Source organism: Pseudomonas sihuiensis, assembly GCF_900106015.1.
Lineage (GTDB): Bacteria > Pseudomonadota > Gammaproteobacteria > Pseudomonadales > Pseudomonadaceae > Aquipseudomonas > Aquipseudomonas sihuiensis.
This window is the reverse complement of sequence record NZ_LT629797.1, coordinates 2,549,439-2,663,370: the sequence shown is the minus strand read 5'-3', so window position 1 is coordinate 2,663,370 and position 113,932 is coordinate 2,549,439. Positions and strand designations below refer to the sequence as shown.

General features: G+C 62.9%; 101 protein-coding genes (1 of these 101 running past the window's edge). 59 read left to right on the top strand and 42 right to left on the bottom strand.

Annotated elements, in window-relative coordinates; genetic code table 11:
- Window positions 1–932, top strand: partial view of a threonine synthase gene (gene thrC, locus BLT86_RS12530; protein WP_092377077.1) — the 3' portion only. 478 nt of this gene lie to the left of the window's left edge; the window shows 932 of its 1,410 coding nt (coding positions 479–1,410); the start codon falls outside the window, past its left edge; the stop codon is at window positions 930–932.
- A gap of 58 nt (window positions 933–990) precedes the next feature.
- Here thrC and BLT86_RS12525 read toward each other — a convergent pair whose 3' ends face one another.
- Window positions 991–1,242 carry a hypothetical protein gene (locus BLT86_RS12525; RefSeq protein ID WP_092377073.1) on the bottom strand — a complete coding sequence of 84 codons (252 nt, stop codon included), beginning with the start codon at window positions 1,240–1,242 and terminating at the stop codon, window positions 991–993.
- A gap of 286 nt (window positions 1,243–1,528) precedes the next feature.
- Here BLT86_RS12525 and bacA point away from each other — a divergent pair, with 286 nt between their 5' ends.
- The 9 genes from bacA to BLT86_RS12480 all read left to right on the top strand — a co-directional run bounded on the left by bacA (window position 1,529) and on the right by BLT86_RS12480 (window position 13,125).
- Complete coding sequence (gene bacA, locus BLT86_RS12520) at window positions 1,529–2,149, top strand: biofilm formation regulator BacA (protein WP_092377070.1); 621 nt, start codon at window positions 1,529–1,531, stop codon at window positions 2,147–2,149.
- Between the two features lie 14 nt (window positions 2,150–2,163).
- Window positions 2,164–2,859, top strand: coding sequence for a PspA/IM30 family protein (locus BLT86_RS12515; RefSeq protein WP_092377067.1), 696 nt, complete (start codon window positions 2,164–2,166; stop codon window positions 2,857–2,859).
- Window positions 2,860–2,909: 50 nt separating this feature from the next.
- Window positions 2,910–3,551, top strand: a complete 642-nt coding sequence (locus tag BLT86_RS12510) for an OB-fold-containig protein (RefSeq protein WP_092377064.1) — start codon at window positions 2,910–2,912, stop codon at window positions 3,549–3,551.
- A gap of 89 nt (window positions 3,552–3,640) precedes the next feature.
- Window positions 3,641–5,686 (top strand): flotillin family protein, encoded by a 2,046-nt coding sequence (locus BLT86_RS12505; RefSeq protein WP_092377061.1) that lies wholly within the window; start codon window positions 3,641–3,643, stop codon window positions 5,684–5,686.
- Window positions 5,687–5,886: 200 nt separating this feature from the next.
- Window positions 5,887–11,127, top strand: a complete 5,241-nt coding sequence (locus BLT86_RS12500) for a DNA repair ATPase (RefSeq protein ID WP_092377058.1) — start codon at window positions 5,887–5,889, stop codon at window positions 11,125–11,127.
- On the top strand, window positions 11,124–11,672 hold the full coding sequence (locus BLT86_RS12495) for a rhomboid family intramembrane serine protease (protein ID WP_092377055.1): 549 nt from the start codon (window positions 11,124–11,126) through the stop codon (window positions 11,670–11,672). The genes BLT86_RS12500 and BLT86_RS12495 overlap by 4 nt, the downstream gene beginning before the upstream one ends.
- Before the next feature lie 12 nt (window positions 11,673–11,684).
- Entirely contained in the window at window positions 11,685–12,374 is a 690-nt protein-coding gene (locus tag BLT86_RS12490; protein WP_092377052.1) for a phospholipase D-like domain-containing protein, read from the top strand.
- Window positions 12,374–12,976 (top strand): hypothetical protein, encoded by a 603-nt coding sequence (locus BLT86_RS12485; RefSeq protein ID WP_231976596.1) that lies wholly within the window; start codon window positions 12,374–12,376, stop codon window positions 12,974–12,976. The genes BLT86_RS12490 and BLT86_RS12485 overlap by 1 nt, the downstream gene beginning before the upstream one ends.
- Entirely contained in the window at window positions 12,925–13,125 is a 201-nt protein-coding gene (locus BLT86_RS12480; RefSeq protein ID WP_081593803.1) for a hypothetical protein, read from the top strand. Before BLT86_RS12485 ends, BLT86_RS12480 begins: the two co-directional genes overlap by 52 nt.
- A gap of 7 nt (window positions 13,126–13,132) precedes the next feature.
- Here BLT86_RS12480 and BLT86_RS12475 read toward each other — a convergent pair whose 3' ends face one another.
- Complete coding sequence (locus tag BLT86_RS12475; RefSeq protein WP_017675115.1) at window positions 13,133–14,863, bottom strand: tetratricopeptide repeat protein; 1,731 nt, start codon at window positions 14,861–14,863, stop codon at window positions 13,133–13,135.
- A 243-nt stretch (window positions 14,864–15,106) separates the two neighbouring features.
- On the opposite strand from BLT86_RS12475, the gene gtfA reads away from it, so the two are divergent.
- The 4 genes from gtfA (at window position 15,107) to BLT86_RS12455 (ending at window position 19,966) form a co-directional block, all read left to right on the top strand.
- A complete protein-coding gene (gtfA, locus tag BLT86_RS12470) occupies window positions 15,107–16,546 on the top strand; it encodes a sucrose phosphorylase (protein ID WP_017675114.1) in 1,440 nt (479 codons plus the stop codon).
- A gap of 64 nt (window positions 16,547–16,610) precedes the next feature.
- Entirely contained in the window at window positions 16,611–17,150 is a 540-nt protein-coding gene (locus BLT86_RS12465) for a YaeQ family protein (protein ID WP_017675113.1), read from the top strand.
- Between the two features lie 214 nt (window positions 17,151–17,364).
- Window positions 17,365–19,074: a single-stranded-DNA-specific exonuclease RecJ gene (gene recJ / locus BLT86_RS12460; RefSeq protein ID WP_017675112.1), complete on the top strand. Its 1,710-nt coding sequence runs from the start codon at window positions 17,365–17,367 to the stop codon at window positions 19,072–19,074.
- Window positions 19,075–19,240: 166 nt separating this feature from the next.
- Window positions 19,241–19,966 carry a tellurite resistance TerB family protein gene (locus BLT86_RS12455; RefSeq protein ID WP_003462675.1) on the top strand — a complete coding sequence of 242 codons (726 nt, stop codon included), beginning with the start codon at window positions 19,241–19,243 and terminating at the stop codon, window positions 19,964–19,966.
- Window positions 19,967–19,980: 14 nt separating this feature from the next.
- On the opposite strand, the gene BLT86_RS12450 is transcribed toward BLT86_RS12455, so the two are convergent.
- Window positions 19,981–21,753, bottom strand: coding sequence for a SulP family inorganic anion transporter (locus BLT86_RS12450; protein ID WP_059391154.1), 1,773 nt, complete (start codon window positions 21,751–21,753; stop codon window positions 19,981–19,983).
- A gap of 179 nt (window positions 21,754–21,932) precedes the next feature.
- Here BLT86_RS12450 and BLT86_RS12445 point away from each other — a divergent pair, with 179 nt between their 5' ends.
- The 10 genes from BLT86_RS12445 (at window position 21,933) to BLT86_RS12400 (ending at window position 32,303) form a co-directional block, all read left to right on the top strand.
- On the top strand, window positions 21,933–23,594 hold the full coding sequence (locus tag BLT86_RS12445; RefSeq protein WP_408003026.1) for a GMC family oxidoreductase: 1,662 nt from the start codon (window positions 21,933–21,935) through the stop codon (window positions 23,592–23,594).
- 80 nt (window positions 23,595–23,674) lie between these two features.
- Window positions 23,675–24,610: an autotransporter outer membrane beta-barrel domain-containing protein gene (locus tag BLT86_RS12440; protein ID WP_092377049.1), complete on the top strand. Its 936-nt coding sequence runs from the start codon at window positions 23,675–23,677 to the stop codon at window positions 24,608–24,610.
- A gap of 178 nt (window positions 24,611–24,788) precedes the next feature.
- Window positions 24,789–25,884, top strand: a protein-coding gene (prfB, locus tag BLT86_RS12435) for a peptide chain release factor 2 (protein ID WP_100227586.1) whose coding sequence is annotated in 2 segments (ribosomal slippage) — window positions 24,789–24,860 and window positions 24,862–25,884 — 1,095 coding nt in all. Because the reading frame shifts where the segments join, the coding sequence is not laid out codon by codon here.
- Between the two features lie 115 nt (window positions 25,885–25,999).
- A complete protein-coding gene (lysS, locus tag BLT86_RS12430) occupies window positions 26,000–27,502 on the top strand; it encodes a lysine--tRNA ligase (RefSeq protein ID WP_092380406.1) in 1,503 nt (500 codons plus the stop codon).
- Window positions 27,503–27,667: 165 nt separating this feature from the next.
- Complete coding sequence (locus BLT86_RS12425; protein ID WP_092377046.1) at window positions 27,668–28,381, top strand: TetR/AcrR family transcriptional regulator; 714 nt, start codon at window positions 27,668–27,670, stop codon at window positions 28,379–28,381.
- Window positions 28,382–28,424: 43 nt separating this feature from the next.
- Window positions 28,425–28,976: a hypothetical protein gene (locus BLT86_RS12420; protein ID WP_074917116.1), complete on the top strand. Its 552-nt coding sequence runs from the start codon at window positions 28,425–28,427 to the stop codon at window positions 28,974–28,976.
- Window positions 28,977–28,984: 8 nt separating this feature from the next.
- Window positions 28,985–30,274 carry a flavohemoglobin expression-modulating QEGLA motif protein gene (locus tag BLT86_RS12415; protein WP_092377043.1) on the top strand — a complete coding sequence of 430 codons (1,290 nt, stop codon included), beginning with the start codon at window positions 28,985–28,987 and terminating at the stop codon, window positions 30,272–30,274.
- 79 nt (window positions 30,275–30,353) lie between these two features.
- Complete coding sequence (locus tag BLT86_RS12410; RefSeq protein WP_021490308.1) at window positions 30,354–31,100, top strand: TIGR00266 family protein; 747 nt, start codon at window positions 30,354–30,356, stop codon at window positions 31,098–31,100.
- On the top strand, window positions 31,051–31,983 hold the full coding sequence (locus BLT86_RS12405) for an alpha/beta hydrolase (protein WP_408003025.1): 933 nt from the start codon (window positions 31,051–31,053) through the stop codon (window positions 31,981–31,983). Before BLT86_RS12410 ends, BLT86_RS12405 begins: the two co-directional genes overlap by 50 nt.
- Entirely contained in the window at window positions 31,980–32,303 is a 324-nt protein-coding gene (locus tag BLT86_RS12400; protein WP_017675099.1) for a hypothetical protein, read from the top strand. Before BLT86_RS12405 ends, BLT86_RS12400 begins: the two co-directional genes overlap by 4 nt.
- An 839-nt stretch (window positions 32,304–33,142) precedes the next feature.
- On the opposite strand, the gene BLT86_RS12395 is transcribed toward BLT86_RS12400, so the two are convergent.
- The 3 genes from BLT86_RS12395 to BLT86_RS12385 form a co-directional block, all read right to left on the bottom strand.
- A complete protein-coding gene (locus BLT86_RS12395) occupies window positions 33,143–33,928 on the bottom strand; it encodes an OmpA family protein (protein WP_017675098.1) in 786 nt (261 codons plus the stop codon).
- 47 nt (window positions 33,929–33,975) lie between these two features.
- The gene (locus BLT86_RS12390) at window positions 33,976–34,389 is read right to left on the bottom strand and encodes a DUF4398 domain-containing protein (RefSeq protein ID WP_031306771.1); all 414 of its coding nucleotides are present in this window, start codon (window positions 34,387–34,389) and stop codon (window positions 33,976–33,978) included.
- A gap of 420 nt (window positions 34,390–34,809) precedes the next feature.
- Window positions 34,810–35,154 carry a hypothetical protein gene (locus tag BLT86_RS12385; protein WP_017675096.1) on the bottom strand — a complete coding sequence of 115 codons (345 nt, stop codon included), beginning with the start codon at window positions 35,152–35,154 and terminating at the stop codon, window positions 34,810–34,812.
- Between the two features lie 167 nt (window positions 35,155–35,321).
- Here BLT86_RS12385 and ppc point away from each other — a divergent pair, with 167 nt between their 5' ends.
- The 7 genes from ppc (at window position 35,322) to BLT86_RS12350 (ending at window position 42,916) form a co-directional block, all read left to right on the top strand.
- On the top strand, window positions 35,322–37,958 hold the full coding sequence (gene ppc, locus BLT86_RS12380) for a phosphoenolpyruvate carboxylase (protein ID WP_092377037.1): 2,637 nt from the start codon (window positions 35,322–35,324) through the stop codon (window positions 37,956–37,958).
- A gap of 223 nt (window positions 37,959–38,181) precedes the next feature.
- Window positions 38,182–38,829: an adenylate kinase gene (gene adk, locus BLT86_RS12375; protein ID WP_017675094.1), complete on the top strand. Its 648-nt coding sequence runs from the start codon at window positions 38,182–38,184 to the stop codon at window positions 38,827–38,829.
- A gap of 180 nt (window positions 38,830–39,009) precedes the next feature.
- Window positions 39,010–39,771, top strand: a complete 762-nt coding sequence (locus BLT86_RS12370) for a 5'-nucleotidase, lipoprotein e(P4) family (protein WP_059391161.1) — start codon at window positions 39,010–39,012, stop codon at window positions 39,769–39,771.
- 377 nt (window positions 39,772–40,148) lie between these two features.
- On the top strand, window positions 40,149–40,832 hold the full coding sequence (tsaB, locus tag BLT86_RS12365) for a tRNA (adenosine(37)-N6)-threonylcarbamoyltransferase complex dimerization subunit type 1 TsaB (protein ID WP_092377034.1): 684 nt from the start codon (window positions 40,149–40,151) through the stop codon (window positions 40,830–40,832).
- A 113-nt stretch (window positions 40,833–40,945) separates the two neighbouring features.
- Complete coding sequence (locus BLT86_RS12360) at window positions 40,946–41,290, top strand: hypothetical protein (protein WP_017675091.1); 345 nt, start codon at window positions 40,946–40,948, stop codon at window positions 41,288–41,290.
- 42 nt (window positions 41,291–41,332) lie between these two features.
- Window positions 41,333–42,202 (top strand): DUF72 domain-containing protein, encoded by an 870-nt coding sequence (locus tag BLT86_RS12355; protein ID WP_092377031.1) that lies wholly within the window; start codon window positions 41,333–41,335, stop codon window positions 42,200–42,202.
- A 12-nt stretch (window positions 42,203–42,214) separates the two neighbouring features.
- The gene (locus BLT86_RS12350) at window positions 42,215–42,916 is read left to right on the top strand and encodes an extensin-like domain-containing protein (RefSeq protein WP_092377029.1); all 702 of its coding nucleotides are present in this window, start codon (window positions 42,215–42,217) and stop codon (window positions 42,914–42,916) included.
- Between the two features lie 91 nt (window positions 42,917–43,007).
- Here the strand turns inward: BLT86_RS12350 and BLT86_RS12345 are convergent, their stop codons facing one another.
- The gene (locus BLT86_RS12345) at window positions 43,008–43,775 is read right to left on the bottom strand and encodes a hypothetical protein (protein ID WP_231976595.1); all 768 of its coding nucleotides are present in this window, start codon (window positions 43,773–43,775) and stop codon (window positions 43,008–43,010) included.
- Window positions 43,776–43,881: 106 nt separating this feature from the next.
- Between BLT86_RS12345 and BLT86_RS12340 the strand changes: the two genes are divergently transcribed.
- Window positions 43,882–44,673 carry a class I SAM-dependent methyltransferase gene (locus tag BLT86_RS12340; protein ID WP_064495335.1) on the top strand — a complete coding sequence of 264 codons (792 nt, stop codon included), beginning with the start codon at window positions 43,882–43,884 and terminating at the stop codon, window positions 44,671–44,673.
- A gap of 4 nt (window positions 44,674–44,677) precedes the next feature.
- Here BLT86_RS12340 and BLT86_RS12335 read toward each other — a convergent pair whose 3' ends face one another.
- Window positions 44,678–45,313, bottom strand: a complete 636-nt coding sequence (locus tag BLT86_RS12335) for a TetR/AcrR family transcriptional regulator (protein ID WP_092377023.1) — start codon at window positions 45,311–45,313, stop codon at window positions 44,678–44,680.
- A gap of 91 nt (window positions 45,314–45,404) precedes the next feature.
- On the opposite strand from BLT86_RS12335, the gene BLT86_RS12330 reads away from it, so the two are divergent.
- Both BLT86_RS12330 and BLT86_RS12325 read left to right on the top strand, forming a co-directional pair.
- Entirely contained in the window at window positions 45,405–46,508 is a 1,104-nt protein-coding gene (locus tag BLT86_RS12330) for an efflux RND transporter periplasmic adaptor subunit (protein WP_045734893.1), read from the top strand.
- Window positions 46,509–46,514: 6 nt separating this feature from the next.
- Window positions 46,515–49,589, top strand: a complete 3,075-nt coding sequence (locus BLT86_RS12325; RefSeq protein WP_092377021.1) for an efflux RND transporter permease subunit — start codon at window positions 46,515–46,517, stop codon at window positions 49,587–49,589.
- Window positions 49,590–49,718: 129 nt separating this feature from the next.
- On the opposite strand, the gene bfr is transcribed toward BLT86_RS12325, so the two are convergent.
- The 3 genes from bfr to BLT86_RS12310 all read right to left on the bottom strand — a co-directional run bounded on the left by bfr (window position 49,719) and on the right by BLT86_RS12310 (window position 52,934).
- Window positions 49,719–50,189, bottom strand: coding sequence for a bacterioferritin (gene bfr / locus BLT86_RS12320; protein ID WP_003462607.1), 471 nt, complete (start codon window positions 50,187–50,189; stop codon window positions 49,719–49,721).
- A gap of 269 nt (window positions 50,190–50,458) precedes the next feature.
- Complete coding sequence (gene glpD, locus BLT86_RS12315; protein ID WP_055986872.1) at window positions 50,459–51,988, bottom strand: glycerol-3-phosphate dehydrogenase; 1,530 nt, start codon at window positions 51,986–51,988, stop codon at window positions 50,459–50,461.
- 187 nt (window positions 51,989–52,175) lie between these two features.
- On the bottom strand, window positions 52,176–52,934 hold the full coding sequence (locus BLT86_RS12310) for a DeoR/GlpR family DNA-binding transcription regulator (protein ID WP_021490293.1): 759 nt from the start codon (window positions 52,932–52,934) through the stop codon (window positions 52,176–52,178).
- 98 nt (window positions 52,935–53,032) lie between these two features.
- Between BLT86_RS12310 and ybaK the strand changes: the two genes are divergently transcribed.
- The 3 genes from ybaK to BLT86_RS12295 all read left to right on the top strand — a co-directional run bounded on the left by ybaK (window position 53,033) and on the right by BLT86_RS12295 (window position 56,168).
- Entirely contained in the window at window positions 53,033–53,503 is a 471-nt protein-coding gene (ybaK, locus tag BLT86_RS12305; RefSeq protein ID WP_055986871.1) for a Cys-tRNA(Pro) deacylase, read from the top strand.
- 241 nt (window positions 53,504–53,744) lie between these two features.
- On the top strand, window positions 53,745–55,232 hold the full coding sequence (gene glpK / locus BLT86_RS12300; protein ID WP_021490292.1) for a glycerol kinase GlpK: 1,488 nt from the start codon (window positions 53,745–53,747) through the stop codon (window positions 55,230–55,232).
- Between the two features lie 129 nt (window positions 55,233–55,361).
- Entirely contained in the window at window positions 55,362–56,168 is an 807-nt protein-coding gene (locus BLT86_RS12295) for a PhzF family phenazine biosynthesis protein (protein ID WP_092377018.1), read from the top strand.
- On the opposite strand, the gene BLT86_RS12290 is transcribed toward BLT86_RS12295, so the two are convergent.
- Window positions 56,169–57,275, bottom strand: coding sequence for an ABC transporter ATP-binding protein (locus BLT86_RS12290; protein ID WP_092377015.1), 1,107 nt, complete (start codon window positions 57,273–57,275; stop codon window positions 56,169–56,171).
- Window positions 57,272–58,192 (bottom strand): ornithine carbamoyltransferase, encoded by a 921-nt coding sequence (argF, locus tag BLT86_RS12285; protein WP_092377011.1) that lies wholly within the window; start codon window positions 58,190–58,192, stop codon window positions 57,272–57,274. The genes BLT86_RS12290 and argF overlap by 4 nt, the downstream gene beginning before the upstream one ends.
- Before the next feature lie 337 nt (window positions 58,193–58,529).
- Between argF and BLT86_RS12280 the strand changes: the two genes are divergently transcribed.
- From BLT86_RS12280 to grxD, 3 genes are all read left to right on the top strand, one after another.
- On the top strand, window positions 58,530–58,961 hold the full coding sequence (locus BLT86_RS12280; protein WP_021490288.1) for a hypothetical protein: 432 nt from the start codon (window positions 58,530–58,532) through the stop codon (window positions 58,959–58,961).
- 145 nt (window positions 58,962–59,106) lie between these two features.
- Window positions 59,107–61,215, top strand: a complete 2,109-nt coding sequence (locus tag BLT86_RS12275) for a molybdopterin oxidoreductase family protein (RefSeq protein WP_092377007.1) — start codon at window positions 59,107–59,109, stop codon at window positions 61,213–61,215.
- Window positions 61,216–61,345: 130 nt separating this feature from the next.
- Window positions 61,346–61,672 carry a Grx4 family monothiol glutaredoxin gene (gene grxD, locus BLT86_RS12270; protein WP_013716756.1) on the top strand — a complete coding sequence of 109 codons (327 nt, stop codon included), beginning with the start codon at window positions 61,346–61,348 and terminating at the stop codon, window positions 61,670–61,672.
- A gap of 61 nt (window positions 61,673–61,733) precedes the next feature.
- Here grxD and BLT86_RS12265 read toward each other — a convergent pair whose 3' ends face one another.
- The 3 genes from BLT86_RS12265 to BLT86_RS12255 are packed head-to-tail and all read right to left on the bottom strand — an operon-like array spanning window position 61,734 to window position 64,855.
- On the bottom strand, window positions 61,734–62,072 hold the full coding sequence (locus tag BLT86_RS12265) for a YdbL family protein (protein ID WP_017675075.1): 339 nt from the start codon (window positions 62,070–62,072) through the stop codon (window positions 61,734–61,736).
- Between the two features lie 31 nt (window positions 62,073–62,103).
- Entirely contained in the window at window positions 62,104–62,295 is a 192-nt protein-coding gene (locus BLT86_RS12260) for a YnbE family lipoprotein (protein ID WP_003462588.1), read from the bottom strand.
- 4 nt (window positions 62,296–62,299) lie between these two features.
- Complete coding sequence (locus tag BLT86_RS12255) at window positions 62,300–64,855, bottom strand: YdbH domain-containing protein (protein WP_092377004.1); 2,556 nt, start codon at window positions 64,853–64,855, stop codon at window positions 62,300–62,302.
- 132 nt (window positions 64,856–64,987) lie between these two features.
- Here BLT86_RS12255 and BLT86_RS12250 point away from each other — a divergent pair, with 132 nt between their 5' ends.
- The 4 genes from BLT86_RS12250 (at window position 64,988) to rmuC (ending at window position 68,575) form a co-directional block, all read left to right on the top strand.
- Window positions 64,988–65,359, top strand: a complete 372-nt coding sequence (locus tag BLT86_RS12250; RefSeq protein WP_021490285.1) for an antitoxin Xre/MbcA/ParS toxin-binding domain-containing protein — start codon at window positions 64,988–64,990, stop codon at window positions 65,357–65,359.
- Window positions 65,360–65,592: 233 nt separating this feature from the next.
- Window positions 65,593–66,345, top strand: a complete 753-nt coding sequence (locus BLT86_RS12245; RefSeq protein ID WP_064495326.1) for an RES family NAD+ phosphorylase — start codon at window positions 65,593–65,595, stop codon at window positions 66,343–66,345.
- Between the two features lie 437 nt (window positions 66,346–66,782).
- A complete protein-coding gene (locus tag BLT86_RS12240; protein ID WP_017675070.1) occupies window positions 66,783–67,034 on the top strand; it encodes an SEL1-like repeat protein in 252 nt (83 codons plus the stop codon).
- Window positions 67,035–67,213: 179 nt separating this feature from the next.
- Window positions 67,214–68,575, top strand: a complete 1,362-nt coding sequence (rmuC, locus tag BLT86_RS12235; protein ID WP_167377347.1) for a DNA recombination protein RmuC — start codon at window positions 67,214–67,216, stop codon at window positions 68,573–68,575.
- 14 nt (window positions 68,576–68,589) lie between these two features.
- On the opposite strand, the gene BLT86_RS12230 is transcribed toward rmuC, so the two are convergent.
- Both BLT86_RS12230 and BLT86_RS12225 read right to left on the bottom strand, forming a co-directional pair.
- Window positions 68,590–69,537 carry an alpha/beta fold hydrolase gene (locus tag BLT86_RS12230; RefSeq protein WP_092376998.1) on the bottom strand — a complete coding sequence of 316 codons (948 nt, stop codon included), beginning with the start codon at window positions 69,535–69,537 and terminating at the stop codon, window positions 68,590–68,592.
- 455 nt (window positions 69,538–69,992) lie between these two features.
- Window positions 69,993–73,481: a hybrid sensor histidine kinase/response regulator gene (locus BLT86_RS12225; protein ID WP_092376995.1), complete on the bottom strand. Its 3,489-nt coding sequence runs from the start codon at window positions 73,479–73,481 to the stop codon at window positions 69,993–69,995.
- Between the two features lie 216 nt (window positions 73,482–73,697).
- Between BLT86_RS12225 and BLT86_RS12220 the strand changes: the two genes are divergently transcribed.
- Window positions 73,698–74,267, top strand: a complete 570-nt coding sequence (locus tag BLT86_RS12220; protein ID WP_017675066.1) for a GNAT family N-acetyltransferase — start codon at window positions 73,698–73,700, stop codon at window positions 74,265–74,267.
- Window positions 74,268–74,272: 5 nt separating this feature from the next.
- Window positions 74,273–75,100: a helix-turn-helix transcriptional regulator gene (locus tag BLT86_RS12215; RefSeq protein ID WP_017675065.1), complete on the top strand. Its 828-nt coding sequence runs from the start codon at window positions 74,273–74,275 to the stop codon at window positions 75,098–75,100.
- 78 nt (window positions 75,101–75,178) lie between these two features.
- Here BLT86_RS12215 and BLT86_RS12210 read toward each other — a convergent pair whose 3' ends face one another.
- A complete protein-coding gene (locus tag BLT86_RS12210; RefSeq protein ID WP_092376993.1) occupies window positions 75,179–76,516 on the bottom strand; it encodes an imelysin family protein in 1,338 nt (445 codons plus the stop codon).
- Between the two features lie 190 nt (window positions 76,517–76,706).
- Between BLT86_RS12210 and BLT86_RS12205 the strand changes: the two genes are divergently transcribed.
- Window positions 76,707–77,279 (top strand): LemA family protein, encoded by a 573-nt coding sequence (locus tag BLT86_RS12205; protein ID WP_017675063.1) that lies wholly within the window; start codon window positions 76,707–76,709, stop codon window positions 77,277–77,279.
- A 10-nt stretch (window positions 77,280–77,289) separates the two neighbouring features.
- On the top strand, window positions 77,290–78,192 hold the full coding sequence (locus BLT86_RS12200) for a GIDE domain-containing protein (RefSeq protein WP_092376990.1): 903 nt from the start codon (window positions 77,290–77,292) through the stop codon (window positions 78,190–78,192).
- A 63-nt stretch (window positions 78,193–78,255) separates the two neighbouring features.
- Here the strand turns inward: BLT86_RS12200 and BLT86_RS12195 are convergent, their stop codons facing one another.
- Window positions 78,256–80,310, bottom strand: coding sequence for a putative bifunctional diguanylate cyclase/phosphodiesterase (locus BLT86_RS12195; protein WP_017675061.1), 2,055 nt, complete (start codon window positions 80,308–80,310; stop codon window positions 78,256–78,258).
- Window positions 80,311–80,614: 304 nt separating this feature from the next.
- Between BLT86_RS12195 and BLT86_RS12190 the strand changes: the two genes are divergently transcribed.
- On the top strand, window positions 80,615–81,910 hold the full coding sequence (locus tag BLT86_RS12190) for an ammonium transporter (RefSeq protein WP_021490277.1): 1,296 nt from the start codon (window positions 80,615–80,617) through the stop codon (window positions 81,908–81,910).
- A gap of 2 nt (window positions 81,911–81,912) precedes the next feature.
- Entirely contained in the window at window positions 81,913–82,557 is a 645-nt protein-coding gene (locus BLT86_RS12185) for a hypothetical protein (protein ID WP_017675059.1), read from the top strand.
- Window positions 82,558–82,626: 69 nt separating this feature from the next.
- Here the strand turns inward: BLT86_RS12185 and BLT86_RS12180 are convergent, their stop codons facing one another.
- The 8 genes from BLT86_RS12180 to BLT86_RS12145 form a co-directional block, all read right to left on the bottom strand.
- Window positions 82,627–83,208, bottom strand: coding sequence for a superoxide dismutase (locus BLT86_RS12180; protein ID WP_003462535.1), 582 nt, complete (start codon window positions 83,206–83,208; stop codon window positions 82,627–82,629).
- Between the two features lie 403 nt (window positions 83,209–83,611).
- Window positions 83,612–84,943 (bottom strand): DUF58 domain-containing protein, encoded by a 1,332-nt coding sequence (locus BLT86_RS12175; protein WP_092376987.1) that lies wholly within the window; start codon window positions 84,941–84,943, stop codon window positions 83,612–83,614.
- A complete protein-coding gene (locus BLT86_RS12170) occupies window positions 84,940–85,974 on the bottom strand; it encodes an AAA family ATPase (protein WP_092376984.1) in 1,035 nt (344 codons plus the stop codon). Before BLT86_RS12170 ends, BLT86_RS12175 begins: the two co-directional genes overlap by 4 nt.
- The gene (locus BLT86_RS12165; protein WP_075749121.1) at window positions 85,971–87,161 is read right to left on the bottom strand and encodes a DUF4350 domain-containing protein; all 1,191 of its coding nucleotides are present in this window, start codon (window positions 87,159–87,161) and stop codon (window positions 85,971–85,973) included. Before BLT86_RS12165 ends, BLT86_RS12170 begins: the two co-directional genes overlap by 4 nt.
- The gene (locus BLT86_RS12160) at window positions 87,158–88,744 is read right to left on the bottom strand and encodes a DUF4129 domain-containing protein (RefSeq protein WP_092376982.1); all 1,587 of its coding nucleotides are present in this window, start codon (window positions 88,742–88,744) and stop codon (window positions 87,158–87,160) included. Before BLT86_RS12160 ends, BLT86_RS12165 begins: the two co-directional genes overlap by 4 nt.
- Entirely contained in the window at window positions 88,731–89,711 is a 981-nt protein-coding gene (locus BLT86_RS12155) for a stage II sporulation protein M (protein WP_092376979.1), read from the bottom strand. Before BLT86_RS12155 ends, BLT86_RS12160 begins: the two co-directional genes overlap by 14 nt.
- Window positions 89,708–90,433: an RDD family protein gene (locus BLT86_RS12150; protein ID WP_092376976.1), complete on the bottom strand. Its 726-nt coding sequence runs from the start codon at window positions 90,431–90,433 to the stop codon at window positions 89,708–89,710. Before BLT86_RS12150 ends, BLT86_RS12155 begins: the two co-directional genes overlap by 4 nt.
- 102 nt (window positions 90,434–90,535) lie before the next feature.
- Entirely contained in the window at window positions 90,536–91,294 is a 759-nt protein-coding gene (locus BLT86_RS12145) for a DUF975 family protein (protein WP_092376974.1), read from the bottom strand.
- 184 nt (window positions 91,295–91,478) lie between these two features.
- On the opposite strand from BLT86_RS12145, the gene sbcB reads away from it, so the two are divergent.
- Window positions 91,479–92,927 (top strand): exodeoxyribonuclease I, encoded by a 1,449-nt coding sequence (gene sbcB / locus BLT86_RS12140; RefSeq protein ID WP_092376971.1) that lies wholly within the window; start codon window positions 91,479–91,481, stop codon window positions 92,925–92,927.
- Between the two features lie 199 nt (window positions 92,928–93,126).
- Here sbcB and mvaT read toward each other — a convergent pair whose 3' ends face one another.
- The gene (mvaT, locus tag BLT86_RS12135) at window positions 93,127–93,501 is read right to left on the bottom strand and encodes a histone-like nucleoid-structuring protein MvaT (RefSeq protein WP_017675049.1); all 375 of its coding nucleotides are present in this window, start codon (window positions 93,499–93,501) and stop codon (window positions 93,127–93,129) included.
- Window positions 93,502–93,798: 297 nt separating this feature from the next.
- On the opposite strand from mvaT, the gene purU reads away from it, so the two are divergent.
- The 3 genes from purU to BLT86_RS25935 are packed head-to-tail and all read left to right on the top strand — an operon-like array spanning window position 93,799 to window position 95,311.
- Window positions 93,799–94,650: a formyltetrahydrofolate deformylase gene (gene purU, locus BLT86_RS12130; protein ID WP_017675048.1), complete on the top strand. Its 852-nt coding sequence runs from the start codon at window positions 93,799–93,801 to the stop codon at window positions 94,648–94,650.
- A 45-nt stretch (window positions 94,651–94,695) separates the two neighbouring features.
- The gene (locus BLT86_RS12125) at window positions 94,696–95,121 is read left to right on the top strand and encodes a CBS domain-containing protein (RefSeq protein WP_092376967.1); all 426 of its coding nucleotides are present in this window, start codon (window positions 94,696–94,698) and stop codon (window positions 95,119–95,121) included.
- 16 nt (window positions 95,122–95,137) lie between these two features.
- Complete coding sequence (locus BLT86_RS25935) at window positions 95,138–95,311, top strand: hypothetical protein (RefSeq protein WP_017675046.1); 174 nt, start codon at window positions 95,138–95,140, stop codon at window positions 95,309–95,311.
- Window positions 95,312–95,352: 41 nt separating this feature from the next.
- Here the strand turns inward: BLT86_RS25935 and BLT86_RS12120 are convergent, their stop codons facing one another.
- Entirely contained in the window at window positions 95,353–97,230 is a 1,878-nt protein-coding gene (locus BLT86_RS12120) for a methyl-accepting chemotaxis protein (protein ID WP_017675045.1), read from the bottom strand.
- Between the two features lie 158 nt (window positions 97,231–97,388).
- Between BLT86_RS12120 and BLT86_RS12115 the strand changes: the two genes are divergently transcribed.
- Window positions 97,389–98,864: a helicase HerA-like domain-containing protein gene (locus BLT86_RS12115; RefSeq protein ID WP_092376964.1), complete on the top strand. Its 1,476-nt coding sequence runs from the start codon at window positions 97,389–97,391 to the stop codon at window positions 98,862–98,864.
- A gap of 132 nt (window positions 98,865–98,996) precedes the next feature.
- Here BLT86_RS12115 and BLT86_RS12110 read toward each other — a convergent pair whose 3' ends face one another.
- On the bottom strand, window positions 98,997–99,218 hold the full coding sequence (locus BLT86_RS12110) for a hypothetical protein (RefSeq protein WP_017675043.1): 222 nt from the start codon (window positions 99,216–99,218) through the stop codon (window positions 98,997–98,999).
- A 244-nt stretch (window positions 99,219–99,462) separates the two neighbouring features.
- Entirely contained in the window at window positions 99,463–100,338 is an 876-nt protein-coding gene (locus BLT86_RS12105; RefSeq protein ID WP_092376961.1) for an aldose 1-epimerase, read from the bottom strand.
- 107 nt (window positions 100,339–100,445) lie between these two features.
- Here BLT86_RS12105 and BLT86_RS12100 point away from each other — a divergent pair, with 107 nt between their 5' ends.
- Complete coding sequence (locus BLT86_RS12100; RefSeq protein ID WP_021490266.1) at window positions 100,446–101,201, top strand: FadR/GntR family transcriptional regulator; 756 nt, start codon at window positions 100,446–100,448, stop codon at window positions 101,199–101,201.
- A gap of 7 nt (window positions 101,202–101,208) precedes the next feature.
- Here the strand turns inward: BLT86_RS12100 and BLT86_RS12095 are convergent, their stop codons facing one another.
- The 6 genes from BLT86_RS12095 to BLT86_RS12070 form a co-directional block, all read right to left on the bottom strand.
- On the bottom strand, window positions 101,209–102,111 hold the full coding sequence (locus tag BLT86_RS12095) for an EamA family transporter (protein WP_092376958.1): 903 nt from the start codon (window positions 102,109–102,111) through the stop codon (window positions 101,209–101,211).
- A gap of 107 nt (window positions 102,112–102,218) precedes the next feature.
- Window positions 102,219–103,499, bottom strand: a complete 1,281-nt coding sequence (locus BLT86_RS12090; RefSeq protein ID WP_092376955.1) for a TRAP transporter large permease — start codon at window positions 103,497–103,499, stop codon at window positions 102,219–102,221.
- Window positions 103,500–104,027 (bottom strand): TRAP transporter small permease, encoded by a 528-nt coding sequence (locus BLT86_RS12085; protein ID WP_017675038.1) that lies wholly within the window; start codon window positions 104,025–104,027, stop codon window positions 103,500–103,502.
- Between the two features lie 59 nt (window positions 104,028–104,086).
- A complete protein-coding gene (locus BLT86_RS12080; RefSeq protein WP_092376953.1) occupies window positions 104,087–105,061 on the bottom strand; it encodes a TRAP transporter substrate-binding protein in 975 nt (324 codons plus the stop codon).
- Between the two features lie 78 nt (window positions 105,062–105,139).
- Entirely contained in the window at window positions 105,140–106,015 is an 876-nt protein-coding gene (locus BLT86_RS12075; RefSeq protein ID WP_092376950.1) for a glucurono-1,5-lactonase, read from the bottom strand.
- A gap of 52 nt (window positions 106,016–106,067) precedes the next feature.
- On the bottom strand, window positions 106,068–106,895 hold the full coding sequence (locus BLT86_RS12070) for an NAD-dependent epimerase/dehydratase family protein (RefSeq protein WP_021490263.1): 828 nt from the start codon (window positions 106,893–106,895) through the stop codon (window positions 106,068–106,070).
- A gap of 375 nt (window positions 106,896–107,270) precedes the next feature.
- On the opposite strand from BLT86_RS12070, the gene BLT86_RS12065 reads away from it, so the two are divergent.
- Entirely contained in the window at window positions 107,271–108,296 is a 1,026-nt protein-coding gene (locus BLT86_RS12065; RefSeq protein WP_021490262.1) for a LacI family DNA-binding transcriptional regulator, read from the top strand.
- A gap of 5 nt (window positions 108,297–108,301) precedes the next feature.
- Here BLT86_RS12065 and BLT86_RS12060 read toward each other — a convergent pair whose 3' ends face one another.
- From BLT86_RS12060 to BLT86_RS12050, 3 genes are read right to left on the bottom strand one after another with little or no spacing between them, the layout of a single operon-like run.
- The gene (locus tag BLT86_RS12060; RefSeq protein WP_092376947.1) at window positions 108,302–109,405 is read right to left on the bottom strand and encodes a DUF1513 domain-containing protein; all 1,104 of its coding nucleotides are present in this window, start codon (window positions 109,403–109,405) and stop codon (window positions 108,302–108,304) included.
- Between the two features lie 2 nt (window positions 109,406–109,407).
- Window positions 109,408–110,469: an imelysin family protein gene (locus BLT86_RS12055; protein WP_045734923.1), complete on the bottom strand. Its 1,062-nt coding sequence runs from the start codon at window positions 110,467–110,469 to the stop codon at window positions 109,408–109,410.
- 10 nt (window positions 110,470–110,479) lie between these two features.
- On the bottom strand, window positions 110,480–111,892 hold the full coding sequence (locus tag BLT86_RS12050; protein ID WP_092376944.1) for a di-heme oxidoreductase family protein: 1,413 nt from the start codon (window positions 111,890–111,892) through the stop codon (window positions 110,480–110,482).
- A 251-nt stretch (window positions 111,893–112,143) separates the two neighbouring features.
- Here BLT86_RS12050 and BLT86_RS12045 point away from each other — a divergent pair, with 251 nt between their 5' ends.
- Both BLT86_RS12045 and BLT86_RS12040 read left to right on the top strand, forming a co-directional pair.
- Window positions 112,144–112,854, top strand: coding sequence for an AzlC family ABC transporter permease (locus tag BLT86_RS12045; RefSeq protein ID WP_092376941.1), 711 nt, complete (start codon window positions 112,144–112,146; stop codon window positions 112,852–112,854).
- Complete coding sequence (locus BLT86_RS12040) at window positions 112,854–113,183, top strand: AzlD domain-containing protein (RefSeq protein WP_045734925.1); 330 nt, start codon at window positions 112,854–112,856, stop codon at window positions 113,181–113,183. Before BLT86_RS12045 ends, BLT86_RS12040 begins: the two co-directional genes overlap by 1 nt.
- 109 nt (window positions 113,184–113,292) lie before the next feature.
- On the opposite strand, the gene BLT86_RS12035 is transcribed toward BLT86_RS12040, so the two are convergent.
- Window positions 113,293–113,880 (bottom strand): putative glycolipid-binding domain-containing protein, encoded by a 588-nt coding sequence (locus tag BLT86_RS12035; protein WP_092376937.1) that lies wholly within the window; start codon window positions 113,878–113,880, stop codon window positions 113,293–113,295.
- Window positions 113,881–113,932: the final 52 nt, after the last annotated feature.

Sequence of the window (113,932 nt, the reverse complement as noted above, 5' to 3'; positions counted from 1 at the left end):
TCTTCATCATGCACCCGCACAACCGTGTGTCCGAGGTGCAGCGCCGGCAGATGACCACCATTCTCGGTGAGAACATCCACAATATTGCCATCGAAGGCAACTTCGACGACTGCCAGGAGATGGTCAAGGCCAGCTTCGCTGATCAGGGCTTCCTCAAGGGCACGCGCCTGGTAGCGGTCAATTCGATCAACTGGGCGCGGATCATGGCCCAGATCGTTTACTACTTCCATGCCGCGCTGCAGCTCGGCGGCCCGGCGCGTTCCATCGCGTTCTCGGTGCCGACCGGCAACTTCGGCGACATCTTTGCTGGTTACCTGGCGCGCAACATGGGCCTGCCGATCAGCCAGTTGATCGTCGCCACCAACCGCAACGACATCCTGCACCGCTTCATGAGCGGCAATCAGTACGTCAAGGAAACCCTGCACGCAACGCTGTCGCCGTCGATGGACATCATGGTCTCGTCCAACTTCGAGCGCCTGCTGTTCGACCTGCACGGTCGCAACGGTGCAGCCATCGCCAGCCTCATGGACAGCTTCAAGCAGGGCGGCGGTTTCAGTGTCGACGAAGATCGCTGGACCGAAGCGCGCAAGCTGTTCGATTCGCTGGCGGTGGATGACGAGCAGACCTGCGAAACCATCACCGAGGTGTACAAGGAATGCGGCGAACTGCTCGATCCGCACACTGCCATTGGTGTGCGCGCCGCGCGTGAGTGCCGTCGCAGCCTGGCGACGCCGATGGTGGTGCTGGGTACCGCGCATCCGGTCAAATTCCCCGAGGCGGTGGAAAAGGCCGGCATCGATGCGGTCCCTGCATTGCCGGCGCACCTGACCGATCTGTTCCAGCGCGAGGAGCGCTGCACGGTGCTGGCTAACGACCTGAAGACTGTGCAGCAGTTCGTCGCGGCTCACGGTAATCGCGGCAAACCGCTCTGAGGTGTTCTGCTTCGATGAGACCGGCGCCCTTGTGGCGCCGGTTTCGTTTGTGGCTGGCTCAGAGGGCGAAGATCAGTGCCAGCAGCGCCATCAGAATGATCAGGGTCAGCCAGATCAGTGCGTTCAGGCGACTGGCTCGCACGACGCCTGCGCCGCGCAGATGCACGGGGGGATCGTCTTCCAGGTATTGATCGATGCGACGTTCGGCTTCCTGCTGATCGTTGGCCAGGTATTCGCTCAGCAGGTCGATGGCGGCCTGGCGTTGGCCTGCATGCACGAGCTGGCGTACTGCGGGCGGGAGTTTATTCATGGCACTGTCTGTCTCTCGGGTTGGCGGTCATAACTGAGACCCGGTTAGCGCTTTTTTGCGTGCGCAACGAAGGTACCTGGGGTTTAATTCGACACTTCGCGAATGGATGCGTTTTAGCCGAATCATGGATGAGCCCAGGTGCCTGCCTCTCTTCTTCCCATTCCAGCCCGCTTTTCGGTTGCCTTGCGCCGAGGATGACGCCTGCGCGCTCGTCTGACGAACGGCATCACATTTATCACATGTGAGTTCTTTACATGTTCACATGTAAGGGTCTAGTCTGCGTCTCATGGACAACAAATCATCAGCCCATTACCAGCGTCTTTATCGTCAGCGTCTGCGTGAGCAGGGGTTGGTCAAGAAGGAAGTCTGGATCTTGCCCGAGCATGCGCCGTTGTTGGTCGCGTTCGAGCGCAAACTGCGCCAGCCACAGTCACTGCTGGCTTCGATGGAGAAGGAGGAGGGTATGAGCATGCCTCAAGTTTGGACCGCCCAGGCGCTGCATGAAGCGCTGGCGGCAACGGAACTGTTCCAAAGCGCTCAGGCCAGTATCGAGCTGATTCAAGGTGCCGATGCCAGCCTGCACATCACCATGCGCGAGTACGGCGACCTGCCGTTGTTCATCGCTGTATTCGGTGAGCAGATCATCGTCGAGGCGCTGCTCTGGCCGGCGGCGGACGTCAAGGATGCGGCGACCTTCAACGAAGAAGTACTGCGTACCCACAAGCTGTTCCCGCTGTCGTCCATCGGCCTGGAGAAAATGGTCGACGGGCGCGATTGCTACACCATGTTCGGCGCGTTGAGCTCGTCCTCGACCTTGTCCGATGTGGTGTTCGAAATCGAGTTGCTGGCGGACAACGTGATCAAGGCCACCGAAGCCTATGAAGGCTTCCTCAAGTCCGGCGCCTGAGAGGAGAGAAGACGATGAATGTCTGGAGCAAAATGCTGACGGCGCTGCGTGGCGGCGCCAATGAAGTGGGTGAGGCGGTGGTCGATAGTCAGGCCCTGCGTATCCTCGATCAGGAAATCCGCGACGCTGATGTCGAGCTGCGCAAGTCCAAGGAAGCGCTGGCCGAGATCATGGCCAAGCAGAAGCTGGCCAGCGACAAGGTGAACAAGAGCGCGGCGAGCATTGCCGAGTACGAACAGTACGCGCTGAAGGCACTGGATGCAGGCAACGAAACCCTGGCCAAGGAAGTCGCTGAGAAGATCGCCAACCTGGAAATCGAGCAGGCCAGCGAACGTGAGCAGGCTGAAGGCTTCGCCGCCAGCGTAGCCCAGCTGCGCAAGGCCGTGACCCAGGCCGAGGGCAACATAAAGCGCCTCAAGCAGCAGGTGGATACGGTCAAGGCCACCGAAAGCGTGCAGAAGGCGCAAATGGCTGTAGCCCAGCGTTACGGCGGCTCGCAAGCCAAGCTGCAGACGGCGGTCGAGTCGCTCGAGCGCATCAAGCAGAAGCAGGCCGAGCGTGCGGCGAAGATGGAGGCCTCGGCTGAACTGGCTGCCACCAGTGCGCCGCACGATTCGCTGGAAGCCAAACTGCGTGCTGCCGGCATCAAGGCCGACAACGCCAGCGCCGACAGCGTGCTGGCCAGGCTGAAGGACAAGTCTAAGGCTTGAATGATGCGGGGCGTTCGCGCCCCGTTTCCCTACTTTAGGGAAAGGAAAAAATGGAACTCTTCCTGCAGACAGCTCTGTCATTCCCCACCGCCATCTACAGCTTCCTGCTGTGCGTGGCGGTCATCTACTGGTTGGTCGTCGCCGCCGGTCTGCTCGAGGTCGATTTGCTCGACGTCGAGGCCGATTCGATGATGGAAGGCAGCGGCCAGACCGAAGGCCTCGCCGGCCTGCTCTACAAGCTCAAACTCGACGGTGTGCCGGTCACGCTGGTGCTGACGCTGCTGTTCTTCTTTGCCTGGTTCGCCTGCTACTTCATCGAGCTATGGCTGCTGCATCACCTGCCGTTGGGCATCCTGCGTTATCCGCTGGGGCTGGTGGTGATCGCTGGAGCCTTCGTGGTGGCAGCGCCTCTGTGCGCGGCGATCTGCCGGCCGCTAAGACCGCTGTTTCACAAGGTCGAGGCGATCAGCAGCAAATCGGTGCTGGGCCAGGTAGCGGTGGTGCGCAGCGGCCGGGTCACCGCCAACCACGGCGAGGCGGTGCTGGAGGACGGCGGCGCCGGGCTGATTCTGCGCGTACGCGCCGACGAGGCGCTGGGCTTCAAGCGTGGCGACCGAGTGGTACTGCTGGAATATCTGGCGGCCGAGCACGCCTACCGCATCATTACCGAAGAAGAATTTCGAGGCGTCTAGCCTCTGCCGACAATCCGTACGTAACAGAGGGTAGGCAGCCTAGGTGTGGCCGAACCTGCCTGCACAACTAGCAAAGGAGTAGAGCTGTAATGGAAAACGTCATTCCCTTCATCGTCGGGGCAGGGCTGGTCGTCCTCTTCATCATTGCCCTGATCGCCTTGTTCAAGGCCTTCTACATCAAGGTTCCGCAAGGCACGGCGCTGATCGTCAACGACATGAGCTCGACGCCCAAGGTGCACTTCACCGGCTCGCTGGTATACCCGGTGATCCACCTCAAGGAGTTCATGAAGATCTCCCTGATTACCCTGGAAGTCGACCGCCGCGCCAAGGATGGTCTGATCTGCCGCGACAACATGCGTGCCGATATCACCGTGGCCTTCTACCTGCGTGTCAACGAGACCCAGGAAGACGTGCTCAAGGTGGCCAAGGCCATTGGCGTGGAGCGTGCCTCCGACCGCGCAGCGGTCAACGAACTGTTCAACGCCAAGTTCTCCGAAGCGCTGAAGACTGTCGGCAAGCAGTTCGATTTCGTCCAGCTGTTCGAGAATCGTCAGGACTTCCGTGATCGTATCGTCGAAGTGATTGGCAATGATCTGAACGGTTACGTGCTCGAAGACGTGGCTATCGATTACCTGGAGCAGACGGCCAAGCACTCGCTGGACCCGAGCAACATTCTCGACGCCGAAGGTATCCGCAAGATCACTGAGCTGACCGCTGCGCAAAACGTCATCACCAACGAACTGGAGCGCAACGAAGAGCTGGCGATCAAGAAGAAGAACGTCGAAACCCGCGAAGCGACCCTCTCGCTGGAGCGTCAGCAGGCCGATGCCGAAGCGCGGCAGAAGCGCGAGATCGAGACCATCCGTGCCCGTGAGGAAGCAGAAACCCTCAAGGTACGCGAGGAAGAGCGCCTGAAGGCCGAGCAGGCCCGCATCCAGACCCAGCAGGAGCTGGACATCCGCGCCGAGAATCACCAGCGCGAAGTGGAAGTGGCGCAGCAGAACCGCCAGCGTGCCGTGGTCATCGAGGTGGAAAAGGTTACCCGCGCCAAGGACCTGGAAGTGGTCTCCCGCGAGCGCGAGGTCGAGCTGCAGCGCATCGAGAAAGAAAAAGCGCTGGAAGAAGAGCGCAAGAACATCGCCGCCGTTGTGCGCGAGCGTGTCGCGGTCGAGAAGACCGTGGCGCAGGAAGAAGAGCGCATCAAGGAAGTGCGTGAAGTGTCCGAGGCCGAGCGCCTGAAGCAGGTCACCGTGCTCAACGCCCAGGCCGAAGCCGAGCAGGAGCTGGTGCGCCAGGTCAAGCAGGCCGAAGCCGACGAAACCCGCTCCAAGCACAAGGCTGTGGAAATCAACAACCTGGCTCAGGCCGAGCTGGAAGCAGCGGCCAAGAGCGCCGAAGCCAAGAAGAAACTGGCCGAAGGTATCGAAGCCGAACGCGCCGCACCTGGCCTGGCCGATGCGCGTGTGCGTGAAGTCACCGCCGCGGCCAAGGAGAAGGAAGGCCTGGCTGAGGCTCGCGTGCAGGCCGAGCGCCTGATCGCCGAAGCCAAGGGCGAGCAGGAGAAAGGGCTGGCACAAGCGCGTGTCACCGAAGCGCAAGCAGCTGCCAAGGAAAAAGACGGCCTGGCCGACGCCAAGGTGCTGGAAGAGAAACTCGGCGCCCAGGCGCGCGGCGAAGAGCAGCTTGGCACCGCCAAGGCCAAGGCCACTCAGGATCTGGGTATGGCCGAAGCGCAGGTACTGCTGGAGCGTCTGAACGCCGAAGCGGAAGGTCTGGGCAAGAAGTTCGGCGCGCTGGATTCGCTCAGCGACAACGCTCGCCAGCACGAAGAGTTCCGCATGCAGCTGGAGAAGAGCTTCGAGGAGGCCATGGCCGCCATCGCTGCGAACAAGGACATCGCCAAGGATCAGGCCGAGGTGCTGGCTACCGCGCTGGCCAAGGCGAAGATCGAGATCGTCGGTGGCGAAGGCGATTTCTTCAATTCGTTCGCCAAGTCGTTGTCGGTGGGCAAGGCCATCGAAGGTGTGGTGGGCAAGAGCCCGGTGGTGCAGGACGTGCTGTCGCGCTTGCTGGCCGGCAAGGCAGCGCCCGCAGCGCCGGTGGCCGCACCAAGCGCAGGGCCTGATCAGGCCTGAGCGCGTTGCCTGTAGGGTGGGCTTCAGCCCACCACTGGCGACACGAGCGGCGGACAAAAAGAGCGTTGTCCACCCTACCGGCCACAGCATGCCGAGCCTTGTGGGAGGGGCTTTAGCCGCGAACCTCCCACGCATTTTCCAGACCCTTGCCCTGCTGATCGGGCGAGGGTGCTCGATGCCGAATATCCAGGAAGAACACGATGTCGGACGCACACACACAGGACGTATTGGACAAGGCTGTCGCCGAAGGCGGTGCCTACGAGGTGCTGCAGCGGCGCCTGCAGGAGCAGGGTCAGCGCCTGCGCAGTTTGACCGAGACGCTCAATGGTCAGCGTCTGGCCGAGTTCGGCAGCAGCGCCATGGAGGCTATCGGTCGGGTGCGTATCCGCACCGAGAACAACTGCATCGCCCGCGATATCGTCCAGGTCGGTGAATGCCTGCTGTTCGGCTACAACGTGTTCCTGGGGCTGAAGAAGGAAACCAGCGTCGCCGACGTGTTCTCCCTCTACCGCCTGGTGGAAACCCCTGACGGCTTCGATGCCGAGTCAGTGCCGCTGGAGGGCAGCTTCCTGGCTCAGGCCAGTTTCGTCGCCGATTTCAACGAGCTGTACACCTACTACAAGAACACCCGTCTGCTGCAGCTGGCCATCCGTGACGGCAAGCTGCTGGCGAGTTTCCAGATCGGTGAGCGAATCACCGACATCCGCGTGTTCCGCTGGTCGATCTCCACCGACGGCAAGGACGTCCGCTACATCGACAACCGCGGTGAGCGCGATATCGCGTTGCCGGCGCCGTTCGACTTCGAGTGGCAGAAGACCACCCGCGAGATGGTGGTCATGGGCCGCCATCCGCACGTGAACATCCTCGACAGTGTATTCGTCGAGACCGTCGGCGGCGATCTGACCATCAAGGTCGAGAACAATACCCAGGACGGCCAGGGTATCTACCGCGAAGCCGTGGTCGACAAGACCCAGTCGCTCGACGACGCGCAGATCGAATACGCCCGCCTGGGCAGCCTGATCCTGCTGAAGATCCTGCCGTACCGCGAGGAACAGTGGCGCTACCTGGTATTCAACAGCCTGACCAATCAGGTCGAGCGCATCGACGCCATCGGCCTGGCCTGCGTGCAGTTGCCGGAAGACCACGGCATCATCTTCCCCGGTGGTTATTACCTGCAGAACGGCGAGCACAAGACCTTCGAGCAGTCGATGGTCGGTATGCGCTTCAAGCGCTCGGTGCGCTCGCCCAACGGCGAAGACGTGCAGTACATCTTCTATCACCCGGAAGAAGGTCGCGCGGCGCTGTTCACCTACAACATGATCAATCGCCAGTTGCACAACCCCATCTTCGGTCACGGCTACGCACGTCTGGAGGACGGGCGCATGGTGATCTTCTCCGCCGAGGGCAGCGAGCCGACTCGCATCCACCCGATGCAGATCTGGCAAACGCCGTTCGAGAGCGAGGACTACGCCGCTCGCCAGCCGGCGCGCAGCGGTTTCTTCGGGCGTATCGGCAATGCCGAGCTGGTGCGTGGTGTGTCCGACCTGCTCAATCTCAGTCGCGAGATCGACAGCCGCGAAGTGTCGGTGGCGCGTTACACCCAGCTGTGCCAGAACACTCGCCGTTTGTTCGACATCTATCACTGGCTGGGCGACGCCCAGTGCGCCGAGCTGGCGCCGCTGCTGCGCGAAGTGGCTTCTACTTCCGAGCTGGTATTGGATGAGTTCGAGAAGGTCGAGAGCATTCGCCAGCAGTCCAGCCGGGCCATGGCCGAGGCCGAGTCGCGGCAGAAGGCGCTACTGTCGGGCTTGCTGGTCGACAGCTGGGACGAGGTGCAGCATTTCGTCGAGGCGCTCAATACCATCACCGCGCAGCGTGGTCAGTTGCTGACCATCCGCGACTACCGCTATATCGACGTGGCGCGTATCGACGCCATGGAAACCGAACTGCTCGAAGCACAGGAGCGAGTGGCCGGCGCTACCTCGACCTTCCTCGCCAGTGATGCGGCGCTGCAACCCTATGTGCAGCGCCTCGGAGAGCTGGACGGCCTGGCGCAGAAGGCCGATACCGTCACCCAGCTCAATGAGCCGCTGGTCGAGATGCAGGAGATGGCCGGCAACCTCGACATGCTGTCGAGCCTGATGGCGTCGCTGAAGATCGATGACGCTACCCAGCGTACCGCCATTGTCGAATCGATTTCCGAGGTATACGCCCGGCTCAACCAGGCCAAGGCGCGTGCCGAGCAACGGCGCAAGGGCCTGGGCTCGGCCGAGACGGTGGCGCAGTTCGGCGCCCAGTTCAAACTGTTCGGCCAGGGCATCACCAATGCCCTGGCGTTGGCTCAGGACCCGGAGAAGTGCGACGAACAGCTGTCGCGCCTGCTGGTGCAACTGGAAGAACTGGAAAGCCAGTTCGGTGACCAGGAGCAGTTCCTCAGCGATATCCTCGGCAAGCGCGAAGAGCTGCTGGAAACCTTCGAGGCGCACAAGCAGAGCCTGCTCGACGAGCGTCAGCGCCGCGCCCAGGGCGTGCTCGATGCCGCCCAGCGTATCCTCGACAGCCTCGTCCGGCGCACCGCACGCCTGACCCAGATGGAAGAGCTCAACGCCTTCTTCGCCGCCGACCCGCTGATTCTCAAGCTGCGCGAGATGGCCGAGCGCCTGCGTGAGCTCAAGGACAGTGTCAAGGCCGATGACGTAGAAGCGCGTCTGAAGGCTGCACGCGACCAGGCGGTACGTGCCCTGCGCGACAAGAGCGAGCTGTTCGAAGAGGGCGGCAACGTCATCAAGCTCGGGCCGCGTCACCGCTTCAGCGTCAACACTCAGGAACTCGACCTGACCCTGATGCCGCGCGGCGATGCGCTGTATCTGCACCTGACCGGCACCGATTTCCTCGAACCGCTGCGCGACGAGACGCTGGAAGGCCTGCGCGATTACTGGCAGGTCTCGCTGGAGTCCGAGTCGCCTTCGCTGTACCGCGCTGAATACCTGGCGGGGCTGGTGCTGGACGCGGCTCTGGGCGGGCGTGAAGGACTGAGCCTGGATCTGCTCAAGACCCATCTGGCGCAACCCGATGACCTGACCCGGCTGATCCGCGACTTCGCTGCGCCGCGCTACAAGGATGCTTACGAGAAGGGCATCCACGACCACGATGCGGCGCTGATCCTCATCCAGTTGCTGCCGCTGCGCGAAAGCGCCGGACTGCTGCGCTATGCGCCGGCCGCGCGGGGTTTCGCCGCGCTGTTCTGGAACCGCTGGGGGGCGGACATCGAGGCCGAGCTGTGGCCCGAGCGTGCGCGCAGCAGCCTGCACCTGCGGCAGATGTTCGGCAGCGAGGATGGCGTGCTGCGTCTGCAGGAAGAGATCGATGCGGCGATGCAGCGTTTCCTCGCCCAGCACCCGCTGGCCGTGACCGCGGCGCAGCGCCAGGCAGCTGCGGCCTATCTGGTCGAAGAGCTGGCAGCCAAGCCCATCGAGTTCACCTTCAGCAAGTACGCCCGGCAACTGCTCGATAGCCTGCAGCAGCGCATGCAAGCCAGCCATGTCTGGGACGACTACCGCGAGGCGCTGAACAACCTGCGCGGCCGCCCGGTGCAGCGCTGGTCGCTGGCGCAGACCTGGTTCGACGGCCTGTGCGCGCAGGACGCCAGCATGGCCGAGCTGGCCGACTACGTGCCCGAAGCGATCGCCGTCAGCCTGCTGGATGAGGAATTCCCGCGGCGTTTCACCGAAGTTGACCTGCGTTTTTCCGTCAGCGGCCTGCTTGGCGATCATCCGCGTGTGCAGGACGGCACGCTGCTGCTGGCCATAGACGACTACTTTGCCCGTCTGCGGCAGCACCTGGATCATTTCGTGCCGCAACTGCAGCGCTACCAGACGCTGCGCCAGGAGGTGATCAACCGCGAGCGTCAGGCCCTGCGCCTGAGCGAGTTCAAGCCGCGGCCGCTGTCGTCTTTCGTGCGCAACAAGTTGATCAACGACGTGTACCTGGGCTTTATCGGCGACAACCTGGCCAAGCAGATGGGGACCGCTGGCGAGAACAAGCGCACCGACCTGATGGGCCTGCTGATGCTCATCTCGCCGCCCGGCTACGGCAAGACCACGCTGATGGAGTACGTGGCCCACCGCCTGGGGTTGATCTTCATGAAGATCAACGGCCCGGCACTCGGCCACGAGGTACGCTCCATCGACCCGGCGCAGGCGCCAGATGCCACTTCGCGCCAGGAACTGGAAAAGCTCAACCTGGCGCTGGAGATGGGTAACAACGTGATGCTCTACGTCGACGACATCCAGCACACCCACCCGGAATTCCTGCAGAAATTCATCTCGCTGTGCGACGGCACACGGCGCATCGAGGGCGTATGGAAGGGCCGCACCAAGACCTACGACATGCGCGGCAAGAAGTTCTGCGTGGTGATGAGCGGCAACCCGTACACCGAGTCCGGCGACGTGTTCAAGATCCCCGACATGCTCGCCAACCGCGCCGACATCTACAACCTTGGCGACACCCTGGGCGGTATGCAGGAAGCCTTCGCGCTGTCCTACATCGAGAACGGTCTGACCTCCAACCCGGTGCTGGCGCCGCTGGCTACCCGCGACATGGCCGATGTCTATCGCTTCGTCGCCAAGGCCGAGGGCAAGCCGTTCTCGGCCAATGAGCTGTCGCACACCTACAGTGCCGCTGAGATCAACGAAATTACCTCGACCCTGCAGCGTCTGATGCAGATTCGCGACGTGGTCGGCCGGGTTAACCAGCAGTACATCGTCAGCGCCGCGCAAGCCGACAGCTACCGCACCGAGCCACCGTTCAAGTTGCAGGGCAGCTATCGCAACATGAACAAGATGGCGGAGAAGATCAGCGCGGTGATGAACGATGCCGAGCTACTGCAACTGATTGCCGACCACTACCAGGGCGAGTCGCAGCTGCTCACCACCGGCGCCGAAGAGAACCTGCTCAAGCTCGCCGAGCTGCGTGGCAACATGACGCCGGAGCAGACTGAGCGCTGGACGCAGATCAAGCGTGACTTCCTGCGTAACAAGGCCATGGGCGGCAGCGATACGGACGTTGGAGGACGCGTGGTGGCGCAGCTCAACGACCTGGTCGAGAGCGTGCGCGGTCTGGGGGCGGGCAAGACGTCGGCCAGCGAAGCGCCGGGTATCCCCTGGGAGCAATTGCTGGCCGGGCTGGATAGCCTCGGCAAACTGCGCCCGCAGGTGGAGGTGATAGCGCCGCCGCAACCGGGCACGCAAAAATTGCTCGAGAACCTGGCCGACAGCCTGGAAAACAGCTTTCTGCCGCTGATCAAGGCGATGGACAAGAAGATCGACATCGATTTGCGCACCCACAACCGCATGCTGGAAATCTCCACCCAACTGCGTGACCTCGGCACGCTGCTGGGCCAGGAACAGCGCAGCGACGCCTCGGATAACGAGGCGCCGTGAGGCGAGGCTGGCTGATCGAGCTGCGTCCGCTGTTGTTGATCAGCGGCGCGATGCTGCTGGTGCAACTGGTCAATGGCGCCCTCGGGGGCGCCCTGAACGTCTGGGGGCTGTTGCCTCGGCATATCGAGGCGCTGCCCGGCATTCTCCTTGCGCCCTGGCTGCATGGCAGCTGGGCGCATCTGCTGAGCAACCTCAGCGGTCTGCTGGTGCTCGGCAGCCTGGTGCTGCTGCGCTCGCGCCGTGACTTCTATTTCTCAAGCGCCTTTATCATCCTCGGCAGTGGCGTGCTGGTCTGGCTGTTCGGCCGTACCGGCCTGCATGTCGGGGCCAGTGGCTGGTTGTTCGGCTTCTGGGGTCTGCTCCTGGCACGCGCCTGGTTCGAACGCAGCTTGCTCGATCTGCTGTTGGCCGTGCTGGTGTTCTTCCTTTACGGCGGCTGGTTCTTTGGCCTGCTGCCACGTGCTGGCGTTTCCTTCGAATACCACCTGGCGGGGGCTTTTTGCGGTGTTCTCTACGCTGCATTAAGCCGTCGCAATCATCGATAAAAGGGATTTTGCATGGACTTCAATCGCCTCGATCAGCAACTGCGCGACAGCCTGGCCGACCTGCGCCTGAGCAATGAGGAGCGCGACGAGCTGCGTCAACTGGGCAGTGAACTGAGCGCCGATCAGGTGCGTTTCATGCGCAACCGCGCCTTCGCCCTGGCCCGCGAGTTGATGCGTGAGCCGGAGAACGTCGAGCCTGCGCTGAAATGGCTTGAGCAGGTGATCAAGACCCTCGACAGCGTTGGCAGCGCGCCGCGCGTGGAGCATGCCAGCGCTCACTTCAGTCCGGGCGAGAGCTGCCGGCGTAAGATTCGCGAGCTGTGCCGCCAGGCGCGCAAGAGCGTGGAGATCTGCGTCTACACCATCTCCGACGATCAGCTCAGTGAGGAAATCCTTGCCTGTCACGAGCGCGGCATCGCCGTGCGAGTGATCACCGACAACGAAAAACAGTTCGATGTCGGCAGCGATATCCAGTGGCTGCGTGACAAGGGTGTGCCGCTGCGCATCGACGCCGGGCCTTATCACATGCACCACAAGTTCGCCCTGTTCGATGGCCGCTTGCTGCTCAACGGCAGCTTCAACTGGACGCGCAGCGCCACCACCAGCAACGAGGAAAACCTGCTGGTGATCGACCATCCGCAGCTGCTGGCAGCCTACAGTCGTGAGTTCGAAGCACTCTGGGCACGCTACGCAGGTAATTGATGAAACATCCTCACGCCCGCCAGTTTCTCGGTTTCTATCGCAGCTGCTACCTGGCCGACAGCCGCGACCTGGACCTGGACAACCTCGGCAAGCTGCCTGCCAACCGCTGGGCCTGGCTCGATGGGTGTGAGGAACTGGCCAGCGGCGGCATACCCCTGTTGCCGCTGTCGGCCGAGCTGGGGCGTGCTTTGGCCGAGGCGCAGGCGCTGTATCAGTGTGAGCTGCAATTGGTCTACGGCGTGCTGCCGAACTGTGGCCGCCTGCAATTGGAGGGCGGTGGTTCGCAGGCGATCTGCGGCCCGCTGTTCTATTACGAAGCGAGCCTGCAAGCGATGGCGGACGGGCAGAGCCACTTGCTCGCCATCGACCCGCAGCAGGTGCATGGCAACTGGCGTCTGCTGCGCATCTGTTGCGCCGCTACCTGGAATTCCTGCACAAGCCTGCTGTCAGTTGGCAGGCGAGGGCTGTGGAAAGCGCCCGCCAGAACCTGTGTCAGGCGCTCGAAAGTCAGGGTGTCAGCGTGTGGAGTCACTATCCGCTGGCCGGGCAGGTGCTGGATCTGTTCTGTCGCCGCGGCGACAAGTGCCTGGCCATCGACCTGATCGGCTTTCCGGGGGAGGGCGAAGGCTTTCTCGAACTGGAGCGCTACCTGGTGCTGGCGCGCGCCGGCCTGGAGACCTTGCCGCTGAGCTACGGTCTATGGCGTGAGGCACCAGAGCAGGCGTTGCAGGCGGTACTGGAGCGGCTCTGAGGGGTATTCATCCTGCCCCATAGATATGAATTTGCCCCCAGCTGCGCCAGGACTGGTCGTCGTTCAGACACTCTTGCAGTTGCGTTTGCAGGCGCTGATAGCGTTGTGCATCCGTCTCCTTCACTGCCGCGATGGATTGGTGCAGGCGCTGCAGGTTGGAGGTGCCGCAGCTGCCGATCAGCGTGTGTAGGTCGATGCAGGCGAGCGCCTCCTCCAGTAGACCGGCATCGAGATAAGCCGTCATCAGCGGCTGCTTCATATCGTCCTCGGCAAGTTTCTGGGTCAACATTTCTCTGGCTTGCTCGAGCTCGCCCATGTCGATCAGAGCCCGCATGATTTCGTTGTAGTGATACGGCGCGTCCTCTGGCGCGATACCCTCGCCTGCCTCCAGTTGCTGGCGCAGCTGCAGCAGTAAATCCCTGGCCGCCTTGGGTTGACCCAGTTTATCCAGTAGCTGGCTGTAGAGGATGCGTTCGCTCAGGCTGTCCTCGGCGTCGAGTTCGGCGTGCAGCCGTTCGGCCTCTTCGAGGAAGTTGCGCAACGACCAGTTGTCGCGCTGAGCAGGCGCACGACTGGCCTGTTCACGTAGCAGGTGCTGCAGATGATAAAGGCGCATGCCTGGCCAGGAGGCCTTGCCTTGTTCGCCGACGAGTAGGCGCTCGGCCTGGCGCCGCAGGCTGGTCGCCCATGACGCGTTGCTCTGTGCGTGCTCCTCGGCCAGGCTCAGTACCAGCCAGTGCTGGACCGAGACATCCAGGCACTGCATTTCTCGATCCAGTAGTTGCTGGGCCTGGGTGATGTCGCCACGCCGTGCATGCCAGCTGACATGGCACTGCAGCAGGTGCGACGTCAGACCGTCCTTCTGCGTTGCAAGCAGGCGCTGCAAAAGTTCGGGCCGTTGGGCCTCGATGAAATGCTCGAAGAGCTGCGGCGCATCGATCATGTAGGCTTTCGATGTATCCGTCGCAGCCAGCAGTTCCAGTGCCTCGTCGTATCGTCCGTGGGCCGCCAGAAGCTCCACGACGCTGTATCCGGGCAGATCGCTGCGCTGGGCAAGTTGCAGCAGGTGTGGATAGTGTTGCAGATCAGCCAGTGTTTGTAGCAGTGGGCGCCAGCTGAAATCCGGTTCGTTATTGCTGTCGAGCTGTGCCTCGACCCTGGCCAGGATTTCATCGGCCTGCTCTGGCTGGTCACACGCCTGTCGCAGGCGAGCGAGATCCAGCAGTTGCCCTTCACTGATCTGCTGATTCAGGTCCAGGGCATCCAGTGCTTTGCGAGCCTCTTGCGTTTTGCCCTCGGCTAATAGCAGCGTGCCGTACGTTAGCGGTGAGTTGGCACAGGTGACGTCGAAACGTTTCTGCAGCTGGAGGGCCTTGCCGGCATCGCCTCTGCTCACCAACTCCTGCAGCATCGTCTGCAGGGCCTGTTCACGGTAAGAAGAGTCAAGTTTCCAAAGCAGCTCCAGCGCCTCTTCTTCGCGATTCAACAGCATCAGTCTTGAGCAGAGTGAGACGTGGGCGAGTTGCCAGGCGTCGCCCCAAAGCTGTGCGGCCAGCGCCATGGCGAGGTCGGGGGCGCTGCCTTGCAGCACGAATATGCGGTTGAGTTGAGTGGCCTCGGTGGGGGTGAGGCGAGCTGTGCCGCCCTGCAGCTCGAGCTTGGGTTCTTCAGGTGCATGGGACACGTGAAGAACGAACAGAATAAAGACGATAGCGATGATTCCAACGAACAGCTCCACGACGACTTCCTTATCAGCTAACGATCCCTGGCCGGCCTGTTGCTCATGCTCGGCCGAGGCGTTTTATACGGATTGTCAGGCTGGCTTACAACCGTATTGCACAGCATTTGCCAACCGGTTTGAGGGAGAGGCGCATGTCCCGGCAGCGGGGCGCGCGGCAAGCTAATCTCGCAGGGTGGCTTGACGAACGAAAAGAGGGTGGCCTAGGTCTGTCTGATAGACCATCGATATACCGGGGGGCTCATGACGCTGCGCAACGCTGTTCAACTGATCACCTATCCCGACCGCCTGGGACGTAACCTGGGGGAGCTTTACCAACTGTTGGATCGGCATCTGGGTGACGCCCTTGGCGGGGTGCATATCCTGCCGCTGTATCCGTCCAATGCCGATGGAGGCTTCTCGCCGCTCACCCACATGGAGGTGGATCCGCGCTACGGCGACTGGGCGGATGTCGAGCGCATCTCCGCGCGCTTCGACCTGTGCGTCGATCTGGTGATCAGCCATATCGCCGACGAGTCGCCGGAGTTTCTCGATTTCATTGCACATGGTCAGGACTCGCCCTACGCGGATCTTTTCGTGCAGGTAGACAGCTTCGGCGAAATCACTCACGACGACCTGGCCAAGATCCATATCCGCAAGGAAAAGGAGCCGTTTCGCGAGGTGCGCCTGGCCAATGGTGAAACCTGTCGGGTCTGGTGCACCTTCACCGAGCGACAGATCGACCTCAATTACGACTCGCCGAAAACCTACCAGTTGATGGAGCAGTACATGGCCTTTCTCGCGGCGCGCGGGGTCAAGCTGTTTCGTCTGGATGCCTTCGGCTACACCACCAAACGTATCGGTACCAGCTGCTTTCTGGTGGAGCCGAACGTGTACCGCATCCTCGAATGGTTCCGCGAAACCGGGGCCAAGTACGAGGCCGAGATGCTGCCGGAGGTGCATGACCACATCAGCTACCAGTACGCCATCTCACGGCGGCACATGCGCCCCTACGGTTTCGCCCTGCCGCCCTTGGTACTGCACGCATTGCTCAGTGGCAGCAGCCGTTATCTGAAGAACTGGTTGCGCATGTGCCCGCGCAATCAGATCACCGTGCTCGATACCCACGACGGCATCTGCATTCCGGATGTCGAAGGCATGCTGCCCGAGGCGCAGATCCAGTACCTGATCGACGAGGTCTCGACCCGCAGCGCCGACCCGATCATGCGTCGCTCGGCGGTGAACGTGCACAGCGTCGGGGCCATCTACCAGCTGACCTGCACCTTCTACGAGGCGCTTATGCGCAATGACGAGGCTTATATCGCCGCACGCGCCATCCAGTTCTTCGTGCCGGGTATCCCGCAGGTTTACTACGTTGGCCTGTTGGCTGGCTGCAACGACTTTGACCTGCTCGAGCAGACCGGCGAGGCGCGCGACGTCAATCGCCATTACTACAGCCTTGAGGAGGCCGAGCAGGCATTGCAGCAGCCACTGGTGCAGCGCTTGCTGGCGCTGATGCGCTTTCGTTGCCAGCATCCGGCTTTCGAGGGGCGTTTCGAGCAGAACTATGCGGCTGACGACCAACTGCTGCTGGCCTGGCGTCATGGCGAGCATTACTGCCGTTTGCACCTCGATCTGAGCAGCCTGCAAGCGATCATCGATTACACTGATGAGCAACTGAGGATCTGCCGTATGACCTGTTGAAGGTCGGCGGGGGCCATGCTTTCGCGTTAGACTTGCGCTCTTTCGACCAGTCAAGAAGCCCGCCATGGCCCTGCCATCGACCACCTACAAGATCGACATGAACCTCACCGACATGGATCGCAGCGTTTACGAAAACCTGCGTTTCACCGTCGCTCGCCACCCGTCCGAGACCGAAGAGCGCCTGGCCGCGCGGCTGATTGCCTATGCGCTGTTCTACCACGAGCAACTGGCGTTCGGTCGCGGCCTGTCGGACGTCGACGAGCCGGCGTTGTGGGAAAAGAGCCTGGACGATCGCGTGCTGCACTGGATCGAAGTGGGTCAGCCCGACAGTGAGCGCATCACCTGGTGCTCGCGGCGTACCGAGAAGTTCAGCCTGGTGGCCTATGGCAACCTGCGCGTATGGCAGACCAAGTGCCTCGACCCGGTGCGCAGCCTGAAGAATATCAACGTGGTTGCGCTTGGCCAGGAGGCATTGGCCAACCTGGCGCTGGACATGCCGCGTTCGCTGAACTGGAGCGTGATGATCAGCGATGGCGAGTTGTTCGTCACCGACGAGCGCGGTCAGCACGAGATTCCCATTGAGTGGCTCGCTGGTCAGCGTTGAAACCGTAGCCCGGATGCAATCCGGGAAAATGGTTTTGCACATTCCCCGGATTGCATCCGGGCTACGGTTCAGTTCCCTCTCCCCTCGGGGAGAGGGCTAGGGAGAGGGGGATTTCGGCGACTCGGTGTTGCTGGATGAACCCTCTCCCCCAGCCCCTCTCCCATAAATGGGAGAGGGGAGACAAGCCACTCCCATGCGAACATGAAGAAGTCCCATGCGTATCGAAGCCCGTCCCTTACCCGCCCAACTGCCTGATCTGGGCAGCCTGCCGCCTTTGCTGACCCGTCTCTACGCCGCCCGTGGTGTGCAGTCCGCCGAGGAACTGGACAAGGGCCTGGCGCGGCTGATCCCGTACCAGCAACTGAAGGGCATCGACGCGGCGGTCGAGTTGCTGGTCGAAGCCTTGGCGCAGCGTCAGCGCATCCTCATCGTCGGCGACTTCGATGCCGATGGCGCCACCGCCAGTTCGGTCGGGGTGCTTGGCCTGCGCCTGCTCGGCGCGGCGCATGTCGATTACCTGGTGCCGAACCGCTTCGAGTACGGCTATGGCCTGACCCCGGAGATCGTCGCCGTGGCCCTCGAACGCCAGCCTGATCTGCTGCTGACCGTCGACAACGGCATTTCCAGCGTCGATGGCGTGGCGGCGGCCAAGGCCGCCGGGTTGACGGTGCTGGTTACCGATCACCACCTGCCAGGGCCGGAACTGCCGGCCGCTGATGCCATCGTCAACCCGAACCAGCCAGGCTGCGAATTCCCCAGCAAGGCCATGGCCGGCGTCGGCGTGATGTTCTACGTGCTGCTGGCGCTACGTGCGCGGCTGCGCGACAGCGGCTGGTTCGCCAGTCGTGCGGAGCCCAATCTGGGCGAGCTGCTCGACCTGGTGGCACTAGGTAGCGTCGCCGACGTGGTGCCGCTGGATGCCAACAACCGCATCCTGGTGCATCAGGGCCTGGCGCGCATTCGTGCCGGGCGGGCGCGGCCGGGTCTGCGCGCAATTCTCGAAGTCGCCGGGCGCGACCACCGCCGTATCACCTCCACCGACCTCGGCTTCATCCTCGGCCCACGGCTGAACGCGGCCGGGCGTCTGGATGACATGAGCCTGGGCATCGAATGCCTGCTGTGCGACGACGAGGCCCTTGCTCGCGACATGGCGGTGCAACTCGACCAGCTCAACCAAGACCGCAAGGCCATCGAGCAGGGTATGCAGCGCGAGGCGCTGGCCCAGCTCAAGGATCTGCCAGTGGCGGACATGCCGTTCGGCTTGTGCCTGTTCGAGCCGGACTGGCACCAGGGCGTGATCGGCATCCTCGCCTCGCGCCTGAAGGAGCGTTATCACCGCCCTGCCATCGCCTTTGCCGATGCCGGTGACGGCCTGCTCAAGGGCTCGGCGCGCTCGGTGCCCGGGCTGCATATCCGTGATGCACTGGATGCCGTGGCGGCCAAGCATCCGGGGCTGATCAGCAAGTTTGGCGGGCATGCCATGGCCGCCGGGCTGTCGCTGCCGCAGGAAAATTTCGGCGCGTTCGCCGTCGCCTTCGACGCCGAGGTGCGCCGTCAGCTGTGCGAAGACGACCTGACCGGTCGCCTGCTGTCCGACGGCCAGCTCGATGCCACCGAGTTCCACCTGGAACTGGCCCGCGCCCTGCGCAACGCCGGCCCCTGGGGCCAGCACTTCCCCGAGCCGCTGTTCCATGGCGTGTTCCAGATCGTCAATCAGCGCATCGTCGGTGAGCGTCACCTCAAGCTGGTGCTCAAGACCGAATGCGGCAGCGTGCAACTCGACGGCATCGCCTTCAACATCGACCGTGAGGTCTGGCCCAACCCAACCTTGCGCTGGGCTGAAGTGGCCTACAAGCTCGACCTCAACGAGTTTCGTGGCAATGAAACCGTGCAACTGATGGTGGCGCATATCGCTCCGCGTTGATTGCGGCTGCAATGAAATTCGGCGTTACCAATATGTCCGGCTGGCTGGGGCGAACTCTGCTAGAAACGCTCGTCAATACAACCGATGTCGGTTGAGGGGCATGCGGAATTTCCCTGTGTTATCCAGGGTCGGATGCACCGGTGCCTATTTTTCAGGAGAGTTCGCGATGAACACCAGCAATCTGCTCGACCAACTGCTCAAGGCCGGCCAGCAGGCCATGCAGAAGCCAGCGGCGAAGAACACCCAGGGGCAGCAGGCAGGCGGTTTGGGTGGCCTGCTCTCTGGTGGAGGCCTGGGCAGCCTGCTCTCGGGTGCGGGGGGCGGCGCGCTGGCGGCCGGTGCGGTCGGCCTGCTGCTGGGCAACAAGAAAGCGCGCAAGATGGGCGGTAAGGCACTGACCTATGGCGGCCTGGCTGCCCTGGGTGTGATGGCGTACAAGGCTTACGGCAACTGGCAGGCGCAGCAAGCCCAGCAGGGCGGCGCGCAGCCGGTCGAACCGCAAACCCTGGATCGTTTGCCTGCAGCGCAAGTCGAGCAGCACAGCCGCGCCATTCTCAAGGCCCTGGTAGCGGCAGCCAAGGCCGATGGTCATGTCGACGAGCGTGAGCGTCAGTTGATCGAAGAGGAGCTGGGCAAGCTTGCGCAGGACGCCGAACTGCAGAGCTGGCTGCACACCGAACTGAACAAACCGCTGGACCCGGCAGACGTGGCGCGCGCCGCGGCGACCCCGGAAATGGCGGCGGAAATGTACCTGGCCAGCGTGCTGATGGTCGACGAAGAGCACTTCATGGAGCGCGCCTACCTCGAAGAGCTGGCGCGTCAGTTGAAGCTGCCGCTGGAGCTGAAGGCGGAGCTGGAAACCCAGGTGCGCTCGCTACCGGCCGGTGTCTGAGTCGTCTTCTCGTTTCAGTCCGCATGCCGGGCATGGCCCGGCATCGCCTCATCAGCATGATCGCTCAGGTAGGCTTCGACGGCCGCGCTAACCGTTGGTTGCAGGTGCCTTGGCTGATCGTCGTGCAGTAACCCGAAGCGCCGCAGCTTGTCCTTGAGCGGCCCCTTGACCTCGGCGAAGTGCAGTTCGATGCCGGCTTCCGCCAGCATTCGTTCCAGGTCGCCGAGCATGTCGGCAGAGGTCACGTCGATGCTGGTAACCGGTTCGGCGGCGATCACCACGCGGCGCACTGGCGCCGGGGCTTTTTCCAGCGCCTGCAGCAGGCATTGCTGGAAGAGCTCGGCATTGGCGAAGAACAGCGGCGCGTCCCAGCGAAACAGCAGCAGGCCGGGTATCTGCCGTGCATCGGGGTGTCGCTTGATGTCGTGGAAACCGCGGACGCCCTCTACCTGGCCGAGAACGGTGTAGTACGGGCGCCAGCCATCCCAGAGAAACTCGATCACCGCCAGCACCACGGCAATGCCGATGCCGGGAATCACGCCGAAGGTCAGCACGCCGGCGAAGCAGGCCATCGACAGCCAGAACTCCCATTGCTGCACGCGGAAGATGCGCCGCAGGTCGGTGACCACGAACAGGCCGATGACAGCGGCAATCACCACCGCGGCCAGCGCACTGGTGGGCAGGTACTGCATCAGATCCGGGGCCAGCACCAGCAGCAGGGCAACGCTGAGGGCGCCGACGATACCGGCGACCTGGGTCATCGCGCCTGCCGCTTCGGCGACCGGCGTGCGTGAGGCGCTGCTACTGATGGGAAAACCCTGAAACAAACCACCGGCCAGGTTCGCCGCGCCAAGGGCGACCAGCTCCTGATTGGGGTCTACTGGGCGTCCGGTACGGGCTGCGTAGGTGCGCGACAGCACGCTGGTGTCGGCGAACGCGACCAGGGCGACGGCGATACCGCCCAGTACCACGCTGGCCAGATCGACACCGCTGAGCCAGGGCAGGGTGAAACTGGGCAGCCCCTGGGGCAGCTCGCCGAGCACCTGTACGCCCTGGCTATCGAGCTCGAACAGGGCCACCGCCAGGGTTGCCAGGGTCACGGCGATGAGGATGCCAGGCAATTGCCGGAAGCGGCTCAGCAGCAGGATCAAGGCCAGGGTGCCGGCGCCGACGAGCAGGCTGTAGAGGTGGGCCTGGCCCTCGATCAGCGCGCTGGCGATGGCCCATAGGTCGCTGAGCGGACCCTGGCTGTCGATGCTAAAGCCGAACAACTTGGGCGCCTGGCTGATCAGCACGCTCAGCGCAATACCGTTCATGTAGCCATAGCGAATGGGCTTGGACAGCAATTCGGTGATGAACCCCAGGCGCAGCAGTCCGGCTATCAGGCAGGTGAGGCCGGCCACCACGGCCATCATGCTGGCCAGGGTCACCGCGCGCATCGGGTCGCCGCCGGAGAGTGGCAGCACCACGGCGAGAATCAGTGCTGCCAAGGCCGAGTCCGGGCCGAGCACGAGAATACGGCTGGGGCCGAACAGGGCGTAAGCCAGCAGCGGCACGATGGTCGCGTACAGGCCATAGATGCCGGGCACGCCGGAAGCCTCGGCATAGGCAATGCCCACCGGTACCAGCATGGTGGTCAGCACCAGGCCGGCGGCAATGTCCTTGGGTAGCCAGGCCAGGCGATAGTCCCTGAGCGTTTGCAGGCCCGGAAGCCAGCGTAGCCAGCCGCGCTGTTGCGAAATGGCAGGAAGCGGCGTGTGTGGCTTGCGTGCAGGCGCTGGTGGCATCGCGGATGGGCTCGGGCAGGAATGCCTACAAGTAAAGCGCAGGGCACGGATGCTTCACCATAGCTGCCAGTCGATGGGCGCACATTCAGCCGCTGCCTCAGACCAAAAGATCATTCATCCTCACCCCCGGCTTGTTTTAGGCTGTTGGCCAACGACAAGAACGACACGCGAGGATGCTTATGTCGCAACTGCCACTGGAAGCATACGACTACCTGATCGTTGGCGCCGGCCCAGCCGGTTGCCTGCTGGCCAATCGGCTTTCCGCCGACCCTGGCGTCAGCGTGCTGCTGATCGAGGCGGGCGGGCGCGACAACTATCCCTGGATTCATATCCCGGTTGGCTACCTGTACTGCATCGGCAATCCGCGTACCGACTGGTGCTACAGCACCGAGGCCGATCCCGGTCTGCATGGCCGTTCGTTGAAGTACCCGCGTGGCCGCGTGCTTGGCGGCAGCTCGTCGATCAACGGCATGATCTACATGCGTGGCCAGGCCGCGGACTACGATGGCTGGGCTGCGGCGGGCAATCCCGGTTGGGCCTGGCGTGATGTGTTGCCGCTGTTCAAACGCTCGGAGAATCATTTTGCCGGCGCGAGCGAGCTGCACGGTGGCGACGGCGAATGGCGGGTCGAGCGCCAGCGTCTGTCGTGGGAGATTCTCGAGGCCTTCCGTGAGGCGGCGGCGCAGAATGGTATTGCCAGCGTCGATGACTTCAACGGTGGGGATAACGAAGGCTGCAGCTACTTTCAGGTCAACCAGAAGCGCGGCGTGCGCTGGAATGCCTCCAAGGCCTTTCTGCGCGATATTCGCCAGCGCCCCAATCTGCAGGTGCTGACCGGCGCCGAAGCCGAACGGCTGGAGCTGGAGGGCAGTCGTGCCCGTGCCCTGCATCTGCGCTGCCAGGGGCGGGCGCTGCGGGTGGCGGCACGTCGCGAGATCATCCTGTGTGCCGGCGCCATCGGTTCGCCGGCCTTGCTGCAGCGTTCCGGCATCGGCCCAAGGCCGCTGCTTGAACGCCTGGGTATCGGCGTCAGGCACGAGCTGCCAGGTGTCGGTGAGAACCTGCAGGATCACCTGCAACTGCGCCTGATCTACCGCGTCGAGGGCGTGAAGACGCTCAATCGCATTGCGGCTACCCCTTGGGGCAAGCTGGGCATGGGCCTGGAGTACCTGCTCAGGCGCAGCGGGCCGCTGTCCATGGCGCCCAGCCAGCTTGGTGCCTTCGCCAAGTCCGACCCCGGCCAGGCGCGCGCCAATCTGCAATATCACGTGCAGCCATTGTCGCTGGAGCGCTTTGGCGAGCCCTTGCACGATTTCCCGGCCTTCACCGCATCGGTATGCAACCTGCGCCCGACCAGCCGCGGCAGCGTTCAGATTGCCTCCGTCGATGCCAGCGTAGCCCCGCTGATACGCCCAAACTACCTCAGTGACGAGCGGGATCTACAGGTGGCAGCCGATGCCATTCGCCTGACCCGGCGCATCGTCGCCGCGCCCGCCCTGGCCCGCTACCGGCCCGAGGAATACAAGCCGGGGCCGCAGTACCAGAGCGAAGAAGACCTGCAGCGCGCTGCGGGCGAGATCGGCACTACCATCTTCCACCCGGTCGGCACCTGCGCCATGGGCCAGGGCCGTGAAGCGGTGGTCGATGCGCGTCTGCGCGTACATGGTATCGCCGCTTTACGTGTAGTCGACGCGTCGATCATGCCGAGCATCACCTCAGGCAATACCTGCTCGCCGGTGCTGATGATTGCGGAGAAGGCGGCGCAGATGATTGCCGCCGATGCGCGAGCGGCGATAAGCATGGTGCCGCAGCGCGAGCCTGGTTGCGGGGTGAGCGCGTGACCGCTCGATCCGAAGTGTCTTGGCGGGCGAGGCGACAGGTGTGCTCTGCTAGCATTGGGCGTCGATAAATGGAGGCGAACATGGCTCTGCGTGTAGCGCTGCTCGGGTTGGGCTTGCTTCAGGTCGCCACGGGCGTTGTCGCTGGCGACCTGGCATTGGACCAGCGCGCCTTGCTCCTGGAGGACAGCCGGTTGCCGCGTGAGGCGGCTCTGGATCGTCTGCAGCAGGTGCGCTTCGCCTTTCGCGAGGCGGCCCCTGAGGCCGGCGAGTGGCCGCTGTGGTCGCGCACCTACGGCATCCAGGGGAGCTGGGACGACGCCGGCCTCGAGCGCCGCGGCGAGGGGCTGCTGATGGGGATGGATCGTGCGCTGGGCGGACAGTGGATCGGCGGTGTGCTGGGTGGAGTGGCGCGTGCCCGGCTGGATCATGATCAGGGTCATGGCCGCACCGATAGTCGTTACCTTGGGGTCTACGCCGCGACTCGGGTATACAACCAGTTGGGGTTTCGGCTCGGGTTGCTGCACGGCTGGCACGAGCTGGAACGGCGCGATAACGCGCGCAGTTGGCAGCTGTTTGGCGAAAGCAGTTACGCCATGGACTATCGCACTTTCACCTCGGAGCCATTTGCCGGCCTGGCGTTAGTGCATCTGGATGCCGACGCCCGGCGTTTCGACGGACTGCGCCTGGCGGCAGCGCATGAGCAGGCTGGCTACCTGACGCTTGGCTGGCGCCTGGCCGCGCCCTGGTACTGGCAACAGCGCAAGTGGGTAGGGCGTGCCAGTCTGGCGCTGCGGCAGAACCTGGGCAGTGACCGCTTGCGTGACGAGGCGGTCGACGGTGATGGCGCACTCCAGCAGATGCACAGTCGTGAGTTCGAGCGCAGCAGCCTGCGTCTTGACCTGAGTCTGGATCATGAGCTCAGCCGCAGCCTCTACCTGGGTCTGACCTATGCGGGCCATTACGCCGAAGACGCGCGCGACAACGCCTTGGCCGCACGCCTGAGCCTGAAGTTCTGAGCGCGCCCCGCCGGTCAGCCAGCGGGCTGCCAGGGGGCTTCGAGTCGGGTATACTCGCCGGCTTTTCAGAAACTTTGCGGTCACGGCTCTTGCCGTGCTCGGCCAGGGTAGCGCATTAGCCGCTCGGGCGAGCCGGATTGAGCCGTTTCGCGTCTTTTGCCCGAGAGTGCTGCCCACCATGGAAATCAATCCGATCCTCAACAGCATCAAGGACCTGTCCGAACGTACCCAGTCAATTCGGGGGTATCTTTGACTACGATCACAAGCATGATCGTCTGGTCGAAGTAAACCGCGAGCTGGAAGACGCCAGCGTCTGGAACAAGCCCGAGTACGCCCAAGCCCTGGGCCGTGAGCGCGCCATGCTGGCACAGATCGTCGAAACCATCGACGACCTCACTGGTAGCCTGGCCGATTCCAAAGATCTGCTGGAAATGGCTGCCGAAGAAAACGACGAAGGCGCGGTGAACGACATCGCCGCCGAAGTCGAGCGCCTGCGCGAAATCCTCGAGAAGCTGGAGTTCCGCCGCATGTTCAGCGGCGAGATGGACCCGAACAACTGCTACCTGGATATCCAGGCCGGTTCCGGCGGCACCGAGGCCCAGGACTGGGCCAACATCCTGCTGCGCATGTACCTGCGCTGGGCCGACAAGCGCGGCTTCGACGCCACCATCATCGAACTGTCCGAGGGTGAAGTCGCCGGTATCAAGGGCGCCACCGTGCACATCAAGGGCGAGTATGCCTTCGGCTGGCTGCGCACCGAGATCGGCGTGCACCGCCTGGTGCGCAAGAGCCCGTTCGACTCCGGCGCGCGTCGCCACACCTCGTTCTCGGCGGTGTTCGTGTCCCCCGAGATCGACGACAAGGTCGAGATCGACATCAACCCGTCCGATCTGCGCATCGACACCTACCGCTCCTCCGGCGCCGGTGGTCAGCACGTCAACACCACCGACTCGGCGGTGCGTATCACCCACGTGCCGACCAACACCGTGGTCGCGTGTCAGAACGAACGCTCCCAGCACGCCAACAAGGACACCGCCATGAAAATGCTGCGGGCCAAGTTGTACGAGCTGGAGATGCAAAAGCGCAACGCGGCTTCGCAGGCGCTGGAAGACAGCAAGTCCGATATCGGCTGGGGTCATCAGATCCGCTCCTACGTGCTCGATGACTCGCGCATCAAGGACCTGCGTACCGGCGTCGAGCGTAGCGACTGCCAGAAAGTCCTCGATGGCGACCTCGACGGCTACCTCGAGGCCAGCCTCAAGCAGGGCCTGTAAGCCTTACCCTGTAGGAGCCAGCTTGCTGGCGATCACGCTCTCGAAGCGCATCGCCAGCAAGCTGGCTCCTACCAAACCCCCATTTGCATATACACGCCAGGCAGATAAAACGACCATGAGCGACCAACAACTCGACCACAACGAACTGCAACAGGAAGAAAACAAGCTGATTGCCCTGCGCAAGGAAAAGCTTGCTGCCGTCCGTGAGCAGGGCATTGCCTTCCCCAACGATTTCCGCCGCGACCGCCTGTGCGCCGACCTGCAGAAACAGTACGAGGGCAAGAGCAAGGAAGAGCTGGAAGCCGCCGCGATCCCGGTCAAGGTGGCCGGGCGCATCATGCTCAACCGTGGCGCCTTCATGGTCATCCAGGATACCTCCGGGCGCCTGCAGGTCTACGTCAACCGCAAGACCCTGCCGGCCGAGCAGCTGGAAGCGGTCAAGCACTTCGACCTGGGCGACATCATCGCTGCCGAGGGCACCCTGGCCCGCTCCGGCAAGGGCGATCTGTACGTCGACATGCAGAACGTGCGCCTGCTGACCAAATCGCTGCGCCCGCTGCCGGACAAGCACCATGGCCTGACCGACACCGAGCAGCGCTACCGCCAGCGCTACGTCGACCTGATCGTCAACGAGGAAGTGCGCCACACCTTCCGTGTGCGTTCGCAGGTGATCGCGCACATCCGTCGTTTCCTCAACGAGCGCGGTTTCCTTGAAGTGGAAACCCCGATGCTGCAGACCATCCCCGGCGGCGCTGCGGCCAAGCCGTTCGAGACCCACCACAACGCGCTGGACATGGCCATGTTCCTGCGTATCGCCCCGGAGCTGTACCTCAAGCGTCTGGTGGTCGGTGGCTTCGAGAAAGTGTTCGAGATCAACCGCAACTTCCGTAACGAAGGCGTCTCGACCCGGCACAACCCCGAGTTCACCATGCTCGAGTTCTACCAGGCCTATGCCGACTACCGCGACAACATGGACCTCACCGAGGAGCTATTCCGCGAGCTGGCCCTGGCCGTGCTGGGCAGCACCGACGTGCCATATGGCGACAAGGTGTTCCACTTCGGCGAGCCGTTCGTGCGTCTGTCGGTGTACGACTCGATCCTCAAGTACAACCCGGACATCACCGAGGCTGACCTCAACGACGTCGAGAAGGCCCGCGCCATCGCCAAGAAGGCCGGCGCCAAGGTGCTCGGCCACGAAGGCCTGGGCAAGCTGCAGGTGATGATTTTCGAAGAGCTGGTGGAGAGCAAGCTGGAGCAGCCGCACTTCATCACCGAGTATCCGTTCGAAGTGTCGCCACTGGCGCGTCGCAACGACGACAATCCCAACGTCACCGACCGCTTCGAGCTGTTCATCGGTGGTCGTGAGATCGCCAACGCCTACTCCGAGCTCAATGACGCCGAAGATCAGGCCGAGCGTTTCCTCGCCCAGGTGGCCGAGAAGGATGCCGGTGATGACGAAGCCATGCACTACGACGCCGATTTCGTCCGCGCCCTGGAGTACGGCATGCCGCCGACGGCTGGTGAAGGCATCGGCATCGACCGCCTGGTGATGCTGCTGACCAACTCACCCTCGATCCGCGACGTCATCCTGTTCCCGCATATGCGTCCGCAGGCTTGATGCCACACAGAAAGCCGCCTTCGGGCGGCTTTTTGCTACTTGTCGTTGCACTTTTCACGGCAATTTCACCGCTCGCCCGGGCTGTAAGCGAAACGGAGCCTTTTGCTTGCCTGTCCAAGCCATTACTCTCCCTGTCATAACTAGAACCTAGAGGGTCGACCCATCTTGAGCTCCGTGCCCGCGTCCCCGAATGCCACCCAGGCAGCCAATGCTGTCGCCGAAAGCGTCCAGTACCAGGGCCGCAAGGCCAGCCGTCAGGGCAGCGAGCAGCGCCGCCAGGCGATTCTCGATGCCGCCATGCGCATCATCGTGCGCGAGGGCGTGCGCGCCGTGCGCCATCGCGCTGTGGCGGCCGAGGCGCAGGTACCCTTGTCGGCCACGACCTACTATTTCAAGGACATCGATGACCTGATCACCGATACCTTCGCCCAGTTCGTCGAGCGCAGCGCCGCGCAGATGGCGGCATTCTGGGCCGGTACCCGGGGTGCGCTGGAGGAGATGGTCGGGCGCCTGGATGGCAGCGAGCAGGCGCGTCGGCAATTGGCTGACGAAATCGCCGCTCTGGCGGTGCAGTACGTGCAGCGTCAGTTGCGTGAGCGTCGTGATCACCTGATCGCCGAGCAGGCATTCCAGCAGGAAGCCTTGCTCAATCCACGACTGCGCGAGCTGGTGCGAGCTCACCGGCAGATCCTGCAGCAGGGGGTCACCCACTTCTTCGAGGTACTGGGCTCGCGCCAGCCTGAACAGGATGCCGTGCTGTTGACGGCCGCCATCGTGCGGATGGAGTATCAGGGCCTGCTAGACGGTGTAGAGCACCTGGACAGCCAAGGAATACTGGCCATCCTTAAACGCTACATGAATCTGGTTCTGGGGTTGTAAACCGTCGATCATCGGGTCGAACGGCCTTCACAAGGAGAGCGTAATGAAAGCGTGGCGCGCATTGGTCGCCCTGTCCTTCCTGCTGTTGAGTGGTTGCCTGGTCACCTTCAAGGACCCGATTCCGGCCAACGAGGCTGCCCCGATACCTCTGCTGGGCGAGTGGACCCGGCAGGACGAGTGGGGCGACCAGCTGTTTCTGGAGATCACCCGTGCCGGCTCCAACCTCTACCTGGCGCGTATCTACGAAGGCAGCGCGGACAACGAAAGCAGTTTCGAGGAGTTCGGTTTCACCGTCGCTCATCATGGCCGCCGCTGGTACCTCTCGGCGGGCCTGCCGAAGAGCCTGGGGGCCAACTTCGCCATCGCCGGTTTCGAGTTGACCAAGGACAACGAGCTGGTGCTGTACAACCTCGACGCTGACCGCATTCTCCAGGATATGGAAAAGGGCCTGCTGGAAGGGCAGACCGTTTCCATGCCTGAAGCGGACGGCGCATTGATCACCAGCCCGCTGGACAAGGTGTTCGCTTACCTCGACGACCCGGCCAATGCCGACCTGTTCGTCGAAGTGGCGCGTTATCAGCGGGCCGCCGAGTAGGAACTGCAATGAATAGCCAGCAGAAACTGGACGACTATCAGCTCTGTATCCGCGCCCTCAGTGACCGCATCGTCGAAGCACAAACGCCCATCCGTGTACTCGATGCGGTGAAGTGGGACGACGGCATCCGTGACGGCTTTCTCAAGGCCAAGGGCAAGCAGCCGCCGGCCGTCGATCGCGACTACTACCTGAGTCGGCCGCTGGCCTTCGATGCCGCCGCGAAGAAACTGGAATTTCAGAACATCGAGCGCGACATTACCCGCCAACTCGGCCAGTTCAACCCGGTCGGGCAGATCATGCGGCGCATGTGCAAGGAATACCGCATGGTCATCCGCATGCTCGAGGCGCGTGGTACCGAGGACTTCGGCCTGATCAGCCAGGAGCTGTATGGCGCTGCCTCCGACGCCTTCCACGCCGGTGATCCGACCCTGGCAGATCTCGGCCTGATGCTCTCGGACTACCTCAATAACATCGCCGCGCGTGGCGACCTGGAAGACGAGGCCAAGACCCTCGGTGCCAGTGATGCGGTGAACATCCTGCAGCAGCGTCTGGCTGGTGTATTTGGCGACGAAACCATTCGTGTGTTCGAGTCCGACGGTATTCTCGCTGATGCCGCCGCTGGCGCCGACTACATCAAGATCCGCAGCGATGCGCGTTTCAACGAGCGCGACGTCAAGGCGCTGGAAGTGCATGAAGGCCTGGTGCATGTCGGCACCACGCTCAACGGCCTCAACCAGCCGATCTGCACCTTCCTGGCCAAAGGCCCACCCTCATCGACGGTGACCCAGGAAGGTCTGGCCATTCTCATGGAGGTCATCGCCTTCGCCTCCTATCCGACCCGCCTGCGCAAGCTGACCAACCGTACCCGCGCCATCCACATGGCCGAGGAGGGCGCGGATTTTCTCGAGGTGTTCGAGTTCTTCCGTGAGCAGGGCTACGGCCTGGAAGGCGGCTACAGCAACGCCAGCCGGGTGTTCCGCGGCTCCTTGCCGACGGGCCTGCCGTTCACCAAGGACCTGTCGTACCTCAAGGGTTTCATCCTGATCTACAACTACATCCAGCTGGCGGTGCGCAAAGGCAAGCTGGAGCAGATTCCGCTGCTGTTCTGCGGCAAGACCACCCTGGAGGACATGCGCACCCTGCGCAAACTGGTGGACGAGGGCCTGGTGCAGCCGCCCAAGTACCTGCCGCCGCAGTTTCAGGACATGAACGCCTTGTCGGCCTGGATGTGCTTCTCCAACTTCCTCAATCACTTGAGCCTGGATCGCATCGAAGCGGACTACGCCAATATTCTCTGAATCAAACTGCACCTAGGGTGCGCCGCGCGCACCGCTGCCGTAGCCCGGATGAAATCCGGGAAGCCTTGGAGACCGCCCCGTGCCCAGCCATCAACTCGAATACGAAATCCTTGGCGCGTCGGCGCAATCGGTGGAGATCATCCTCGATCCTGGCGAGACGGTGATTGCCGAGGCCGGTGCGATGAACTACATGACCGACGGCGTGCGCTTCGAAACGCGCATGGGTGACGGTTCGTCCAGCGGTCTGCTGGGCAAGCTGTGGAGCGTTGGCAAACGCATGCTCACCGGCGAATCGCTGTTCATGACCCATTTCAGCAATGCCGGCAAGAGTCAGGCGCGGGTCGCCTTCGCGGCGCCTTATCCGGGTACCGTGGTGCCCATCGACCTGGCGAAGATCGGCGGGCGCTTGATCTGCCAGAAAGACGCCTTCCTCTGCGCAGCACATGGCACCCGCATCGGTATCAGCTTCGCCAAACGTCTGGGCGCCGGCTTCTTCGGCGGCGAGGGTTTCATCCTGCAGAAGCTCGAAGGTGACGGCCTGGCCTTCGTGCATGCCGGTGGCACGGTGATCCGCAAGGAGCTGAACAATGAAACCCTGCGCCTGGATACCGGTTGCCTGGTGGCCTTCAGCAGCGGCATCGATTACGACATCGCTTTGGCCGGCGGCCTGAAAAGCATGCTGTTCGGCGGCGAAGGCATCTTGCTGACCACGCTCAAAGGCACCGGTACGGTGTGGATTCAGAGCCTGCCGTTCTCGCGTCTGGCCGAGCGCGTCTATGCGGCGACCGTGCAGGCGCGCGAGGAGGTGCGCGCCGGTGGCAAGTAGCCTGCGAGCACTGGTCTTGCTGCTGGCCAGTCTGTGGTTGGTCGGTTGCAGCGGTCTGTTGTTCTACCCGGAGCCGGGTTTACCGATCACTCCGGCTCGCGCTGGCCTGGAATACCGTGACATCGAGCTGCGTGCCGCCGATGGCACGCGTCTGCATGCCTGGTGGTTGCCGGCCAAGCCTGGGGTGCAGGTCAAGGGCACGGTGCTGCATCTGCATGGCAATGGCGGCAACCTGGCCTGGCACCTGGGCGGCGTTCACTGGCTGCCGGAACAGGGCTATCAGGTGCTGATGCTGGATTATCGCGGCTACGGTCTGTCCGAAGGCAAGCCGCGACTGCCGGAGGTCTATCAGGACATCGATGCCGCTTTCGTCTGGCTCGAACAGGCGCCGCAGGTGCAGGGCGCGCCGCTTTTCCTGCTCGGGCAGAGCCTCGGTGGTGCGTTGGCCGTGCATTATCTGGCCGAGCATCCCGAGCGCCAATCGACCTTGCAGGCCATCGCACTGGACGGTGTGCCGGCCAGCTATCGCGACGTCGCCCGCCATGCGCTGAGCAAGTCCTGGTTGACCTGGCCGCTGCAGGTACCGCTGTCCTGGCTGGTGCCGGACGGCGACAGCGCGATTCACAGCATCGATCGACTCGCAGGCGCGCCCTTGCTGATCTATCACAGTGTTGACGACGCGATCGTGCCGCTTTCCAATGGCCAGCGTTTGTATCAAGCTGCGCGCCCGCCACGCGCCTTTCAGGCGACCCGTGGCCCGCACGTGCAAACCTTTGCCGAGCCCGCCTGGCGTCAGTCGCTACTGGCGTTCTTCGTCGCGCCGCAGGCCTACGTCGAGCGCCTGGGACCGGCTACCGAATCCGCAACAGAGAGTCCGCAATGACCGAACGTAACCCCATCCCCCTGATCCTCACGGGTGTCGCCAGCATCGTCGGCACCATTGGCGTGCTCTGGTACTACGGCTACGTGCATTTCGCCAAACCGGAAGATGCGCTGCTGTTATCCGATTTCACCATGCTCAAGACCGTTCCCGGTGAGGACTACAAGGTCTCGCTGAAACCGGCCAACCAGGTGGCGCAGTGCATCGATGGCGTGCTGGTATTGTTCGACATGCAGCAGAAGGGGCTGACCGGCGTGCTGGTGGACAACAAGAAGCAGGCGGTGCGCTGCATCGGCCAGGAAACCCCGGCCCTCGAGCAGTAAGGTCCGGCGCTAAAAAGAAGGTTCTTCGCATAGTTTGGGGAAAGTGCGGGTTGACACACCGGACTGGCAAGTTTGTGTGCGTCTTGCTTGCTGACTTAGCACTATCTATTACCGCGTGTGCTGAGCGTTTGGGTTGCGCCCCTTACGGGCGCCACACCTTTCTTGCTTGCCCAAGAAAGGTGTGCCAAAGAAGGGCACCCCGACATCCGGGTTTCGCTGCGCGAAACTTCCCTCGCTCCGGTGCTGCTCCGGGGGCCGGCTTACAAGGGCCATCCCTGGCCCTTTAAGCCTCTCGCCGCATCCATGCGGCTCGCTCCCCTACGCAACACCTCCACTCGGCCTCCTGAAGGGGACCAGGTCGCGAGCTTGCGCAATCTTTGCGGAATTGGAATTGGCGGCGTCTGGCCTTTGCTTTTGCTCTTCAACTGCGATGGTACGGACGACGGCCAAGTCCCCCTTCAGGAGGCCGAGTGGAATCGCCACGTAAGGGGTTGAGCGACATGGATGTCGCGAGAGCTGCGATGGGCTAGGGATGGCCCTTCGCAGCGTGCCCCTGAAGTGGTGATGGAGCGAGGGAACCCCGGCGCAGCCGGGGCCGGATGGTGGGGTGCCCTTCTCTTTGGTTACTTTCTCTTGGGCAAGCAAGAGAAAGTGACTCGCCCGTGAGGGGCGAAACCAAGACGAGAGATCGACGCGCTAGTGATCTTGGCCCGGAGATAAATAGCGCAGCAGAACACACAAACTTTCCAGTTCGGTGTCAAGCGTATCCTCCCCGCGAAAATGCGATGTACCAAAAAGAAACCCGCCATCAGGCGGGTTTCTTCATTCCGGCATGGCTGTCAGGCTCCGGTAGCCGAACGCGGAGCGACCGGCTGATTGTCGTTGGAGATGGTCACCTCCACACGACGGTTCTGCGCGCGACCGGAGTCACTGGAGTTGTCCGCTACCGGATACTCCTTGCCATAACCCTGGGCGACGATGCGCGTCGGCTCCACGCCAGCGCGAATCAGTGCGCGACGTACGGACTCGGCGCGACGCTCGGACAGGCCCTGGTTGTAGCTGGCCGAGCCGACGCTGTCGGTATAACCCTCGACGATCACCTGGCGCTCCGGGTTTTCCTGGAGAAAACGTGCCAGCTGGGTGACGTTGGGCAGTGCGCTGCTCTTGAGTTCGGCCTTGTTGAAGTCGAACAGGACGTCACCGAAGGTCACCAGGGTGCCGCGTTCGGTCTGCTTGGCGTTGAGGCTGTCCTGCAACTTGCGGATCTGCGCGTCGCGAGCATCGAGCAGGGCCTGGGCGCGCTGCGCCGAGGAGTTCTTCAGCTCGGCTTCGGCGTTACGCAGGACGATGGTCTGCTTGGCTACCTCGACGCGCTTGTTGGTCAGGTAGGCCAGTTGGTCGACCTTCTTCTCGTCTTCCTTTTCCATGTAGGCCTTGTCGGCCTTGTTCAGCCATTCCTGGGCTTCCTTGGTTTCCAGCGCAGCAACCTTGCTCGCCTGCGGATCGCTCTGCAGCGAGGAGAAGTTGCTACGCGCCGACTCCAGGTTGGCATTGGGCTGGTGCGAGCAGGCGGCCAGGCCGACGCTCAGAGCCAGAAGGGCGGGGATCATCACGTGTTTACGCATGGCGTTCATCCTTTGATCTGTCAGCGAATGGGTGGGGTGCATGCCGCTTACTGAGCGTTACGCATGCCTTCCTCACGCAGTTCCTGAACACCCTGACGGGCGTCCTGCAAAGCCTGCTCGGCTTTGGCGGCCTGGGCCTTGCGCTCGGCGAGTCGAGCATCCCACTCGGCCTGTTCAGCCAGGCGACGGGCTTTCTCATACTCTTTTTCGTGCATGGCCAGCTCGGCCTCTTTTAGCTTGTCCTGCGCGGACTTCATTTCCACGGCGGCAAACTCGGTACCCCCGGCGCTGATCGCCGAGTTCACGGCAGACTGCGTCACGGCGTATTGCTCGCTGGGCGGGTTACCCGCACAGCCAGCCAGCACCAGGCTGCTACCCAGTGCCAGGGCAGCCAGTTTGATCCCGTGCAGGCGGCTGCGCGGGGCTTTCTCGGTATGGGTCTTCATGGCGGCTAACTCCATTTGAAACACTCCTATGAACGACGATATCCGTGGCAATTGGCCCATCGTGTAGCTCGTCTACCAAGGGGGTTGGCGATATTGGCGTGCCACGATGGCCTGCAGTTGGGACCGACAGGTTTTTCGAATAGTTCAGAAAAAAACACAGCGTGCTTATGATTTTCTGGATGACTGGTCAGTCAACTATTTGCCTGTGACAAGGCCGCGGCACGGCCTTCCATGCAGTTGGAAACGCTCTTTTGGCCCTTCTATATAAAGGTTTTGGTGGGTTTCTATGGGGCGAGGGAAGGCCCTGGCGCCCGCGCGTTGCCGAAGGTGGGGGAGGCGCCGTGTCAGTGCGAAAAGGGCCGATCAGGAGACTTACGTTCTCCCTGAACGCCTGGAATTGAACAATATGTCGAACGCAAAGAGCTGTTCAGGGCGTCAATGGCTTGTCTCTTTGCCCGGTTCACTCAGTTCACGCAGGTATTTGCGCGACAGCGCCAGAAAGCGCGGTGTGGGCCCTATGTCCTCGTACAGCGGGTCGCCTTGCTCGTCCAGCGCCACGACCTTGCTGCCGCGCACGTAGGGTAGGCTGGCTTCGAGTTCCTCAAGCGCTGCGCCGATCAGTTCGCCGAGCAGTTCCTCGCTGTGGTGCTTGGGGTACATCTCGGTGAGCGCCGCCAGGCGAGCGGCCGACTCGACATTCAGATGAATGTGATAACGGGTCGGGGTCAGGTGCCCCTTGGCATTCTGTTCCCAGTGTTTTGCCAGTTCGCGAATTCTCATGTCGTTACTCCTCACGGGTGGCGCGGCTGATGCCGGCTTGCGCATCCACTACGCCTATCAGTAAGCCTAGTCCCAGCACGCAGGACTGCCCGGGTACGCGTCGCACCCTTGTAAGAAGTTGGCGCGCTGGGCACTCTGTTGACACTGGACAGGAGAAGGAGTGCGACATGGCGGAAATCGATGCGCGCCTGCGTGAAGAGGTGCACCTGCTCGGCGAGCTGCTCGGGCATACCATCAGCACCCAGTTGGGCGACGAGTTTCTCGACAAGATCGAACGCATACGCAAGTCGGCCAAGGCCGGTCGTCGTGGCTCTGCCGCGGGTGCCGAGCAGTTGACCAGCACCCTGGGAGATCTGGGTGACGACGAACTGCTGCCGGTGGCACGGGCCTTCAATCAGTTTCTCAACCTGGCCAACATCGCCGAGCAGCAGCACCGTGTGCGTCGTCGCCGTGCCGGTGAGCCCGAGCCGTTCGAGTTACGCGTGCTCGACGAGCTGCTTGAGCGCCTGCTCGCCGCCGGGCAGGGCAGCGATGAGCTGGCGCGGCAACTGGGGCGTCTGGACATCGAACTGGTGCTGACAGCGCACCCCACCGAAGTGGCGCGGCGTACGCTGATCCAGAAATACGATGCCATCGCCGCGCAGCTGACGGCACTGGATCACAGCGATCTGTTGCCAGCCGAGCGTGAACGCATCGCCCAGCGCCTGCAGCGGCTGATCGCCGAGGCCTGGCACACCGAGGAAATCCGTCGCAGCCGGCCCAGCCCGGTGGATGAAGCCAAATGGGGCTTCGCTGTCATCGAACATTCGCTATGGCAGGCCGTGCCGCAGTTCCTGCGCCGTGCCGATCAGAGCCTGCAAGCCGCCACCGGTCTGCGTCTGCCGCTGGAGGCTGCGCCGATTCGCTTCGCCTCGTGGATGGGCGGTGACCGTGACGGCAACCCCAATGTCACCGCGCGCGTGACCCGTGAGGTGTTGCTGCTGGCGCGCTGGATGGCCGCCGATCTCTATCTGCGCGACGTCGATAATCTGGCAGCGGAACTGTCCATGCAGCAGGCCAGTGACGAACTGCGCGCGCAGGTGGGCGACAGTGCCGAACCGTACCGTGCCTTGCTCAAGCAGCTGCGCGAGCGTCTGCGCGAAACGCGCAGCTGGGCGCAGCAGGCCCTCACTGCCGATGTGACGCCCGGCCCTGCAGTGCTGCGCGACAACCATGATCTGCTGGCGCCGCTACAGCTCTGCTACCAGTCGCTGCATGCCTGCGGCATGGGTGTGATTGCCGATGGTCCGTTGCTCGATTGCCTGCGCCGGGCAGCCACCTTTGGTCTGTTTCTGGTACGCCTCGATGTTCGTCAGGATTCCTCCCGGCACGCTGCGGCGATGTCGGAAATCACCGATTATCTCGGCCTCGGTCGCTACGCCGAATGGGATGAGGAGGCGCGCCTCAGTTTTCTCCAGCGCGAGCTGGATAACCGCCGGCCACTGCTGCCGAACGACTATCGTCCCTCGGCCGATACTGCCGAGGTGCTCGCCACCTGTCGTGAGGTGGCTGCCGCTCCCGCCGCATCGCTGGGCTCCTACGTGATCTCCATGGCCGGTGCTGCCTCCGACGTGCTGGCCGTGCAACTGCTGCTGAAAGAGGCCGGGTTGCGCCGGCCGATGCGGGTGGTGCCACTTTTTGAAACCCTGGCCGATCTGGACCACGCCGGGCCGGTTATCGACCGGCTGCTGGGGTTGCCCGGCTATCGCGCGCGCCTGCATGGCCCGCAGGAAGTGATGATCGGTTATTCCGATTCGGCCAAGGACGCCGGTACAACCGCCGCAGCCTGGGCGCAGTACCGCGCCCAGGAGGAACTGGTGCGTCTGTGTCGCGAGCATCAGGTCGAACTGCTGCTGTTCCATGGTCGCGGTGGCACCGTTGGCCGTGGCGGTGGCCCTGCTCACGCGGCCATTCTGTCGCAACCCCCGGGATCGGTGGCGGGGCGTTTCCGCACCACCGAGCAGGGGGAAATGATCCGCTTCAAGTTCGGCCTGCCGGATATCGCCGAACAGAATCTCAACCTCTATCTGGCCGCGGTGCTGGAAGCCACGCTGCTGCCGCCACCCGCGCCGGAGCCGAGCTGGCGGGCGATGATGGACCGCCTTGCCGATGTCGGCGTGAAGGCCTATCGCGGCGTGGTGCGCGAGCATCCACAGTTCGTCGAGTATTTCCGCCAGGCCACGCCGGAGCAGGAGCTCGGCCGCTTGCCGCTGGGCAGTCGCCCGGCCAAGCGGCGCGAAGGCGGTGTGGAGAGCCTGCGGGCGATCCCGTGGATCTTCGCCTGGACCCAGACGCGACTGATGCTGCCGGCCTGGCTCGGCTGGGAGCAGGCCCTGGGACAAGCCCTGCAAGGCGGTGATGCTGAGCTGCTGAAAAGCATGCGCGAGCAATGGCCGTTCTTTCGCACCCGCATCGACATGCTGGAAATGGTCCTGACCAAAGCGGACGCCAATATCGCCGCCCTATATGACGAGCGCCTGGTCGAACCGTCGCTGCAGCCACTGGGTGCGCAGTTACGCGACCTATTGTCGCAGGCGTGCGCTGCCGTGCTGGAATTGACTGGCCAGTCGCGCCTGCTCGCACATAATCAGGAAACCCTGGAATCGATCAGCGTGCGCAACACCTACCTCGACCCGCTGCATCTGTTGCAGGCCGAGCTGCTGGCGCGCTGCCGGCAACGTGAACAGGCGCCGGAGAGCCCTTTGGAGCAGGCGCTGCTGGTCAGCGTGGCGGGTATTGCAGCGGGCTTGCGCAACACCGGCTGAGGGCGGCAGTGCGCTGGCAGACAGCTGCCTGAGCTGCGCCGCGAAGCAGGTCCAGGCCGTCGCGAGGAGGGTTTTTATCCGACTTTTGGCGGCTTGTGCGCCTGGGGTGCGCTGTGTATCTTGAGCAGCCTTTTGGCCGCTACGGCTGCCGCACTACATTCAAGAGATTGGCCCCACGAGGCGAGTCCGACCGATTACTACATAACTCTTGAGGAGCACATCGATGCGCGTGATTCTGCTGGGGGCGCCCGGTGCCGGCAAAGGTACCCAGGCTCGCTACATCACCGAGAAATTCGGCATTCCGCAAATCTCCACTGGCGACATGCTGCGTGCTGCGGTCAAGGCTGGCACCGAGCTCGGCCTGAAGGCCAAGAGCGTTATGGATGCCGGTGGCCTGGTCTCCGACGACCTGATCATCAATCTGGTCAAGGAGCGCATCGCTCAGGCCGATTGCGCCAATGGCTTTTTGTTCGACGGTTTCCCGCGCACCATTCCGCAAGCCGAAGCGCTGCGCGATGCCGGCGTAGCGCTGGATCACGTGGTTGAAATCGCCGTTGAGGACGAGGAGATCGTCAAGCGTCTGTCCGGCCGCCGTGTTCACCCGGCTTCCGGCCGCGTCTACCACACCGAGTACAACCCGCCGAAGGTTGCCGGCAAGGACGACATCAGCGGTGAAGAGCTGGTTCAGCGCGAAGACGACAAGGAAGAAACCGTGCGTCATCGCCTGTCCGTCTACCACTCGCAGACCAAGCCGCTGGTGGACTTCTATCAGAAGCTCTCCGCTGCATCCGGTACCCCGAAATACAGCCATATTCCGGGTGTCGGCAGCGTCGAAGAGATCACCGCAAAGACCCTGGCGGCTCTGGACTGAGTCCAGATCGCCCGTTGTCATCGCAGCAAGGCCCCGCAAGGGGCCTTGTTCGTTTATGGAACCTGATACGTTCAGGTCGCTCTCAAGCATGGCCGTGCAATGCGTGCCGGCTAGTATCGACGATGCAGCCTCCGGTCTGCGCCGGGGCGTGTCGATAACCTATAAGGAAGAGGGCATTCAATGACCGAGAAACGCATCTGGCTGGGCCTTGCGGTATCGCTGCTGGCTACTCCGCTGGCATTTGCCGACACCGCGACGGATTGTTCCGTCGCCGAGTTCACCATGGGCCTGCGCTTTCAGCAGCAGTCGGCGGAAATCCAGGCGCTGCAGTTGCAGGCCTACAACATCGCCACGGAAAAGCTCGACAAGGCCGTGGCGGCGGCGAAGGATCCATCGAAGCTGGCCATCGTCACCGACCTCGATGAAACCGTGATCGACAACAGCGCGCTGCTGGCCCGCGATCTGGCCAACTGTCACCAGTACGACGCCTGGGACACCTGGCTGCCCTGGGAGCGTGACGGCACTCCCGAGCTGATCCCCGGCGCGAAGAAATTCCTCGAGCATGCCGACAAGCTCGGCGTGACCATTCGCTACATCTCCGACCGCGCCGACGAGCAGAAGAAGTACACCCTGGCCACCCTGAGCAAGCTGGGCCTGCCGCAGGTATCGGAGGAGAGCGTTCTGCTGCTCGGGCCGCCCAAGGTCGAGCGCCGCGCCATCGTCAGCGCCGATCATCAGATCATCATGCTGCTGGGCGACACGCTGCATGATTTCGACGCACGTTTTCGCAAGACACCGCTCGACGCGCAGCGCAAGACTGTCGCCGAAGAGTCGGACAAGTGGGGCGTCGAGTGGATCGTGTTCCCCAATGCTGGCTACGGCACCTGGTCCAAGGCGCCGCTCAAAGGCTGGGAGGCCGAGACGGTGGTCGAGCCCTGGTAAGAGCCTGTTCAAAGTCTGCTGCGCGTCGGACCTGCCGCGTTAAATACAGGCTCGGACCGTGACTTGTCACTGAACGTCCACAGGACGGCCCGCAGGGCGAGCGCAGCGAGTAATGCTCATGTACAAAAGTACAGTCGAACGCGACCCCGGTCGTTCCTCGCCTGTTTGATTCGCTGGCGCTCACCCTTCGGGCCAGCCTTCGGCTGTTACTCCCGTTGGTCGTTGCGCCTTGCATTGCTCTAGCTCGCGAGACTTTGAGCAGGCTCTAAGGGCGCCCGTCGGTCGCTCTGCGCAAGCCAGGCGCCGTCATGGCGCTGGAAAAAATGTTGTCGAGCCGGTCTAATGCCGGCTCTTTTTTCTTCAGCTGTCCGAATGCAATGACCACTCTCCTGGCCCTCGATACCGCCACCGAAGCCTGCTCCGTCGCGCTGCTGCATGACGGTCGCGTGCTCAGCCACTACGAAGTCGCCCCGCGTATGCACGCGCAGCGCCTGTTGCCGATGATTCAGCAACTGTTGGCTGAGGCAGGTATCGCCGCTTCGGCGCTGGATGCCATTGCTTTCGGCCGTGGCCCGGGTGCTTTCACCGGTGTGCGCATCGCCATCGGCGTGGTGCAGGGCCTGGCCTTTGCCCTGGATCGGCCGGTGCTGCCGGTATCCAATCTGGCCGTGTTGGCCCAGCGTGCGCTGCGTGAGCAGGGTGCGACCCAGGTCGCAGCCGCCATCGACGCGCGCATGGACGAAGTCTATTGGGGTTGCTACCGCGCCGAAGCCGGCGAGATGCGTCTGCTCGGTCAGGAGGCGGTGTTGCCGCCGGAGCAAGCCGAGGCGCCGCGTGGCAGCGATGGTGAGTGGTTCGGCGCCGGCACCGGTTGGGGCACCTTCGCCGCGCGTATCGCCCTCACACCGGTGAGCATGGATGGCAGCATGCTGCCGCACGCCGAAGACCTGCTGACTCTGGCCCGTTTTGCCTGGGCGCGTGGCGAGGCGTTGCCGGCCGATCAGGCGCAGCCGGTGTACCTGCGTGACCAGGTCGCCACGCCGAAAGCACCGCCGGCATGACAACTGGTCGGATGCTTGGCGCCAAGAACTCTTCGGCATTTGCCAAGGACGCAGCCCGCCGCTACATTGCCAGCACTGTCCCTTGTTCAGCCGAGCCCACCGAGCAGCCCTAGATGCGGATCGACGGTTACCTACCTTCCTACTCGCCAGATCGTGGCCCTCGTTCGGGGACTGCGGTCACGCCCTATCGCGAGGCGCAGCGGGAGGTCGAGGCCCAGCGTGAACAACCGGCTGCCCCAGCCAGCAGCCAGGGGCTGGAGCAGGCGCCGCAGATTCGCCGCGTACAGGCCAGCAGCAGTAACACCGACAGCCTGCCGACCCGTTCGCAGGATCTCGGTTATCAACAGCCTGCGCTGAGCAACCGTGCTGCACAGGCGTTGGCCAGCTACAGCACCACCGCCGCTTACGCCAGCGAGTACGATGCGCAGGAAGTCCTCGGGCTCGATCTCTACGCGTAACCCCGTTTCACACCCTCTCAGCCAGGCCCGCTAAACCGATCGATGAGCGCTGCGCTTCCCTATTACCTCGGTTGTCCATCCTGGAGCGAAGCGGCCTGGCGCGCCACGCTGTATCCGCAGGATACCCGGCCAACCGAGTTTCTCAGCCGCTACACCGAGGTATTCAACGCGGTGGAAGGCAACACCACGTTCTATGCCAGGCCCAGCGAGCAAACGGTGGCGCGCTGGGCGCAGGTCATGCCGGCGCACTTTCGTTTCTGCGCCAAGTTGCCGCGAGACATCAGCCATAGCGAGGATCTTTGCCAGCAACTGGATGAGGTCACGCAGTTTCGCCAGTTGCTGGCGCCGCTCGGCGAACGGGTAGCGCCTTACTGGCTGCAACTGCCGGCCAGCTTCGGACCATCGCGGTTGGCGGAGCTGGCGGCGTTCATCGAGCAATGGGGTGACTGGCCGCTGGCGATAGAGGTGCGCCACCCGGAATTCTTCGCCAAGGGCGATGCCGAGCGTATGCTCAATCGCCTGCTGCACGAGCGTGGTATCGAGCGCATCTGCCTGGATTCGCGCGCGCTGTTCAGCTGCGACTCGCAGGAGCCCGCCGTGCTGCATGCGCAAGCCAAGAAGCCGCGTCTGCCGACTCGGCCTACCGCGTTCAGTCAGGGCCCGCAGTTGCGCTTCATCGGCCACCCCGAGTTGCTGGCTAACGACCCCTTCATGCTGCCCTGGCTGGACAAGGTCGCCGGCTGGATCGAGCAGGGACTGTCTCCCTACGTATTCGCTCATACCTCGGATAACCGCCTGGCACCGGAGCTGGCGCGGCGTTTTCATGAGCAGCTGATGCAGCGCCTGCCTGGCTTGCCCGAACTGCCTGTGTTGCAGATTGAACCGGAACTGGAGCAGCTTGGCTTACTCTGATGGAGCATGGATATGCTGATACGGATAATCGGCCGTTTGCTGTTTCTCTCCTTGCTGCTGGGCGCAGCGCTGCTGATGGCGCTGTGGCGTGGCTGGTTGGAGGTGGCGCCGCGTTTCAACCCCTGGGCGCCGCTGGATGTGCGAGAGACGCCGAACCTGCTGACCCCCTTCAAGCTCTGGCGTCTGGGTGACGATCGCGAGTTGTGCGACCTGGCCTTGGCGACGTCCGGGCTGCGTTTTACCCATCTGGCCGACAGCACGCCGCACCCCGGTTGCCCGGTGGAAAACGCCGTGCGCATCCAGGGCGCCAACGTTGGCCTGAGCAGCAGCTTCATGGCCACCTGCCCGCTGGCGGTGAGTTTCGCCCTGTTCGAGCGACATGGCTTGCAGCCCGCTGCGCAGGCGGTATTCGGCCAGCCGGTGACCCGCGTCGAGCATGTCGGCAGCTTCGCCTGTCGCAGCATTGCCGGCAGCCAGCGGCCCAGCCAGCATTCCTATGCCAACGCGCTGGATATGGTCGGCTTCCGTCTGCGCGACGGCCAGCACATTAGCGTGCTGCGCGACTGGCCGGCGCAGGGCGACAAGGCGCGCTTTCTGCGTCTGGTGCAGGAAGCGGCCTGTGACAGCTTCAACGTCACCCTGGGCCCGGAATACAACACTGCACACCGCGACCACTTTCACGTGGATATGGGCATGTGGCGGATGTGCCGCTGAGGCGCTTACGATCCGTAGGGCGGGTGCAACCCGCCATAGCGCCAATGGCGGTTTGCATCCGCCCTACGGCAACGAAAAAGCTTCGCCATCCCTAGCGCTTGGCCAACAGCAGATCGGCCGCCTGCCCGCTGCGCCCATCGGCGAATTCGAATCGGCCCAACTGGGCGATCTGGTCATAAGCGCCCAGGGCGATGCTGACGTCGCGGGCGCGCAGGTCGATGGCGCTGACGCCAGCTTCGCCGAGTGTCTGCAACTGCTGGCGGCCCTGGGCATCGAAACGCAGCAGGCGCAGCTGGTCGAATACCGCATCGGCCGCATCGATACGGCCGTCGCCGTTGTCGTCGAAGCGCGCCAGTTCGGCGAAGCCATTGGCGGCGCCATGCTGATCGCCGAACAGCTCGCGACCATCGTCGATACGCCCGTTGCCGTTACGATCCAGCGCCAGTAGCGCGTCGTCACCGGTGGGTACGCTGATCGAGTCCATGCTTCCGTCGGCATCCAGATCGAAGCGCACGGGGCGGCCAAGACCGCTGGTGGAGAAGCCGTTGTCAGCCATATCCAGTACCAGCGGATCGACCTGCTGGGGCGCCTGGCCCAGGCTGACATTCAGTTCCAGGCCGCGTTGATCGATTACCGCCTGGCTGACCACGGCGGCGCTGCTGGACACGGCAGGTGGCTCGGCGGTTTCCCGCAGCTCACGAGCGATCTCACCGGGTTTCTGCTCGTCTTCGATACCCAAAGTGCGGCGCAGAATCTGATAGTTGATGGATTCGTGCGTCGCGCGGTCGAGTTCGTCATCGAGAGGACGAGCGTTGGCAGGGCTGCTACTAGGACGTGGGGCGGAGAGGGCGTCGAACATGTTCACTCTCGATGCGGCTGTCGGCGGCCGGGTCTGGCAGAATGCCGCTTCTTCGATATCGGCCGTGTGGCCGGTGCTTTGAGTGATTTTTGAGCAGAACGAGCCAATGACCGACGAGCGGCACAACGCCAGCATCCGTATCCAAGCCTTGCATCCTCAGTACGCCGCAGCGGCTGCTCAATGGGCATCGCGCCTGGACTTGAGGCAAGACGGCGAGACCGAGTTCGCCCTGCAACTGGGCGACGACGGGCTGCAACTGGTCGAGCTGGGCGACAAGGCGCCTGGCCCGGTACGGGTGGATTTCGTCGAGGGGGCGGCGGCGCATCGCCGCCAGTTCGGCGGCGGCAGTGGGCAGATGATCGCCAAGGCGGTGGGGGTGCAGTCGGGCATTCGACCACGGATTCTCGATGCGACCGCGGGGCTGGGGCGTGACTCGTTCGTGCTGGCCAGCCTGGGCTGCGAGATGACCCTGATCGAGCGCCAGCCGCTGGTGGCGGCGTTGCTGGAGGACGGCCTGCAGCGTGCGGCACTGAACCTCGACGTGGCACCCATCGTGGCGCGCATGCGCCTGCTTACCGGTAACGCCATCGAGCTGATGCGCAGCTGGCAAGGGGAGGCGCCACAGGTGATCTATCTCGATCCGATGTTCCCGCATCGCGACAAGAGTGCGCTGGTGAAGAAGGAAATGCGCCTGTTCCGCCCGTTTGTCGGCGATGACCTGGATGCGCCTGCGTTGCTCGAAGCGGCGCTGGCGCTGGCCACCCATCGCGTGGTGGTCAAGCGCCCGCGCAAGGCCCCGGCAATCGAAGGTGGCAAGCCGGGCTATGTGCTGGAGGGTAAATCCAGCCGCTACGACATCTACCCGAAGAAGAAGCTGGAAGCCGGCGCTCAGGTGTAACCAGTCAGGGTCTGTAGGCGCGCAGAAACAATTGCACTGCATCCTGCACATGATGCTCGGCGTCTTCACCTTTCAGCGGTTCGCCACAACCGATCAGCAGGCGAAAGTGCGCGCCGCCCTTGAGCAGGCTGAAGAAGTGATCGGCGGCCAGATGCGGATTATCCAGGCTCAGTAGACCGCGCTTGGCGGCCTTGTGCAGTAGCACTTCCATCTCTTCCTGTACCCGCTTCGGACCGGCTTCGTAGAACAGCTGCGACAGCTTCGAGCCCTGGCTGGCCAGGTTCACCATCATCCGGTGCATTTCTACCGATTCGCGACTGTTGACCAGCGCCAGGAAGCCACGCGCGATTTCCAGGAGCTGGCTTTCCAGCGGCACGTTATCCGGCAGTTCGAACAGCAGTTCGGGAAGCTGCTCCTCGCACTTGGCCTTGATCGCCGCAGAGAACAGGGTCTCCTTGTCGGTGAAGTGGCTGTACACCGTGAGCTTGGAAACCCCAGCCTCGGCGGCGATGGCGTCCATGCTGCTGCCGTCGTAACCGTTGCGCAGGAACAGACTCTTGGCTGCCTCGAGGATGGCACGACGTTTGGCGGGATCCTTCGGACGGCCGGGGCCGGAAGGTTGTAACAACTTGTCAGGCATTGGCGGATTTTAATACTGGACTGGCGAGTTTGCTATTTTTACTATACCCGCCAGTACAAATATTCCAAACCTTCTCTGAAAGGTCTTACACATGTCTCGCCATGTTCTCCCGCTCGTTGCTTCTCTGGGTCTCGTCTTCCTGCTGTCTGCCTGCGGTAACGGTGAACAGGCGGAGCAACCGATCCGTCCTGCCATGGTGGTGCAGCCGCAGCCGGCTACTGCGCTGGTCGACAGCTATCCGGGCGAGGTGCGTGCACGTTACGAGCCGGAGCTGGCCTTCCGTATCGCCGGCAAGGTGAGCAAGCGCATGGTGGATGTCGGCGACCGGGTGAAGAAGGATCAGCCACTGGCCGAACTGGACCCACAGGACGTGCGCCTGCAGCTGGAAGCCATCCGCGCGCAGATGGCGGCAGCCGAGGCCAACCTGCAGACCGTGCGCGCCGAGCGTGAGCGCTACAAGGCGCTGCTTGGGCGCAATCTGGTCAGCCGCTCGCAGTTCGACAACGTCGAGAACCAGTACCGTGCTGGCGAAGCGCGTCTGAAACAGGTCAAGGCCGAGTACGACGTGGCCCGCAATCAGACCGACTATGCCGTGCTGCGGGCCTCGCAGGACGGCGTGATCGCCCGTCGTGCGGTCGAAGTGGGGCAGGTGGTGGCGGCCGGTCAGACGGTGTTCACTCTGGCTGCCGATGGTGAGCGTGAGGTGTCGATCAGCCTGCCGGAGCAGAGCTTTGGTCGTTTCGAGATTGGTCAGGTGGTCGAGGTGGAACTCTGGTCGCAGCCCGATCAGCGTTTCCCCGGACGCATCCGCGAGATGGCGCCGGCGGCCGATCCCCAGTCGCGCACTTTCGCCGCCCGTGTCGCTTTCACCGAAGGCAAGGTGCCGGCTGAGTTGGGGCAGAGCGCGCGGGTATTCATTGCCAGCAATGGCGAGGTACCGCTTGCGGTGCCGCTGTCGGCACTCAGCGCCGAGCAGGACCAGGCGTTCGTCTGGGTCGTGGACCCCAAGGAGCACATCGTGCAGCGCCGCCCGGTGCGTGTCGGTGCCTATGGTGATGACCGGGTGCCGGTGCTGGAGGGGCTCGTCGCTTCCGATTGGGTAGTCGCAGCCGGGGTGCAGATTCTTCGCGAAGGCCAGCAGGTACGCCCGGTCGATCGGGACAACCGCAACGTCGAACTGGCCGTCAAGGAGTAAGCCCGCATGAGCTTCAACCTGTCTGCCTGGGCGCTGCGCCATCGCCAGATCGTCCTCTACATCATGCTGCTGTTCGCTGTGGTCGGCGCGCTTTCCTATACCAAGCTGGGGCAGAGTGAAGACCCGCCGTTCACCTTCAAGGCCATGGTGATTCGCACCAACTGGCCGGGCGCCAGCGCCGAAGAGGTATCGCGCCAGGTCACCGAGCGCATCGAGAAGAAGCTGATGGAGACCGGTGAGTACGATCGCATCACCAGCTTCTCCCGTCCGGGCGAGTCGCAGGTCACCTTCATGGCGCGCGACTCCATGCGCAGCTCGGAGATTCCCGAGCTGTGGTATCAGGTGCGCAAGAAGATCAGCGACATTCGCCACACGCTGCCGCCCGGCATCCAGGGGCCGTTCTTCAACGACGAGTTCGGCACCACCTTCGGCAATATCTATGCGCTGACTGGCAACGGTTTCGACTACGCGGTGCTCAAGGACTACGCCGACCGCCTGCAGCTGCAGCTGCAGCGGGTCAAGGATGTGGGCAAGGTTGAGCTGGTGGGGCTGCAGGACGAGAAAATCTGGATCGAACTGTCCAATACCAAGCTGGCGACCCTAGGTCTGCCACTGTCTGCCGTGCAGCAGGCGCTGGAGGCGCAGAATGCGGTGGCGGCTGCCGGTTTCTTCGAAACCGCCAGCGAGCGTATTCAACTGCGTGTGACCGGGCGCTTCGAATCGGTGGAGGAAATTCGCGATTTTCCCATTCGCGTCGCCGATCGTACCTTCCGCATAGCCGACGTGGCCGAGGTCAAGCGCGGTTTCAATGATCCACCCGCGCCGCGCATGCGCTTCATGGGCGAGGATGCCATCGGCATCGCCGTGGCGATGAAGGACGGCGGCGACATTCTGGTGCTGGGCAAGGCGTTGGAAGGTGAGTTCGCCCGCCTGCAACAGACGCTGCCGTTGGGCATGGAGCTGCGCAAGGTGTCGGATCAGCCGGCGGCGGTGAAAACCGGCGTGGGCGAGTTCGTCAAGGTGCTGGTGGAGGCGCTGGTGATCGTGCTCGCGGTCAGCTTCTTCTCCCTGGGGGTGCGCACCGGCCTGGTGGTAGCGCTGGTGATTCCGCTGGTGCTGGCGATGACGTTTGCTGCCATGTACTACTTGGGGATAGGCCTGCACAAGATTTCTCTCGGCGCACTGGTGCTCGGCCTCGGTCTGCTGGTGGACGACGCGATCATCGCGGTGGAGATGATGGCGATCAAGATGGAGCAGGGCTACGACCGCTTCAAGGCGGCCAGCTTCGCCTGGACCAGCACGGCCTTTCCGATGCTCACCGGCACGCTGATCACCGCGGCCGGGTTCCTGCCCATCGCCACCGCGCAGTCCGGTACGGGTGAGTACACACGGTCGATCTTCCAGGTGGTGGCCATTTCGCTGATCGCCTCATGGATCGCGGCGGTGATGTTCGTGCCCTATCTGGGCGACAAGCTGCTGCCCGATCTGGCCAAACTGCACGCGGCGAAACACGGTGGCAGCGCAGGCGGGCATGACCCTTATTCGACACCGTTCTACCGCCGTGTTCGCGCCACGGTTGAATGGTGCGTGCGTCGTCGCGGCATCGTGATCCTGCTGACCATTGCGTTGTTCGTCGCCTCTGTGCTGCTGTTTCGCTTCGTGCCGCAACAGTTCTTCCCAGCCTCCGGGCGCCTGGAGCTGATGGTCGACATCAAGCTGGAGGAGGGCGCCTCGCTGAGCGCCACCGAGGCCGAAGTGCATCGCCTGGAGAAGCTGCTCAAGGAGCAGTCTGGCATCGACAACTACGTGGCCTATGTTGGTACCGGCTCACCGCGTTTCTATCTGCCACTGGATCAACAATTGCCGGCGGCAAGCTTTGCCCAGTTCGTGGTACTGGCCAAAAGCATCGAAGAGCGCGAGCGCCTGCGTGGTTGGCTGATCAAGGTGATGAACGACGAGTTCCCGACCCTGCGTAGCCGCGTCAGCCGCCTGGAGAACGGGCCTCCCGTGGGCTACCCGATCCAGTTCCGCGTCAGCGGCGAGCATATCGACGAGGTGCGTGCCCTGGCCCGTCAGGTGGCGGACAAGGTGCGTGAGAACCCGCATGTGGTGAACGTGCACCTGGACTGGGAGGAGCCGAGCAAGGTGGTGATCCTCAATATCGATCAGGATCGTGCCCGTGCCCTGGGGGTCAACACCGCCGAGTTGTCGCGCTTCCTGCAAGGCTCGTTGTCCGGCACCAGCGTCAGCCAGTACCGTGAGGGCAATGAGCTGATCGAGATTCTTCAGCGCGGCACGCCGCAGGAACGCAAGGCACTGAGCCTGCTGCCGAGCCTGGCGGTGCCGACCGACAGCGGTCGCAGCGTGGCGCTGTCGCAGGTGGCAACCCTGGAATACGGCTTCGAGGAAGGCATCATCTGGCACCGCAATCGCCTGCCCAACGTCACCGTGCGTGCCGACGTCTATGGCAAGCAGCAGCCGGCCAGTCTGACCCAGCAGATCCTGCCGACGCTGGACCCGATCCGCGCGGAACTGCCTGCGGGTTATCTGCTGGAGGTCGGCGGCACGGTGGAGGACTCGCAACGCGGACAGAAATCGGTGAACGCCGGTATCCCGCTGTTCATCGTGGTGGTGCTGACGCTGCTGATGCTGCAGCTGAAAAGCTTCTCGCGCTCGGCGATGGTGTTTCTCACTGCACCGCTGGGCCTGATTGGCGTCACCCTGTTCCTGTTGATCTTCCGCCAGCCGTTCGGCTTCGTTGCCATGCTCGGCACCATCGCCCTGGCCGGGATGATCATGCGTAACTCGGTGATTCTGGTCGATCAGATCGAGCAGGACATCAGCCACGGTCTGGACCGTTGGCACGCCGTTATCGAGGCCACGGTGCGCCGCTTCCGTCCCATCGTGCTCACTGCACTGGCGGCGGTGTTGGCGATGATTCCGCTGTCGCGCAGCGTGTTCTTCGGGCCGATGGCGGTAGCGATCATGGGCGGGCTGGTGGTGGCCACGGCGCTGACCCTGTTGTTCCTGCCGGCGCTGTATGCGGCGTGGTTCCGGGTCAAGGAGAGCGAGGCGCGTTGAGTCGTGGGAGGCGCTTCAGCGGCGAGCTTTTAATGCTGTCGCGGCTTTCAGGCTCTTCCCCGCAAAGTTACTGATAGCAATAAAAAAACGGGAGCCAGTGGCTCCCGTTTTTCGTCGAGCGGATCGGACTTATTCGTCCATCTGCGATTGCAGGTAGTTCTGCAGGCCGACGGCTTCGATCAGGCTGAGCTGGGTTTCCAGCCAGTCGATATGATCTTCCTCGGAGCAGAGGATTTCTTCGAGCAGTTCGCGGCTGGCATAGTCACCGATGCTCTCGCAGTAGGCTATGGCGGCCTTCAGGTCACCGTGGGCCTTGTGTTCGATCTTCAGGTCGCACTCGAGCATTTCCTTGGTGTTTTCACCGATCAGGATCTTGCCCAGGTCCTGCAGGTTGGGAATGCCTTCGAGGAAGAGAATGCGCTTGATCAGCTTGTCGGCATGCTTCATCTCGTCGATGGACTCGTGGTACTCGTGCTCGCCGAGTTTCTTCAGGCCCCAATCTTCGTACATGCGCGCATGCAGGAAATACTGGTTGATGGCGACCAGTTCGTTACCAAGAATCTTGTTCAGATGTTGAATGACCTTCTTGTCGCCTTTCATGACCGCTCCTGCTGCTTCAATGACCGTGATGATCTCGAATTTTCGGCCTGGTTTTCCCTTATGTCAAACTTAAGTGTTTGAAACATAAGTAAAAATAAAACTGAATAAGAATGTTTTTATTCCGCATCATGACGCCAAGTTATTGAATCAACGCAATAAAAAAGTTGCTGAAAGTTCTACGCTGACTGAAACGGGGAAGTAACCCCGATATTTTATTTTTCCGTGCCCATAAAAAAGCCCCGCAGAGCGGGGCATGGGGCACGCAGAATTCAGGCAGCGTAAGCCGAATGCGGGTCGCGGCTGTTCAGGTAGTCCTGCAGGCGGGCCTGCTGCACCGGGGTCATGAACAGGCCCAGTTTGCTGCGCCGCCAGAGAATGTCGGCACTGCTGCGCGCCCATTCTTCACGGCGTAGGTATTCCACTTCGCGGGTGTAAAGCCCGGCACCGAGATGTTCGCCGAGATCGGTAAGGTTGTGTACGCCATCGAGCAGGCGCCAGGTACGGCTGCCATAGCTGGTAGCCCAGCGTCTGGCCAGGCTGGTGGGTAGCCAGCCATAGCGTTCGCAGAGCGCTTCGACCAGGGCGCTCTGGCCTTGCAGATCCTCACCACCGGGGAGCGGGGCGGTGGCTGTCCAGCTCGGCCCCAGATTGGTGAAATGCGCGGCCAGTTCATGCATGGCGGATTCGGCCAGCTTGCGATAGGTGGTCAGCTTGCCGCCGAAGACCGAAAGCAGTGGTGCCTCGCCCGGCGCGCCGGAGAGCGACAGGGTGTAGTCGCGGGTAATGGCCGACGGCTCATCGGATTCGTCATCGCACAGTGGGCGTACGCCCGCGAAGCTGTGCAGCACATCGTCGCGGCTGAGCTGTTGCTTGAAGTGATCATTGACCACCTTGAGCAGATAGTCGGTTTCCTCGGCAGTGATCGTCACCTGGGCGGGGTCGCCCTGATATTCGCGGTCAGTGGTGCCGATCAGGGTGAAGCGCTCCAGATAGGGGATGGCGAAGACGATGCGACGATCCTCGTTCTGCAGGATGTAGGCCTGCTCACCGTCATACAGGCGTGGCACGACTATGTGGCTGCCCTGGATCAGGCGGATGCCGTAGGGCGATTGCTGCTTGAGGTCTTCACGGATGAAGCGCGCAACCCAGGGGCCGGCGGCGTTGACCAGAGCGCGGGCGCGAATGGACAGCAGGCTGCCGTCGCTGCGCTCTAGGTGGATATGCCACAGACCCTTGCTGCGCCGTGCACTGACGCAGCGAGTGCGCGGGTGGATGTGCGCGCCTTTTTCCCGCGCGGCCATGGCGTTGAGCACCACCAGGCGAGCATCGTCCACCCAGCAGTCGGAATATTCGAAACCGCGGCTGATCTCCGCTTTCAACGGGCTACCGGCGCCGAAGCGCACACCGCGCGAAGCCGGCAGGCGCTCGCGCTTGCCCAGGTGGTCGTAGAGGAACAGGCCGGCGCGGATCATCCAGGCCGGGCGCAAGTGGGGGCGGTGCGGCAGAACGAAGCGCATCGGTTTGACGATATGCGGCGCCTTGGCCAGCAACACTTCGCGCTCGGCCAGGGCCTCACGCACCAGGCGGAACTCGTGGTGCTCCAGGTAGCGCAAGCCGCCATGGATCAGCTTGCTGCTGGCCGAGGAAGTATGGCTGGCCAAGTCGTCCTTTTCGCAAAGGAACACGGACAAGCCACGACCAGCTGCATCGGCTGCGATGCCCACACCATTGATACCGCCGCCAACGACGGCGAGGTCATAGACTTCCGCAACGGGGCTGGCGAACTGGTCGTGGGGCATGTGGCACGCTCGGCTATTGGATTCGAATGTGGTTATGTTCACTTTCGAAAATATGCTAGACGAAGATGCGCAGCTTCGCTACCCCAGCGCGCGATTGCGCGCCGAGCGGTATTGAACGGATGGGAGCAGGGGTAAACCGTGATGGGTGCTTTGGCGGGTTACACCCGCCCTACGAGAAAGTGCGCACTCAGACCAAGTCGAGCTGGACCTTGTGGCTGTGCAGCAGGCGGGTGATGGCGGCTGAAGGCGCGCTATCGGTAAAGACGCGGTCGACCAGGGCGATTGAGCCCAGGCGCACCACGGCGTTGCGGCCGAACTTGCTGGAGTCGGCGGCGAGGAAAACCTGACGCGCGTTGTCGATGATGGCCTGGGAAACGCGTACTTCCTGATAGTCGAAGTCGAGCAGACTGCCGTCGTCGTCGATACCGCTGATGCCGACGATGGCGTAGTCGACCTTGAACTGCTGGATGAAATCCACCGCCGCCTGGCCGACGATACCGCCGTCGCTGCGCACCGTACCGCCGGCCACCAGTACCTCGAAGTCGGCCTTGGCGCTGAGTTGCGCAGCGACGTGCAGGTTGTTGGTGATGATTTTCAGACCCTTGTGATTCTGCAGCTCACGGGCGATGGCCTCGGTGGTGGTGCCGATATTGATGAACAGTGAGGCGTGATCAGGTATCTGCGCCGCCACGGCTTCGGCGATACGCTGTTTTTCTTCGCGCATCTGCCCGGCGCGCATGCCATAGGCGGTGTTCTGAATGCTTGATGATTCGCACGCCGCGCCGCCATGGGTACGACGCAACAGACCGTGCTCGGCCAATTGGTTGATGTCGCGGCGAATGGTCTGTGGGGTGACGGCGAAGGCTTGAGCCAGTTCATCGATGCTGACGTAGCCACGGTCGCGGGCGAGGTTGAGGATGTCGTGCTGGCGGGGAGCGAGATTCATGAGCGCTTCCTGTGATGGTCACCCATTATAGGCTGTAGATGCGGAGGATTTCGGCCTGTTAATGTAGGGCATCTTTCACAGCGTTTTCACATTCGAACATGACCCCAGCCATCGATCTGTTGAAAAAGGCCAAGGCCGAACACCGTGTGCATAGCTACCAGCATGACCCCAAGGCGCCGTCCTATGGGCTGGAAGCGGCGGAAAAGCTCGGCCTGGCGCCCGAATGCGTATTCAAGACTCTGCTCGCGGCGACCGAGAAAGGCGAGCTTCTGGTGGCGGTGGTGCCGGTCGTCGGCAGTCTCGATCTCAAGGCGCTGGCCGCAGCGGCCGGCGTGAAGAAGGCCGACATGGCCGACCCGACTGCCGCGCAGCGCGCCACTGGTTATCTGGTCGGTGGCATCAGCCCGCTGGGGCAGAAGAAACGCTTGCGCACCTTTATCGACGAGACCGCACGCCAGCATCCCACCATTCACGTCAGTGGCGGCCGGCGCGGGCTGGAACTGGAACTCTCGGCCGAGACCCTGGCGCAACATACCCAGGGGCAGTTCGCCGCTATCGGCAAAGCCTGAACCGAGCAGTATGCTGCCAGCAAAATAAGCCAGTCTGCAGTCAACTGCAGTGAACGCTAGCAGATCATTGAAAAACGTAGGCGAGGCAGCCAGCGCAAGGAAAAAATAGGCGAAAAAGCGGAGTTACGCGTTGTAAATGAGCATTTTGATCGGACTCGCGCACGAGCCTGTTTTTGACGCAGCAATGGCAACGCAGGTAGTTTTTCAACAGCCTGCTACCGATAACAACAAGGAATCTTGCATGACCCAATACCTGCTAGCCATCGACCAGGGCACCACCAGCTCCCGCGCCATCATCTTCAGTGCCCAGGGCTTGCCGGTTGCACGTGCCCAGCAGGAGTTCAAGCAGTACTTCCCGCAGGATGGCTGGGTCGAGCACGACGGCCAGGAAATCTGGCTGTCCACGCTCAAGGTCTGCCGCGATGCGATTGCCAGCAGTGGACTGCAGCCGGAAGCGATCGCCGCCATCGGCATCACCAACCAGCGCGAAACCACCCTGGTGTGGGATGCCGTCAGTGGCACGCCTATCCATCCGGCCATCGTCTGGCAGGATCGTCGTACCGCTGATTATTGCGGCGGGCTCAAGGATCAAGGCCATGAGGCGATGGTCTCGGCCAAGACCGGCCTGCTGATCGACCCGTATTTCTCGGCCACCAAGCTGCGCTGGATCCTGGAGAACGTACCCGGTGCCCGTGAGCGAGCCGAACGCGGCGAACTTCGTTTTGGCACCGTGGACAGCTTCCTGCTGTGGCGTCTGACCGATGGCAAAGTGCATCGCACCGATGCCAGTAATGCCTCGCGCACACTGATGTTCAATATCCATACCCAGCAGTGGGATGAAGAGCTGCTCAAGCTGTTCGAGATCCCCGCCAGCCTGTTGCCCGAGGTGCTCGATTGCGCCGCCGAGTTCGGTCACACCGACAGCGAGCTGCTCGGCGCCAGCATCCCGGTGCTGGGCATGGCCGGTGACCAGCAGGCGGCGCTGATCGGCCAGGCCTGCTTCGAACCGGGCATGGTCAAGAGCACTTACGGCACTGGATGCTTCATGATCCAGAACACTGGCGAGCAGCCGGTGAGCTCGAAGAATCGTCTACTCACCACGGTCGGCTATCGCCTCGATGGCAAGGTGACCTATGCGGTCGAGGGCAGCATCTTCGTGGCCGGTGCGGCGGTGCAGTGGTTGCGTGACGGCATCAAACTGATCAGCCACGCGCGCGACAGTGAGGCGCTGGCCGAGGCCACCGGTGAGGCCTGCGGCGTCTATCTGGTGCCGGCATTCACCGGCCTGGGCGCGCCGTATTGGGACCCCAAGGCGCGTGGCGCCATCTTCGGCCTGACCCGCGACACCGGGATCAAGGAGATCGTCACCGCCGGCCTGCAGTCGGTGTGCTACCAGACCCGCGACTTGCTCGAGGCCATGCGCCAGGACGGTGCCGCGGCACCCAGTGCGCTGCGTGTCGACGGTGGCATGGTGGAGAACAACTGGGTCATGCAGTTTCTTGCCGACATTCTTGGGGTCAGCGTCGAGCGCCCGGAGGTCACCGAAACTACCGCACTTGGTGTCGCCTACCTGGCGGGCCTGAAGCTAGGCCTGTACCAGGACCTGAATGCCATCGCCAGCCACTGGCATCGTCAGCAGCGCTTCGAGCCGCGGATGAACGAGGCGCACCGTGAGCGCCTCTACGCCGGTTGGCTGGATGCGGTGAAACGCGTGCGCAGCGAGCCCTGAAGCACCCCTGGATCGTAGGAGCGGCTTTAGCCGCGATGCTCTCAGAGCATCTGGAAAACAGGAACTGTATCTGTTGCGGCTTACCCTGCGCAGGCATGCTGGCGGCTCTCATCTGGCCAGGAATGCAGCATGCCTCTCGAATTCCATCAAGTTGACGCCTTTACCGACCAGCCGTTCGCGGGCAATCCCGCCATGGTCTATCGCCTGGATGCCTGGCTCGACGATACGTTGATGCAGCGCATCGCCGCCGAGCACAACCTGGCGGAGACGGCATTCGTGGTGAAGGAGGGCAGTGCCTGGCATATCCGCTGGTTCACCCCGGTCAGCGAAGTGCCGCTGTGCGGGCATGCCACCCTGGCTGCAGCCAAGGTGTTGTTCGACATCTACCAGGAACCGGCCGAGGTACTGGATTTCACCTGCTTGTCCGGAGCGCTGCAGGTCACCCGCCAGGGTGAGCGTCTGCAGCTGGATTTCCCGGTGCGCCCGGTATTGCCGGTGGCGGCGTCGCTACAGGCCGACGTCGAGCGCGCGCTGGGGCAGCCCGCGCAGCAGGTTCTGGCTCTGCTGAATGTCGATGGCAGCGTGCAGGAACTGATGGTGGTGCTGGCGTCCGAGGCGCAGGTGCGCAGCTTCACCGCCGATTTGCCGGCGCTGGCCGCACTGCCGGGCCTGGGTGTGCTGATCACCGGCACAGGCGAGCGGCACGACTTCGTCTCGCGCTACTTCGCGCCGAGCATTGGTATCGATGAAGACCCGGTGACCGGCTCGACGCACTGCATGCTGGTGCCCTACTGGGCTGAACGCCTGGAGCGCAGCGAGCTAAGCGCTTTCCAGTGTTCGGCGCGCGGTGGTGAGCTGTTCTGTCGTCTGGAGGGCGAGCGGGTCAAGATTGCCGGCCACGCGCGGCATATCGCCAGTGGCCAGCTGATGCTCTGATCAGTTGCTGCTGACCCGGCGCACGCCACCGGAGTCGCTGAGTTGTAATTGCGCGGCGACGCTGCCGAGAGCCGGGAAGGCCACCAGGTGATCGGCGGCGACGCGGATGCCCACCTCGTCGCCTGGCTGGTGATCGGCATGGCTGGGGAAGATCGATTCCAACTGACTGCCGGTCGGCAGTTGCAGGCGGTAGAGCGTCGCAGCGCCGAGGAAGGTCTTGCCGACGATGCGCGCCTTCAGTTCGCTGCTTTCATCCGGGACGATGTCGTCCGGGCGCAGCAAGACGTCCACCGCGCTGCCCTGAGCCCAGGTATAGGCACGGTTGCCGCGGATCATGCCGAGCTCGGTCTGCACCGTTTCCGGGCCGAGCAGTTGGCCGCGAATGAAGTAACCCTGACCGATGAAGCTGGCGACGAAAGGCGTCAGCGGCTCGTGATAGAGGTTGAACGGTGTGTCCCACTGCTCCAGGCGACCATCCTTGAACACGCCGACGTGATCGCTGACGGCGAAGGCTTCTTCCTGATCGTGAGTGACCAGAATGGCGCTGGTACCACGTGCCTTGAGAATTTCCCGAACCTCATGGCTCAGGCGCCTGCGCAGTTCGCCATCGAGGTTGGAGAAGGGTTCGTCGAGTAGCAGCAATTTCGGTTCCGGCGCCAGAGCGCGCGCCAGGGCGATCCGTTGCTGCTGACCACCGGACAGCTCGTGCGGGTAACGTTTGGCCAGGTTGCCGAGCTTGACCAGCTCCAGCAGCTCTTGAGTGGCGCGCTCGGCGTTGGGCTGCTTGCGGATACCGAAGGCAACGTTCTCGGCCACGCTCAGGTGGGGGAACAGGGCGTAGTCCTGGAACACCATGCCGATATGGCGTTTCTCCGGCGCCAGGGTAAAACCGGCGCGGGAAATTACTTCACCTGCCAGTTCGATCTCGCCTTCCAGGACCGGCTCGAAACCGGCGATGGCGCGCAATGTGGTGGTCTTGCCGCAGCCTGATGGGCCGAGCAGGCAGCCGATGTCGCCAGGGTTGAGGTGCAGGTCGAGATCCTGCACCACCTTGTGGGCGTGGTAGCCGCAGTTCAGCCCGCGTAGCTGCAGCAGGGGCTGGCTCATGCGTGGTGGTACGCCGGTTCGACCAGCATCTCCAGCAGCGCCTTCTGGGCGTGCAGGCGGTTCTCGGCCTGATCCCAGGCAACCGAGCGCGGGTCGTCGAGCAGGTCGAAGCTGATTTCTTCGCCACGGTGCGCCGGCAGGCAGTGCATGAACAGCACGTCTTCGGCGGCGGCGTCGAGCAGCTCGCGGGTGACCTGGTAGGGGCGGAACAACGCCATGCGCTGCTCGGCTTCGTCTTCCTGGCCCATGGAGGCCCACACGTCGGTGCTGACCAGATGGGCGCCGGCCACTGCCTCGCGCGGGTCACGAATGACCTGCACGCGCTCGCCGGCCTGGGCCAGAAAGCGTGCGTCTGGCTCGTAGCCAGCAGGGCAGGCGACCCTCAGCTGGAAATCGAACTGCATTGCCGCTTCGATATAGGAGTTGCACATGTTATTGCCGTCGCCGATCCAGGCCACCGTCTTGCCGGCGATGCTGCCGCGGTGTTCGAGGAAGGTCTGCATGTCGGCCAGCAACTGGCAGGGGTGCAGGTCGTCGGACAGGCCATTGATCACCGGTACCTTGGACTTGGCGGCGAACTCGGTGAGGTTGCTGTGGGCGAAGGTGCGGATCATCACCGCGTCGAGCATGCTCGACATGACGATGGCAGCATCGCCGATCGGCTCGCCACGGCCCAGTTGGGTGTCGCGCGGCGAGAGGAAGATGGCCTGGCCACCGAGCTGGATCATGCCTGCTTCGAAGGACAGGCGGGTGCGAGTCGAGGCCTTCTCGAAGATCATGCCCAGCACGCGATTCTTCAGCGGCTCGAAAAGTACGCCACGGTTGCGCAGATTCTTCAGCTCGATGCCTCGGCGGATCAGTCCCACCAGTTCGTCCGGTGTGTAATCCATCATCGAGAGAAAGTGTCTGACGCTCATCGTTAACTACCTTTATCACTACAGTTCGCAAGCCCGCAGTCGGGGATAAAACCGACAAAAACAGCAGAGCTTGCGGCAGGAGGCCGCAGGGTGCGACGAAACAGGGGAAGGCGCGATCTTATAAGGAAATGACGAGACGGCGCAAATTGCCGCCCGCAGGCATACAAAATCCTGTTTTGTAAGCCTTTTCCCAAAGCTGCGTGCGAGATGTCACAAAACTGACATCATCGCTTGCACCGCTCTAGACCGGGCCTCTAGGATGCCGCCGCCTTTCCAAGGCAATGCATTGCCCCCGCAACGGGGACATCCATGGAATATATGTGCAAAGGAGTTTTGCATGAAACACGTAGCCTACGCCGCCGCTTTCTCCGCTCTCGCCCTGCTGACTGGCTGTGCCAGCCAGAACGTTAGCCAGCCGACCGTTCCGCTGAACGGCACCGTGCAAACTAACCTCAAGGCCGACGTGAAAGTGGGCGAGCCCATCTCCGGTCAATCTTCGGTGAACATCCTGTTCGGTGTGTTCAAGCTGGGTGGTGACACTCAGTTCGCCGATGGCGTGACCTACGGTGGTGGTGAGGGTGGTTTCGCGCTGGGTCTCGACCCGGTCGCTTCCGCCAAGTCCGCAGCTGCCTACAAGGCAGTCAAGGCCTCGGGTGCCGACGTGATCGTCGCCCCGCGTTACGAAGTGAACGTTCAGGATTACTTCGTGTACAAGACCGTTAGCGTCAACGTTACCGGCAACAAGGGCACCGTGACCTCCATCCGTTAATTCGGACAGTCGCGACCCTGAATCGGCAGGCTTGATGCCTGCCGATTCATGAGACGAACGCTGCTGGCGTCGTCTCCGCGCTCGGCCCATAGTTCATGACCTGCGACCTGACCGGTCGTCTCGGATCAGAACAAGAGGCCAGGCCATGACCAAGTCCCTCCATTACCGTGCGTGCCATCTGTGCGAAGCCATCTGTGGGCTCGCCATCGAAACCGAAGCTCAAGCTGACGGCAGCACGCAGATTCGCTCGATCAAGGGCGATGCCCAGGACAGCTTCAGCCGCGGCCATATCTGCCCCAAGGCTGTTGCGCTGCAGGACATCCAGAACGACCCCGACCGTATCCGCCAGCCCATGCGCCGCGTTGGGGAGCAGTGGCAGGCCATCGGCTGGGACGAGGCCTTCGGTCTGGTGGCCGAGCGCCTGAGCACAATCCAGGCGGCGCATGGGCAGAACGCCGTGGCCGTGTATCAGGGCAATCCCAGCGTGCACAACTACGGGCTGATGACCCACAGCAACTACTTCCTCGGTCAGCTGAAAACCCGAAATCGCTTCTCCGCTACCTCGGTCGATCAGTTGCCGCACCACCTGACCAGCCTCCTGATGTACGGCCACGGCCTGCTGATTCCGATTCCCGATATCGATCACACCGATTTCATGCTGATTCTGGGCGGCAACCCGCTGGCCTCCAACGGCAGCATCATGACCGTGCCGGATGTGGAGAAGCGCCTGAAGGCCATCCAGGCGCGTGGCGGCAAACTGGTGGTGGTCGATCCGCGGCGCAGCGAAACCGCGGCCATCGCCGACCAGCACCTGTTCGTGCGCCCCGGCAGCGATGCCGCGCTGTTGCTGGCGCTACTCAACACCCTGTTCGAGGAAGGCCTGACGCGCGACAGCCATCTGCCGGTGGAAGGGTTGGAACAGGTGCGTGAGGCGATTGCCGGCTTTGATGCGCAAGCCATGAGCGCACGTTGTGGGGTGCCGGCCGAAACCATTCGGCAACTGGCGCGGGATTTCGCCGCTGCCGACAAGGCCGTCTGCTACGGGCGTATGGGCGTTTCCACCCAGGCGTTCGGCACGCTTTGTCAGTGGCTGGTGCAGGTGATCAACCTGGTGACCGGCAACCTCGATCGCGCAGGCGGTGTGCTCTGCACAACGCCGGCGGTGGACCTGGTGGCGAGCACCTCGGGCGGGCATTTCAACCGTTGGCAGAGCCGGGTTTCCGGCTTGCCGGAATACGGCGGCGAGCTGCCGGTCTCGGCGCTGGCCGAGGAGATGCTGACGCCCGGCGAAGGGCAGATTCGTGCGCTGGTCACCGTGGCCGGCAACCCGGTGCTGTCAACGCCCAATGGGCGGCAACTGGAGCAGGCGCTGGACGGTCTGGAGTTCATGCTCTCGGTGGATTTCTACATCAACGAGACCACTCGCTACGCCGACCTGATCCTGCCGCCGACCGCGCCGCTGGAGCATGATCACTACGACACCACCTTCAATGTGTTCGCGGTGCGCAACGTCACCCGTTTCAACGAGGCGATCCTGGCCAAGCCGGACGACGCGCTGCACGACTGGGAAATCTTCGTCGGCCTGGCCAAGGCCTTCGCGGCGCGCAATGGCCTCGGGCTGAAACCGACCATGGCGCCTGAGCAGATGATCGATATGGGCCTGCGTTTCGGCCCCCATGGTGATAGTAGCGAGCGCAAACTCAGCCTGGCGGCTTTGCGCGAGCAACCGCATGGGCTCGACCTGGGACCGCTGCAACCGAATCTTGCTGCGCGTCTGAAAACGCCGAGCAAGGCGGTGCAGGCCGCGCCTGAGCTGTTGCTGGCCGATCTGGCACGTTTCGCCGAGCAGCAACAACCGGCTGCTCATGAGCTGCTGCTGATCGGCCGTCGCCATGTGCGCAGCAACAACTCCTGGATGCACAACTATCACCGTCTGGTGAAGGGCAAGCCGCGTCATCAGTTGCTGATGAATCCGGCGGACCTGGCCAGTCGTGGCTTGGTCGATGGCCAGCGCGTAAGTGTGCGCTCGCGGGTCGGCAGCATCGAGGTGGAGGTGGCAGCCAGCGATGAGGTGATGGCGGGTGTGGTCAGTCTGCCCCACGGCTGGGGCCATGCCCGACCCGGCGTGCAGATGGATATCGCCCGCGCGCAGCCGGGCGCCAGTGCCAATGATCTGACTGACGAGCGCCAGCTCGATGCGCTGTCCGGCAATGCGGTGCTCAATGGCGTGCCGGTGGAGGTGGTGGCTGCGTAGCCCGAATGAAATCCGGGGTTGTCTTGACGCGATGGGGGTGATGGCAAGGCCGAGCATTGCGCTCGGTTTTTCGCTACAATCGCGCCACCGTGGCGACCGTCGGGTCGCGAAGTCTATGCTGAGGTGCCCCATGGATATCATCGAAACCATCAAAGAGCAGATCGCCAACAACACCGTTCTGCTGTACATGAAAGGCTCGCCCAACGCGCCGCAGTGTGGCTTCTCTGCCCGTGCTGCCCAGGTGGTGATGGGCTGCGGCGAGAAGTTCGCCTACGTCGACATCCTGCAGAACCCGGAAATCCGCGCCAACCTGCCGAAGTACGCCAACTGGCCGACCTTCCCGCAGCTGTGGGTCGGTGGTGAACTGGTCGGCGGTAGCGACATCCTCACCGAGATGTATGAGAAGGGCGAGCTGCAGACCCTGATCAAGGATGCCGTGAGCAAAGCCGGCGCCTGATCACTGCTCGTGCAAAAAAGAACCCGCCTAGGCGGGTTCTTTCGTTTCAGCCAGCAGCTTTCTATTTCTGCAGCCACTGGCCGTTCAACTGGATGAACTGGCCCTTGGGCGTGCGCTCGATGGCCTTCTTGCCGGCGATGGCTTCCACGTCGTTCAGGCTGATGCCATTGTCCTGTGCCACCTTCTGATACTCGGCGCGACGCGCCTGGTTGATCAGGCGGGCAATTTCGTCGGCCTGGCCGCCAGGCTTGACCACGCCCAGGTAGCCGTTGGGTTGCTCGCCGAGCTGGCCGCTGGCCTTGGCTTCGCCCAGGGCACTCATGGCCTGGTTGAGGTTCAGTGCGTACGCCGGCAGGCTCAGGCTCAATGCCAGCAGCAGGGTCGAAATGTATCGAATCATCGTCTCTCTCCGTAGAACCTGTGCGGCGGGCTCAAAACAGACCACTGTCTTCGTTGAATACACTGTCCAGCGCCTTGTCCACCTTGATGTAGATTTCGTGCTCGACCTTGACGTTCAGGTTGATGTTGATCGGTTCGTTCGGCATCGCCAGTTGTACCGTCGGGGTACAGGCCTGGCACAGCAGCCCCAGGCTCAGGACTGCGAGGAGGCGGTACGTGCGCATGGCGCTACTCCTTTGGTTCTTGGGGGACACGCTGGCGCATCCATTGCTGAATCCGTTGCTGGATGATGCCACTGACCTTGTCGGTCAGCTGCAGGCTGGCCAGCAAGGCCGGAATGTCTTCTTCCAGATTGATGTTGAAATGGATGGGCCGGCCTTTCTCGATGGCCGGGTTCTGTCCATGCAGGCGCATGCCTAGCCGCAGTGTGCCGGACTGATCATAGTCGACGCTACTGCTGAGCAGATCGTAGTGGAAGTCTTCCAGCGCGTCGGTGACCAGCTTCATACCCGGGTTGGCCTGACCCATGGCGCGGATGCGCGGTGAATGAAAACTCAGTTGTCCACCCGGGGGCCTGGCTTCGATCAGGCCCTGTTCGATACTGATGGCGTCAGCCAGGCGCAGCGGCAGGGTGCCGTCGATCAGCCCGCTACCGGCCAACCCTTCGGCTGGGTAGACGCGAAACAGCTCTTGCAGATCCAGGCCACTGAGCCGCAGGGGCAGCAACTGACTGGGTTGTTCCAGTGCCCAGGTCGCCGGTGCCAGGCTCAGGCTGCCGCCGAGAATGCCCAGTTCGGCGCGCTGGTGGGTCAGGCTGCCTGCCAGTGGTCGTTGTAGGCTGGCCTGGTAGCTGGCCTGCAGCCGCAGGGGGCCGAGCTCGATGCCGGGATCTAGCTGCTTGGCACTCAACTGAGGCAGGTCGAGGCGAAGTCGGTCGCCGTTCAGCTGCAGCTGTAGCTCTGCATCGAGACCACTCAAGGTGGAGCGGTCGTAGATGCCGGCCAAGCCCTTGCCTCTCAGGTTGGCCCTGAGTTGCAAGGGCTTGCCGCTGAGTAGTTGCAGGTCGGCCTCGGCCTGTACGCGGCCATTGTCCAGCGCCAGCAGTGGTGGCCAGTCGGCCAGGGTTTGTGCCAGTGGGTTGCCGGCGCGCAGGAACAGCTCGTCCAGAGTGGCAGTCAGGTTCAGCGCATTGGCCGTGTTGTTCAGGCGCAGGGCCATGCTCAGGCCCGAATCGGCCAGCAGTGCACCGTCTAGGGTCTGGCTGCCGGCGTCGGCGTTGACGCGTCCCTGCCATTGCCAGCCCTGGGCCTGCAATTGTGGATGGTGCAGACGCTGGATGCGCAGGCCCAGCGGGCCGGACAGGGTCGGTGTGCTTGGGGGGCCGCTCAGGGTGATGCCGGCCAGCGTCGCCTGAGCTTGCTGCAGGTCAAGCTCGGCGCCGCGCAGGCGCTGGACGTCGAGGCGTGAGCTGTCGGCCAGACTGAGCTGCAACTGCTGCTGCGTGACGTTGCCTTTGAGGCCAAAACTCAGATGCAGGGCATCGAGACGGCTGTCAGCCAGGTCCATGCGTTTGCTGCGCGCCTCGACCTGCAGGTGTCGAACGTCGAGTGCCCAGTCGGAGGATTGGTGCAGGGCAAGCTCGGCATCTGCCTGCAGTTCCAGCGGGCCGTGGCCGCTGACGTTCAACAGCAGGGCCAGCGCCTCATCGGCATCGCCATCCAGAGGCGCGAGGTGCAGTTGCAATTGCTGCGGACGCAGGCCGCTCGGCAGCGACGCCAGCCAAGGCGCGTCCTGCGGGTCGAGCTGCAGTTGAGCGTTCAAACGCCGGGCCTGCCATCTGCCCAGGGTATTGCTGAGATCGAGCGCCAGCTCACCGCTGACCAGGCCGACGCCGGGAAGCGGCCAGGGCTGCGGTAGCTGCGCATCGACCCGCAGCCACCCGGAGGTGGCCAGCAGTTCGCTGAACGTAGGGGGGACCTGCGGTACCTGCAACTGCCACTGGGCGTTCATCCCGGCATGCCGGGGCGTGGCCGGCAGAGCGTCAGCGTCGAGTAGCGTCCATTCGCTCAGCCATTCGGCGAGCCAGGCCATATCCTGCAGAGCGGTAACCTCAAGCTCGCCGCTCCATTGCAGGGCATCGGCCTGAGCCTGCAAGTCGCTATGCAGGGCGATCTGCGGTTGATCATCGAGATGCAGGTTCAACTGCAGCTGTCGCGGGCTGTTCAGCTCGCTGCCCAGCCCCTGCAGTTGTGCTTGCAACTTCGCCCTGTGGGCTGCGCGCAACAGCAGCGTATGCAACTGCAGGGTATCGTCCAGCAGTCGTAGGTCGACGTCGCCCTGCAGTGTGCAGCGGCCGCTGGCGCAGGGCAGTTGCGCTTGGGCGTTGCGCAGTTCGATGTGCCGTGGAAGCCATGGCAGGGTATTGCTCAGGGGCTGCAGTAGACGGCTCAGATCGTTGTCGCTCGGGCTTTCGGATTCTCCCTGCGCAGGCTGCCACGACAGGCGCAGGTCCTGTGCAACCAGGCGGTAGCGAGGCGCCTCACTGGCCAGCCAGTAGAGTTGCAGCTGTCCGCTTTGCACCAGCAGTTCGCCGCCGCGGCGTTGTACCAGGCTTGCATCCTGGAACTGCAGGCCTCGCCAGGAAAGGCTCAGTCGCTGCCAATCCAGTTCTATGTGCTGTTCCTCGAGCAGTTGCTGCACGCGGTAGCCGACATAGCAGGCCAGTAGCGACAGCAGCGCCAGTATCGCTACGCAGGTGCTCAGCCAGAAACGCCGGCGACTCATGAGTGTTCCTTGCTCGGTGCGGTCCACTGGACGGTACCCCATGCTCGAGTGAGTGCCAAGCGGCTTTCCGTGCTATTGTGTATTTACAGCTTTCAATATTTATTTTGTCGTAAACGAGCGAAGGAGGATGTGATGAGTGCTGTGACTCGCTCTCAGCCCGATGCCGATGCGGTACTGGCTAAAGCCCTGATCAATACCCGTGAGCAACTGGGGCTGACGCAGCAGGAGCTGGCCGACATCGTAGGCGTCCATCGCAGTGCCATCAGCCGCTGGAACGAGCAGGGCGGTTTGCGTCCGCAGAGCAAGACCGGCGAGCTGGCGCTGTTGCTGATTCGCGTCTATCGCGCGCTGTTTGCCCTGTTTGGTGGCAATCAGCAGGACATGCGCCATTTCCTGCGCACCGAAAATCGCCATCTGGCAGGCATTCCGCTGCAGCAGATGAGTCAGGTGCAGGGGCTGGTGCGTGTTGTCGAGTATCTGGACGCCATTCGCGGCAAGGTCTGAAAGCCAATAAGTCCTGCTGCATCGAGAACGGGCTCGGTAGGCTGCGTACGACCAGCGCAGTTCGTCCGAAGGGGTGATTGCGGTGGGTCAAAATACTGTATAAGTATACAGATTAGCGGCTCTGACCATTGCTTGCCTGTTGTGATCAGCCGGAGGCTGTCACTAACCCAGCGCCTTGTACGGCTCCAGCGTCGCGATGCCTTTAGCAGGCTCTACCCTTGGGAGGTATCGCCATGGATATCTGGCAACTATGTGACGGCGAGCGACAGGTGCGACCGCTGCGCGGCAAGCTGTTGCGCATGGTGGAAAGCCAGGCGCAGGTTGCGACCCTGCAACTGGTGGATAACCTGGCCGAACAGGCCCTGCTCGAGGAGTTGCTCGAGAGCAGCAAGCCGCCGCTGCCTGAAGCCGCCGAGCCGTTGCACTACCTGCTGAAGACGCCGTTTCGTTATCCGCCGCTGCGTTGGGGCTCGCGCTTCGGCACAGTGCACGAACCCAGCCTGTTCTACGCCGCTCAGCGTCTGGAAACGGCGATGGCCGAGGCCGCCTACTACCGTTTCGTATTGTGGAACGGCATGGTCGTGCCGCCGCCCAGTGGCCGCATCCTCTCCGAGCATTCGACCTTCGAGGCGCGTTACCGCGTCGAGCGAGGTATCCAGTTGCAACAGCCGCCTTTCGATCAACACGGCGCACTGTTGGCTCACCCTAGTGATTACAGCGTGCCTCAGCGTCTCGGTACGTCGATGCGCGCGGCGCGCATTCAAGCTTTCGAGTACCGCTCGGCACGCTGCCCTGACGGTGGTAGCAATGTGGCGCTCTACGTACCGGCTGCGTTCGCGGAGAAGCGTCCGCGTAATCTGACGGCCTGGTTGTGTGAAACCACGAGCGAGTACGTGGCGTTCAAGCATGCGCAAACGCCGGATCAACCACGGCTGTTTCACTGGGAGCAGTTTCTGGTGCAGGGGCAATTGCCGCACCCCGCGTAACGCCTGCGCTGGCGCGTCAGATGCCCCGAAACAGAGCGCTGCGCGGATCTGTCGCAGGGAGTTGTGCACAATGCTGAAGCAGGCTGTCATATCACTGTCAGAAACGCCGCTAAACGCTTGATTTTTCGTGGTTGATTTTTAAGTCAATGAAAAATATGAATTTTTTTCGTTGGTGAAAAAATCGACAGTTTGACTGAGAGCCCCACCGCATAAGGCCTGTGACTTCTTTCGCCCAAGTTGTTCACGGAGTTATCCACAGCTTCTGTGGATTGTGAGGGAACTCTTTTCTGCAGCCGCAAACGATCCGGCAGGCAAGACTTTACCTTCGAGAAAAAAGGAGTAGAGTGGCGCGCCCCGGCAGTCACCCCCCTTTATTTATGCCTCGCGCTTTGCCTTCTTCATCCCCTGCAACTCGTTCCGGTTCTTCTCGCCTGCCCATGCGCGTTGCGCTGTGGCTGCTCGACAGCCCGCGTCTGGGACAAACACCGAGCGTCAAACGCATCGCCGGCAACCTGCTCAAGCAGCCTGCCCGCAAGGGCTGTGTGCAGGCGCAAAGTCGGTTGGGCCAATTGCTCTGCCGCGACTGCGGAAATACCCGTGATCGCCGCATCGGTTATGAACTGCTACGCCAGGCTGCTCGCGCGGGCGATCGCAGTGCTCAGCTGGAGCTGGAGCGTCTGTCGCGCTGATTGCGTGCTGGCCCCGTGTAAATCGCCGGCGGGTATACTGCACGGCGGTCAAACATGGAGCGTCTATGCCAATCGATCCCCTCTCTCTCGCCATCGGCACCGTCGTTGCGCTGGTTCCGTTATTGGCCGGCCTTTGGTCCTTGCAGCGCCGGCTGGCTCGCGCGCAAGGCGAGCAGGCGCTGCTGCAGGAACGCCTGGAGCATGCGCAACTGAGCCAGGCCGGTTTGCTGGCTCAGCTCGATGCCTGTCGCGCCGAGTTGGCCGAGGTCAGCGAGATCAAGGTGGAGCAGCAGACCGAGTTGGCCGGCCTGCGTCGTGAGAACGAGTTGCTGCAGCAGGAGCGGCAGATTGCCCGTGAGGCGGCGCAGTCCTGGAATCAACAGCGCGAACGCAACGAAGCCGAATTGCGTCGGCTCACCGCCGAGTGTGCGGCGCTGGCTGCCGAGTTGCAGGAAAACCGCGATAACCAGCAACAGCGCCTCGACGATCTGCAGGGCGCGCGCAACGAGCTGCGCGCCCAGTTCTCCGAACTGGCGACGAAGATCTTCGATGAGCGCGAGCAGCGTTTCGCGGAGACCAGCCAGCAGCGCCTCGGCCAGTTGCTCGACCCACTCAAGGAGCGCATCCAGGCATTCGAGAAGCGCGTCGACGAGAGTTATCAGCAAGAAGCGCGCGAGCGTTTTTCCCTGAGCAAGGAATTGGAGCGTTTGCAGCAGCTCAACCAGCGCCTGGGCGACGAGGCGACCAATCTGACCCGTGCGCTCAAGGGCCAGAAGACTCAGGGCAACTGGGGCGAGTTGGTGCTGGAGCGAGTGCTGGAGCATGCCGGCCTGGAGAAAGGGCGTGAATACCACACTCAGGTCAGCCTCAAGGGCGCTGGTGGCGAGCGCTTTCAGCCTGACGTGCTGATCCGCCTGCCGGGTGACAGGCAGGTGATCGTCGATGCCAAGGTCAGCCTCAGCGCCTACCAGCAGTATGTCGCGGCTGCGAACGAGCCGATTCGCCAGCAGGCGCTCAAGCAACACCTGATCTCGCTGCGCAGCCACCTCAAGGGCCTCTCCGGCAAGGATTACCAGCGCCTCGAAGGTTTGCACAGCCTGGATTTCGTCCTGCTCTTCGTGCCCATCGAGGCGGCCTTCGCCGCGGCGTTGCAGGCCGAGCCGGACCTGTTCCGAGAGGCCTTCGAGCAGCAGGTGGTTATCGTCAGCCCGACTACCTTGCTGGCTACCCTGCGGGTGATCGACAGCCTCTGGCGTCAGGAGCGGCAGGGCCAGAATGCGCGCGAGATCGCCGAGCGTGCCGGCCAGCTGTACGACAAGTTCGTTGCCTTCGTCGCCGATCTGGACGAGATGGGCAGCCGTCTGCAGCAATTGGACAAGGCTTACGCCAGCGCCCGCAACAAGCTGGTGGACGGTCGCGGCAACCTCATTGGCCGTGTGGAAAACCTCAAACTGCTGGGCGCTCGCGCAAGCAAGAGCCTGCCAGGCGAGTTGCTCGAGCGCTCTGCCGATCTGCCGGCGCTGGACGAACTGGGCGAGTGAGCGACGTCTACCCGCTAGCGCAGGGGCGCTTGCTCGGGTTGTGTGCGGGGACGGGCCTGCTCCAGTCTGCTGACGTAGCCGCGCAGCCAGCCGGCCAGGGCGTTGGGCTCGGCCAGCAACTGCCAGTGGCCGGCGCGGACTTCGCGACGGGTCAGTAGGGGCGCCCAGTGCTGCAGATCCTCGAACAACTGTGGGCGTACGAAGCGGTCGTTCAGCGGCACGATCAGTTGCACTGGCACGCGGGTGCTGCGCGAGCGCGGCCTGAGCAGGCTGCGCATGAAATTGGCGCGATACAGCTGCACACCACGCATGCCATCACTGCGCTGCGTAGGGCTCGCTGGCAGATTGCCTATACCTTCGAGGCGGTGCAGTAGCCAGGGCCAGGTGCGATCCAGGCCCAGACGCCAGCACAACTCCGGCAGCAGTGGTGTGTGGAAGAAAGCGATGTACCAGGAGCTGAGCAACTGCCTCAGCGCCTGCAGTAGTGCATCAGGGCGACGCAGGCTCAGGCGCTGGCGCATCCAGTGGCCGACATGGTCGAGGCAAGGGCCGGAGATGCTGGTATAGGACGCCAGCTGCGGCTGCATGCGTGGCTCGGTTACTGCCTCCCAGCTCTGGATCGAACCCCAGTCGTGAGCGACCAGATGCACCGGGCGATCCGCACTGGTGGCCTGCACCACCGCTTCGAGATCGCGACCCAGTTGCTCCAGACGGTAGTCGCGCAGCCGTTTCGGCACCTCGGATGCACCGCAGCCACGCACATCATAAGCGACGATCCGGTAGTCGGCGGCCAGCTCGCGGATCAGCGGCCGCCAGATCTCGTGATTGTCCGGATAACCATGCACCAGCAGCAGGGTTGGGGCGTCGGCCTTTTCCCAGACATAGGTACGCAGGCGCAGGCCGTCGCTATCCACGTCCAACTGTCGAGGTGACAGTTCATCCCGCGACAGTGGCGCGTTCATCGCAGGAAATCGAATGGTTGGGCGAACAGGAACATGGCTGGCTCCACGAATGACGATTGCATCGCTCGGTGTAAGGGCCATTGTTGAGTGCTGGCTTGCCTCTGCCTAGCCCTGTTGGGCTGGCGTTACGAAAGTGCCAGTAACCTCTGTTCCGCTCTGAAACAGGGGGTTGGGCGATCCTGGAAGGTTTCGTGCGGCGCCAGTGCCTGGCAAGTCCAGTCCTTGGTTGGGGCTCTCGAAGGCAGGGTTGCCGCGAGTCACGAAACCGCGCGAACGTGTCCGGCCATTGCTACCGGCTTGCTGCCGCGCGGTCAGATTGATGAAGTGCCGCGTATTTGCCTGCGTCGCGTACCCCGCCAGGCTGTGGCGCCTGGTGCGCCAATGCCGGTGGGGGACGTCGCGGTAGAGGTGGCAAACCTTCAGCAGTGGTCTCGCTCTGCGGAAACGTTCTGCCCCTAGCCGCGCAACACCAGATGACGGCTGAGCAGGGCGCGCAGTGCGGCCGGCTTGACCGGCTTGGGCAGGTAGTCGAGGCCGGCGGCGTGTACCTCGGCGACCAGCTCCGGGCGACCGTCAGCGCTGATCACCACGCCCGGAACCGGTTCGCCCAGGCGCGTGCGTAGCCAGGCCATCAGCTCGGTACCGGTTTCGCCCTCGTCGAGGTGATAGTCGACCAGCGCCAGCTGCGGGTGCACATCTTCGCTGAGCAGGTGCTCGCACTCCAGACGATTGCGCGCTGTCCACACCTGGCAGCCCCAGCGTGACAGCAAGCTGTACATGCCGGTGAGGATGCTGTCTTCGTTGTCGATGCAGATCACCTGGGTGCCCTGCAGGGGTTGGCCATCCACTGCCGGTACGGCTGGGCCTTGCGGCTTCGGCGCCGGTTTTCTCGCCAGCGGCACGCTGACGCTGAACACGCTGCCTTTGCCTGGCCAGGAACGCACTTCCAGGCGGTGGGCGAGCACGCGGCACAGGCCGTCGGCAATCGCCAGGCCCAGGCCCAGGCCTTTCTCGGCGCGCGTCTGGTGGCTGTCGAGGCGCTTGAACTCCTCGAAGATCACCTTGCGCTTGTCTTCGGGGATACCCATGCCGCGGTCCCAGACTTCCAGGCGCAATTGTCCGCCTTCACGGCGCACGCCCAGCACCACGCGGCCCTTGGCGTAACGGAAGGCGTTGGTCAGGAAGTTCTGCAGCACCCGGCGCAGCAGCTTGATGTCGCTGTCGATCCACTGCCGACTGCCGTGCACGCGCAGGTCGATACCCTGTTCGGCGGCCAGCACGCCAAACTCGGCGGCGAGGGTATCGAACAGGCTGGAGAGGGCGAAGGCGTGGCGATCCGGGGTGATTCGGCCGTTTTCCAGACGTGAGATGTCCAGCAGGTCGGTGATCAGGTCCTCTGCCGAACGCAACGAGCTGTCCAGATGCCGGACCAGCTCCTGGGCTTCGTTGGGCAGGGCGTCATCCTGGTGGGCCAGCGCGGCTGAGAACAGCCGCGCTGCGTTGAGCGGTTGCATCAGGTCATGGCTGACCGCGGCGAGGAAGCGCGTTTTCGACTGGTTGGCGGCTTCGGCGTGGGCCTTGGCTTCGGTCAGTGCCTGGTTCAGCTTCGACAGCTCATGGGTGCGTTCGGCAACCCGTCGTTCGAGGCTTTCGTTGGCGTCCTTGAGGGCGCGCTCGGCTTCGCGGAACTCGGTGATGTCGGTGAAACTCATGACGAAACCACCACCGGGCATGGGGTTGCCGATCAGCTCGATCACCCGGCCGTTGGGGAATACCCGTTCATAGCTGTGTGCCGTGCCCTGGCGCATCCAGTACAGACGCTTGGCGACGTTCTCCTCCAGGTCACCGCTGCCGAGCATGCCGCGTTCGGCATTGAAGCGGATGATCTCGGCAATCGGCCGACCGACGTAGATCAGGCCCTCGGGGTACTCGAACAACTCCAGATAACGGTGGTTCCAGGCCACCAGGCGCAGGTTCTGGTCAACCACGCTGATGCCCTGGGTGATGTTCTCGATCGCACCCTGCAGCAGGGCGCGGTTGAACTGCAGCACCTCGCTGGCTTCGTCGACGATGCGCACCACATCCTCGACCTGCATCTCACGGCCTTCGATGGCGGCCTTGACCACCGCGCGGGTCGAGGAGGCGCCCAGCACACCGGCGAGCAGACGTTCGGTGTGGGCGATCCACTCGCTATTGGCCGGCTGGTTGGGATCGAAGTCCTTGCCTTTGCCCTGGCGCAGGGCGAAGCGGTTGAAGCTCTGGCGTGCGCGTTCTTCGCCGACGAAACGGCTGGACAGCATCAGCAGGTCGGCCACCTGCACTGCCAGCAGGCTGCGGTTGCTGGGTTTGGTGCCCAGGTCATGGCCGATGAAGCGCCCGGCCTGCCAATGCTCGGAAACGCGGGTACGCGAGAACCAGGAAACCCAGGCGAACAGCAGCAGGTTGCCGGCCAGTGACAGCACCACGCCACGCGTCAGCGGATCAACCTGCAGGCCGATGGGGGCGTAGAGCAGGGTGGTCAGGCCGGGGAAGCTGTCCAGCGACCAGCCCATGCCGCGTGCCGCCAGTGGCAGTACCAGGGTGTAGAACCAGAGCATGGCACCGAAGATCAGGCCAGCGAACACGCCGCGGCGGTTGGCCTGTTTCCACACCAGCGCGCCGAACATGGCGGGGGCCAGTTGGCCAATGGCGGCAAACGACACCTGGCCAATGGTGGCCAGGCTGGCGCCTTCGCCGAGCAGGCGGTAGCAGACATAGGCCAGCAGCAGGATCAGCACGATGCTGACCCGGCGCGCGGTGAGCATCCAGTGACGGAAGGCCTCGAACGGCCGCTCGGTGCTCTGCCGGCGCAGCAGCCAGGGTAGCAGCATGTCGTTGGAGATCATGGTCGACAATGCCACCGAGGCGACGATCACCATGCCGGTAGCGGCCGACGCGCCGCCGATGAAGGCCAGCACCGCCAGACTTGGATGGGCTTCGGCCAGCGGCAGGCTGATGACGAAGGAGTCCGGTGTCACGCCTGCCGGCAGCAGCATCTGCCCGGCGAGGGCGATAGGCACGACGAACAGCGCAGCCAGCATCAGGTAGGCGGGGAATACCCAGCGCGCCAGGCGCAGGTCCTTGGGCTCGATGTTCTCCACCACTGTGACGTGGAACTGCCGCGGCAGACAGATGATGGCGATCATCGCCATGCCGGTCTGTACCAGCATCGCCGGCCAGTTCACCGCCTCGTTCCAGAAGGCGTCCAGCTCGGCGGTGTTGTGTGCCTTGTCGAGCAGATCGTGGAAGCCGTTGTACAGGCCGAAGGTGACGAAGGCGCCAACGGCGAGGAAGGCCAGCAACTTGACCAGCGACTCGAAGGCAATCGCCAGCACCATGCCGCGATGGTGCTCGGTGACGTCTAGGTTGCGGGTGCCGAACAGAATGGTGAACAACGCCAGAGCCAGTGACACGATCAGCGCGGTGTCCTGAGCGCTGGTGCCGGTGTCCTGGGCATGTACACCGATCAGCAGATTGACGCCGAGCACGATGCCCTTGAGCTGCAGGGCGATGTAGGGCAACACGCCGACCAGGCAGATCAGCGCCACCACGATGGCCAGCGACTGCGACTTGCCGTAGCGCGCGGCGATGAAGTCGGCGATGGAGGTGATGTTCTCCTGCTTGCTGATCATCACCATCTTCTGCAGTACCCAGGGCATGGTCAGCAGCAGAATGGTCGGCCCGAGGTAGATCGGCAGGAACGACCATAGCTGTTCGGCGGCCTGGCCGACGGCGCCGAAGAAGGTCCAGCTGGTGCAGTAAACGGCCAGCGACAGCGAGTACACCCAGGCACGGATCTTCGGCGGCATGGGCGTGCTGCGGCGGTCACCATAGAAGGCGATGGCGAAAAGAATGGCCATGTAGATCAGGGCGACCGCGGCGATCAACCCGGGGGACAGCGACATGCAGACTCCGAAACGCGCAGTGAAACGAAATGAGCCTGGCCGCCGAGGCGAGGCCGATGTTGATCAGTGTTGCACAAAGCCGGGCGCTGTCGGCTGCGACCAAGGTCGCAGCCAAGCAGGTGTGCTTTGCGACGGGACTCGATTGTGCAGCAGCGCAGGGGCTGATAGCTTGGCGCGTTTGCGATTCTGCCCAAGGAAGGACCCTGAGGAAGCTCTATGTTCAAGCCGCAGCTGGTGACTTTGCAACGTGGCGCTCTGCGCCTGGAACCGCTCTCTGACGCGGATATCCCCGCGCTGGTGGCGCTGGCCGAAGCCAACCGCGAGGAGCTGCTGTACATGAGCGGCACCCAGCGACTGGACTGGTACCGCAGCGCCCTGGCCGATATGCGCGAGCAGCGGGCACTGCCGTTCGTCATTCGTCTGGGTGACGAGTTGGTAGGCACCACCCGCTTCGCCGACTTCATGAACACCCTGCCGGCCTGTGAAATCGGCTGGACCTGGCTCGACCGCGGCCAGCATGGCAGCGGGTTGAACACCAGCATCAAGTACTTGATGCTCAAGCACGCTTTCGAAAATTGGGGCATGGTTCGCGTGCAACTGAAAACCGCCGCCAGCAACCTGCGTTCGCAACGCGCCATCGAGAAGCTTGGCGCCGTTCGTGAAGGGTTGCTGCGCAACCATCGCCGCCTGGCTGATGGCCGACTCGATGACACCGTGCTGTACAGCATCACCGACCTGGAATGGCCGGCGCTGCGTGGAGCCATGGAGGCGGGCTTCAACGCCTGAGCCTGATGCACAGTCGCGAGCAGACCCGCTTCTGGCAAGCTTCCGCATTGAGCGGCGTCGAGCTGTTGCAGGCGCGCTACCTTGAACAGCGCTTCGCTCCGCACGTACATGAAGGGTTCGTGTTCACCGTGATCGAGCATGGCGCCCAGCGCTTTCGCCACCGTGGCTGCGATCACCTGGCGCCGCAGGGCAGCATGGTGCTGATCAACCCTGACGAAGTGCACACCGGCTCCAAGGCGCACGAAGACGGCTGGCGCTATCGCGGTTTTTATCCCGACAACGCCCAGGTACTGGGGGCGTTGCAGGAGTTGGGCCTGGCCAAGGCTGGCATGCCGTCGTTTGCCTTCAGCGTGCTGCATGATCCACGTTTGCATGCGGCCTTTCTGCAACTGCACCAACTGCTCGAGGGCGGTGCTGAGGCGCTGCAGCAGCAACTGGCCTGGCGTGAGGCGATTCTGCTGCTGTTTCAGCACCATGCGCAGCTTGCCGAACCACCTGCGCCTGGGCGTGAGCCCTGGGCAGTGGCTTGTGCCAAGCAGATGCTCGCCGAGCGGCTGATCGAGCCGCCCTCGCTGGAGGAACTGGCGGCTGCGGTCAACCTCTCACCTTTTCACTTCGCGCGCGTATTTCGCCGCGCGACCGGCTTGCCGCCGCATGCCTGGCTCAAACAGCGTCGCCTCGAACAGGCGCGGGCATTGCTAAAGACGGGTTGCACGGCGGTCGCTGTGGCGATGCAGTTGGGCTTCGCCGATCAGAGTCACTTGTCGCGGCAGTTCAAGCAGGTTTATGGCGTGAGCCCTGGCGAATATCGCAGCGCGGTGGCCCGGAGCTGACAGCAGGCAAAAAGGACCAGGCATGAAAAAGCCGGCGCTCCTTATCGGGGCGCCGGCTTTTTCAGCCCGCTATGTTGATCAGAATTCGTGATCGGCGGTGTCCGGGTTCAGGTCGCTGATGCCCAGTTTGCCCGCAGCCTGCTCGATGGCGCCGGTCTGCTTGACCAGGGCAGCGATGGCGTCACGCACCAGTTGCTGGCCTTCGGCATTGCCTTCCGCGATCAGCTGGTCGAAGTGCACGTTGTTCTTCTCGGCGCTGTCGACCAGTGCCTGCAGCTTGGCTTCGGTTTCCTGCAGGTCGGCCTTGAGCGTGGCGTCGGCCTGGGCGTCAGCCTTGGCCACCAGCTCGGACAGGCTCGGGCCGGTCAGGGTGCTGCCGTCGACCTTCTTGTACTCGCCCAGGTAGACGTTACGAATGCCTTTGCCGTTGTAGAAGTGCGAGTTGTGGGTGTTGTCGCTGAAGCAGTCGTGCTCGTCTTCGGTGGAGTTGGCTTCCAGAGCGACCTTCATGCGCTCGCCCGCCAGTTCGCCGAGCGACAGGCTGCCCATGCCGAACAGCATCTTGCGCAGACCGTTGTCGGCCGACTCGGCGACCAGCTCGCTGCGGTAGTTGCCTTCGGCTCCGTCTTTCCACTGCTCGACCATGTCGTTCAGGTCACTGACCAGCAGGTCGGTAGCCGCCTTGAGGAAGGCGCGGCGGCGCTCGTTGTGGCCACCGGTAGCGCCTTCACCCACCACGTAGTCGGTGTAGGGACGCTCGCCGGCGCCTGGCTCGGTGCCGTTGAGGTCCTGGCCCCAGAGCAGGAATTCGATGGCGTGGTAGCCGGTGGCAACGTTGGCTTCGGAGCCGCCCAGCTCGTTCAGGCTGGCCAGCAGCTCGCCGGTGATTTCGCTGACGTCGATCTTGTCTTCACCCACCTGGATCTCGGTGTTGGCGATGATGTTGGCTTGCGCGCCCGGGTTACCCAGGGCGTGCTGGTAGTCCTCGGCCACGTAGTCGATCAGGCCTTCGTCCAGCGGCCAGGCGTTGAGCTGACCTTCCCATTCGTCGACCACCGGGTTACCGAAACGGAACACTTCGGTCTGCATGTAGGGCACGCGTGCGGCCAGCCAGGCTTCGCGCGCAGCTTTCAGAGTCGCTTCGCTGGGATCGGCAAGCAGTGCATCGACGGCAGTCTGCAGGGCCTTGCCGGTGCTGGCGGCGTCACTGAACACCGCCAGGGCCAGATCGGCGTAATGGTTGACCACGGCCTTCGCCGCTGCTTCGTCGACCTTCGCCGCAGTGGCTGGCGCCGCGCTCTCGGTGGCGGCAGCAGGAGCAGCTGCCTGGGTCGCGGGGGCTTTGTCTTCGCCACAGCCAGCGAGGGAAATGGCGATGGCCAGCAGGCTGGCGGAGGCCAGAGGCATACGAATCATGGCGGGGTCCTTTACATGTACGAAATGTGGACGGTACTCAGTGGTACCTGAAAAACTGCAACATAATGCAAATGTTTCGCATTATGTGTAAAGGCCATTATTCGTCGCTGTGCGGGATATCGCTACCGGGCTGCCTCGTTGCCGTTAGAATGCCAGCACCCGATTCGCAGTTCTGCCTGGAGAAAACTGCATGAGCCTGACCGCCGTGATAATCATCGTTGTCCTCGTTCTGCTCGGCGCCTACGCGGTGTCGCTGTACAACGGGCTGGTACGCCTCAAGCATGGCGTGAGCAAGGCCTGGTCGAACATCGACGTGCTGCTCAAGCAGCGACACGATGAACTGCCCAAGCTGGTTGAAACCTGCAAGCAGTACATGCAGTACGAAGGTTCGACGCTGGAGCGGGTGATTGCAGCGCGTAGTGCCGTTGCCAGTGCTCGCGAACAACATGATGTCGGCGCCCTGGGCAAGGCCGAAAGTGGTCTGCGCGCGGGCCTCGGTCAGCTCTTTGCCCTGGCCGAGAACTACCCTGAGCTGAAGGCCAACGACAGTTTCCAGCATCTGCAGCAGCGTATCAGCGGCCTTGAAAACGGCATCGCCGACCGCCGCGAGCTGTACAACGAGGCGGTCAACCTCAACAACGTGCGCATCGAGCAGTTCCCCGATGTACTCATCGCGCGCCTGTTCAACTTCCAGGCTGCCGAACTGCTGGTGTTCAGCGAGGCGGAAAAAGCCGACGTAGACATGAAATCACTGTTCAACTGAGAACCTGCCGATGATGCAGGTCGACCCCTTCGGCTTCTTCACCCTCACGTTCACCCTCGGTGCCTGCCTGGGCGGTGCCTGGTGGTGCCTGCGGGGTTGGTCGCAGGCGCGCCATCTGCTCGATACGCCCACCTCGAAGATCCGCTCGGCGGCGCAGGGTTACGTCGAACTCTATGGTGTGCTCGAAGCGTTGCCAGACATGCAGTTGCGTGGCCCACTGACTGGCAAACCCTGCCTGTGGTGGCGCTTTCGTATCGAGGAATATCGCTCCAGCGGCAAGAAGCGCAGCTGGCGGGTAATCGAGAGCGGCGCCAGTGACGCCTGGTTGCGCCTGGTCGATGGCACCGGTGAATGCCTGATCGACCCGCGTGGTGCCGAGATTCGTGCGGCAGTGCGTGACGTCTGGGAGGGCAACCTGCGGCACCCGCTGGGCCCGGCCAAGACCGGATTGTTCGGCTTTCTCACCAGCGGCCAGCGCTATCGCTACAGCGAAGAACGCTTCCATGTCGGCCAGCCGCTGTATGCCATTGGTGACTTTCGCACCCGCGGCGCTGCGCAGCAGGGGTTCGACAGGCATGCCGCTCAGGGCGAAGTGATCCGCGAATGGAAGGGCGATTACGTTGGGCTGCTGCGGCGTTTCGACAGTGACGGCAACGGTGAGCTCGACGAGCAGGAATGGAATCGCGTGCGATTGGCGGCGCAACTGGAAGCCGAGAATCGGCACCGGCAAAAGGCCTCCGAGCCGGCGCGGCACCAGATGGCCAAGCCTGGTGAGCGCCAGCCGTTCATTCTCTCCAACAGCGGAGAGGACGAACTGGCCCGCAGCTTTTACTGGCAAGCCGCTGGCGGCGCCGTACTGTGCGTGGTCGGTGCATTGGCCACGGCCTGGCTGCTGGGTGTGCAGCACTGGTGAGTTGGTTTTGCGGGCTCGAACGAAAACGCCGCGACTGATCGCGGCGTTTTTTATGGGTGACGTTTAGAGCGTCGCGGCTGAGCTCAGGCGCCGCGATTGCTTGAGGAACAGCGTCAACTCGCGCGCTGGCAGCGGTTTGCTGTAGAGGTAGCCCTGACCCTCATGGCAGCCCTGGGCGATGATGTAGGCCTCCTGCTCGGCGGTTTCCACGCCTTCGGCGATGACTTGCATGCCCAGGCTCTTGCCCAGCTGGATGATAGCGCGAACGATGGTGGCGTCGTCTTCGTCTTCGAGCAGGTCTTGGACGAAGCTCTTGTCGATCTTGATCTTGTCCAGCGGCAGACTTTTCAGATAGCTCAGCGAGGAATAACCGGTACCGAAGTCGTCGATGGCGATCAGTGCGCCGGAGCGGCGTAGGCTGAGCAGATGCTGGGCGGCGGTGCTGATGTCTTCCATCAGGCCGGTCTCAGTGACTTCCAGCTCCAGGCTTTTGGGTGGCAGGCGGTAGACCTGCATCAGATTGTTGACCACGCGCGGCAGCTCGGCGTGGTGCAACTGCACGGTAGACAGGTTGATTGCCATGCGCAGATCGCTGAAGCCCTGGTCATGCCATTCGCGCAGCTGGCGGCAGGTCTGGTCGAGAATCCATTCACCGATGGGAATGATGGTGCCGTTCTGCTCGGCCAGCGGGATGAACAAGTCCGGTGCGACGAAACCATGTTGCGGGTGCTGCCAGCGCAGCAGCGCTTCGACGCCGACCACGCGGTGGTCGCGGTAGTCTATCTGGGGCTGGTAGACCAGGTGCAGCTGGTTCTGCGCCAGGGCATCGCGCAGATCCTTTTCCAGCTCACGGCGGCGCCGCATCTCGCTGTCGACGCTGGCGATGTAGAACTGGTAGCGATTGCGCGAACGACTCTTGGCCAGGGTCATGGTCTGTTCGGCTTTCTGCAGCAGCTTCTCGGTGCTGTCGCCATCTTCCGGGAACAGGGTGATGCCGATCGTGGCGCGCAGGCGCACTTCGTGCTGATCGAGCAGGAAGGGCAGCTCCAGGTCGTCGAGTACGCTCTGCGCCAGTTCGGCGGCTTCGTAGGGTTGTTCGATATCGGCTTGAACCAGGGCGAACTGGTCACCGCCCAAACGGGCCAGTGCGCCGAGGCGGCCGCTATGGCTGCGCAGGCGGTCGGACAGTGCGAGCAGCAACTGGTCGCCGCTCTGGTAACTGAATTGTTCGTTGATGCCCTTGAAGTCATCCAGGCCGACGCAGAGCACGGCAACGCGACGCTGAAGACGGCCGGCATCTTCGAGAATCTGATCGAGCTGCTGTTGCAGTTGCTGACGGTTGGGCAGGCCGGTAAGAAAATCATACTGAGCCATGCGCAGCAGGCTGTTCTCGGCTTCACGGCGCAGGTGGGTGTTGCGCTCGATGGAGGCCAGCAACTGGTTGGCGGTGTTGATCCACAAACCCAACTCGTTCTTCTCGTTGCCCTTGAGCATGGGCAGCTTGTGTTCGCTGGGTCGGTCGGGATTGATGTTGGTAAGGTGCTCGATGATCTTCGACAGTGGTTTGGTCAGCAGCCAGTGATAGACCAGATAGAGCACCAGGCCCATGGCCATGGCGCGCAGCACCCCTGAGATGAAGATGATCACCGAGTTGGTGACGAAGCTTTCGCCGTAAGGCGCCGTATCGAGGGTGATGTTGAGGTCACCGTAATACTCGCTGTAAGGACCGCGGCCGACCAGCTTGGTGGCGAACAACTGCTCCTGACCGAGAATCGGGTCGGTCAGCCAGCGAGTCGGCATCTGTGCCAGATCGCGAGTGCGCTCGGCCAGCATGGGTTCGTTGGGGTGGCCGATGGAGGCGTGACGCACCGATTCGTGCTGGAACAGCCCCTCGATCACCTGCATGCCCATCTCGCGGTCCAGGCTGTATACCGCCTGGGTCGAAGGGTCGCGGAACATGCCGAGGATGCGATGGGCATCGTTGGCCACCGCCTGACGTGTCTTGTAGGCGTCGAAGACAATCTGCGCACAACTCAATACCACTCCTACTACGAGTGCTGACAACAGCACCACGCGGAGCAACTTGAGTGACAAGCTGTTTTTCAATTCCAGCTTCAAAGGCAATTCCTTATGTCGATGCTTACAGCGTCAGTCAGACGAGAGTATTGGCAATCTAGGCCTGGCCGTCAAAGGGCCATCATGCCTGGTGGCACTATTTATCCCACAAGGAACGCTCCTGGTGCGAATCGCCGCTTGGAGGCCGACTCACTGCTCTGTGTCGGTGCGATTGCGCCGTACTTGAACACCTTTGGTCATATTGACCGTCCGTCGTTGTTACGCCCTGTGACGCGCCACATGCCGTTTGCTTGGCCGCTGGCACAAGAGTTGCGAAGGCCGGGCATCGACCGGGAGGGGATTCGTGATGAAAACGCTCGTGCTGTTGCTCGTCGCTGTCAGCTTTGCCCCACAGGCCCATGCCGCCAGCGAAGAGGCCGCCAATACGGCCTGGCTGGTGTTGGCCAGCGTGCTGGTGTTCTTCATGCAGGCGGGTTTCGCCCTGTTGGAGAGCGGCATGTCGCGGGCCAAGAACGCGGTCAACGTGATGATGAAGAACTACATGGACTGCTGCGTTGGCGGCATCGTGTTCTGGCTGTTCGGCTTCGGCCTGATGTTCGGTGCCAATGTCACTGGCTGGTTCGGCATGAGTCACTTCGCGCTGAATGACGGCGAGCCTTGGGATTACACCTTCCTGCTGTTCCAGATGATGTTCGCCGCCACCGCTGCGACCATCGCCAGTGGTGCCATGGCCGAACGCACGCGGTATGGCGCCTATCTGATTGGCGCGGTACTGATCAGCGGTGTGATCTATCCGATATTCGGCAGCTGGGTGTGGGGCGGTCTGTACGGTGGTCAGGGGTGGTTGGCCAAGCTGGGCTTCATCGATTTCGCCGGCTCGACCGTGGTGCATAGCATCGGTGCCTGGTGCGCGCTGGCAGGGATTCTGGTGCTGGGCCCGCGTCTCGGGCGTTTCGCCCCTGATGGCAAGGCACGCTTGATCCCTGGGCACAACCTTGGCCTGGTGGCATTGGGCGGTTTCATCCTCTGGGTGGGCTGGTTCGGCTTCAACGCTGGCAGCAACCTGGAAGTCAGCAGCAGCCTTGGCTTGATCGCCCTGAACACGCATCTGGCTGCGGTCGCGGGTGCGCTCGGTGCTCTGCTGGCACAACGCAGCACGGCCAGCCCGGTACTGCTGACCACCACGGTGAACGGCTCGATTGGCGGGCTGGTCGGCATCACCGCCGGTTGCGCCAGCATGGCGCCGGGTTTCGCCCTGCTCAGCGGTCTTGTCGCCGGTTTCGTCGTGGTCTATGGCATGCGTCTGCTCGATCGCCTGCAGCTCGACGATGTGGTCGGTGCTATCCCCGTACATGGTTTCGCCGGCATCTGGGGCACCCTGGCAGCAGGCCTGTTCTATCAGGGTGACCTGTTCAACTGGGAGCGTGTCGCGGTACAGGCATTGGGTGCTGCGGCAGCTTTTCTCTGGGCCTTTCCGGTTGCCCTGGTGTTCTACTTCCTGTTGGCCAAGACCATGGGGTTGCGGGTTTCGACCCAGCATGAGCAGCGCGGGCTGGATTTTGCCGAGCATGCCGAGGTCGGTTATCCGGAGTTCAATCTGACGCAGACCTTCGACAGCGAGCAATGGTCGAGGAGGGGCTAAGCATGAGATTGAGCCTGCGCCGTCGCGCGATCTACACCGGCCTGGCCGGACACTTTTCGGATGAAGAGGTCTGGCCACTGCTGGCCCTGTGGGAGAACAAATACGCCGAGCAACCGCCGTTCGCCCTCAATGAATTTCTCGCCGAGGTGGTGCTGCGTACCGAGCGCAAGCTCGAACGCGCACGCCTGTATCGCGAGTTGGTTGGCGCCCTGACGGGACCACCCTCGCAGCTGTTGCCTGACCCTGAGGAGCAACTGGCCGCCTGGCGCCAGGGACGCAATGAGGCCGTGCGGCAGGTAGCGACTCCGGATAGTGCCGCGCAAACCACCTTCCTGGCCCTGAACCAGGCCTTGCTGGAGCAACTCGATAGCGCGCAGCAGGCGGCGCTGAGGCGCTTTGCCGCCGGCAACCTGTCCGGTATGGGGGTGAGCGCGGAGCTGTCGACGCGTTTGCGTATCTGGTTGGAGCAGGGCGGGGGCGACGGTATCGCCAACCTGGGACTGGAGCAACTGCGCAAGCTGCTGAACCTGCTCTATATCGGGCTCTGCGAGTTTCTCGGGCCGGTACGTGCCGACCGTGTACTGAGCCAGGCGGTCAACCGTGTGGAGGAGCAGGGGGTGGAGTTTTCACCACGCAGATTGCTCTAGCTGCGCAGCCTGATGCAGAAACGAAAAACCCGGCCTGAAGGCCGGGTTTTCGCATTACGGGGCTGAGATTCAGGCCGCGTAGTTCTGGGCGACGAAGTCCCAGTTCACCAGGTTCCAGAACGCCTCGACGTACTTCGGACGCAGGTTGCGGTAGTCGATGTAGTAGGCGTGTTCCCACACGTCGCAGGTCAGCAGCGGAGTGTCGCCGCTGGTCAGCGGGCAGCCGGCGCCGATGGTGCTGGCCAGGGCCAGGGAACCGTCAGCTTTCTTCACCAGCCAGCCCCAGCCGGAACCGAAGGTGCCGATGGAAACCTTGCTGAACTCTTCCTTGAACTTGTCGAAGGAACCGAAGGCCGCGTTGATGGCATCAGCCAGGGCGCCGGTCGGCTGGCCACCGCCGTTCGGCGACAGGCAGTTCCAGTAGAAGGTGTGGTTCCACACCTGAGCGGCGTTGTTGAAGATGCCGCCCGAGGAAGTCTTGACGATCTCTTCCAGGCTCTTGCCTTCGAACTCGGTGCCCGGCACCAGGTTGTTCAGGTTCACGACGTAGGTGTTGTGGTGCTTGTCGTGGTGGAATTCGAGGGTCTCGGCGGAAATGTGCGGCTCGAGGGCATTCTTTTCGTAAGGCAGCGGCGGCAATTCAAAAGCCATGGTCTATCTCCTACTCAGGTCGTGTGCGGTATGCGCAAGGCCGATCACGGGCGGCCTATAGGCGGCGTCGAGTTTGTACTCTTTGCGCCGCAGACTCGGGATCATAGCACCCGACCACGGCCATAACCACGCAACATCTGTGTGGGAAAGCCGGTGCCAGGGCCTTTGCAGCATTGGGTTCGACAAGCACAGACGCCAGCAGTTGCCTCTTTCGGCGCGGTCGCGCCGAAACGCCAACAGAGCTTAACAGGCCATTGAAAAACGTAGGCGAGGCAGGCAAGACAAGGCGAAAACGACCGAAAAAGCACAGTTTACGTGCTGTAAATGAGTATTTTGACTGGGCTCGCACGCGAGGTCGTTTTTAACGCAGTATTGCCAACGCAGGTAGTTTTTCAACGGCCTGTTAAAGCGCGCCGGCTTTTTTCCAGGCTAGATAACTGCTCACCAGTTCCGGGCCCAGTTCGCCAGGGCGGGCGTCGAGCACCGGTACTTCATGGGCGGCCAGACGTTCGTGCAGGTCGGCGCGGGCATTGAGGTAGTCCAGCGTGCCGCAGTAGGCCAGAGCCTGATCGAATTGCTCCACCGGCGTCTGGCGCAGGCGGTCCAGCGCTTCCTCGCGCAGGCTGGCGATCAGCACGCGATGCTGGCGCGAGAGGCGACGCACGGCAGCGAGCAGATCCTGATCGTCCTCGTCGCGCAGGTTGGTCACCAGCACCACCAGCGAGCGGCGGCGCTGACGCGCCAGCAGCAAGTCGGCAGCGGCGCTGAAGTCGGCCGGTTGCTGGCTGGTGTCGAGGTCGTAAACGGCGTTGAGCAGCACGTTCAATTGCGCAGGGCCCTTGACCGGCGCGAGGTAACGCGACTGGTTGCCGGCGAAGGTTGTCAGGCCGACGGCATCGCCCTGGCGCAGGGCTACGTAGCTGAGCAGCAGGCAGGCGTTGAGAGCATGGTCGAAGTGCGACAGCTCATCGTCCTGGCTGCGCATACGGCGGCCGCAGTCGAGCAGGAAGACGATCTGCTGGTCGCGTTCGTCCTGGTACTCGCGGGCGATGGGTGTGCGCTTGCGGGCGGTGGCCTTCCAGTCGATCTGGCGCAGGGTGTCGCCATCACGAAACTCGCGTAGCTGGTGAAATTCCAGGCCCAGGCCACGGCGCGGGCGCTGGCGCACGCCCAGCTGGCTCAGCCAGTCATCCACGGCCTTGAGCTGGGCGCCATAGAGGCGCGCGAAATCCGGATAGACGCGGCTTTCGCCGGCGAGCGGCAGCAGGCGTTTGGCCTGCCACAGGCGCAGCGGGCTGGGTAGCTTCAGCTCGCACAGGGCGAAATGGAAATGCCCGCGGATCAGTGGCTTGAGGCGATAGCTGACGCGTGTCTGCTGGCCGGGGTGCAGGGTGATGCGTTGTGGCAGGACGTCGAAAGCCATGCCTTCAGGCACATGATCGAAGACCTCGATTTCCTGGGTTTGAGTGAAGTCGTGATGGGCGATCAGTTGCACCTCGCTCCAGCGTCCCAGCGGCAGGTTGCCGGGCAGCACGCGCTCCAGACGTGGCGAACCCTGGCGGCGCAGCCACAAGGCATCGACGGCGGCAATCAGCAGCAAAGCCAGCAACAGCCCCCAGGCCAGTGGCATCAGGCTGTCTGTCAGGCGAATGCCGAGCAGGGGCAGGGCGCCGAGCAGCACGGCAGCGGCGAACAGGCCGCCGAGCAGCCCGAGGAGCAGGCGCGAAGGTTTCATAGGCGTGGTGCCGGCACCTGATCGAGCAACTGTTGCAGAACCTGATCCACCGACAGGCCTTCGATATCCAGCTCCGGCGCCAGACGCACGCGGTGACGCAGCACGGCCAGCGCGCAGCTCTTGATGTCATCCGGCACAACGAAGTCGCCGCCACGCAGCAGCGCGCGGGCACGGGCGCCGCGCACCAGGGCGATCGAGGCGCGCGGCCCGGCGCCCATGGCCAGGCCCGGCCAACTGCGGGTGGCGCGGGCCAGGCGTACGGCGTAATCGAGCACCTGATCATCCAGTGGCAGATCGCTGGCGATCTTCTGCAGGGCCAACACGTCCTTGGCTTGCAGTAGGGTGCGCAGCGGGCTGACTTCGAGCATGTCGGCCTTGGCCGAGCGGGTCACCTGGCGCACCATGTTCAGCTCTTCGTCCTGCTGCGGATAATCCATGCGCAGCTTGAGCATGAAGCGGTCCAGCTCAGCTTCCGGTAGCGGGTAGGTGCCTTCCTGCTCGATCGGGTTCATGGTCGCCAGCACCATGAACGGCAGTTGCACCGGCAGGGCGCGGCCTTCCAGGGTCACCTGGCGCTCCTGCATCACTTCCAGCAGGGCGGCCTGGGTCTTGGCCGGTGCGCGGTTGATTTCATCGGCCAGCAGCAGGTTGGTGAACACCGGGCCCTTGCGCAGCTTGAACTGCTCGCTCTGCATGTCGTACACGGCATGGCCAGTGACATCGCTGGGCATCAGATCCGGGGTGAACTGGATACGTGCGAACTCGCCGCCAAAGCAGCGCGCCAGCGCGCGCACCAGCAGGGTCTTGCCCAGCCCTGGCACACCTTCGACCAGCACATGGCCACCGGCGATCAGTGCGGTCAGCACGTCGTCGATCACCGCGCTCTGGCCGATCACGGCCTTGCGCAGCTCGGCGCGCAGGGCCTGGGCCAACTGGCTGGCACGCTGGCGCTGCTGCGCTTGCGGGTTGCTCGGCGTGGCGGCTGGGGGTTCCTGCACCGGCAGGTTGTCGTTCTCGGGGATCTCGCTCATAGGGCATTCCTGAGGGTTTGCAGGTGGGCGACCTGGCGGGTGAAGTCACTGGCGGATAGGCGCTGCGGCGGCAATGGGCGCATGGCCTGGCTGATGTCCTTGGCGGGCAGGCGGGTCAGGCGACCAAGAACCTGCCACTGCTCGGCGACGGCGAGCTTCTCGAAACCTGGGTGGCGGCGCCGTGCGCGGCGATTGATGTCCTGTTGCAGGCCTTTGAGCAGGCTGTGCTGGCCGCTGCGGCGGAGCAGGAAGTCGGCACTGCCACGCAGGTGTTCCTCGAGCTGGCGCCGTGCTCGGCTGGCCGGTGCCTGCAGCGGGCCATGACGCATGCCGACGTGCCACAAGGTGGCGATGATCAGCAGGGCCAGCACCAGCAAGGCCAGCGGGAAATGGCGCAGCAGCAGGCGCGCCAGACCATCGCTGTCGGCGTGGTAAAGCAGGGTCACGGCGCTGTCCTGGCTCAGGTACCAGAGAAGCCAGGCATGGTCGTACTCGTTGATATTACGGTTCTGCCAGATCCACGGGTCGCTCAGTACGGTGATCAGTCCGTCGCCGTGATACAGCTGCAGCAGGTGCGTGGCAGAGTCGCTATTGGCCCAGGCGTGCGCGCGGTTCTGCGCATCGTACAGGTGAAAATCGGTGTCGAAGGCGATGTAGGCCGGGGCCTGTTCGTTCTCCAGGTAGAGCTTGGTGAGTTGCGGGTAGGCTTCGTGCTCTTCGTTCTGCTCGTTTTCCGCTTCTGCCTCACTGGCTTCTTCGTCGTCCAACTCGTCACTCATGTATTGCTGGACGCCGAGCAAATCGAGCAGCAGGTCGCCGCTCTTGCCTTCCTCTTCGTCCCACAGGCGTTCGGCGATGAACAGCAGGTGACCGCCGCCCGCCGTCCATTGCAGCACGCGCTCGACCTGACGTGGTGTCATGTTGCCGCGGTCGGCCAGCAGCATCAGGGTCTGGCCTTCGCTGGGCAGGCCATCGAGCACATCCAGGCCTTCGGCGCGGCGGGCGGCAATACCCTGTTTGCGTAGGAAGTGCTCGGCTGCCAGGTAAGGGCTGCTGGCAACCTCGGGGGCCGGGCCGTGCTCGATCACGTCTTCATAGGGTTCGAGTTTGCCCAACACGTAGCTGGCGATCAGCCCCAGTACCAGCAGCAGGGCGATGGCGAGGATGAAACCGGCGCGCCGACTCATGCCGCACGCTCCTGACCGAACAGGCTGCGCCAGCCCTGACACAGGCCCTGACGCAGCGATTCGGCAGGCAGGCGGTGACCATAGGCCAGCGCCTGCCAATGCAGGGTAAGCTGACGACTGTAGTCCTCCAGGTTTTGCTGCCCGAGGCCGGCGACCAGGTGCAGCACTTCGCCTTCGGTGTGCGACTGCTTCAGGGGCAGGCGGTGTTCGTGTAGCAGGCGGCTGAGCAGGGCGCGGTAGAGCAGACCGAGTGCAGCGCGCGGTTGTTCGGCCCAGAGCCGCTCAGCTTCGCTGGCGACATCGTCGGGCAGCGTTTCCGGCGCCAGTTCGAGCCCGAACAGCTGCTGTGGTGCGGCCTGCCGGCGCCGCGTCGGCAGACCGATGCGTTCGCCAAAGGCCTGCAGCCACTCGCGGTAGCGCCACAAGACGAAGGCCAGCAGCGCGGCCAGCGCCGCCCACAGCAATGCTTCGAAGACTTGCGCGACGACATCCAGGCTCTTCCACCATTCGCCGAGTTTGAGCAGGTTCTTGAGCATGTCGAGGAAGGCTTCGATGTCTTCCGGTTTGGTTTCCTCCGCGGGCTTCTCTTCGCCCAGGCGCCAGCGGGTGACGGTTTCGCGGTGCTGGAAGGGCGGTTCGTCGAGCAGGGCCTCGATGCTTTCACGCGCGGCCTGGCTGCTCAGTGGCTGCAGGAGCAGGCGCGGCGCGTCGGGGCCTTGCGGGTCAGCCTGCTTGGCTTCCCCGCTGGTGGCTGGCGCTGTGTCGGCCCAGGCCTCGCTGGGCAGCTGCGTCAACAGCAGGGCGCAACCGAGCAATAGGGCGTAGGCGCTGCCGGTCAGGCGCTGGCGCAGGCGGCGGAAGGTCAGTTCGATATCCCAGGCTTCCAGGGCGGTGCGGCGGTTGAGGTAGAGGGTGAAGCCGCAGGCGACATAGACCGGTTCCCAGAGGATCAGCAGCAACACATAAAGCAGGTTGGACAAGTGTTCCAGCCACAGCCACTGGCCGCTGCTGGCGGCGATCAGGCTTTCCCAGGTCCAGTTCAGTTCCACTTGTTGTGGCAGCATCAGATAGAACAGGGCGACCAGGCCCATCCACAGGGCAATTTCCAGATGCATGCCCACCAGCGTCAGCCAGGTGGCAGCGGCGCTGTCGCGCTGACCGAGTACCACCAGGCGCTGGCTGCGTGCCTGACCGCCCAGGCCCTCCAGCTGCAGCACGGGCAGATCGAAGCTGCGCGTCGGGCTCAGGCGGCGCCAGGTCAGGCTGGCCAGCAATTGTGGCCATAGCAGTTTCGGTAGGGCGCGCAGGGCCTGCCTCAGCGAGGGTGTGTTGCCGAACAGCGCTTGCGACAGGATGTAGAGCGGCAGTCGCTCATAGGCCGGCTTGAGCCACCAGAAGACGAAGATGGCCCAGCCCGGATACTGCCAGAGCAAGGCGCAGAGCAGGGCGAACAGCGGCAGCGTGACCAGCGCCCAACTGGCCATCAGCAGGCCGGCGTGACGACGGGCCAGCAGCACGCCGAGGTCGATGGCTTCCCAGGCGCTGCGCGGGCGGATGGCAACGCTGGCTTCAGTCAGGCGCATGCTGCCTCCGACCGGCCAGCAGCAGATAACCCAGCACCAGCGCCCAGAGCCCGGCACCGACGGCGTACTTGATGTTCGGGGTGGCGAAGGTGGTGGATGACCAGAAGGCCTCGATGAAGGCGGCCAGCAGGAGGAACAGGATCACCCCGGCCACCAGCTGTATCGCCTTGCCAGCGGCCAGGCGCAAGGCTTCGCCACGGGGCAGGCGGCCCGGGGCGAGCAGCGCCCAGCCGAGCTTGAAACCGGCTGCACCCGCCAGGGCGATGGCGGTCAGCTCGAAGGCGCCATGGCCGATGACGAAGGACCAGAAGGGCTCGCCATAGCCGATGCGCGTCAGGTGGCCGGCCACTGCGCCGATCATCAGGCCATTGAACAGCAGGAAGAACAGGCTGCCGAGACCGAGCAGCAGACCGCTGGCGAAGGTCTGAAAGGCGATGCCGATGTTGTTCATGATGTAGAAGCCGAACATCACCCAGTCGTCGCCCGAACCGCGTTCACTGAAGCGGCCGAGGCGGCGCGCGTCGGGATCGTACATGCGCTCCATTTCGCTGACCTGGTCGGGGCTGACCAGGCTGAAAATCAGCTCGGGATAGAGATAGGTCAGCAGTCCCATCACTGCCAGGCTGCCGAAGAACAGCAGGCTGGCGACGCATAGGCTGCGCCATTCGCTGCGTACCAGACGCGGGAAGCCGCCGAACAGGAAACGGATCGTCTGCGCGCCGAGGTGACTGCGATGGCGATAGAACTGCTGGTGGCCGCGCATGGCCAACTGCTGCAGTTGATCGATCAGGTGGCTGCTGTAGCCGCGTGCCTGGGCCAAAGCCAGGTGCTGGCAGAGCTGGCGGTAGCGAGCGGCGAAGCTCTGGTAGGTTTGCGCTTCGGCCTTGCCGCGCTCGAGCGCCTCGAGCTGACTGTTGAACGCATCCCAGTCCGGCTGATGGCGACTTTCGAACAGGCTCTGTTTCACGGTGCGCTCCCCAGCAGACCGCGGGCGATGCCGTTGAGGCGCGGTTCCGCCTGCTCGACAGGCACTTGCAGTGGCTCGGCCAGCAGCGCCGCCAGCTCCGCTCTGCGGGCGGCAGACAGCTGGCTGCCACGTTCGGCAAAACCGAGAATGGCGCGTTGTTCGTCAAGGCTGAGCGGGAAGGGCGCTGGCAGCGGTTCGGCGTCGGCGAGCAGCGGTTTGCTCAACGGCGCATCGCGATAGACCACCAGGGTGCCGGCGGCGATATCGCCGAGGCGCTTGAACGCCGGGTGGTTCAGGCAACTGATAATGCCCAGGGTATAGCCGAACGGCAGGATATCGACGAAGCGCAGCAGGTTGCGCGTCAGTGAAGCGGCCCAGCCGATTGGCGTACCGTCATCGTGAACCACGCGCAGGCCGAGCATCTGCTTGCCGGGAGAGCGGCCCTGGTTGAACACCTCGAACAGCACCATGTACCACCAGGTCACGAGAAACAGCAGGATAGTGCCCAGGCCCATGCCGAACTGACCGAGCAGGCCGAGAACAATGAACATCACCATCAGGATCAGGCCACGAATGGCCAGATCGATGGCGAACGCCAGGGCGCGCGGCACCAGCCCGGCCGGTCGCAGATGCAGATCGATACCTTCCGGCGTTTCGACCTGGTAGCGAGTATCCAGGGGAGGCTGGTTGAGCGGAAGGCTTGCGCTTGAGCGTGAGTACATCGGCGGACTGCATCAAGGAAAGCCCGATGCTAGCGAGCAGCGGGCCACGAACGCAACCGGGCCAGTGAACTGGCCCGGGTCACGTCAACTTATTGGCTGGCCTTATTGGGCGGTAGGCAGCACGCCAAAGACGGTGCGATAGAGCACGCCCATGGCCACGACCATCAGCGGAATGCTCCACACCAGACCGATACCCAGCGGGATGGCGCTGACGATGACGATCAGACCGAGCAGCAGGAACAGGCCGAAGACCTTGAACCAGTGCTGGGTGATGGCCTTGCGCGAGGCTTCCAGTGCCTGCCAGGGCGACAGACCACGCTCGACCACCAGCGGAATGGCCAATAGATAGGCCACGGCCAGGTAGATACCGGGGATCAGCAGCAGGATCATGCCGAGGTAGATCAGCAGCATCATCACCACGGCGGTGATGATCAGCGGTACGGTGCGCCCGAAGTGGCTGAAGATCTCGTTGAAGCTCAGCGGCTGGTCGGCTGCACGGCGAATGCCGACCATGTTGATGCCGGCCATGAAGGGGTAGGCCAGGGCCGAGGCCAGCAGCGAAATCAGGATCTCGCCGACGAATACCAGAAACAGGTTTTCGCTCAGGGCGCCGAAGATGCCGACGACACCGCCGAGGATGAAGGTGGCGGCCAGCAGCACCACGTAGAACACCAGAAAGCCACCGATGATGATGCCTTTGGTGCCCTTGACCTTGCTCCAGGATTCGCTCAGCAGTTCGCCGATACTGAAGTCATAGCCGCGTGCCAGGGCTTCTTCGATGCTCGGTGCCTGGTTAGACGGCGTCTGTTGCAGGTCGCTGGTGGGAGCGGCATAGGGATTGGGGATGATCGCGTCACTCATGGTTGCATCCTTGTAAGTAGAGTGGGGAAACTGGGCAATGCTAGTGGTTACGGCTCTCGCCCGACAAGTGCAGCGAGCCTGGCGCTGCAACGGCTGTGCGCTGGTTCATGCTTTGGCCGGCGGCGGCGAGCCTGGAGGTGAATGATAGACTGCCGGCAACTTTACGTCCGGTACGGAGCCGCCAATGACTTCCAGCATCTTCTGGTACGACTACGAAACCACCGGTATCAATCCGCGGTGTGACCGTCCGCTGCAGGTGGCGGGTATCCGTACCGATGAGGCGCTGAACGAGGTCGGCGAGGTGCTGAACATCTACTGCCGCCCCAGCGACGACATCCTGCCGCACCCCGCAGCCTGCCTGGTGACCGGCATTGATCCGCAGCGCCTGCAGCAGTTGGGGCTCGACGAGGGCGAGTTCATGACCCGTGTGCATGCCGCGCTCTCGGCGCCCGGCACCTGTGGCGCCGGCTACAACAGCTTGCGCTTCGATGATGAGGTGACGCGCTACAGCCTCTATCGCAACTTCTTCGATCCTTACGCGCGTGAGTGGCAGGGCGGCAACAGTCGCTGGGACCTGATCGATCTGGTGCGCACCGCTTATGCGCTGCGTCCCGAGGGCATCGAGTGGCCTGAGGAAGAGGGGCGGGTGTCGCTCAAACTGGAGCGCCTGACCCAGGCCAATGGTATCGACCATGGCCAGGCTCACGATGCGTTGTCCGACGTGCGCGCCACCATTGGCCTGGCACGGCTGCTGCGCGACCGACAGCCAAAGCTTTACGACTTTCTCTACCAACTGCGCAGCAAGCAGCGAGTGCTGGATCAGATTCGCCTGCTGCAGCCGCTGTTGCACATTTCCGGACGTTTCTCTGCTGCACGTCATTATCTGGCACCCGTGCTGCCGCTGGCCTGGCATCCGCGCAATCGCAATGCGCTGATCGTCTGTGACCTGCAGGCCGATCCGTCGCCCTTGCTGAATCTGGATGCCGATACGCTGCGTAGTCGTCTCTACACGCGCCGCGAGGACCTTGCCGAGGGCGAGTTGGCGGTGCCGCTGAAGCTGCTGCATATCAATCGCTGCCCGGTAGTGGCGCCGCTTTCGGTGCTGCGCGAGGCGGATCGGCAACGCCTGCAACTGGACTGGTCGACTTGTGAGCGCAATGTCGAGGCGCTGAAGAATGAACAACCGCTTTGGCAGGACAAACTAGCGGTCATTTACCGTGAAGAGGCCTTTGCAGGCAGTAACGACCCTGAGCAACAGCTTTACGATGGGTTTATCGGGGATCGTGACCGTCGTTTGTGTGAACAGGTACGTGGTGCTCAACCCGACGCATTGGCCAACGACAAAAAATGGCCGTTCGATGATGCGCGACTGCCAGAGTTATTGTTTCGTTATCGGGCGCGTAATTTCCCTGCCAGCCTGTCAGCCGCTGAATCTCAACGCTGGGAAGAGTTCTGCCGGCAGCGTTTGAGCGATCCAGAGTTTGGTGCGCCCAATACCCTGACGCAATTTCACGCGGCGTTGGAGCAGTTGCGCACGGACTGCAGCCCCGATCAATTGCAACTTCTGCAGCAGTGGCAGACCTATGCGCAGGCGCTGCAGGCGCGTTTTGCCGTGAATCCTGCTGGCGTTTAAAGCGGGCAACAGACAGTCAGAGCGATGCGCAGAGGCGATGGCCTCGTCTGTGCGTTGTAAGAAAAATGCAGGGGACGGGAACTTTTCGCTCGTTCAGCGTTATTGCTGATGCAGGCAATTGCTCGAAACTGTTGCGCCTGAAAAAACATCGGCAATAAAAAACGCCAGCGTGGCTGGCGTTTTGGGTATCGCTCAGGAATTAGCCCAGCAGAGTGGCCCAACCTTCTACGACATCGGCGCCCCACTTGGCTTTCCACTCTTTCAGAGTCTTGTGGTTGCCGCCTTTGGTTTCGATCACTTCGCCGCTGTGCGGGTTCTTGTACTGCTTGACCTTGCGCGCGCGCTTGGCAGCCACAGGCTTGCTGGCACGTACGCCTTTGCCGGTTTTGGCTTCAGGGTCGAGCAGGGCGATGATGTCGCGCAGCGACTTCTGATATTCGCCCATCAGGGTGCGCAGCTTGCCTTCGAATTCCAGCTCTTTCTTCAGCTTGTCGTCTTGCGACATGTTCTTCAGACGCTCTTGGAGCTCTTTGATGCTTTCTTCGATGTTGCGGTATTCGTTGATCAGCGACATGGGCATTACCTTGGCGTGAATAAGTCTGTGGTAGTCAACAGTGGTCTAATAATAGTCACGCACTTATAGCAAGTAAACAGCAGGCCACAAAATAACTGCAGTGCAATGCAACGCTATGTGTCGCTCAGGCTTAAATTTAATCGGCTACTGCAACTAGGCCATGAAGTTTTCGCTGCGCGCAAATAGGGCACTTGCCGGGCGCTCAGTCGCTGGCTTGTGCAGGCGCATGGCTGCTGCAGTTTTGCCGGCATATCGTTAGAATGGCCGACTTTTTGCGCCGCCATTGGGGTTTTAGTTATGCGCACGTTCAGATTAGTCATCTCCTGCCCTGACCGCGTCGGCATCGTTGCCAAAGTCAGTAATTTCCTCGCGACCTATAACGGCTGGATTACCGAAGCCAGTCACCACTCCGATACGCAGAGTGGCTGGTTCTTCATGCGTCACGAAATCCGTGCCGACTCGCTGCCGTTCGATCTGGATGGTTTCAAGCAGGCGTTCTCGCCTATTGCCCGCGAGTTCTCCATGGAGTGGCGTATCACCGATTCGGCGCAGAAGAAGCGCGTGGTGCTGATGGCCAGTCGTGAGTCGCATTGCCTGGCCGATCTGTTGCACCGTTGGCACAGCAATGAACTCGATTGCGAGATTCCCTGCGTGATCGCCAACCACGACGATCTGCGTAGCATGGTCGAGTGGCATGGCATTCCTTACTTCCATGTTCCGGTCGATCCCAAGGACAAGGCCCCGGCCTTCGCCGAGGTGGAACGCCTGGTCAAGGAACATCGGGCCGACGTCATCGTCCTGGCGCGCTACATGCAGATTTTGCCACCGGCGCTGTGCGCCGAATTCGCCCAACGCGTGATCAACATCCATCACAGCTTCCTGCCGTCGTTCGTCGGCGCCAAACCCTACCACCAGGCTTCGCTGCGCGGCGTGAAGCTGATCGGCGCCACTTCGCATTACGTCACCGAGGAGCTGGATGCTGGTCCGATCATCGAGCAGGACGTGGTGCGCGTGACCCATCGCGACGATATCGAGGAAATGGTGCGTCTGGGCAAGGATGTGGAGAAGATGGTGCTGGCACGTGGGCTACGCTATCACTTGGAAGACCGAGTGCTGGTGCACGACAACAAGACGGTGGTGTTCGACTGATCTTGCTGCGTGGGCCGGCTCGATGTACGTCAGAGGAGAACGCCCATGCTCAAGTCCATCAAGGTGCGCGACTACATGACTCGCTATCTGGTGACCTTCAGGTCGGATACCGATCTGTTCACCGCCATCAATCGATTGCTGGAACACCGGATTTCCGGTGCGCCGGTTGTCGATTCCCAAGGCCACCTGATAGGCCTGCTGTCGGAGGGTGATTGTCTGCGTGGCATTCTCTCCGGCGCCTATTACGAGGCAATCGGCGGGACAGTCAGCACTTACATGACCACCGAGGTGGAGACGGTCACCCCTGAGGCCGACATCATCGAGTTGTCCGAGCGTTTTCTGCGGGGACGGCGGCGGCGTTTGCCGGTAATCGAGCACGGTCGTCTGGTGGGGCAGATCAGCCGTTGCGACGTGTTGCGCGCGGTGAAGGAGTTTGCCCAGCACGAGCAGGGCTCCCTGGAAGTCAGCTGATGGAGGCTCGAACGGCATGACCGACCCACTGGAAAAGGCCACCTCAAAGGCGCCGCCGACCCTGGGCGAAGGCTGTGTAAGGCGATACGACCCTGATGCGCTGAGCGAAGAGGATGGGACCGAGTTCGCCGATGCCGCCGAACTGTGGCGTCAGCTGCAGGAGCAGGCCGAAGACAAACCTGAGCGATAATCGAGAAGGGCGCCGTGGCGCCCTTCTTGTTACTGGCTGTTTCAGATTCGGAAGCTGTCGACCATCTGCTTGAGGCGTGCGGCCTGTTGCTCCAGATCGCCGCAGGCGCGCAGGGTGGCCTGCAGGTTTTCCACGCCCTCCTGGTTGAGGGTGTTGATCTCGATGATGTCCATGTTCAGTGACTCGATTACCGAGGTCTGTTCTTCGGTGGCGGTGGCCACCGACTGGTTCATCCCATCGATCTCGCCGATACGGGCGGTCACCGTGCCCAGGCGCTCGCCGGCCTGGTTGGCGATGTCCACGCTTTCTTCGCTGTAGCGCTGGCTCTCGGTCATGGTGGTGACCGATTCTCGCGATCCGACCTGCAGTTCCTCGATCATTTTCTCGATTTCCTGCGCCGACTCCTGGGTGCGGTGCGCCAGGTTGCGCACCTCATCGGCGACCACGGCGAAACCGCGTCCCGCCTCGCCGGCACGAGCCGCCTCGATGGCGGCGTTGAGTGCCAGCAGGTTGGTCTGCTGGGAGATGCTCTTGATCACCTCAAGGATCTGGCCGATGTCCACGGTCTTGCTGTTGAGCATCTCGATCTTGGCGCAGGCGTCGCTGATCTTGTTCGACAGTTCACTCATCGAACGGATCGCTTGCTGCACCACCTTGCCGCCGTCTTCTGCCTGATGGCGGGCATCCGATGCCTGGCTCGAGGCGTCGGCGGCGTTGCGGGCGATTTCCTGTGCAGCCGCGCCGAGCTGATTGATGGCAGCTGCCACGCTGTTGGTGCGGCTGGCCTGTTCGTCGGAGTTGACCATCGAGGAGTTGGAGGCATTGACCACCAGCTTGGCTACTTCGTTGACCTGGACGGTGGCCGATGACACTTCACGGATCGAGCTGTGGATACGTTCGACGAACTGATTGAACGAGCGCGCCAGGGCGCCGAATTCGTCATTGGACTGGATCGCTAGGCGCTTGGTCAGGTCGCCCTCGCCCTTGGCAATATCCTCCATGGCCTTGCCCATGGCGGTCAGCGGCTGCATCAGCACTCGGATCAGCAGGCCGAGCAGGGCGATGATCAGCACCACGGCGATCACCGTGGCGATGATGGCCGAGGCGCGGAACTCGGTGAGCATGGAATAGGCCTTGGCCTTGTCGATCGACAGGCCGATATGCCAGCTGACCGAGGGCAGGCCCTTGACCGGGGTGAAGGTGAGGATGCGGGTGTCGCCATCGAGCTGCGCTTCGCTGAATTCACTGCTGATGCGCGGGGTGTTCTGCGGATAGATGTCCTTGAGGTTCTTCATCACCAGGTTCTTGTCCGGGTGCACCAGAACCTTGCCGTCGGCGCTGACCAGGAAGGCGTAGCCGATGCCGTCGAAATCCAACGCGTTGATGATGTTCACCAGCGTCTGCAGGCTGAGGTCGCCACCGACCACGCCAGCGGGCCTGGCCGGGGTAGCGATGGTGATGATCAGCTCACCGGTGGCGGCATCGACGTAAGGCTCGGTAAGGGTGGTGCCGCCAGCGGCCAGGGCGTCCTTGTACCAGGGGCGCGTACGTGGGTCATAGTCAGCGGGCATCTGCTCGTCCGGGCGCATGGTGAAACCGCCGCTTTCGGTGCCCAGATAGGTAAAGGCGAATGAAGAGGTCAGCGCCTTCTGCTCCAGCAGTTTGACCACGCGATCCGGCTCGCTGTCGTTGCTGATCGACTGCGCTGTGCTTTCCACCAGCAGGATGCGCCCCGACAGCCAGTTCTGGATGTTGCTGGCGGTCACATTGCCCATCTCCTGCAGGTAGCTTTCCAGGTCTTCACGGATGGCGTTGCGTTGCAGGTAATCGTTGTAGAGGGTGAACAGGGAGAAGGCGACTATCACCACCAGCGATGCTGCGAGCAGAATCTTGTGGCTGAACTGCAGGTTTTTGCTCATGTTGTCTTGCGTCCGGATGGCTCTGGAACCAGTCTTGTATTCCACGGCTGCGCTTGTAAGAGCGTTTTCGCGGGCTGTTGCGGCAGATGGGATGGGTATTTGTTCTGCTGTTTCTATCGGTATAACTGCAGTAAAGCTTTAACCCAGGGGATGGCAAGATGCCTTTGAATTCACAGTTCGTATTGGGTGCTGGCAGTGATGGCCAGGCGGTTGGTCAGCCTTTGCGCCTGGCCAACCGTCACGGTCTTATTGCCGGTGCCACCGGCACCGGCAAGACGGTGACCCTGCAACGGCTGATCGAGACCTTCAGTGACGCCGGGGTGGCGGTGTTCGCCGCTGATGTCAAAGGTGATCTGTGTGGCCTGGGCGCTGCTGGCGCACCGCAAGGCAAGGTCGCCGAGCGCATCGCCAGTATGCCCTGGCTCAATCACCAGCCGCAGGCCTACCCGGTGACGCTGTGGGACGTACATGGCCAGAGTGGCCACCCGCTGCGCACCACCTTGAGCGAAATGGGCCCGCTGCTGCTCGGTGCTCTGCTCGAACTGACTGACAGCCAGCAGGCTGCGCTCTACGCAGCGTTCAAGGTGGCTGACCGTGAAGGTCTGTTGCTGCTCGACCTGAAAGACCTGAAGGCGCTGCTCGGCTATCTCAAGGACGATCCGCAAGTGCTGGGCGCGGACAGCGCACTGTTCACCAGCACCTCGGCGCAGGCGTTGTTACGTCGTCTGGCAGGGCTGGAGCAGCAGGGTGCCGAGGCCCTGTTCGGCGAGCCGGCGTTGCAGCTCGAAGACCTTCTACACCCTGATCGCGATGGTCGCGGGCGCGTGCACTTGCTCGATGCCTCCCGCCTGGTTCATGAGGCGCCCAAGGTGTATGCAACCTTCCTGCTGTGGCTGTTGGCCGAACTGTTCGAACAACTGCCGGAGCGCGGTGACGCCGACAAACCGGTACTGGCGCTGTTCTTCGACGAGGCGCACCTGCTCTTTCAGGGTACGCCCAAGGCGCTACAGGAGCGCCTGGAGCAGGTGGTGCGGCTGATTCGCTCCAAGGGCGTCGGGGTGTATTTCGTCACCCAGTCGCCGAGCGATCTGCCGGACGATGTCCTGGCTCAGCTCGGCCTGCGTATTCAGCATGGCTTGCGCGCGTTCACGGCCAAGGAGCAAAAGGCCCTGCGCGCAGTGGCCGATGGTTTTCGCCCGAACCCGGCATTCAGCGCGCTCAGCGTGCTCACCGAACTGGGGATTGGTGAAGCATTGGTTGGCACGCTGGAGGAAAAAGGCACACCGGCCATGGTTCAGCGCGTGGCCATCGCGCCACCGCAGTCGCGTATCGGCCCGCTGAATGAGGTCGAACGTGCGGCATTGGTGCGTCAGTCGCCGCTGGCTGGGCGCTACGACAAGCCTGTCGATCGCGAGTCGGCCTATGAGCTGCTCACCGCGCGTGCGGAGCAGGCTCGCAATGTCGAGCCAGTCGAGCCGGCAGAGAAGCGGAAGGCGGAGCCGGGGCTGGGCGATATGGCCAGTGATCTGATTGGCAGCGCGATGAAGAGCGCGCTGCGCCAGGCCGCCAACCAGATTGGTCGGCAGCTGGTGCGGGGGCTCATGGGCTCGCTGACGGGTAGCAGGAAGCGTTAGGTAAGTGCTGGAAAAGCCGTCATTCCCGCGGAGGCGGCTCAAGAGCAATTGGACTCCCGCCTTCGCGGGAGTGACGGTAGAAAACCTGTTCCAGAACTTCACCGGCTACGGGGAGCCTGGGGCGGCGTGTCGCTAGCCGGCGGTTTCGTCGGCTGCGTCCTGCTTGTCCTGGCGTTCTTTCTCGATTTTCTCGATTTCTTTCTCGAAGGCCTGGTCGAGCAGGCTGGGCTTCTTGCGCCAGGGTTTGCGGTCGGGGTCCGGCTGGGCGGCGTAGGTGATGACTTCTCCGCCGTATACATCCTTGTAACGCTGCGCCTGGCGCTCGAGTTCGGCGCGCAGTTCGTCTTTCGTCACTGTTTTTACCTGTAGGTTGTGATCGACCCACACAACAGCCGAAACACCAGGTTTCACTGTTGCGCTGAGGGATCAATCTAAAGTGCTTTGCCTTGGTTGGCGGGGAGAACAGTTTGCAAAGTTCCACGCTTTGCATCTTTCTCCTTTCTCTTCAGTTACTTATCTATTTGTAACTTTTTTCCGAGAAAAGTTGCATTGGGCAACTGGCGAGTATTATCGCCAACGCCCTTTGAATGTCCAGTGATCAGTCTGCCAGCGTCTGGTAGTGCAGGCTGAAACTCATCTGAACACTTTGCTCCGCGGCCAGTAATCGTAGCCCCGGTTGTCCCGGCAGATGGTGGGCGTTGACCGGGTGGGTGACGGGCTCGAAGCAGAAGAAGTTCTGCGCCTGTGGGCAGAACAACAGAAACATATCGCTGCCCTGTGCCTCGCAGATGAGTTGATAACCTGCATCCGGTTGAATGATGCGAGCGCGCCCCGGCCATTGGGTGAACGCATTATCGACAAGTTGCTGCGGCAACAAGGTGGGTTCGGAGAAGTTCCAGGCCTGCGGTAATTCGACCCACTGGCTGGACAGTTTGTCCTCGCTACACAACCAGACGCCGCCTGCTTGCGCCTGCACGCGCGTGTGTGCAGTGCGCGGCAGATAAGGATGCAGACCGAGTCCATACCAGGTGGGCTGCTCGCCGAGATGTGTGGCTTGTAACGTCAGGCGCAGACAGCCGTCAGTGAGTTGTACGTCGAGAGTGGCGTGATAGGGAAAGGGCGATTGGCTCTGCAGTTCCAGGCTGGCGCTGTCGGACGTCGCATTGACTATCTTCCAGGGTTGTTGCCAGGCACTGCCGTGTATCGGCAGTGCTTCGTGTTCGGTGTTGGCGCCCAGCGCTTGCCAGCCGTCAGGGGTGGCGAAACCGCCGCCGCCAATGCGGTTGGACCAGGGTAGCAACGGGTAGCAGGCCAGGCGTCTGGGATTGGCGGCAGCCAGCGCCTGTTCGTCGCTGTGACGAAGCAGTGGCTGGCCGTCGCTGAGGCGCACCCAGTTGACCAGGCTTGCGCCCAGTTCCGGGGCGAGAGTCAACTGTGTCAGGCTATCGCGCAGGGTCAGCAGAGTCGTTGGCATTTGACGCTCCTAGGGCGTTATTTGTCGGGAATTCATAGTGTCATCGTACAACTGCTGGGCTATCATTACGGCAAAGCCTCAAGTCTTAAGTCGAGAGTCCGTCCACCATGGAAACGCAAAACGCTCAACCTCGTGCTCGTCGCAAGCACCGCAGCCTGGCCCAGGAGCTGGTAGCCGATCTGTCGCAGCGCATTCGCGATGGGCTGATCAAGCGCGGTGAGAAGCTGCCGACGGAGTCGGCGATCATGGAAGAGCAGGGCGTCAGCCGTACCGTGGTGCGCGAGGCTCTGTCGCGTTTGCAGGCAGCCGGTCTGGTCGAGACCCGTCATGGCATCGGTACTTTCGTGCTGGACACGCCCAGTGCCAGCGGTTTTCGCATCGACCCGGCGACCATCGTCACCCTGCGCGACGTGCTGGCCATTCTTGAGCTGCGTATCAGTCTCGAGGTGGAGTCTGCCGGGATGGCGGCTCAGCGTCGTAATGACGCGCAGCTGAAGGCCATTCGCGAGGCACTGGATGCCATCAACGAGAGCGCGATGCATGCCAGCGATGCCGTGTCCTCGGACTTTCATTTTCATCTGCGTATTGCCGAGGCCACCGGCAACCGTTACTTCACCGATATTCTCAGTCATCTGGGTACCAGCATCATCCCGCGTACCCGGGTCAATTCCGCCAGCCTGGCGCGTGACGATCAGGCCCACTACATGGCGCGCCTGGAGCGTGAGCACGAGCAGATCTTCGAGGCCATTGCGCGTCAGGATGCCGAAGCGGCGCGTGCGGCCATGCGTCTGCACCTGACCAACAGCCGCGAGCGCTTGCGTCAGGCGCACGAAGCGGCCGAGGCCGAAGCGCTGCACGGCTGAGCAGCCGCTAGCGGCGGTAAGCCAGCAAGACAATCCCGCCCACCACGATCAGCCCGCCGAGCACCTGCAGCGGGCCGAGCAACTGGCCGAGCACCAGCCAACCCAGCAGCATGCCGGCTACTGGTTCCATGTTCATCACCGGCGCGTTGCGGGCAATGTCCAGGCGCGGCATCAGGATGAACAGCATCGAGAACGCTGTGCCATAGAGCAGTACCAGGCACGCCAGGGCGATCCAGCCGGCCGCCGCGTTGGGCAGACCCAGGCCGCCGGGTAGTGCACCGCTGGCACCGGCCAGGGCCGAGGCACTGAAGACCACCGCCATGGTCAGCATGCTGCGCACCCGTCCGGGCATGACTGACAGCCGATGTTCGGTAATCCATAGTGCAACGGCGAAGACCCCCGCAGCAGTCAGGCTGAACAGCACCCCTTCGACCCAGCGCGCGTCGAGCTGAGCCTCGCCGGACAGGCGCGCCGGCACATCCAGCACCAGCACCAGACCGAACAGGATCAGGCCCATGATCATTGCGGCGCGGCCGGTTGGCGCCGCGCCACCGAGTGCCCAGGTGAGCAGCGCCAGGAGAATCGGCGAGAGGTTCACCACCAGCAATGCCAGGCCTACCGGGATGCGTGCCACTGCCGAGTAGATGCAAAAGCTTTGCACCGCGATCAGCAGCCCCAGCACCAACTGCCAGCCCCATGTGCTGCGGCTCAGGCGCAGCGAGTCACGTTGCCACAGCACCAGCGCTGCGAGTACCAGCAGGGTGCCCCCGGAGCGGCAGAGCATGGCCATCAGCAGACCAGTGTCGTGGTCGAAGGCGATACGCGCGGCGATGTGGTTGCCAGCGAAGGAGCAGGCCAGGGTGGCGAGGATCAGCGCGGCGATATGCCGGGAAAACGGGGTTGCTGACATGGCAGGGCGATACGTCCTTACTAAAGCGAGAGCCGCCAGGCGGCGGCTCGGGTTGGATGAGGTAGCCCCGCAAGCGGGGCGGCTAATCAATGCCTGCGATCACTGAATCAGAGCACGACGCTGGGCAGCCACAGCGAAATGGCAGGGATGTAGGTAACGGCCATCAGCACGGCGAACAGCGCCATGTAGAACGGCAGCAGTGCCTTCACGGTGTTCTCGATGGTGACCTTGCCGATCGCGGCGCCAACGAAGAGTACCGCACCTACCGGTGGCGTGATCAGTCCAATACCGAGGTTGACCAGCATGATCATGCCGAAGTGCACCGGATCGACGCCGAAGGAGGTCACCACCGGCAGCAGAATCGGGGTGAGGATCAGGATCAGCGGCGCCATGTCCATCAGCGTGCCCAGCACCAGCAACATGAAGTTGACGCACATCAGGATCACGTAGCGGTTGTCCGAGAAGGTCAGGAACGCAGTGGTGATCTTCGACGGAATCTGCATCAGGGTCATGATGTAGCCGAACGCGGCTGCAAAGGCGATGAGGATCATCACGATCGACAGTGTGCGCACGGTGCGGTGCAGCATCTTCGGCAGTTCACGCCACTTGTAGTCGCGGTAGATGAACATGGTCACGAAGAACGCCCAGACCACCGCGACAGCCGCTGATTCGGTGGCGGTAAACACGCCACTGAGGATGCCGCCGAGGATGATGAACATGGTCATCAGGCCCCACAGTGCTTCCACGCAGATCTTCAGCGCCTGGCGCAGCGGAATCACTTCGCCTTTCGGGTAGTTGCGCTTCTTGGCGAACCACAGGCACAGCGTGGCCAGGGTTACGCTCATCAGCAGACCCGGGCCGATACCGGCCACGAACAGCGCGGCGATGGATACGGTGCCACCGGCCGCTAGCGAGTAGATCACCGAGTTGTGGCTGGGCGGGGTGAGCAGCGCCTGTACCGAGCCGGAGACGGTGACGGCGGTGGCGAACTCACGTGGGTAGCCCTTCTTTTCCATTTCCGGGATCAGCACCGAACCAACCGAGGCGGTATCGGCCAGGGAGGAGCCGGAGATGGCGCCGAAGAAGGTCGAGGCGGTGATGTTGACCAGTGACAGGCCGCCGCGGACGAAGCCGATCAACACCCCGGCAAACGCCACCAGGCGCCGGGCCATGCCACCCTCGGCCATGATCGCGCCGGCCAGGACAAAGAACGGAATGGCCAGCAGGGAGAATTTGTTCACGCCACCGGCGATCTGGATCATCACCGCGTGCAGGGGGATATCGATCCACCAGGCGCCGATCAGTGCGGAAACGCCAAGCGAATAAGCAACGGGGACGCGTAGCAGGATAAGGACAATGAAACTGCCTAAAAGAATGGCGGCATCCATTTACGCGGCCTCCTTGGAATCTTCAGTGTGTTCGAAGTCGACGGCACGGCGCTTATGTTGATCGCCGTACAGCAGTTGTTCGATGACGAACAGGAGGGTGATGAAACCGCCCACCGGGATTGGCATGTAGCTGATGCCGACGCGTACCGAGGGCAGGGTGCTGAGGTACTGGTTCCAGGTCGCTACGCAGAGCTTGTAACCCCAAATCAGCATGAACAGCGCGATGCCGCCCATGACCAGACGTACGAACAATGTGATCAGCGGTGCCAGGGTTTGTGGCAGGCGATCGGTCAGTGAGGTCACGGCCATGTGGGCACCCGCGCGGTAGCCGGCAGCGGCTCCGACGAAGGTGAACAGCACCATCAATAGCACTGAAATCGGCTCGGGCCAGCCCAGTCCTTGACCCAGCACGTAACGGCTGAATACGCCCCAGGGGATGATCAAAGCCATGATCACGATCGCCAGGCCGGCGGTCGCGATACAGGCACGGTAGATGGCGTCATTGACGCCCAGAACCAGGTTTTTCATGAGACTTCACCGGTTGCGCGGCGCAGGCGAGGTGCCGGCGCCGCGCGCTTGCGCGTGGATTACTGAACGGCTTCGATACGCTGAATCAGTTCAACGAACTGCGCGCCGTACTTCTCACGAACCGGGGCGGTCGCGTCGTAGAAGGGCTTGGTATCGATTTTGATGAATTCGACGCCTTCAGCCTTGAGTTTCTCTACGCTGCTGGCGCTTTTCTCGTCCCACAGTTGGCGCTCTTCCAGTTGCGCTTCCTTGGCCAGTTTCTTGACTAGTTCCTGCTGTTCCGGTGTCAGCTTGTTCCAGGTGGTCTTGGACATCAGCAACGGCTCGGGCAGGATCAGGTGGTGGGTCTGGGTGTAGTACTTGGCGGAGCGGAAATGGTTGTGCTCGAGCAGGGTGGGCGGATTGTTCTCGGCGCCGTCGATCACGCCGCTCTGCAGGGCACTGAAGATTTCACCGGTGTCCATGGCGATGCCGTTTGCACCCATGGCGTTGAGGGTGTCGATGAACAGCGGGTTGCCCATTACGCGGATCTTCATACCTTTCAGGTCTTCGATGCTGCGTATCGGCTTCTTGGTGTAGAGGCTGCGGCTGCCGCCGTCCATCCATGCCAGACCGACCATGTTGAAGTCGGAGTTGGTGATGGCGTCGAGGATTTCCTGGCCGATCTCACCGTCGATGATCTTGCGCATGTGGTCGACGTCGCGGAACACGAACGGCATGTTGAACACGTTGGTGGCCGGAACCACCGAACCGACCGAACCGAGGCTGACGCGGGTCAGCTGGACGGCGCCGATCTGGGTCTGCTCGATGACTTCCTTCTCGGAGCCGAGAACGCCGCCGGCGAACATGCGGGACTTGATATCGCCGTTGGTGGCAGCTTCCAGCTTCTTGCCGAGGTTTTCCATGGCGACTACGGTCGGGTAGCCAGCAGGGTGGATTTCGGCAATCTTCAGGGTCATCTCGGCCTGTACGAAGGAGGACAGACCGAGCGCTAGCGGAAGTGTGGCGAGAAGCAACTTACGTTTGAGGTTCATGCGGAAAACTCCGTCTTGTTGTTGTTGGTGTACAAGCAGTGTGAGTCCGGTGCCGCGAGCGGCCCGGGGTGAATCGGATCAGGGTTGGAAGGCAGGCTCCTCGATACCGCACACGCCGGCTTGCAGGGCGAATACGCCACCGGCCAGAGGCTGGTCGGAAAGGTCGCCGCCGGGGCGGATCGAGGTAACGAACAAGGTGTCCAGATTGGCGCCACCGAAGGCGCACATAGCGGGCTTCTTCACCGGCACGGCGAGCGAGCGATCGAGTCGGCCGTCGGGGGTGAAACGGTGGACCAAGCCTTCGTCATTGCCGCAGATCCAGTAGCAACCATCGACGTCCATCGCTGCGCCGTCCGGGCGACCCGGATGCTGCTTCATGTCGATGAACAGGCGACGGTTGTGCGGCGTGCCGCTATCGGTGTCGTAGTCGAAGGCCCAGACGCTCTGCACGCTGGGGTGCGAGTCGGAGAGGTACATGGTGCGGCCGTCAGGGCTGAAGGCCAGGCCGTTGGGCACGATGAAGTCGTCGAGCACCTGTCGCAGTTGGCCGTCGTAGCGATACAGCGCGCCGACGCGCGCACCTTGGGCCATATCCAGCAGCATGGTGCCGGCCCAGAAGCGGCCTTGGCGGTCGCAGCGACCGTCGTTGAAACGCATCTGCGGGCGGGCATGTTCGACCTGTGCCAGGCGCTCGGCCTGTACGCTGCCATCGTCCTGCGGGCGTAGATGGAAGATGCCGCTCTGCATGCCGGCGAGCCAGCCGCCAGCGGGGTGCATGGCGATGCAGGCAAGCATCTCGTCGGCCTGCCAGCTCTGCGTCTGGCCATCTGCCGCGGACCAGCGATGCAGGCGTGCGGCAGGGATGTCGGCCCAGTAAAGAGCCTGTTCGGCAGCGTTCCACACCGGGCTTTCGCCCGTGGCGTTGCGCGCATCGACAATAAGTTCGGCTGTCATGGCTGTGGCGCTCTACTTGTTGTTATGGCTTGGGGCGGTTGCGGCGTTCTGTTCAGTCGTCGCCGAACGGGCCGGCGGCAACGAAGGCGCCGCCCTGGTAGATGCGCGCCGGATCGTCGGCGGCCGGCATCGGCTGCGCTTCCACCTTGTCGCGGAACACTTCCGAGCTGTCCTTGGGCTTGAAGCCCAGGTGTGCGGCCTGGCTGTTGTCCCACCACACGTCGCGGTTATCCGACATGCCGTAGACCACGGTGTGGCCGACGTTCTCGGTATAGAGGCAGCGTTCGAGCAGGTGGGTAAGGTCGTCGTAGCTCAGCCAGGTGCTCATCATGCGGCGGTTGGCGGGTTCGGGGAACGAGGAGCCGATGCGGATGCTGACGGTTTCGATGCCGTAGCGATCGAAGTAGAAGCTGGCCATGTCCTCGCCATAGGACTTGGACAGGCCGTAGTAGCCATCCGGGCGACGCAGGCAGTTGGCGTCGAGATGTTCGTCCTGCTTGTAGAAGCCGATGACGTGGTTGGAGCTGGCGAACACCACGCGTTTCACGCCATGGCGGCGGGCCGCTTCGTAGACATGGAATACGCCGCAGATGTTGGCACCGAGGATTTCTTCGAAGGGGCGCTCGACCGAGACACCGCCGAAGTGCAGGATGGCGTCGACGCCTTCGATCAGTTGATGCACGGCGGCTTTGTCTGCCAGGTCGCAACGCACCACTTCTTCGTGGGGGCCGGCAGCAGGGGCCATCTCACCGATGTCGGACAGACGCAGGATATTGGCGTAGGGGCGCAGACGTTCGCGCAGTACCTTGCCCAGTCCGCCGGCAGCGCCGGTCAGCAGCAGGCGATTGAAGGGGCGCAGTTCGCTGGATATCGTGGTCATGGCGGGGCCTGGACTCTTGTTGCTTGTTGTTATTGGTTTGTCATACGTTGTCGTATGACTTGGGTCGATTATCAGCACCAACCCAGGCAATGTCAACGCGACAGTGGGGGGAAATTGAGGTGTTTTGTCTGCGTTTCACTGAGCGGGTCTGACCTGTTAAACAGCCATGGTTGGCAAGGTAAACTGCGGCTCGGTAGGCTCTACTACGGCAATTTATTGTGTTCGCACAGAGTATTCGAACAACGCGCGGGTGGCCTCAGGCAGGTGCGGGGTCAGTTCTCTCGGGGCGTATTTGACTAAAGTTGTATGACAACGTATCTCGACTGAGGTGGAGTGTCTTCTTATGCGAAGCACTCGAGTGACTGGAGGCGTGACATGGGCAGGAAACCTGCTGGCATCCGCAGCAGTGCGGCCCCGACGCTGATTGATGTCGCCAGGGTCGCGGGGGTGTCGCCGATCACCGTATCGCGGGCACTGGGGCGCCCCGAGGTGGTCACCGATGCCACCCGCAAGCGCGTACTGGAAGCGGTGCGGGCGACCGGCTATGTGCCCAATCTCGCGGCAGGCTCTCTGGCGTCCAGTCGCAGCCGGCTGGTGGCGATCTTCCTGCCAACCATTGCCAATTCGATTTTCGCCGACACCGTGCAGGCGCTGACTGACCGGCTGGCTGCTGCTGGCTACCAGACCTTGCTCGGCCTCACCGGCTACAGCCCCGAGCAGGAGGAGGCCTTGCTCGAGGCGGTGTTGGGGCGTCGGCCGGATGGCATTGTCCTGACCGGCACCGAACATACCCAGGCGAGCCGTGAGCGCCTGGCGCGGGTGGGCATTCCGCTGGTCGAGGCCTGGGATCTGTGCGAATACCCGGTGGACATGCTGGTCGGCTTTTCGCACGAGGCTGTGGGCCAGGCGGTGGCGCGCTATCTGATCGGCAAGGGCTATCGCCGGGTCTCGGTCGTGGGCATCGATGACCCGCGCGGCCTGCGCCGTTATCGAAGCCTGGTGGAGGCGCTGCAGGGCCATGTGAGAGCTCCCGTGGCAGCGCAGATCCTGCCTGCACCGGCGACCTTGGCGGTGGGCCGCGAAGGTCTTGCGCGTCTGCTGCAGGAAGATGTGGCCGGCGAAGTGGTGGTCTGCAGTTCCGATACGGTGGCGCAAGGCGTGATGGCCGAGGCACTCAGCCGTGGCCTGCGCATTCCTCAGGATCTTGCCGTGATGGGTTTCGGCGACCTGTCCAGCGCAGCGCACACTTACCCGCCGCTTTCCACCGTGCGGGTGGATGGGCCGCGTATCGGTTGCGCTATCGCCGATGCTCTGCTGGCGCGCTTCGCCGAGCCTGCAGCGGCGCGCCAGCCGCTGCGCCTGGACGTCGGGTTCGAACTGATCGAGCGCGGCAGCGCCTGAGCCTTTCAGGCCAGGCGCAGGTGGTTGTCCCACAAGCCGGCCGGTAACTTCAGGGCGTTGGTGACGATGCGCTCGCCGCGGCAATCGTACAGGCGGCAACGGCCCTGACCCGAGGTCACGACGAAACCGTCGGCAACCGCGCCAACGCCTGCACAGTCTGGCAATGGCACATCCAGGCGCACCTGAGCGCTGTCCAGATCCCAGATGAAGAAGCGGTTGCCGCGCGGTGCGGTCAGCGCCAGCAGGCGCAGGTCGTCGTGAATGGCCACGCTGGCGGTGTACTGGTTCATGGCCACGCGTTGCGTCTCGCCCAGAGGAAAAGGCTGGAACGGCTGGCCGGGGCGCTTGATCGCCAGCAGCGGCACCTGATCATGCAGATCGCCCATGTACTGCTGGCCGCTGACCACCGTGCCGTCACGCGCGACAGCCAGGTGGCGGATGCTGTTCTGCTGGTCGGCCAGATACTCCTGGCTGACCAGGCTGCCGTCGCGCTTGATCAGCGCCAGGCTGGCCTGCATGGCGTCGAGGTTCATCTCCACGCGGCTTTCCGCTTCGGTGCGGATGCCGCCGTTGGCCACCACCAGGGTTTCGCCATCGGGCATCCACAGCAGTTGGTGCGGGCCGACCCCATGGCTGCTGTGTTCACCGTCGCGCAGCAGTTGCTCACCCTGCAGGCGATAAACGCCAATGATGCCCCGGCCTGGCTCGGTGGTGTCGTTTTCGGTGGTGTACAGCCACTCGCCGCCTTTGTGAAATACCGCGTGGCCGTTGAAGTGGCGCCCGGCCGGCGAGGCAAGTGTTTGCAGCAGGCGGCCGTCGCGGGTGTCGATCAGGTAGCTCTCGGTGCTCGGCCGGCGACCGACGAACAGGGCCATCGGCAGGGCAGGGTGCGGCACCACATCGTGGCAGCGTTCGTTCACCGGCGTGGCGAAGGCGCGCTGACCATCGAGGCGATAGCCGACGGCGTAGTGGTTGCCGTTGCCGTCGTCACGGGCTGACAACAGCAACGGCTGGCCGGATGGGCCGAACAGCGTCCAGCCACCGAAGGCGCCTGCCGCCGCGAGGCTGGCAGCGGCTGCACTGAGGCCGAGGAAGGCTCTGCGTTGCATACTCAATCCCCGTCGTGGGCGTTGAAGCCGATCTGCACGTCGAGCGCCTTGGCCAGCTCGCTTTCCTGCAGGCGGTGCAGGCGATTGAGGCTGTCGTACAGCTCGTTCAGGGCGGTGCGCCCGGCTTCATCGGCGAGCAGCTCACCCAGGGGACTGTCGAGTGCGGCCAGGCGCTGACGGGTGTCCTGGTAAGCGGCGTCGATGCGTTTTGCCAGGTCGGCCTGGTCGTCGCCCAGCAGCGATTGAATACCGTCACGGTTGCTGCCGTGCCACAGCAGTTCGGCACTGGCCAGTGCGGCGCCCTGGTTGGCCAGGCTGCCGGCGCTGCGCCAGGCTTCGGCCTGATAGGGCTGGGCGATGCCCTTGCTCTGCCGGCCCATCGGCGCACCGAGCTTCTTCTTCAGGCCATCCAGGGCGCTGACCTGCACGCGCAACAGCTCGGCGATGGCTTCGTTGGCGTCGGCGTAGCGCTCGTTGGGGAATGTCTTCAGCTGTTCGGCCATGCCAGATTTGGCCTGCCATTCGCCAACGATCTCTGCGGCCAGTGCCTGCTGGTGTTTGCCGATGGCTTGCAGCAGTGGGCAATAGCGCGCTTTCTGTTCGGCCTGGGCGAGGTCCAGATTGGGGTCGAAAAGAATGTATTCGTAGGCGGTCAGGCCCTGAACCACCACGCTGGCATTGGACAGGTCATCCGCACTCAGCTGCGGCTTGTTCTTCAGCAATGCTTCGACCTGGCGCTGCACCAGGTTCTTCTTGTCCGGCCAGAACTGGATTTGCCAGGCGCGGTTGCCCTCGGCCAGCGGCCCGACCAGCAATGGCTGCAGGCCGGCCCAGGCGCTTTGCGCGCCGAGAAAGGCCTGGCGAGCGGCACTCAGATCGGCGCTGCCTGCGCAGAAGGCTTCGGCATTGGCCGCCAACTGGCGGTCAGCTTCCTGCCAACTGCTGTAGGCCGGCAACAGCACGCCATCGGTCAGCGCAGCGCTGACCTTGGCTTGCGGGTCCTGCTGGCCACAGCCGACCAGGGCCAGGCCGAGCAGGGAGGCGATCAGGGTTTTGTGCAACATCGCAGGCTCCTCAAAGGGAATTCAGGAAGGCGAGCAGCGCTGCTCGCTCGTCGGCATCGAATTTCAGCACATGCAGTTTGGCCGCTTCGGCCTCGCCACCGTGCCAGAGAATGGCTTCCAGCAGGTTGCGTGCACGGCCGTCATGCAGGAACTGAGTGTGACCATTGACCGCTTGCGTCAGGCCAATGCCCCACAACGGCGTCGTGCGCCATTCGCGACCGCTGGCGAGAAACTCCTCGCGGCCATCGGCTAGGCCTTCGCCCATGTCATGCAGCAGCATGTCTGTATAAGGACGGATCAACTGGTTGGCCAGTTCAGGCTCGGCGGCAGCGGCCGACGTAGTGAAGCTGGGCGTGTGGCATTGCTGGCAGCCGGCCTGATGGAACAGGCTCTTGCCCTTGAGCACCTCGGGGGCATCGACGTCACGCCGGGCCGGCACGCCCAGGTTACGACTGTAGAACAGCACGCTGGCCAGGATATTGTCGCTGACCTCCGGTTCGCCACCATGGGGCGCGGCCAGGCAATCGGCTTGCGCCGGGGTGCAGTTGTCATGGGGGATCAGTGAACTGGTCAGGCCCATGTCGTTGGCGAAGGCATCGGCATTCTGCTGATTGAGATTGGGCTGGCCAGCCTTCCAGCCGAAACGACCGAGCACACTGCGCTGCTGCTGGCGGTCCCAGACCTGATTGGGGCGACCGGAAATACCGTCGCCATCGGCGTCGTCCGGGTCGGCGCCTGCCAGGATATCGGCTTCGGCAATGGCTTCGAGCAGGCCGAGGCCGATCATCGGCGGGGCGATGCGAGTGGAGAACAGGGTGTCCGGATGCATGGCGCCATAGCCCAGCTGGCTGATCTGCAGCTCGGGCTTGCGCAGCTCCACCAGTGTGCCGTCTGCAAAACGCACCGGCACACTGCTGTAAGTCACGCGCACCTTGCCTTCAGGCGCTACGCCCGGGTTGGCCATGTCCTGCAACTGAGTGCCGTAGGTAGGCTCGGCAACCACGCCCTGGCGTATCAGCACTTGCGCATGCTCGGGGCCGGCCGGCAGTGACAGACGCACCAGCATCGAGGCGGCGCTGACCGCATCTGGCCCCGGCGGATGGCCGCGACCATCCTTGATGTGGCAGTTCTGGCAGGCATTGGTATTGAACAGCGGGCCCAGACCATCACGTGCGGTGGTGGTGGCTGGCGCCGTGACCCAGGGATTGCGGAAGAAGCTGTTGCCCACTGCGAAATCCAGGCGACGGCTGGGTGCGAGGTTGGCCGAGGGCAGGGAGAAGGCGTTGTGGTCGAACTTGCGTACCGTCGCCGCACCGGCAGAAAGGGCCTCGCCGGGTTCTGCTGCGGTGAAGTGCGGTTGCTGCTCGCAAGCGATCAGAGTCAGGGCCATGAAAGGCAGCAGGCAGCGCTGGAGCGGCGACATCGAGGAACAATCCGAACGGGCAAGAAAGCGGGGCATCAAGATTAGCAGGCTAACGGAATTTAAATAAGATGGATTAGCGTTAGCCGCGCGCGACCAGAGGTCGCGGGAGTGAGTTGGATGCCAACCCCATTCCTTCCCGGACTTAAGCTTATGCGAGGGCTGCGGCTTCAGGGATTGGTGCCCACTAAGAGCAAGAACGTTCAAGACCTTGCAGATGCGTTTGGCTAAGCTCGCCTGCCCAAGGAGGTTCCATGTCCCGTCAACACGAATTCACCCAGGGCGCCCGCGATATGCTGCCAATGCTGCTCGGCGCCATTCCCTTCGGCATCATCTTCGGTAGCCTGGCAGGCGCTGCCGGGCTCGATCCCTGGCAGACGCAGGGGATGTCCTTGCTGGTATTTGCTGGTTCGGCGCAGTTCATTGCCATCAGTCTGTTGACCGGCGGCGCCGGTATTGCCGTGGTGTTGCTGACCACCTTCGTGGTCAACCTGCGCCATGCCCTGTATAGCGCCAGCCTGCAGCCATACGTGCGCCATCTGCCCAAGCGCTGGCGCATGCCGCTGGCTTTCTGGCTCACCGACGAGGCCTACGCGGTGGTAGTGCAGCGCTACGCGCGTGGTGACAAGGGCGCCTACCGCCATTGGTACTTTCTCGGCGCGGCCCTGGCCATGTACTGCAACTGGCAGCTGTGCACGCTGGTCGGCGTGCTGTTCGGTCAGGCAGTGCCGAACATCGGTGAGTGGGGGCTGGATTTCGCCATGCTGGCGACGTTCATCGGCATCGTCGTGCCGATGCTGCGCAACCAGCCGCAAGTGGCGGCCGCCCTGGTTGCGGGCGCCGTGGCGTTGCTGTGCCATGCCTTGCCCTACAAGCTTGGGCTGATGGCGGCTGCGGCCAGTGGCATCGTCGTCGGCGTGTGGTTGGAGCGGCGTAACCCGGAGCTGCAGGAGGAGTTGCTCTGATGGATATCTGGTTGCTGATTCTGGGGATGCTGGCGATCACCTTCATCACCCGCTACAGCCTGTTCGCGTTCCCTGATCTGCGTTTTCCGCCATTGATCAGGCAGGGGCTGCATTACGTGCCGACTGCGGTACTGACGGCCATTGTCGTGCCCGGCATGCTGATGCCGGACGGGCAGGTGTGGATGCTGAGCTGGAGCAACGCATACCTGCTGGCAGGTGTGGCGGCCATTGCCATCGCGGCGTTCACGCGGCACTTGCTGGCGACCATCGGTGGGGGGTTGCTGGTGTTCTTTCTGCTGCGCTGGGCGTTCGGACAGTTACCGATCTGAGTGGTGCCTGCCCTAGCTTTGCGTAGGGTGCGTTGCGCGCACCAGATAGGTACCGCTGTATTCGCGGTGCGCGTGGCGCACCCTACCGGGGTGGATCGCTGGAAGCCCGCTATACCAGCGCGCTGACCTTCAGATCGCGCTGGCTCAAGCGCAGGTACTGTTGGTCAGCCTTGAGCAGTAGCGCGTGGTCGTCGACGCTCAGTTCTTCATGAGCATGACCTTCGGCCTGGCTGCGGTAGAGGCTCTCACCGGGGCGGCGGCGCAGGCATTGGTAGCGCTGCTGGCGTGGTTCCACCTTGAAGCTGAGCATGTCGATATAGGCGACCTGCATCTCATCACTCTGCCCGGTCTCCAGCGCACTGCGTTGCAGGGCTGGGGTGTGGGTGAAGGGCGAAGCCGAGAGCATGACATGTTGGCATTGCTGCAGATCAGGGCGTGGTTCGCCGTTGAGCAGCCAATTGCCGCGCAGATCACGCTGTAGGCAGAGGTTGCGCTGGCCGTGGTTATCGACCTTGAGCCAGAGGCGGCGGAAGCGCCAGCGCGGATCGCACTCGATCATGTAGTTGGCAACGATGCTGTTGCCCTTGATGACCTGCATGAGGTGGCTGGTGGCCTGGATGCCATTGGCATCCTGGCTCAGGCGCAGGGTTTCCACGCCGGGGGTGCACCAGGGTTTCCATACCAGGGTTTGCTGCATCGGTCGACTCCATGCCGAGCGCGAAACAGGAGGGAAGGGCGCTAGCGCGCAG

Coding starts and splice junctions, on each gene's coding strand:
- BLT86_RS12340 (WP_064495335.1), top strand. CDS start 43,882: ATGACCGACGAGCGGCACAACGCCAGCATCCGTATCCAAGCCTTGCAT.
- tsaB (WP_092377034.1), top strand. CDS start 40,149: ATGACCACTCTCCTGGCCCTCGATACCGCCACCGAAGCCTGCTCCGTC.
- BLT86_RS12500 (WP_092377058.1), top strand. CDS start 5,887: ATGTCGGACGCACACACACAGGACGTATTGGACAAGGCTGTCGCCGAA.
- BLT86_RS12420 (WP_074917116.1), top strand. CDS start 28,425: ATGAAAGCGTGGCGCGCATTGGTCGCCCTGTCCTTCCTGCTGTTGAGT.
- lysS (WP_092380406.1), top strand. CDS start 26,000: ATGAGCGACCAACAACTCGACCACAACGAACTGCAACAGGAAGAAAAC.
- purU (WP_017675048.1), top strand. CDS start 93,799: ATGCGCACGTTCAGATTAGTCATCTCCTGCCCTGACCGCGTCGGCATC.
- BLT86_RS12370 (WP_059391161.1), top strand. CDS start 39,010: ATGACCGAGAAACGCATCTGGCTGGGCCTTGCGGTATCGCTGCTGGCT.
- BLT86_RS12205 (WP_017675063.1), top strand. CDS start 76,707: ATGAGCCTGACCGCCGTGATAATCATCGTTGTCCTCGTTCTGCTCGGC.
- BLT86_RS12060 (WP_092376947.1), bottom strand. CDS start 109,405: ATGCAACGCAGAGCCTTCCTCGGCCTCAGTGCAGCCGCTGCCAGCCTC.
- BLT86_RS12190 (WP_021490277.1), top strand. CDS start 80,615: ATGAAAACGCTCGTGCTGTTGCTCGTCGCTGTCAGCTTTGCCCCACAG.
- BLT86_RS12310 (WP_021490293.1), bottom strand. CDS start 52,934: ATGAATCTCGCTCCCCGCCAGCACGACATCCTCAACCTCGCCCGCGAC.
- BLT86_RS12090 (WP_092376955.1), bottom strand. CDS start 103,499: ATGGATGCCGCCATTCTTTTAGGCAGTTTCATTGTCCTTATCCTGCTA.
- BLT86_RS12215 (WP_017675065.1), top strand. CDS start 74,273: ATGCACAGTCGCGAGCAGACCCGCTTCTGGCAAGCTTCCGCATTGAGC.
- BLT86_RS12160 (WP_092376982.1), bottom strand. CDS start 88,744: ATGCGCCTGACTGAAGCCAGCGTTGCCATCCGCCCGCGCAGCGCCTGG.
- glpK (WP_021490292.1), top strand. CDS start 53,745: ATGACCCAATACCTGCTAGCCATCGACCAGGGCACCACCAGCTCCCGC.
- BLT86_RS12095 (WP_092376958.1), bottom strand. CDS start 102,111: ATGTCAGCAACCCCGTTTTCCCGGCATATCGCCGCGCTGATCCTCGCC.
- grxD (WP_013716756.1), top strand. CDS start 61,346: ATGGATATCATCGAAACCATCAAAGAGCAGATCGCCAACAACACCGTT.
- BLT86_RS12390 (WP_031306771.1), bottom strand. CDS start 34,389: ATGGAGTTAGCCGCCATGAAGACCCATACCGAGAAAGCCCCGCGCAGC.
- ppc (WP_092377037.1), top strand. CDS start 35,322: ATGGCGGAAATCGATGCGCGCCTGCGTGAAGAGGTGCACCTGCTCGGC.
- BLT86_RS12185 (WP_017675059.1), top strand. CDS start 81,913: ATGAGATTGAGCCTGCGCCGTCGCGCGATCTACACCGGCCTGGCCGGA.
- BLT86_RS12170 (WP_092376984.1), bottom strand. CDS start 85,974: ATGAGCGAGATCCCCGAGAACGACAACCTGCCGGTGCAGGAACCCCCA.
- BLT86_RS12045 (WP_092376941.1), top strand. CDS start 112,144: ATGTCCCGTCAACACGAATTCACCCAGGGCGCCCGCGATATGCTGCCA.
- BLT86_RS12150 (WP_092376976.1), bottom strand. CDS start 90,433: ATGTACTCACGCTCAAGCGCAAGCCTTCCGCTCAACCAGCCTCCCCTG.
- BLT86_RS12290 (WP_092377015.1), bottom strand. CDS start 57,275: ATGAGCCAGCCCCTGCTGCAGCTACGCGGGCTGAACTGCGGCTACCAC.
- BLT86_RS12275 (WP_092377007.1), top strand. CDS start 59,107: ATGACCAAGTCCCTCCATTACCGTGCGTGCCATCTGTGCGAAGCCATC.
- BLT86_RS12065 (WP_021490262.1), top strand. CDS start 107,271: ATGGGCAGGAAACCTGCTGGCATCCGCAGCAGTGCGGCCCCGACGCTG.
- BLT86_RS12360 (WP_017675091.1), top strand. CDS start 40,946: ATGCGGATCGACGGTTACCTACCTTCCTACTCGCCAGATCGTGGCCCT.
- BLT86_RS12455 (WP_003462675.1), top strand. CDS start 19,241: ATGAACACCAGCAATCTGCTCGACCAACTGCTCAAGGCCGGCCAGCAG.
- BLT86_RS12415 (WP_092377043.1), top strand. CDS start 28,985: ATGAATAGCCAGCAGAAACTGGACGACTATCAGCTCTGTATCCGCGCC.
- BLT86_RS12125 (WP_092376967.1), top strand. CDS start 94,696: ATGCTCAAGTCCATCAAGGTGCGCGACTACATGACTCGCTATCTGGTG.
- argF (WP_092377011.1), bottom strand. CDS start 58,192: ATGAGCGTCAGACACTTTCTCTCGATGATGGATTACACACCGGACGAA.
- adk (WP_017675094.1), top strand. CDS start 38,182: ATGCGCGTGATTCTGCTGGGGGCGCCCGGTGCCGGCAAAGGTACCCAG.
- BLT86_RS12295 (WP_092377018.1), top strand. CDS start 55,362: ATGCCTCTCGAATTCCATCAAGTTGACGCCTTTACCGACCAGCCGTTC.
- BLT86_RS12250 (WP_021490285.1), top strand. CDS start 64,988: ATGAGTGCTGTGACTCGCTCTCAGCCCGATGCCGATGCGGTACTGGCT.
- BLT86_RS12200 (WP_092376990.1), top strand. CDS start 77,290: ATGATGCAGGTCGACCCCTTCGGCTTCTTCACCCTCACGTTCACCCTC.
- BLT86_RS12265 (WP_017675075.1), bottom strand. CDS start 62,072: ATGATTCGATACATTTCGACCCTGCTGCTGGCATTGAGCCTGAGCCTG.
- bfr (WP_003462607.1), bottom strand. CDS start 50,189: ATGAAAGGCGACAAGAAGGTCATTCAACATCTGAACAAGATTCTTGGT.
- BLT86_RS12485 (WP_231976596.1), top strand. CDS start 12,374: ATGAAACATCCTCACGCCCGCCAGTTTCTCGGTTTCTATCGCAGCTGC.
- BLT86_RS12490 (WP_092377052.1), top strand. CDS start 11,685: ATGGACTTCAATCGCCTCGATCAGCAACTGCGCGACAGCCTGGCCGAC.
- BLT86_RS12335 (WP_092377023.1), bottom strand. CDS start 45,313: ATGCCTGACAAGTTGTTACAACCTTCCGGCCCCGGCCGTCCGAAGGAT.
- BLT86_RS12115 (WP_092376964.1), top strand. CDS start 97,389: ATGCCTTTGAATTCACAGTTCGTATTGGGTGCTGGCAGTGATGGCCAG.
- BLT86_RS12175 (WP_092376987.1), bottom strand. CDS start 84,943: ATGAAACCTTCGCGCCTGCTCCTCGGGCTGCTCGGCGGCCTGTTCGCC.
- BLT86_RS12105 (WP_092376961.1), bottom strand. CDS start 100,338: ATGCCAACGACTCTGCTGACCCTGCGCGATAGCCTGACACAGTTGACT.
- glpD (WP_055986872.1), bottom strand. CDS start 51,988: ATGCCCCACGACCAGTTCGCCAGCCCCGTTGCGGAAGTCTATGACCTC.
- BLT86_RS12080 (WP_092376953.1), bottom strand. CDS start 105,061: ATGAACCTCAAACGTAAGTTGCTTCTCGCCACACTTCCGCTAGCGCTC.
- BLT86_RS12120 (WP_017675045.1), bottom strand. CDS start 97,230: ATGAGCAAAAACCTGCAGTTCAGCCACAAGATTCTGCTCGCAGCATCG.
- BLT86_RS12050 (WP_092376944.1), bottom strand. CDS start 111,892: ATGTCGCCGCTCCAGCGCTGCCTGCTGCCTTTCATGGCCCTGACTCTG.
- BLT86_RS12465 (WP_017675113.1), top strand. CDS start 16,611: ATGGCCCTGCCATCGACCACCTACAAGATCGACATGAACCTCACCGAC.
- BLT86_RS12515 (WP_092377067.1), top strand. CDS start 2,164: ATGAATGTCTGGAGCAAAATGCTGACGGCGCTGCGTGGCGGCGCCAAT.
- BLT86_RS12245 (WP_064495326.1), top strand. CDS start 65,593: ATGGATATCTGGCAACTATGTGACGGCGAGCGACAGGTGCGACCGCTG.
- BLT86_RS12280 (WP_021490288.1), top strand. CDS start 58,530: ATGAAACACGTAGCCTACGCCGCCGCTTTCTCCGCTCTCGCCCTGCTG.
- BLT86_RS12440 (WP_092377049.1), top strand. CDS start 23,675: ATGGCTCTGCGTGTAGCGCTGCTCGGGTTGGGCTTGCTTCAGGTCGCC.
- BLT86_RS12395 (WP_017675098.1), bottom strand. CDS start 33,928: ATGCGTAAACACGTGATGATCCCCGCCCTTCTGGCTCTGAGCGTCGGC.
- BLT86_RS12325 (WP_092377021.1), top strand. CDS start 46,515: ATGAGCTTCAACCTGTCTGCCTGGGCGCTGCGCCATCGCCAGATCGTC.
- mvaT (WP_017675049.1), bottom strand. CDS start 93,501: ATGTCGCTGATCAACGAATACCGCAACATCGAAGAAAGCATCAAAGAG.
- BLT86_RS12450 (WP_059391154.1), bottom strand. CDS start 21,753: ATGCCACCAGCGCCTGCACGCAAGCCACACACGCCGCTTCCTGCCATT.
- BLT86_RS12260 (WP_003462588.1), bottom strand. CDS start 62,295: ATGCGCACGTACCGCCTCCTCGCAGTCCTGAGCCTGGGGCTGCTGTGC.
- BLT86_RS12255 (WP_092377004.1), bottom strand. CDS start 64,855: ATGAGTCGCCGGCGTTTCTGGCTGAGCACCTGCGTAGCGATACTGGCG.
- BLT86_RS12225 (WP_092376995.1), bottom strand. CDS start 73,481: ATGTCGCTGTCCCCCGGGTTGATCGCCGCGGTCGCCCTGATCTACATG.
- BLT86_RS12350 (WP_092377029.1), top strand. CDS start 42,215: ATGCTGATACGGATAATCGGCCGTTTGCTGTTTCTCTCCTTGCTGCTG.
- BLT86_RS12345 (WP_231976595.1), bottom strand. CDS start 43,775: ATGTTCGACGCCCTCTCCGCCCCACGTCCTAGTAGCAGCCCTGCCAAC.
- BLT86_RS12145 (WP_092376974.1), bottom strand. CDS start 91,294: ATGAGTGACGCGATCATCCCCAATCCCTATGCCGCTCCCACCAGCGAC.
- BLT86_RS12405 (WP_408003025.1), top strand. CDS start 31,051: ATGCGGCGACCGTGCAGGCGCGCGAGGAGGTGCGCGCCGGTGGCAAGT.
- BLT86_RS12330 (WP_045734893.1), top strand. CDS start 45,405: ATGTCTCGCCATGTTCTCCCGCTCGTTGCTTCTCTGGGTCTCGTCTTC.
- gtfA (WP_017675114.1), top strand. CDS start 15,107: ATGACGCTGCGCAACGCTGTTCAACTGATCACCTATCCCGACCGCCTG.
- BLT86_RS12240 (WP_017675070.1), top strand. CDS start 66,783: ATGCGCGTTGCGCTGTGGCTGCTCGACAGCCCGCGTCTGGGACAAACA.
- BLT86_RS12510 (WP_092377064.1), top strand. CDS start 2,910: ATGGAACTCTTCCTGCAGACAGCTCTGTCATTCCCCACCGCCATCTAC.
- BLT86_RS12210 (WP_092376993.1), bottom strand. CDS start 76,516: ATGATTCGTATGCCTCTGGCCTCCGCCAGCCTGCTGGCCATCGCCATT.
- BLT86_RS12180 (WP_003462535.1), bottom strand. CDS start 83,208: ATGGCTTTTGAATTGCCGCCGCTGCCTTACGAAAAGAATGCCCTCGAG.
- BLT86_RS12385 (WP_017675096.1), bottom strand. CDS start 35,154: ATGAGAATTCGCGAACTGGCAAAACACTGGGAACAGAATGCCAAGGGG.
- BLT86_RS12100 (WP_021490266.1), top strand. CDS start 100,446: ATGGAAACGCAAAACGCTCAACCTCGTGCTCGTCGCAAGCACCGCAGC.
- BLT86_RS12400 (WP_017675099.1), top strand. CDS start 31,980: ATGACCGAACGTAACCCCATCCCCCTGATCCTCACGGGTGTCGCCAGC.
- BLT86_RS12355 (WP_092377031.1), top strand. CDS start 41,333: ATGAGCGCTGCGCTTCCCTATTACCTCGGTTGTCCATCCTGGAGCGAA.
- BLT86_RS12040 (WP_045734925.1), top strand. CDS start 112,854: ATGGATATCTGGTTGCTGATTCTGGGGATGCTGGCGATCACCTTCATC.
- bacA (WP_092377070.1), top strand. CDS start 1,529: ATGGACAACAAATCATCAGCCCATTACCAGCGTCTTTATCGTCAGCGT.
- BLT86_RS12525 (WP_092377073.1), bottom strand. CDS start 1,242: ATGAATAAACTCCCGCCCGCAGTACGCCAGCTCGTGCATGCAGGCCAA.
- ybaK (WP_055986871.1), top strand. CDS start 53,033: ATGACCCCAGCCATCGATCTGTTGAAAAAGGCCAAGGCCGAACACCGT.
- BLT86_RS12505 (WP_092377061.1), top strand. CDS start 3,641: ATGGAAAACGTCATTCCCTTCATCGTCGGGGCAGGGCTGGTCGTCCTC.
- BLT86_RS25935 (WP_017675046.1), top strand. CDS start 95,138: ATGACCGACCCACTGGAAAAGGCCACCTCAAAGGCGCCGCCGACCCTG.
- BLT86_RS12165 (WP_075749121.1), bottom strand. CDS start 87,161: ATGAGTCGGCGCGCCGGTTTCATCCTCGCCATCGCCCTGCTGCTGGTA.
- BLT86_RS12075 (WP_092376950.1), bottom strand. CDS start 106,015: ATGACAGCCGAACTTATTGTCGATGCGCGCAACGCCACGGGCGAAAGC.
- BLT86_RS12035 (WP_092376937.1), bottom strand. CDS start 113,880: ATGCAGCAAACCCTGGTATGGAAACCCTGGTGCACCCCCGGCGTGGAA.
- BLT86_RS12070 (WP_021490263.1), bottom strand. CDS start 106,895: ATGACCACGATATCCAGCGAACTGCGCCCCTTCAATCGCCTGCTGCTG.
- BLT86_RS12230 (WP_092376998.1), bottom strand. CDS start 69,537: ATGAACGCGCCACTGTCGCGGGATGAACTGTCACCTCGACAGTTGGAC.
- BLT86_RS12085 (WP_017675038.1), bottom strand. CDS start 104,027: ATGAAAAACCTGGTTCTGGGCGTCAATGACGCCATCTACCGTGCCTGT.
- BLT86_RS12220 (WP_017675066.1), top strand. CDS start 73,698: ATGTTCAAGCCGCAGCTGGTGACTTTGCAACGTGGCGCTCTGCGCCTG.
- recJ (WP_017675112.1), top strand. CDS start 17,365: ATGCGTATCGAAGCCCGTCCCTTACCCGCCCAACTGCCTGATCTGGGC.
- BLT86_RS12055 (WP_045734923.1), bottom strand. CDS start 110,469: ATGTTGCACAAAACCCTGATCGCCTCCCTGCTCGGCCTGGCCCTGGTC.
- BLT86_RS12445 (WP_408003026.1), top strand. CDS start 21,933: ATGTCGCAACTGCCACTGGAAGCATACGACTACCTGATCGTTGGCGCC.
- sbcB (WP_092376971.1), top strand. CDS start 91,479: ATGACTTCCAGCATCTTCTGGTACGACTACGAAACCACCGGTATCAAT.